The organism is Marinoscillum luteum (genome assembly GCF_044005705.1).
Classification (GTDB): Bacteria; Bacteroidota; Bacteroidia; order Cytophagales; family Cyclobacteriaceae; genus Marinoscillum; species Marinoscillum luteum.
Window position 1 is genome coordinate 288358 of the sequence record NZ_JBIPKE010000014.1, and the last position, 107472, is coordinate 395829.

The 107472-nt window shown below is 46.8% G+C and carries 88 protein-coding genes and 2 tRNA genes (1 of these 90 only partly in view); 39 read left to right on the forward strand and 51 right to left on the reverse strand.

The annotated features are described in order from the left end of the window. Together ACHKAR_RS07235 and ACHKAR_RS07240 are read right to left on the reverse strand one after the other, a co-directional pair. Nucleotides 1-70, reverse strand: partial view of a DUF4271 domain-containing protein gene (locus ACHKAR_RS07235; protein WP_395416778.1) — the 5' portion only. Its footprint begins 1013 nt before the window's first position; the window shows 70 of its 1083 coding nt (coding positions 1-70); the start codon lies at nucleotides 68-70; its stop codon lies off the left edge, out of view. Beyond that, entirely contained in the window at nucleotides 71-1696 is a 1626-nt protein-coding gene (locus ACHKAR_RS07240; protein ID WP_395416780.1) for a BamA/TamA family outer membrane protein, read from the reverse strand. A 74-nt stretch (nucleotides 1697-1770) separates the two neighbouring features. Here ACHKAR_RS07240 and hemW point away from each other — a divergent pair, with 74 nt between their 5' ends. Together hemW and ACHKAR_RS07250 are read left to right on the forward strand one after the other, a co-directional pair. Continuing rightward, nucleotides 1771-2901, forward strand: coding sequence for a radical SAM family heme chaperone HemW (hemW, locus tag ACHKAR_RS07245; RefSeq protein WP_395416781.1), 1131 nt, complete (start codon nucleotides 1771-1773; stop codon nucleotides 2899-2901). A gap of 33 nt (nucleotides 2902-2934) precedes the next feature. Then, nucleotides 2935-3300 (forward strand): hypothetical protein, encoded by a 366-nt coding sequence (locus ACHKAR_RS07250; RefSeq protein WP_159585419.1) that lies wholly within the window; start codon nucleotides 2935-2937, stop codon nucleotides 3298-3300. Here ACHKAR_RS07250 and ACHKAR_RS07255 read toward each other — a convergent pair. The 5 genes from ACHKAR_RS07255 to ACHKAR_RS07275 all read right to left on the reverse strand — a co-directional run bounded on the left by ACHKAR_RS07255 (nucleotide 3297) and on the right by ACHKAR_RS07275 (nucleotide 9716). Beyond that, complete coding sequence (locus tag ACHKAR_RS07255) at nucleotides 3297-4019, reverse strand: LytR/AlgR family response regulator transcription factor (RefSeq protein ID WP_395416782.1); 723 nt, start codon at nucleotides 4017-4019, stop codon at nucleotides 3297-3299. The genes ACHKAR_RS07250 and ACHKAR_RS07255 overlap by 4 nt on opposite strands. Further along, entirely contained in the window at nucleotides 4016-5041 is a 1026-nt protein-coding gene (locus ACHKAR_RS07260; protein ID WP_395416784.1) for a sensor histidine kinase, read from the reverse strand. Before ACHKAR_RS07260 ends, ACHKAR_RS07255 begins: the two co-directional genes overlap by 4 nt. 109 nt (nucleotides 5042-5150) lie before the next feature. Further along, the gene (uvrA, locus tag ACHKAR_RS07265; protein ID WP_395416785.1) at nucleotides 5151-8009 is read right to left on the reverse strand and encodes an excinuclease ABC subunit UvrA; all 2859 of its coding nucleotides are present in this window, start codon (nucleotides 8007-8009) and stop codon (nucleotides 5151-5153) included. 15 nt (nucleotides 8010-8024) lie between these two features. Further along, entirely contained in the window at nucleotides 8025-8759 is a 735-nt protein-coding gene (locus ACHKAR_RS07270; protein ID WP_395416786.1) for an LOG family protein, read from the reverse strand. Between the two features lie 57 nt (nucleotides 8760-8816). Further along, entirely contained in the window at nucleotides 8817-9716 is a 900-nt protein-coding gene (locus ACHKAR_RS07275) for a TIGR01777 family oxidoreductase (protein WP_395416787.1), read from the reverse strand. 35 nt (nucleotides 9717-9751) lie between these two features. Between ACHKAR_RS07275 and ACHKAR_RS07280 the strand changes: the two genes are divergently transcribed. Further along, a complete protein-coding gene (locus tag ACHKAR_RS07280; protein WP_395416788.1) occupies nucleotides 9752-10339 on the forward strand; it encodes a hypothetical protein in 588 nt (195 codons plus the stop codon). Nucleotides 10340-10410: 71 nt separating this feature from the next. On the opposite strand, the gene ACHKAR_RS07285 is transcribed toward ACHKAR_RS07280, so the two are convergent. From ACHKAR_RS07285 to ACHKAR_RS07295, 3 genes are all read right to left on the reverse strand, one after another. After that, nucleotides 10411-13257, reverse strand: coding sequence for a TonB-dependent receptor (locus ACHKAR_RS07285; protein ID WP_395416789.1), 2847 nt, complete (start codon nucleotides 13255-13257; stop codon nucleotides 10411-10413). 284 nt (nucleotides 13258-13541) lie between these two features. Next, entirely contained in the window at nucleotides 13542-15083 is a 1542-nt protein-coding gene (locus ACHKAR_RS07290; RefSeq protein WP_395416790.1) for a hypothetical protein, read from the reverse strand. 213 nt (nucleotides 15084-15296) lie between these two features. Beyond that, nucleotides 15297-16283 carry an AAA family ATPase gene (locus tag ACHKAR_RS07295; protein ID WP_395416792.1) on the reverse strand — a complete coding sequence of 329 codons (987 nt, stop codon included), beginning with the start codon at nucleotides 16281-16283 and terminating at the stop codon, nucleotides 15297-15299. 127 nt (nucleotides 16284-16410) lie between these two features. Here ACHKAR_RS07295 and ACHKAR_RS07300 point away from each other — a divergent pair, with 127 nt between their 5' ends. After that, nucleotides 16411-16746 (forward strand): TraR/DksA family transcriptional regulator, encoded by a 336-nt coding sequence (locus ACHKAR_RS07300; protein WP_395416793.1) that lies wholly within the window; start codon nucleotides 16411-16413, stop codon nucleotides 16744-16746. 1 nt (nucleotide 16747) lies between these two features. Here ACHKAR_RS07300 and ACHKAR_RS07305 read toward each other — a convergent pair whose 3' ends face one another. From ACHKAR_RS07305 to ACHKAR_RS07325, 5 genes are all read right to left on the reverse strand, one after another. Next, nucleotides 16748-17812 (reverse strand): ArsO family NAD(P)H-dependent flavin-containing monooxygenase, encoded by a 1065-nt coding sequence (locus ACHKAR_RS07305; RefSeq protein ID WP_395416794.1) that lies wholly within the window; start codon nucleotides 17810-17812, stop codon nucleotides 16748-16750. 233 nt (nucleotides 17813-18045) lie between these two features. Continuing rightward, on the reverse strand, nucleotides 18046-18462 hold the full coding sequence (locus tag ACHKAR_RS07310; protein WP_395416796.1) for an ArsI/CadI family heavy metal resistance metalloenzyme: 417 nt from the start codon (nucleotides 18460-18462) through the stop codon (nucleotides 18046-18048). 8 nt (nucleotides 18463-18470) lie between these two features. Further along, the gene (locus ACHKAR_RS07315; RefSeq protein ID WP_395416797.1) at nucleotides 18471-18842 is read right to left on the reverse strand and encodes a VOC family protein; all 372 of its coding nucleotides are present in this window, start codon (nucleotides 18840-18842) and stop codon (nucleotides 18471-18473) included. Between the two features lie 53 nt (nucleotides 18843-18895). Continuing rightward, the gene (locus ACHKAR_RS07320; RefSeq protein WP_159585392.1) at nucleotides 18896-19225 is read right to left on the reverse strand and encodes an ArsR/SmtB family transcription factor; all 330 of its coding nucleotides are present in this window, start codon (nucleotides 19223-19225) and stop codon (nucleotides 18896-18898) included. A gap of 192 nt (nucleotides 19226-19417) precedes the next feature. Further along, on the reverse strand, nucleotides 19418-19624 hold the full coding sequence (locus tag ACHKAR_RS07325; protein ID WP_395416798.1) for a hypothetical protein: 207 nt from the start codon (nucleotides 19622-19624) through the stop codon (nucleotides 19418-19420). Nucleotides 19625-20174: 550 nt separating this feature from the next. Between ACHKAR_RS07325 and ACHKAR_RS07330 the strand changes: the two genes are divergently transcribed. After that, nucleotides 20175-23180, forward strand: a complete 3006-nt coding sequence (locus tag ACHKAR_RS07330; RefSeq protein WP_395416800.1) for an ATP-binding protein — start codon at nucleotides 20175-20177, stop codon at nucleotides 23178-23180. A gap of 481 nt (nucleotides 23181-23661) precedes the next feature. Here ACHKAR_RS07330 and ACHKAR_RS07335 read toward each other — a convergent pair. After that, nucleotides 23662-23747, reverse strand: a tRNA-Leu gene (locus tag ACHKAR_RS07335). 68 nt (nucleotides 23748-23815) lie between these two features. Further along, nucleotides 23816-23888: transfer RNA gene (locus ACHKAR_RS07340), tRNA-Gly, on the reverse strand. A 432-nt stretch (nucleotides 23889-24320) separates the two neighbouring features. Between ACHKAR_RS07340 and ACHKAR_RS07345 the strand changes: the two genes are divergently transcribed. After that, the gene (locus ACHKAR_RS07345; protein WP_159585386.1) at nucleotides 24321-24545 is read left to right on the forward strand and encodes a hypothetical protein; all 225 of its coding nucleotides are present in this window, start codon (nucleotides 24321-24323) and stop codon (nucleotides 24543-24545) included. A gap of 9 nt (nucleotides 24546-24554) precedes the next feature. Here ACHKAR_RS07345 and mutS read toward each other — a convergent pair whose 3' ends face one another. After that, on the reverse strand, nucleotides 24555-27170 hold the full coding sequence (mutS, locus tag ACHKAR_RS07350; RefSeq protein ID WP_395416801.1) for a DNA mismatch repair protein MutS: 2616 nt from the start codon (nucleotides 27168-27170) through the stop codon (nucleotides 24555-24557). Between the two features lie 62 nt (nucleotides 27171-27232). Here mutS and ACHKAR_RS07355 point away from each other — a divergent pair, with 62 nt between their 5' ends. Genes ACHKAR_RS07355 through ACHKAR_RS07365 form a run of 3 tightly spaced genes read left to right on the forward strand, consistent with a single transcriptional unit; the run spans nucleotide 27233 to nucleotide 28466 of the window. After that, a complete protein-coding gene (locus tag ACHKAR_RS07355; protein ID WP_395416803.1) occupies nucleotides 27233-27766 on the forward strand; it encodes an RNA methyltransferase in 534 nt (177 codons plus the stop codon). Nucleotides 27767-27826: 60 nt separating this feature from the next. Then, the gene (locus ACHKAR_RS07360) at nucleotides 27827-28126 is read left to right on the forward strand and encodes a nucleotidyltransferase family protein (protein ID WP_395416889.1); all 300 of its coding nucleotides are present in this window, start codon (nucleotides 27827-27829) and stop codon (nucleotides 28124-28126) included. Next, the gene (locus tag ACHKAR_RS07365; protein WP_395416804.1) at nucleotides 28119-28466 is read left to right on the forward strand and encodes a HepT-like ribonuclease domain-containing protein; all 348 of its coding nucleotides are present in this window, start codon (nucleotides 28119-28121) and stop codon (nucleotides 28464-28466) included. The genes ACHKAR_RS07360 and ACHKAR_RS07365 overlap by 8 nt, the downstream gene beginning before the upstream one ends. A 2-nt stretch (nucleotides 28467-28468) precedes the next feature. On the opposite strand, the gene ACHKAR_RS07370 is transcribed toward ACHKAR_RS07365, so the two are convergent. The 16 genes from ACHKAR_RS07370 to ACHKAR_RS07445 all read right to left on the reverse strand — a co-directional run bounded on the left by ACHKAR_RS07370 (nucleotide 28469) and on the right by ACHKAR_RS07445 (nucleotide 46086). Beyond that, nucleotides 28469-30970 (reverse strand): TonB-dependent receptor domain-containing protein, encoded by a 2502-nt coding sequence (locus ACHKAR_RS07370; RefSeq protein WP_395416805.1) that lies wholly within the window; start codon nucleotides 30968-30970, stop codon nucleotides 28469-28471. Nucleotides 30971-31081: 111 nt separating this feature from the next. Continuing rightward, nucleotides 31082-32419, reverse strand: coding sequence for an HTTM domain-containing protein (locus tag ACHKAR_RS07375; RefSeq protein ID WP_395416806.1), 1338 nt, complete (start codon nucleotides 32417-32419; stop codon nucleotides 31082-31084). Next, entirely contained in the window at nucleotides 32419-33513 is a 1095-nt protein-coding gene (locus tag ACHKAR_RS07380; protein WP_395416807.1) for an imelysin family protein, read from the reverse strand. Before ACHKAR_RS07380 ends, ACHKAR_RS07375 begins: the two co-directional genes overlap by 1 nt. Nucleotides 33514-33557: 44 nt before the next feature. Beyond that, entirely contained in the window at nucleotides 33558-34679 is a 1122-nt protein-coding gene (locus ACHKAR_RS07385; RefSeq protein ID WP_395416809.1) for a DUF4856 domain-containing protein, read from the reverse strand. Between the two features lie 284 nt (nucleotides 34680-34963). Next, nucleotides 34964-36583, reverse strand: coding sequence for a PepSY-associated TM helix domain-containing protein (locus tag ACHKAR_RS07390; RefSeq protein ID WP_395416810.1), 1620 nt, complete (start codon nucleotides 36581-36583; stop codon nucleotides 34964-34966). After that, the gene (locus ACHKAR_RS07395) at nucleotides 36580-36876 is read right to left on the reverse strand and encodes a hypothetical protein (RefSeq protein ID WP_395416812.1); all 297 of its coding nucleotides are present in this window, start codon (nucleotides 36874-36876) and stop codon (nucleotides 36580-36582) included. The genes ACHKAR_RS07390 and ACHKAR_RS07395 overlap by 4 nt, the downstream gene beginning before the upstream one ends. Next, nucleotides 36876-37211 (reverse strand): hypothetical protein, encoded by a 336-nt coding sequence (locus tag ACHKAR_RS07400; protein WP_395416813.1) that lies wholly within the window; start codon nucleotides 37209-37211, stop codon nucleotides 36876-36878. The genes ACHKAR_RS07395 and ACHKAR_RS07400 overlap by 1 nt, the downstream gene beginning before the upstream one ends. Beyond that, on the reverse strand, nucleotides 37211-37948 hold the full coding sequence (locus tag ACHKAR_RS07405; protein ID WP_395416815.1) for a DUF4198 domain-containing protein: 738 nt from the start codon (nucleotides 37946-37948) through the stop codon (nucleotides 37211-37213). The genes ACHKAR_RS07400 and ACHKAR_RS07405 overlap by 1 nt, the downstream gene beginning before the upstream one ends. Nucleotides 37949-38005: 57 nt before the next feature. Further along, the gene (locus ACHKAR_RS07410; RefSeq protein WP_395416816.1) at nucleotides 38006-39265 is read right to left on the reverse strand and encodes a DUF4374 domain-containing protein; all 1260 of its coding nucleotides are present in this window, start codon (nucleotides 39263-39265) and stop codon (nucleotides 38006-38008) included. Nucleotides 39266-39294: 29 nt separating this feature from the next. Continuing rightward, on the reverse strand, nucleotides 39295-41625 hold the full coding sequence (locus tag ACHKAR_RS07415; protein ID WP_395416817.1) for a TonB-dependent receptor: 2331 nt from the start codon (nucleotides 41623-41625) through the stop codon (nucleotides 39295-39297). A 222-nt stretch (nucleotides 41626-41847) separates the two neighbouring features. Beyond that, nucleotides 41848-42378: a ferritin gene (locus ACHKAR_RS07420; protein ID WP_159585358.1), complete on the reverse strand. Its 531-nt coding sequence runs from the start codon at nucleotides 42376-42378 to the stop codon at nucleotides 41848-41850. Nucleotides 42379-42457: 79 nt separating this feature from the next. Beyond that, nucleotides 42458-42808, reverse strand: a complete 351-nt coding sequence (locus ACHKAR_RS07425) for a hypothetical protein (protein ID WP_159585356.1) — start codon at nucleotides 42806-42808, stop codon at nucleotides 42458-42460. A gap of 242 nt (nucleotides 42809-43050) precedes the next feature. Continuing rightward, nucleotides 43051-43188: a hypothetical protein gene (locus tag ACHKAR_RS07430; RefSeq protein ID WP_395416818.1), complete on the reverse strand. Its 138-nt coding sequence runs from the start codon at nucleotides 43186-43188 to the stop codon at nucleotides 43051-43053. Then, entirely contained in the window at nucleotides 43185-45149 is a 1965-nt protein-coding gene (feoB, locus tag ACHKAR_RS07435; protein WP_395416820.1) for a ferrous iron transport protein B, read from the reverse strand. Before feoB ends, ACHKAR_RS07430 begins: the two co-directional genes overlap by 4 nt. Nucleotide 45150: 1 nt before the next feature. Further along, nucleotides 45151-45369: a FeoA family protein gene (locus ACHKAR_RS07440; RefSeq protein ID WP_159585352.1), complete on the reverse strand. Its 219-nt coding sequence runs from the start codon at nucleotides 45367-45369 to the stop codon at nucleotides 45151-45153. 75 nt (nucleotides 45370-45444) lie between these two features. Further along, complete coding sequence (locus ACHKAR_RS07445) at nucleotides 45445-46086, reverse strand: LuxR C-terminal-related transcriptional regulator (protein ID WP_159585350.1); 642 nt, start codon at nucleotides 46084-46086, stop codon at nucleotides 45445-45447. A 138-nt stretch (nucleotides 46087-46224) separates the two neighbouring features. Here ACHKAR_RS07445 and fumC point away from each other — a divergent pair, with 138 nt between their 5' ends. From fumC to map, 3 genes are all read left to right on the forward strand, one after another. Continuing rightward, nucleotides 46225-47628 (forward strand): class II fumarate hydratase, encoded by a 1404-nt coding sequence (gene fumC, locus ACHKAR_RS07450; RefSeq protein ID WP_159585561.1) that lies wholly within the window; start codon nucleotides 46225-46227, stop codon nucleotides 47626-47628. A 76-nt stretch (nucleotides 47629-47704) separates the two neighbouring features. Continuing rightward, nucleotides 47705-48307 carry an SPOR domain-containing protein gene (locus tag ACHKAR_RS07455; protein ID WP_159585348.1) on the forward strand — a complete coding sequence of 201 codons (603 nt, stop codon included), beginning with the start codon at nucleotides 47705-47707 and terminating at the stop codon, nucleotides 48305-48307. Nucleotides 48308-48403: 96 nt separating this feature from the next. After that, a complete protein-coding gene (gene map / locus ACHKAR_RS07460; RefSeq protein WP_159585346.1) occupies nucleotides 48404-49195 on the forward strand; it encodes a type I methionyl aminopeptidase in 792 nt (263 codons plus the stop codon). Nucleotides 49196-49199: 4 nt separating this feature from the next. Here the strand turns inward: map and ACHKAR_RS07465 are convergent, their stop codons facing one another. Then, nucleotides 49200-49589 (reverse strand): VOC family protein, encoded by a 390-nt coding sequence (locus ACHKAR_RS07465; RefSeq protein ID WP_395416823.1) that lies wholly within the window; start codon nucleotides 49587-49589, stop codon nucleotides 49200-49202. Nucleotides 49590-49682: 93 nt separating this feature from the next. Between ACHKAR_RS07465 and ACHKAR_RS07470 the strand changes: the two genes are divergently transcribed. The 3 genes from ACHKAR_RS07470 to ACHKAR_RS07480 all read left to right on the forward strand — a co-directional run bounded on the left by ACHKAR_RS07470 (nucleotide 49683) and on the right by ACHKAR_RS07480 (nucleotide 52990). Next, the gene (locus ACHKAR_RS07470; RefSeq protein ID WP_159585342.1) at nucleotides 49683-51443 is read left to right on the forward strand and encodes a chloride channel protein; all 1761 of its coding nucleotides are present in this window, start codon (nucleotides 49683-49685) and stop codon (nucleotides 51441-51443) included. 441 nt (nucleotides 51444-51884) lie between these two features. Beyond that, nucleotides 51885-52352, forward strand: a complete 468-nt coding sequence (locus tag ACHKAR_RS07475) for a TlpA family protein disulfide reductase (RefSeq protein ID WP_395416825.1) — start codon at nucleotides 51885-51887, stop codon at nucleotides 52350-52352. An 8-nt stretch (nucleotides 52353-52360) separates the two neighbouring features. Further along, nucleotides 52361-52990: a thioredoxin family protein gene (locus tag ACHKAR_RS07480; protein WP_395416827.1), complete on the forward strand. Its 630-nt coding sequence runs from the start codon at nucleotides 52361-52363 to the stop codon at nucleotides 52988-52990. A 43-nt stretch (nucleotides 52991-53033) separates the two neighbouring features. Here ACHKAR_RS07480 and ACHKAR_RS07485 read toward each other — a convergent pair whose 3' ends face one another. The 3 genes from ACHKAR_RS07485 to mazG all read right to left on the reverse strand — a co-directional run bounded on the left by ACHKAR_RS07485 (nucleotide 53034) and on the right by mazG (nucleotide 54830). Next, complete coding sequence (locus ACHKAR_RS07485; protein WP_395416829.1) at nucleotides 53034-53480, reverse strand: SRPBCC family protein; 447 nt, start codon at nucleotides 53478-53480, stop codon at nucleotides 53034-53036. A 37-nt stretch (nucleotides 53481-53517) separates the two neighbouring features. Next, nucleotides 53518-53937: a DUF1761 domain-containing protein gene (locus tag ACHKAR_RS07490; protein WP_395416831.1), complete on the reverse strand. Its 420-nt coding sequence runs from the start codon at nucleotides 53935-53937 to the stop codon at nucleotides 53518-53520. A gap of 77 nt (nucleotides 53938-54014) precedes the next feature. Then, nucleotides 54015-54830, reverse strand: a complete 816-nt coding sequence (mazG, locus tag ACHKAR_RS07495) for a nucleoside triphosphate pyrophosphohydrolase (RefSeq protein WP_159585332.1) — start codon at nucleotides 54828-54830, stop codon at nucleotides 54015-54017. Nucleotides 54831-54912: 82 nt separating this feature from the next. On the opposite strand from mazG, the gene ACHKAR_RS07500 reads away from it, so the two are divergent. Continuing rightward, complete coding sequence (locus ACHKAR_RS07500) at nucleotides 54913-55143, forward strand: hypothetical protein (protein WP_159585330.1); 231 nt, start codon at nucleotides 54913-54915, stop codon at nucleotides 55141-55143. A 100-nt stretch (nucleotides 55144-55243) separates the two neighbouring features. Continuing rightward, nucleotides 55244-56626 carry a phosphoglucosamine mutase gene (gene glmM, locus ACHKAR_RS07505; protein WP_395416834.1) on the forward strand — a complete coding sequence of 461 codons (1383 nt, stop codon included), beginning with the start codon at nucleotides 55244-55246 and terminating at the stop codon, nucleotides 56624-56626. On the opposite strand, the gene ACHKAR_RS07510 is transcribed toward glmM, so the two are convergent. Further along, nucleotides 56623-57258: an NUDIX hydrolase gene (locus ACHKAR_RS07510; protein ID WP_395416835.1), complete on the reverse strand. Its 636-nt coding sequence runs from the start codon at nucleotides 57256-57258 to the stop codon at nucleotides 56623-56625. The genes glmM and ACHKAR_RS07510 overlap by 4 nt on opposite strands. 50 nt (nucleotides 57259-57308) lie before the next feature. On the opposite strand from ACHKAR_RS07510, the gene ACHKAR_RS07515 reads away from it, so the two are divergent. Further along, nucleotides 57309-58451 carry a cysteine desulfurase family protein gene (locus ACHKAR_RS07515; protein ID WP_395416837.1) on the forward strand — a complete coding sequence of 381 codons (1143 nt, stop codon included), beginning with the start codon at nucleotides 57309-57311 and terminating at the stop codon, nucleotides 58449-58451. Continuing rightward, nucleotides 58444-59868 carry an N-acetylmuramoyl-L-alanine amidase gene (locus ACHKAR_RS07520; RefSeq protein WP_395416839.1) on the forward strand — a complete coding sequence of 475 codons (1425 nt, stop codon included), beginning with the start codon at nucleotides 58444-58446 and terminating at the stop codon, nucleotides 59866-59868. The genes ACHKAR_RS07515 and ACHKAR_RS07520 overlap by 8 nt, the downstream gene beginning before the upstream one ends. A 1-nt stretch (nucleotide 59869) precedes the next feature. On the opposite strand, the gene hemH is transcribed toward ACHKAR_RS07520, so the two are convergent. The 3 genes from hemH to ACHKAR_RS07535 all read right to left on the reverse strand — a co-directional run bounded on the left by hemH (nucleotide 59870) and on the right by ACHKAR_RS07535 (nucleotide 62222). Next, nucleotides 59870-60880, reverse strand: coding sequence for a ferrochelatase (gene hemH / locus ACHKAR_RS07525; protein WP_395416841.1), 1011 nt, complete (start codon nucleotides 60878-60880; stop codon nucleotides 59870-59872). 19 nt (nucleotides 60881-60899) lie between these two features. Continuing rightward, the gene (locus ACHKAR_RS07530; RefSeq protein WP_159585316.1) at nucleotides 60900-61493 is read right to left on the reverse strand and encodes a YqaA family protein; all 594 of its coding nucleotides are present in this window, start codon (nucleotides 61491-61493) and stop codon (nucleotides 60900-60902) included. 84 nt (nucleotides 61494-61577) lie between these two features. Beyond that, a complete protein-coding gene (locus ACHKAR_RS07535; RefSeq protein ID WP_395416843.1) occupies nucleotides 61578-62222 on the reverse strand; it encodes a hypothetical protein in 645 nt (214 codons plus the stop codon). Nucleotides 62223-62380: 158 nt separating this feature from the next. Between ACHKAR_RS07535 and ACHKAR_RS07540 the strand changes: the two genes are divergently transcribed. From ACHKAR_RS07540 to ACHKAR_RS07555, 4 genes are read left to right on the forward strand one after another with little or no spacing between them, the layout of a single operon-like run. Further along, nucleotides 62381-62602 carry a hypothetical protein gene (locus ACHKAR_RS07540; protein ID WP_159585312.1) on the forward strand — a complete coding sequence of 74 codons (222 nt, stop codon included), beginning with the start codon at nucleotides 62381-62383 and terminating at the stop codon, nucleotides 62600-62602. Between the two features lie 42 nt (nucleotides 62603-62644). After that, nucleotides 62645-64348 (forward strand): single-stranded-DNA-specific exonuclease RecJ, encoded by a 1704-nt coding sequence (gene recJ / locus ACHKAR_RS07545; protein ID WP_159585310.1) that lies wholly within the window; start codon nucleotides 62645-62647, stop codon nucleotides 64346-64348. Nucleotides 64349-64369: 21 nt separating this feature from the next. Next, entirely contained in the window at nucleotides 64370-65101 is a 732-nt protein-coding gene (gene lptB, locus ACHKAR_RS07550; RefSeq protein ID WP_159585308.1) for an LPS export ABC transporter ATP-binding protein, read from the forward strand. A gap of 32 nt (nucleotides 65102-65133) precedes the next feature. Further along, a complete protein-coding gene (locus ACHKAR_RS07555) occupies nucleotides 65134-66624 on the forward strand; it encodes a GH3 auxin-responsive promoter family protein (protein WP_395416846.1) in 1491 nt (496 codons plus the stop codon). On the opposite strand, the gene ACHKAR_RS07560 is transcribed toward ACHKAR_RS07555, so the two are convergent. Together ACHKAR_RS07560 and ACHKAR_RS07565 are read right to left on the reverse strand one after the other, a co-directional pair. Continuing rightward, nucleotides 66625-67767, reverse strand: a complete 1143-nt coding sequence (locus ACHKAR_RS07560; RefSeq protein ID WP_395416848.1) for a hypothetical protein — start codon at nucleotides 67765-67767, stop codon at nucleotides 66625-66627. It abuts the gene before it with no gap. A 286-nt stretch (nucleotides 67768-68053) separates the two neighbouring features. Next, nucleotides 68054-69091: an RluA family pseudouridine synthase gene (locus tag ACHKAR_RS07565; RefSeq protein WP_395416850.1), complete on the reverse strand. Its 1038-nt coding sequence runs from the start codon at nucleotides 69089-69091 to the stop codon at nucleotides 68054-68056. A 26-nt stretch (nucleotides 69092-69117) separates the two neighbouring features. Here ACHKAR_RS07565 and ACHKAR_RS07570 point away from each other — a divergent pair, with 26 nt between their 5' ends. The 3 genes from ACHKAR_RS07570 to ACHKAR_RS07580 are packed head-to-tail and all read left to right on the forward strand — an operon-like array spanning nucleotide 69118 to nucleotide 73178. Then, entirely contained in the window at nucleotides 69118-70023 is a 906-nt protein-coding gene (locus ACHKAR_RS07570) for a 1-aminocyclopropane-1-carboxylate deaminase/D-cysteine desulfhydrase (protein WP_395416852.1), read from the forward strand. Between the two features lie 24 nt (nucleotides 70024-70047). Further along, on the forward strand, nucleotides 70048-71640 hold the full coding sequence (locus ACHKAR_RS07575) for a hypothetical protein (protein ID WP_395416854.1): 1593 nt from the start codon (nucleotides 70048-70050) through the stop codon (nucleotides 71638-71640). Continuing rightward, nucleotides 71637-73178 (forward strand): DUF5723 family protein, encoded by a 1542-nt coding sequence (locus ACHKAR_RS07580; protein WP_395416856.1) that lies wholly within the window; start codon nucleotides 71637-71639, stop codon nucleotides 73176-73178. Before ACHKAR_RS07575 ends, ACHKAR_RS07580 begins: the two co-directional genes overlap by 4 nt. Here the strand turns inward: ACHKAR_RS07580 and radA are convergent. Next, nucleotides 73175-74548, reverse strand: coding sequence for a DNA repair protein RadA (gene radA, locus ACHKAR_RS07585; RefSeq protein ID WP_395416857.1), 1374 nt, complete (start codon nucleotides 74546-74548; stop codon nucleotides 73175-73177). The two genes, ACHKAR_RS07580 and radA, sit on opposite strands and share 4 nt — an antisense overlap. 88 nt (nucleotides 74549-74636) lie before the next feature. Between radA and ACHKAR_RS07590 the strand changes: the two genes are divergently transcribed. After that, nucleotides 74637-75233 carry a porin family protein gene (locus ACHKAR_RS07590; RefSeq protein ID WP_395416859.1) on the forward strand — a complete coding sequence of 199 codons (597 nt, stop codon included), beginning with the start codon at nucleotides 74637-74639 and terminating at the stop codon, nucleotides 75231-75233. 6 nt (nucleotides 75234-75239) lie between these two features. Here the strand turns inward: ACHKAR_RS07590 and pheA are convergent, their stop codons facing one another. Then, on the reverse strand, nucleotides 75240-76301 hold the full coding sequence (pheA, locus tag ACHKAR_RS07595; RefSeq protein ID WP_395416861.1) for a prephenate dehydratase: 1062 nt from the start codon (nucleotides 76299-76301) through the stop codon (nucleotides 75240-75242). A gap of 159 nt (nucleotides 76302-76460) precedes the next feature. Between pheA and glyA the strand changes: the two genes are divergently transcribed. The 3 genes from glyA to rpiB are packed head-to-tail and all read left to right on the forward strand — an operon-like array spanning nucleotide 76461 to nucleotide 79010. Further along, nucleotides 76461-77732, forward strand: coding sequence for a serine hydroxymethyltransferase (gene glyA / locus ACHKAR_RS07600; protein ID WP_395416863.1), 1272 nt, complete (start codon nucleotides 76461-76463; stop codon nucleotides 77730-77732). Between the two features lie 5 nt (nucleotides 77733-77737). Further along, a complete protein-coding gene (tatC, locus tag ACHKAR_RS07605) occupies nucleotides 77738-78583 on the forward strand; it encodes a twin-arginine translocase subunit TatC (RefSeq protein ID WP_159585289.1) in 846 nt (281 codons plus the stop codon). Beyond that, on the forward strand, nucleotides 78576-79010 hold the full coding sequence (gene rpiB / locus ACHKAR_RS07610; RefSeq protein WP_395416865.1) for a ribose 5-phosphate isomerase B: 435 nt from the start codon (nucleotides 78576-78578) through the stop codon (nucleotides 79008-79010). Before tatC ends, rpiB begins: the two co-directional genes overlap by 8 nt. Nucleotides 79011-79069: 59 nt before the next feature. On the opposite strand, the gene ACHKAR_RS07615 is transcribed toward rpiB, so the two are convergent. Continuing rightward, entirely contained in the window at nucleotides 79070-80446 is a 1377-nt protein-coding gene (locus tag ACHKAR_RS07615; RefSeq protein WP_395416867.1) for a hypothetical protein, read from the reverse strand. A 160-nt stretch (nucleotides 80447-80606) separates the two neighbouring features. On the opposite strand from ACHKAR_RS07615, the gene rbfA reads away from it, so the two are divergent. From rbfA to ACHKAR_RS07640, 5 genes are all read left to right on the forward strand, one after another. Continuing rightward, complete coding sequence (gene rbfA / locus ACHKAR_RS07620) at nucleotides 80607-80987, forward strand: 30S ribosome-binding factor RbfA (RefSeq protein ID WP_395416869.1); 381 nt, start codon at nucleotides 80607-80609, stop codon at nucleotides 80985-80987. Next, nucleotides 80984-82210 carry an ABC transporter permease gene (locus ACHKAR_RS07625; RefSeq protein ID WP_395416871.1) on the forward strand — a complete coding sequence of 409 codons (1227 nt, stop codon included), beginning with the start codon at nucleotides 80984-80986 and terminating at the stop codon, nucleotides 82208-82210. Before rbfA ends, ACHKAR_RS07625 begins: the two co-directional genes overlap by 4 nt. Before the next feature lie 138 nt (nucleotides 82211-82348). Beyond that, nucleotides 82349-85276, forward strand: a complete 2928-nt coding sequence (locus ACHKAR_RS07630) for a DEAD/DEAH box helicase (protein WP_395416873.1) — start codon at nucleotides 82349-82351, stop codon at nucleotides 85274-85276. 192 nt (nucleotides 85277-85468) lie between these two features. Continuing rightward, nucleotides 85469-86662: an aspartyl protease family protein gene (locus tag ACHKAR_RS07635; protein ID WP_395416875.1), complete on the forward strand. Its 1194-nt coding sequence runs from the start codon at nucleotides 85469-85471 to the stop codon at nucleotides 86660-86662. Between the two features lie 35 nt (nucleotides 86663-86697). Further along, the gene (locus ACHKAR_RS07640) at nucleotides 86698-87816 is read left to right on the forward strand and encodes an NAD(P)/FAD-dependent oxidoreductase (RefSeq protein WP_395416877.1); all 1119 of its coding nucleotides are present in this window, start codon (nucleotides 86698-86700) and stop codon (nucleotides 87814-87816) included. Here ACHKAR_RS07640 and ACHKAR_RS07645 read toward each other — a convergent pair. After that, on the reverse strand, nucleotides 87809-88663 hold the full coding sequence (locus ACHKAR_RS07645; protein WP_395416879.1) for a UbiA family prenyltransferase: 855 nt from the start codon (nucleotides 88661-88663) through the stop codon (nucleotides 87809-87811). The two genes, ACHKAR_RS07640 and ACHKAR_RS07645, sit on opposite strands and share 8 nt — an antisense overlap. 50 nt (nucleotides 88664-88713) lie before the next feature. On the opposite strand from ACHKAR_RS07645, the gene ACHKAR_RS07650 reads away from it, so the two are divergent. Further along, a complete protein-coding gene (locus ACHKAR_RS07650) occupies nucleotides 88714-89814 on the forward strand; it encodes a type III polyketide synthase (RefSeq protein ID WP_395416881.1) in 1101 nt (366 codons plus the stop codon). After that, nucleotides 89811-90506 carry a methyltransferase domain-containing protein gene (locus ACHKAR_RS07655; RefSeq protein ID WP_395416883.1) on the forward strand — a complete coding sequence of 232 codons (696 nt, stop codon included), beginning with the start codon at nucleotides 89811-89813 and terminating at the stop codon, nucleotides 90504-90506. The genes ACHKAR_RS07650 and ACHKAR_RS07655 overlap by 4 nt, the downstream gene beginning before the upstream one ends. Before the next feature lie 50 nt (nucleotides 90507-90556). On the opposite strand, the gene ACHKAR_RS07660 is transcribed toward ACHKAR_RS07655, so the two are convergent. Then, the gene (locus ACHKAR_RS07660) at nucleotides 90557-97234 is read right to left on the reverse strand and encodes a LamG-like jellyroll fold domain-containing protein (protein ID WP_395416884.1); all 6678 of its coding nucleotides are present in this window, start codon (nucleotides 97232-97234) and stop codon (nucleotides 90557-90559) included. A gap of 225 nt (nucleotides 97235-97459) precedes the next feature. Between ACHKAR_RS07660 and ACHKAR_RS07665 the strand changes: the two genes are divergently transcribed. Together ACHKAR_RS07665 and ACHKAR_RS07670 are read left to right on the forward strand one after the other, a co-directional pair. Further along, entirely contained in the window at nucleotides 97460-100468 is a 3009-nt protein-coding gene (locus tag ACHKAR_RS07665; protein WP_395416885.1) for a SusC/RagA family TonB-linked outer membrane protein, read from the forward strand. Between the two features lie 32 nt (nucleotides 100469-100500). Further along, complete coding sequence (locus ACHKAR_RS07670; RefSeq protein ID WP_395416886.1) at nucleotides 100501-101985, forward strand: RagB/SusD family nutrient uptake outer membrane protein; 1485 nt, start codon at nucleotides 100501-100503, stop codon at nucleotides 101983-101985. 83 nt (nucleotides 101986-102068) lie between these two features. Here the strand turns inward: ACHKAR_RS07670 and ACHKAR_RS07675 are convergent, their stop codons facing one another. Together ACHKAR_RS07675 and ACHKAR_RS07680 are read right to left on the reverse strand one after the other, a co-directional pair. Continuing rightward, nucleotides 102069-102494 (reverse strand): hypothetical protein, encoded by a 426-nt coding sequence (locus tag ACHKAR_RS07675; protein ID WP_395416887.1) that lies wholly within the window; start codon nucleotides 102492-102494, stop codon nucleotides 102069-102071. 82 nt (nucleotides 102495-102576) lie between these two features. Beyond that, on the reverse strand, nucleotides 102577-107472 hold a 4896-nt coding region (locus ACHKAR_RS07680), incomplete at its 5' end, for an Ig-like domain-containing protein (protein ID WP_395416888.1).

A 107472-nucleotide genomic window follows, 5' to 3' on the forward strand; every position in this document is an offset into this window, starting at 1 on the left:
CCAATGTATCTGCCATAGAGAACACGCTCATTGTAATGAAAAAGGAAAAAACAAAGAAAAGTGCTCTCATTTAAAATTTGGATGTGTATCCTATGTGGATTTTGATATTGGCCGGATCAGCTGGTATTTGTCTAGACATCCCCATGGCCAGGGCAAAAGTAAACAAGCCATTGGAAGTATCCAGCGATAATCCTGCTCCGAATCCACGCGGATAGCTTACTACTCCACGATGCTCCATCAAAAGTTGATCATAGAAAAGCATGAAATGAGAATATTCTTCAAAGTATTGCCTGATCTCGAGCCTGCTAAGGGCATAATTGCTAGCATAAAAGAAATTCTCATTGAACCCGCGCAGCGTTTTCAATCCACCCATCCGGGCTAGTTCATTTGTCAAAATCTGATCATTGACCAATAATTGGCCCTCCCAATGATGATGTAATGCTGTTCGCTTTTTCAACCTGATCAGGTATTTGGCTCCGGCAGTGACACGCAGCATGCTTGTTTGCCTGTGCAGGGTATCATATGCACCTTTATCGATAGATGGGTTTTTGGAGATGTTCTTCTCTCCTAAAACCAATCGTGCCTGATATCTGAAAGGGCTTTTCATCCCCATCTCCTGTCCATAAAGCACATCTCGCAAACCAATCATGTACTGGCTTGAAGTAAAATCCGCAAGATTGTCTCTGATGTTTGACTCATCGGGGCTGATCAGCGTTCCGCTGACATGTTCGTATCCGAAAAACACCTCGGACATAGGACCAATGTTGGTTCCACTGGTCAGGTTCCAGGACTGGGTGAGAAAAGTGGTGTCTTGTTTTAACAAATGAAAATCGACATCCAAAAACAGTTTGGAGCTAAGGAAGAAGGGGTGATAGTATCCCAAATCGAGTGATTGAGATTCGTCCGCGAACCGATTCCAGGTGAATAAAAACCGCTTGCCGGATTGGAAAAGGTTGGCCAGCTGCAAATCCAGAAACCCGGTGACCATTACTCCATTGCCGGCAGACTGACCCGGCAGCAGCCCAACCACCCCCTCGAAAGAACTGCTTTTTCGCTTGTCCAGGTCCAGAAAAACGGTGGCCTTGCCATGCTCGAAGGCCACATCCGGAGGCCGCTTCATTTCTAAGTACTGCAGTCTGGCTATGCTCTTCGGTAGATTTTGAAAGGTGCGTTCGCTGAATGGTTTGTCTACCTCCAAATGAAGTGCGGTCTGAAGAAACGCCCGGCCCTTCTGCACCTCCCCAAGAAGCACCATAGAATCGTAAACCACCAAGGGTCCCGGAATTATGCGCAAAAAGCCCTTCGCCATATCGTCTTTCACCTGTACAGAATCCCAGGTGATCCTCACAAAGGGATGACCCTTGTCTGCATATGTGGTCAGCTGTTTCTGAACAGCAGATTGAAATGACTGTTTTTTGGGTTTCCAGAGCTGAAACGTATCCTGTTCAGCATCATAAACCGCCAACTGATCAATTTCATTTCGGTACTTTTCACCTGCATGAAAATAAATCCGATCTGAAAACACTGAATCCAATCCGCTGAAGACAAAACCCTGATTCCATAACCTCAACAAATAAAGGTTGACAAACCTGGAGACCTCCACGGAATCCATGCCGGGCACCTCAGTGGTAGGCTGACCATCCAGATAAACTGTCACCCGCTGCGCTGCACCCAGGTGGGCGCACAGGAGAATCATCCCAAAGCATAAAACACGTATCATACAAAAGAGCTGCGCCATAGCCTATACCTTTGCAAGATAACTCAAAGACATTGGCAGGAATCTATCTCCATATCCCATTTTGCAAGCAAGCATGCCATTACTGTGACTTTCACTTTAGCACCAACACTTCCAGGAAGTCGGAAATGGTGGATGCCATTGAAAGAGAACTTGTCCTGAGAAAAGAAGAGCTCGGCGGATCGCCCATTTCCTCTATTTATTTTGGTGGGGGCACTCCATCCATGCTGTCCGCTCTGGAGCTGGATCGATTGTTGAGAAGCATCCACTCCACCTATGAGGTCATCGAAGATGCGGAGATCACCCTGGAAGCCAACCCTGACGACCTGACCGGCGACAAGTTACAGGCCATGCGGACTTTGGGAATCAACCGACTGAGCATTGGTATCCAAACTTTTGATGATGAGCGCCTCAAATTTATCAACCGTGCTCACACAAGTGCAGAAGCGGAAGAATGTCTGAGCGCCGCTACATCAGCTGGATTTGATAATATCTCTGCAGACCTGATCTATGCCATCCCTCCTGCGGACACCAGCTATTGGCAGTGGGATCTTGAGAAAATTCTCGCGTATGATTTGTCGCACATTTCACTTTATGGACTCACCATTGAAGAAAAAACAGTTTTTGGGCACCGGGCCAAAAAAGGGCAACTGAAAGAAGTAAAGGAGGAGATTTCAGCGCAGCAATACCAAATGGCCATTGACACACTGACGCAGCATGGATATGAACACTATGAAGTGTCCAACTTTGCTAAAGCAGGCAAGCACTCCCGACATAACTCCTCCTACTGGGATGATCAAACCTACCTGGGTGTTGGGCCCGGGGCGCATTCATATGATGGAAGCTCCCGGTCATTTAACGTAAGCCACAACTCAAAATACCTAAACCAGATACAGAAAGGTCAGCTCCCGATCACCATCGAAAAACTCACTCCAACTAATCAAATCAACGAATACCTGTTTACTCACCTGCGTACCCAAAAAGGCATCAATTTGCCGAAATTCCGGAGACTCTTCCAACGAGATTTTGTGAGTGACAATGAAAGTCAGGTACAGGACTATCAGAAAAGAGAATTGGTGAAATGGGATGGAGAAACCTTTGCGCTCACCTCCAAAGGTTTTATGCTGGCAGACGAAATCTCATGGCGACTGTTTTATGATGAGTAGAATATCCCTACTTTTAGCTTTGGATTCACCCTTATGGAAAAAGAAATCAAAAAAGCGGTCATGCTACTCAAGTCACTCATCCTCCACTACCATGGCCTGGATGATGATGAGAAACTGATACTGGAAGCCGCTGCCAAAGAACTGGATGCCGTGGAGGAGCTGGCATGGGCAGATCACTTTATTTCCGAAGATTACTTATCCGCATTTGAACGATCCAGGGATTTCTTTTTCAAAAATCTTGCGGAGAGCAGCAATGCCGAAAAGCTCAAGCACCTGAAGGATGTCTGGGAAGACAATCATCAGAAGGGTTATGTCACCGAGATGGAAACCACGGCCATGATCAAATTGTCTAAGGACTGGGGTGTGGAAAAAGAATTTCTGAAGGTGATCAAAAACTAGAGACTCATACGCTCCTTAAATCGGGCAGCCTGCCTGCGACTCACTTCTATTTTTTCTCCTCCCTTGAGCTGGACCAGCAGACCTCCGTTGAACCACGTGTCTATATTCTCTACCCAGCCCAGATTGATGATATGCTTGCGACTGGCTCTAAAAAAAGTGCGATCATCCAGCCGCTCATCCAGTGCATTGAGTGATTTGTGAATCATTGGTTTATTCCCGCCAAAATACACTTTGATATAATTACCATCTGACTCAAACAGGCGGACATCTGCCAGTTTCACAAACCAGCACTTGTCTCCATCCTTCACAAAGACCTGATCATCTTTACCAAGGCTCCTTTTCTCGGCATCAGTAGGTGAGGGGTTCCTGTCAGATTCTACATGGAGCTTGGCAATGGCCTCCTCCAACCGCTCAGGCTGCACCGGTTTCAATAAATAATCAAGGGCATTCACCTCAAAGGCCTTTAAGGCAAATTCATCGTAAGCGGTGGTGAAAATCACACGCGGCACATGATCCAGGGACTCTAATAGGTCGAAGCCAGACTTGCCCGGCATTTGAATGTCCAGAAAAATGAGATCGGGATTGAGTTCATTGATCTTTTCTATGGCATCGTCCACATCGGTTGCTTCACCCACCACATCAATTTTCTTATGCGGTTCCAGCAGGCTCATCAGCTCTTTGCGGGCCAGTCTTTCGTCATCTACAATGAGTGTTTTCATAGGGACCTTGGTAATACTATCTCCGTTAAAACTATTTTTTTGGTCTCATTAAGTATTCTGAAGGAGGCCTGATCGCCATAGATCAGTTCCAGCCTTTTCTTGGTATTATTAAGTCCAAATCCGGATTTCTTCCTTGTTTCACCGTTCAGATATTGGCCAGTATTTCTAATCTGAATAAACAAGTTTTCATTGTCCACTTTGGAAGAAATCTCCACCTTGCCTCCGTTTTTCAATGTAGAAATGCCGTGTTTGATACCATTTTCTACAAGTGTTTGAACCATGAGAGGGGGGATAAGGTATTCGGTAGATTTGGGGTCTATGTTAAATTCTATTCTTAAACGCTCCTCATAGCGAATGGTTTCCAGTGCCAGGTAATCTCTCACCATTTCCATTTCTTCAGAGAAAGTAACCAGCCGCTGACGGTCCACAGTCAGGGAGTTTCTCAAAATGTTGGAGAGCTGCGTGATGGCGTTTTTTGACTTGACCGGATTCTCATCCACCAGGGCTCGAATGCTATTCAGGGCGTTGAAAATAAAGTGTGGGTTGAGCTGAGATCTTAGATTTCTGAGCTCTATCTCCTTGGCTGCCGCCTCATACTTCAGTCCTTTGTTATACCGCTCGAAATAGTGGAAGGTGAAGTAGATCATGGCCCAAATGAAATAAATGATCATAGGCCCAAACACATTGAGCAGGATGGTGAATGGCAAAAAATCACGCCCGGTAAGCTCACCACTTATAAACGAATAGGTCAATAACAGGCCATAATTCATCAAACTAAGTATCAGAATTACGAACAGAAGTCTCGGAATCAACTTCACCCAGTGATCATTGAGCCAACCAAAATGAATGACAATGTAGCGCAGGAAGTGAGTGGAAAAAATGTAAAAAAGCACCTGAACCACTTCACCCAAAATCTGTGTCATGTCCAGCTGCTGCACCGTAGCATAAAGGAAAATCTGGAGGAAACCGTAAAACGACCACCCACCAACCTGACACATCCAGTAAATCTTGCGCTTATTCATTTGCTATTGAGAAATGGAACCCCAGCTCCTTCTGGTTTAGAAAGTATCAAAAGAAATAAAAAAATACCGCCCCCGCTCCCGAATAAACAGGTTTTTTATCAACAAGTAACTACACCAGCTCCTCTTTCAAAAATTTCCCCGTGTGGCTTTTCTCATTTTTGGCCAGGTCTTCTGGTGTCCCTCTTCCTACTATTTGACCACCTTTTTCACCCCCTTCGGGCCCCAAATCCACCAGGTAGTCCGACACCTTGATCACATCCATGTTGTGCTCTATGATCAATACCGTATTGCCTTTGCCCACCAGCTTCTGGAGCACCTCCAGCAAGTGCTGTATGTCCTGGAAATGTAAACCGGTAGTAGGCTCATCCAAAATGTAAAAAGTATTCCCAGTGTCCCTTTTTGAAAGCTCCGTAGCGAGTTTCACCCGCTGGGCCTCACCTCCCGACAAGGTGGTGGCATGCTGCCCCAAAGACACATAGCCGAGCCCCACCTCATGGAGGGTTTCTATTTTCTTTAAAATCTTAGGCTGGAACTCAAAGAAATCTACAGCAGCCTCTACCGTCATGTCCAGAATATCGGAAATGGACTTGCCCTTGAATCGAACTTCCAGCGTTTCCCTGTTGTAGCGTTTGCCCTTGCAGGTTTCACAAAGCACATGCACATCAGGCAAGAAATCCATCTCAATCACACGCATGCCTCCACCCTGACAAGTCTCACAGCGGCCGCCCTTCACGTTGAAGGAAAACCTCCCTGGCTTGTAGCCGCGGATTTTAGACTCTGGCAATTCGGAAAAGAGAGAACGAATGTCTGTAAATACACCCGTATAGGTAGCCGGATTGGAGCGGGGAGTCCGACCAATGGGTGACTGATCCACCTCTATCACTTTATCCAGCTTTTCCAGTCCCTTTAATGACTGATGGGGAAGGGGTTCTGTCCGGGATTTATAAAAATGCTTTCTGAGGATTGGATACAGGGTTTCGTGAATCAGGGAAGATTTTCCACTTCCGGAAACACCAGTCACGCAAATCATCGTACCAAGGGGCAACTTCAAATCTACATTCTTAAGGTTGTGACCCGTGGCTCCTTTGAGTTCCAGGAAATTTCCATTGCCCTTTCTTCGATCGGTTGGGATCTCAATCTTCAGGTTGCCATTGAGGTAATCTGCAGTCAGGCTCTTATTTTGAATGAACTCAGCAGGTGGCTGGGCCGCCATAATGTGGCCGCCGTGTCTGCCGGCTCCAGGCCCAATGTCTACCACAAAGTCAGACGCCAGCATCATGTCCTTGTCATGCTCCACCACGATGACTGTATTGCCAAGATCACGCAGGTCTTTCAGGGCCTGAATCAATTTTACATTGTCTCGCTGATGCAAGCCAATGCTTGGTTCATCCAGAATGTACAGAACATTCACCAGTTGAGTTCCGATCTGTGTGGCCAAGCGGATCCTTTGTGCTTCACCACCTGAGAGGGTCTTGAGTGATCGGTTTAAGCTGAGATAATCCAAACCGACATCCAATAGAAACCCAATCCGCTTGCGCAGCTCTTTCAGAATCTCCCCAGCGATAATATTCTGGCGGTCATCCAGCCTGGCTTCTATCCCCTCAAACCAATCGGAGAGCCGGTTGATATTCATTTCTGCCAGTTCACCGATGTGTTTATCATGTATTTTGAAGTGCAGGGACTCTTTTTTCAAGCGGTAGCCGCTGCATTCAGGGCAGGTGGCAATATCCGTAAAATCCTCAACCCACTGGCGAATCTTGTCACTGCCAGTCTCCCTTTGTTTTTCCAAAAACTTAATGATCCCTTCGAACTTGGTATGCCAGTCGGTACCGGGATACTTCACCGATCCAACAGCCACCGGGATATCATCTCCATAAAGCAGCACCTCCATGGTCTTTTCAGGGATGTCTTTGATCGGGGTGGTCAGGTTGACTTTATTTCGCTTAAGTATGGCCTCCACCTTTTTGAAAATCCAGATGTCGCGGTACTCCCCCAAAGGAGCTATGCCCCCACGGCTGATGGAAAGGCTGGGGTCTGGAATGACCGAGTCTTTAGAGATCTCCTCTATAAGCCCCAGGCCATGACAGGTAGGACAGGCCCCATACGGCGAGTTAAATGAGAAAGTGTTAGGTGCCGGCTCATCATAAGAGATGCCCGACTCTGGATCCATCAGGTACTTGGAAAAGTGAGCCACGTTATTCTCCTGATCCTGCACCATCAGTATGCCATCTGACTGTTTGAAGGCGGCCTGTACCGATTGGCGGATCCGCTTTTCATCTTTGCTCTGCACGATCACCCGATCCACCACAATCTCTATGTCATGTGTCTTGTAGCGATCTACCTGCATTTTAGCCACCAGATCCTGAATCTCTCCATTGACCCGCACCTTGGTAAAGCCCATTTTGCGTATCTGCACAAAGAGCTCCCTGTAATGTCCCTTACGGCCTTTCACCACGGGAGCCAGTACGATCAACTTTTGTCCGTCGTAGGTTTTCAGCAGATGATCCACAATCTGATCTTCTGTTTGCTTAATCATCTTTTTCCCGGTGACGTAGGAGTAGGCCACCCCTGCACGGGCAAAAAGGAGTCTGAGAAAATCATAGACCTCAGTAACTGTGCCCACGGTAGATCGCGGGTTTCGGGAAGTGGTTTTTTGCTCAATGGAGATCACCGGACTGAGTCCATTGATCTTATCCACATCCGGCCGCTCCATGTTGCCAATAAAAGAACGAGCATACGCCGAAAAGCTCTCCATATATCGCCGCTGGCCTTCTGCATAGATGGTGTCAAACGCCAAAGAGGATTTACCACTGCCACTGATGCCGGTGATCACCACGAGTTTGTTTCTCGGGATGTTTAGGTTCACGTCCTTCAGGTTGTGCTCCCGCGCGCCATATATCTCTATGTACTGCTGGGTTTCCTCCTGGCTATCCACCATCTGCTCTATTTCCGTCTCGGATATGCTCATTTTGAATTACTGGTATTAGAAGTTAGGGCTCAATAGGTATTTGTTGTAGAACTCATCGATCACATGCACAGCTTCTGTAGCGGTGTCCACTATGCTGAAAAGTTCCAAATCCACTTCGTTGATGTTATTGGCTTGCTTTAGGAGTACATTTTTGATCCAATCAAACAGACCACCCCAGTATTCTTTTCCAACCAGAACAATCGGGAAGCGACCAATTTTCTTGGTTTGAATCAGTGTGAGGGCCTCAAAAAGCTCATCCAATGTGCCAAACCCTCCGGGCATTACAATAAATCCCTGAGAGTACTTCACAAACATCACTTTGCGCACAAAGAAATAGTCAAAGTTGATCAGCTTGTCTCGGTCTATGTATATGTTGTTAAACTGCTCGAAAGGTAAATCGATGTTGAGTCCCACGGACTTACCGCCCTGCTTATGGGCACCTTTATTACCTGCCTCCATGATACCGGGGCCTCCTCCGGTGATCACTCCATAGCCATGTCGCACCAGCTTGGCAGCAATCTCCTCGGCCATTTTATAGTATTTATCATCGTCCTTGGTCCGGGCTGAGCCAAAGACTGAAACGCAGGGTCCGATTTTGGCAAGCTTTTCAAAGCCGTCTACAAATTCGGACATAATTTTAAAAATAGCCCAGGAGTCTGAACTCTTGATTTCATTCCAATCTCTGTCTTTAAATGCCTCAAGAATCTTTTCTTCCTGCTCCTTAGACACTTCGTTTTCTTTCTCTGTCATAAAAATGGGGTTTTGTAAAAATGGCCGTTGAAGATAAGGGATTTAATCTTAAAGAGATTATCCGAGCAAATCATCAATGGCATGGTCAATTTGGGTAAATGAAAATTTAAAGCCGTGCTCTTGAATCTGCGCAGATGAAACATTGCTTCCACCCAGCACAATTTGGGACATTTCTCCCAAAAGCAACTTCATCATCATGGCCGGCACATTCGGCAAAAATAAGGGTTTGTTTATGCTTTTCGCCAGTAATTTGGTGAGCGCCTCATTTGTTACGGGATTTGGGGCTGTGGCGTTGTAGGTTCCTGCCAGTTCTTTTTCCATTACAAACTGAAAAATCCGACACAAATCATCAATATGAATCCAACTCATCCATTGCTTGCCAGTGCCCAACGGAGCCCCCACAAAGTACCGAATAGGCTTTAGTATCTCGGTCATCGCCCCTCCCTTGTCGCTCAACACAACACCTACGCGAACCTTGCTCACAGTGGTCATTTCTGCAAAGGTATCTGCCTCTGCCTCCCAGGCCTTTACTACCTGCGCCAGAAAATCATCCCCTGAAGGGGAGGTCTCAGCAACCACAGCACTGCCAGTATCTGAGCCGTAGTACCCAATAGCACTAGCAGATATAAAGGATTTCAGCCGGACCCCAAGGCGAGAGACATACTCATGAAGGAGTTTTATGCCCCCGATGCGACTTTCTAAAATGACCTTTTTTCGGTCATTGGTCCATCTTTTATCCGCCACACCAGCCCCAGCCAGGTGGATGATGTGGTCCACTCCAATAAATGCCTCCTCCTCAATAAACCGTTTAGCAAGATTCCACGTAAAGGAAGGGAACTCCCGGGAGGAGTCCGTGGAGCGGCTAAGGTGAGCAACCTCATTTCCGGCATTTTTAAGCATTTTGCTGAGATGAGTTCCAACCAGTCCACTTCCACCTGTGATTAATATCTTTGCCATAGCGCCATTTAGAGTTGCATGAATTTAATAAACTTATGACTGAAAGAATCCTCCTGATCTTTTTCGTTTTTTTTATGGGTTATTGCGGTTGGTCCCAGGATTTTTCTGCGCAAATCAACCCGGATAAGCTAACCATCGATGGCAAAGCAAGAGATGGGATCAGCACAAGTTTTGACTTTCCGGCCAAAGAGGTGGAGCGAGGCTGGTGGAGGTACAGCCGGGAATTCGGCAGACCGCTGAACATGAGAGGGTACTACAAAGTGACCGTCCCCAGTGAGGTCAACTCGGGCAATGTGGACATTATCCTGCTTTCCAAAACTCTGGGCAGCAAGACAGGGTGCAAGTTTTTTGTGGCGCTGGATCAGGAGAATGTACCGAAAACAAAAGTGGCGGCTTACAATGCCCAGATCAAAACCATCCTGCAGGATTTCAAAAAGGCTTATTACATCGAGGAGCTTGGCGAAACCCTGGAGAAGGCAGAAAAGAAAGCGGCCACAGCCAGCAAGAAAGTAAGCAAATCAAATGGCAATGGAAAAGAGAAAGCACTCCATGAACTCACCAACTATCAGAAGCAAATAGAGACCATCAAAAGTCAGCTTAAAATCATCTATCAGGCCTATTGACTAAAACAAAAAAAGCCCCACAAGTGAGGCTTCTTCCAATCAATATGAAGATAATTCGAATACTTAAGCTGTTAAAAGGAATACTGATATCTGAGGGTGAAGGTCCGACCTTCATCAAATCTTGAAAAAAGCTCATCACCAGACTCGTGGTTTTTCCAAACCTGCTCTTTTGAATCCCCCAGAATGTTGTCAATGGTGAATCGAATCTGACCATTCTTTCGCTCACCTATCTCTCTGGTCACGTTTAGATTGAAGCTGTGAAAAGGTTTCACGTATACATCAGGCACCTGCCCTACGCCCACCACAGACAGGCTCTCACCCTGCACATTGTATGAAAGGCTCAGGCTATTGATCCCATTGAAGTCTGAGTAATTAAGAAAAGCATTGATCAGATAAGGTGCCTGCCCGGCCATTACTCGGTCTTTGTCAATGGTCTCGTCCGTTCTGGCCTGCTGCTTTCTGGACTCATATTCAGTGGTCATGGTGTTGTTGATTTCATCCCTGCTCACGATGATCTGCGTCATGTCCACGTGCGACTGAGCCCAGGATAAATTCGAACCCAGCATCAACCCTTCCACAGGGAGTTTCTTTCTGAACTCAAGCTCCAGACCATATACATAGCTGCCTCCGATATTTTGCCAGGTGACTTCTCTTGGCTCCAACTCAAAGCGGGTCTGCTCAATGTGACCATTAAACTTCTTGTAAAAGGCAGAAACAGATACCATCTCCTCCCGACCGAAGAAGTTCTCCCATCTCAAATCGAAGTTGTCGATGTTGGTTTGCTCTAGGTCAATATTTCCTGAAAAGGTCACGCCTGATACCGGGTCCAGAATCTGAGCGATAGACTTCTCCCTAAACGAGGGACGAGCCAGTGTTCGCCCGTATGAGCCTCTCAGGTTTACATTTTCTTTCAGGCTGTATACCATGTTCAATGATGGTAGCAGGTTCAGCTGATCCAGCGTTTGCTCATCGTCATAGACTGTAGAACCCAGATTGTCCTGCCCAGTATAGTACATCTGAGCCTGCTCTGCCCGCACTCCGAAGATGGCTCTGAGTTTTGGGGTAATGAAAGCATCCGACATTACATAAGCAGCATTCACACTTGATCGGGCCTCATAATTGTTCGCGGCCTCATAGTTTCCACTCACGTAAATGCCCTGTCTGGAATCGGGTGTCCAGATGTTTTCCGGCCTAAGAATCCAGTCAGCATCGTTTTCTACAGGCTGGTTGGTAGAGAAGTTGTACGCAAACGTGTCAAACGTTCTCCACTTGTATAGTCCTGCCCCGCCCACTTTCAATTTTACTTTCTCATTGAGTGCGTAGGTAGCATCCAATCTGAAGTTTTCGTTGGTTTCGTTCAGGTCTCTCCAGAATCTGCCAGCACTCCCTCCCTGGCCACCACTGATAAAGTATTGTACACCCACTTGCTCGCCGCCCTGGTATTGTGGCACCTCAGCAATCAGTACTTGTCTGAAGTCAGGATCATAAACCCTCGCAAGCGTCACTGAATTGGACCACTGAAGCGTCCACTTGTTCAAGTTGTGCTTACCGTAGATGGTAGGGCTGGTCAGCGAACGCTGCGTGTAGGTAAGGATGTTTTCATAGGCCGTCTGACTGGTCTCCTCAAAATCCTGAGAAACACGGTTAGTGGCTGTTTTGATTCCATTCTGAGTTTTCAAAAAGGTAAGGCCCAGCTCGTGTTTGTTGAATTTGACTGCACTGGTGATCAGTCCGCTCCAGAGGACATTCTGCCTGCCCAGTTCTCCGTTTTTGACAAACTGAGCATCCAGGGCATTGACATCCTTATTGTTGTCTTTAAAATATGAACTCACCACCGTATTACCATAGTAATCATACTGGTTTTGGTAGTTCAGCACCACGCCATATCCAAACTTCACACCAGGTAGGTCGAGTTGATTGCCGTGGTTAAAAGAAAGCGAAGAGTTCAGAAAGTTGGACTGATTCTTAGCTGCCATAGTAGGATTGAAGCTTCGTGTATAAGACTCCAGCAACTCACCTGCATTGGCCGGCTCTGGTGAGGTAGGTCTTGGGATCTCCGTCTGTGGATCCAATGGAATTTTACGAGCGCCATCATCGTATCCAAGAAAATCGGTATTGCTTCCTTCGTATGAAGTGAAGTTATTGATCAGATTCATTTTGGGATTATACCCCAGGCCAATGGCCAGTCTTGTGGTCTTCTCCTCCGGGAAGCTTTTGGTTTCCACATTCACTGTACCTCCAGCAAAATCCCCCGCCAATTCCGGCGAAAAGGTTTTGTACACCATTACATTTTCCAGCACATTGGTAGGAAAAAGGTCTATCTGCACGTCATTTCGCTCAGGATCAAGACCCGGGATACTCATTCCATTCAGTGTGGTACGGGTATATCGATCACCCAACCCCCGAACATAGACATACTTTCCACCCTGAACAGACACTCCCGTCACCCGTTTCATGGCGCCTGATAGGTTACTATCCCCTATTTTTCTGAATGTCTGGGCAGAAATTCCATCCAGTACGTTGGCTGATTTCTTTTGTACGGAGAGTAGAGCAGATTCTGAATTCTTAATGACCTGTGCGGTGACTACCACCTCTGCAAGTTCTTCTACATCTGACTGTAGGGTCACATCCAGAGTGTTTACTTTTTCAGCAACGATTTCCAGGTTTTCCACCGTAGTGGTTCTGAAAGAGACAAACTGGTACACAATAGTGTGTGTGCCTGCTTGCAATGGCAATGAATAGTTCCCGTTGAAATCGGTTACGGTACCATCGGTGGTTCCTTGTCTAAATACTACCGCTCCGATTAAAGGCTCTCCAGTTTCACCATCAAAAACAGTCCCCCTCAGGAAACCTTTCTGGGCCTGGGCCTGACCGAAAAACAAACCAAATAAAAGTGCAGTAAGAATGAAATATTTCATTATCAATCCAAATAAAATTTCGTGCAAAATTAGACTGATAAGGACTGGAGCGGTGGCAATAAATAATTATGAAAAATTTAACTTTTGACCCTTCGTATTAAAATCGTGTTAACATCAGAGTAACATTATTGCCGGAGCAAGCGGGTCACTTAATGAGTTGTCGATCGGTGGACTCTGCAAAAATCCATGCTATCTCCCTGCTTTCAGCAAAAAAGGAGACCCCAACTATATGGAGTCTCCTCTTTAAATCAATGTTATCTATATATTTCCTCTGAAATCGTCCCTTAAAGAAGGCCTGCCTGAGCAGCAGCCGTCCAGCTGGCAAACACAGTGGCATCAGACACACCAGTAGCAGTACCTATGGTAACGCTAGCCTCAGCTGAAGCCTGAGCTGCAGCCAATTCAGTAGCACAATCCTGATCTGAATAAACCTTGATCGCAGCAAACTCTACAGTGGTGAAGCTTAAGTCACCAGCAGTCAAATGAGACATGGCATCCGTTTTTACTGTACAGTCAGCGTTGAAGCTGGCTCTGATTTTCACGGTAGATCCTCCGGTGAAGTTCGCCCATTTCACATTCGTCACAGAACCCTGTGCTTTTGATTTGAAATCTGCACCACTTCCACCACCATCTACAGAAGTGATTGTTCCGTTCTTGATGCTGAATTTACCAGTAGCGTTTTCAGAACCTTCAGGTCCGTCAATTTCAAGTCCTTCATCTGAAGATGCAGCGGTACTTGTATAAACCAGGAAGTTATCAATGGTACCAGAGTAAGCCTGATCTACATCCAGACCATCATCACCTACAGTGTATACCAACACATTTGTTACATTCACCGAACCACCGAAGAACTCGATTCCGTCATCGTAGTTGGCAAAGACCTCAATATTAGAGATCACAGTTCCTGAACCCACACCACCAAGGGTAAGTCCATTGATGTCGTTTCCGGCTACAGGGTCGATGGTAGTACCTCCATGACGGAGAGACACATATTTAAAAGTACCTGAGCTATGTGTTGCGTTGTCTCCACCATACTGTCCCAGTGGCTCACTGGCAGGAACACCTTCTATCTGTGCTGAAGTGCCCGCTTCTACAGAGATTGGTGCATTTCCGAGAATTACCACTCCTCCCCAAAGCTGATTGTCAGTAGCAGTAAGGTTAGTTCCGGACAAAGCTCCAAGTGCTATGTTGTCATTCACAGAAGTAAAGATAATCGGCTTCTCAGCTGTTCCTTCTGCATCAATCATTCCATCTCTGGCAATCATCAAAACAGAAGCATTAGAACCTTCTCCCAAGCGACCTTTGATAATTGTACCCGGCTCGATTGTCAGGGTAGCACCACCTGTTACGATCACTCTACCAGCAAGCTCATAGAATCCGTCAGGAGTCAAAGTCATGTCTTCATCGATGACCCCAGAAAGTACGATGGTTTCCCGTGGAGGTGTTGCTTCTCCTACAGAAATAACCACGGTAGAAGACTCAACGTCTCCATCAGCATCCGTAGCAGTAAATACAAATACGATGTTTGCATCTTCATCCGCTTCAGTAGCCGTATAGCCAAATTCCAATGAAGCAGTGGTAGGCGCTCCTGTGAAGGTAGTATCACCGTAAACAGCACCATCCTTGGTAAGGGATACTGAGGCAAGACCGTCGGCACCTTCGAATGTAACAGTCACAGGACCGTATGTTCCAAGATTTTCAATAGAGACAGCTGCAGTAAGACCAGAAATGGTCACCCCATTGTCAGGGTCTACAGTATCTTCTGTACAAGACGTGATGAACATCAATCCAGATAGCATGAAAGCTATAGCCAATAATTTTTTCATAATTAACACCTTTTTATTTGAGTTTCGAATAATTAGATTTCTAACTAATATGACTGCAAAGGTGTCGGTCTAATGTTAACTGGTGTCGGTCGACTTGTTACGATATCATTAAACAAAAATGACCAGTTTTAACTGGTCATTATGTTTGTTACGTCATTGTGAAGGGTTTCCTAAAGAATCTTCAGAAATCGCCTATTTAAGCCCTCAGGTCCACTATTTGGTGATTTGAACCTTATTTAAGATTTGCCGGATGATTTCATGGGTGGTCACCCCGTCCGCTTCGGCCTCATAATTGAGCAAAATCCTATGGTTCATCACATCATCCGCTACGGCTTTGATGTCCTCGGGGAGTACATAGTCGCGTTCGTCAAAAAAGGCCACAGCCTTAGCCGCGAGGTTTAGGTTAATAGAAGCTCGAGGTGATGCTCCAAACTGAATGTATTGCGCCTCCTGATCCAACTTGTAATCCTTCGGATTTCTGGTTGCAAATACCAGCTCGATGATATATCGCTCAAGCGACTCAGAAAGCGCCACCTGATTGATCTCTTCCCTGATGGAGAATATGTCTTCTTTGGATAAAATAGTATTGACCTCAGACTTAAAAGTCATGTTGGCCATCCGGCGCATCACTTCCAGTTCTTCCTCTTTGGAAGGATAATCCACATGTACCTTCAACATGAATCGATCTACCTGTGCCTCTGGAAGTGGATAAGTTCCTTCCTGATCCACCGGGTTTTGAGTGGCCAGAACCAGAAAAGGCCTGTCCAGCTTGAAAGTAGTCTCCCCGATAGAAACCGTTTTTTCCTGCATGGCCTCCAGCAAGGCCGACTGTACCTTGGCGGGTGCCCGGTTTACTTCATCTGCAAGGATCAGGTTAGAAAAGATCGGACCTTTCTTTACTTCAAAGTCCGCTTTCTGCTGATTATAGATCATCGTACCGATAAGGTCCGCTGGCAGCAAGTCGGGTGTAAACTGGATGCGCTTGAAGTCAAGCTTCAAAACATCCGACAGGGTATTCACGGTGAGGGTCTTGGCCAGTCCCGGCACACCCTCCAGCAATATATGACCCTGTGTAAACAAACCTATCAATAACCTGTTGACCATGTACTCCTGCCCAACTACCACCTTACCAACCTCGCTAATTACCTGCTTGATTTTTTCCTGGTGTTCCTTCCTGAGTTCCAGATCTACTTGCTCCATATTTATGATATTCAAATTTTCTTTTGGTGTGCAAAAATAAGCGGCTTTCTTCAAACTGAAAATGCCCTTTACTTGGACGGTTGTTTTATCTTGGATGTTTCGAAAAAAACGTTAAAATCGACGATCCATGGACATTAACGAAAAAAAAGAAATTCGGACAGCCATTGAGGAAAAAATAGTGGAGCTGGAACAGCGCGTACGGGATCTAACTGTAGCCACTAAACCCATGGGCCTGGACAATGCAGTGGGTCGGCTGAGCAGAATGGATTACATCAATAACAAAACCATAGATGAGGCCAACCTGAGGGCGTCCGAACAAAAGCTGGAGGCGCTCAGGCGATGGCTGGACCTGATCGACACGGAGAAGTTTGGGAAATGCAGCAGATGCGGCAATGAAATCAACCCCAAACGCCTTCTTTTCATGCCCGAAAGTACCCGATGCATTCATTGCGCCGGGAAATAATTTATTTTAGAAATTCCTCAATCTCAATACTGGTCGCTTTGGCAGAGCGGCCCACACCCACCACAGTGGCGGAGGCGAAACCGGTCCAGCTACCATATCCTACCATCCACAGACCCGGCAGCTCCCGTGAGCGGGTGCCATTGGTGGGGATTTTATCGTGACGAAAGGTCACCGGCAGGTTTTTAAAAATCTGCAGGGCCGGCCGAAAGCCTGTACAGAATATAACGGAATCCAGCGGAAGCTCCCGGTGATCCTCCAGTTCCACACCATTCGTTGTAAACCTGGTGATCGAAGGATAATGTACGAGGACGCTTCTGGAGCGAGCATCCTTTACCGAGGGCACCATGACGATGTGGCCCAGAGAAGGAGGGATGTACTCCCGGCCTCTCTTTTTAGCTTCGAAAAGCTGAGAAGCCGCATCAAACAGATACCTGCCGTCCACATGATCTGGCAAAAAATCTGGAGGATCCTTCGTGATCCAAAAAGTGTCTGCCACCCTGGACACCTCAGAAAGTATCTGAGCCCCACTGTTGCCTTCCCCTACGATACCTACCTTCTGATTTTTGAACACTGTGGACTCACGGTACTGTGCTGAGTGGATGATTTTACCTGTAAAAGTTTCACGACCCGAGATCTCAGGGATAAAGGGGTTTTCGAAAGACCCCGTAGCTCCCACCACCACCCGTGACTGATAGGTCCCTACTGAGGTCTGCAAAGTAAAAATATCCTGATGCCAGTTGATCTCTGTCACCCTGACCGGGCGGTCTATCTTTAGTTCATAACGCTTTTCATAAGATGTCAGATAGTCCGTGATGTCCCCCTTCCCCGGATAATGTTCCGTACCTCCCGGCATTAGGGTTCCGGGCAGCGAGCTCCACTGGGCTGGTGAAAACAAGGTGATGGACGACCAGTAGTTTTGCCACGAACCACCTGGTGCTGTCTCGGCATCCAGGATAACATACCTGAGGCCGGTACGTCGCAGGTAATATGCGAGAGCCAGACCGCTCTGTCCACCTCCCACGATGATTACATCATACACTTTAATAACGTCATGCTGTTCCTTCATTTGTCAGGATTTGGCCTACTGTTCATTACATATAAGATCTCTATTCAAAAGCCACCTCCCCGAGTGCTTCCCACGGCCCGGAGGTTATGGCAATCACTTCCTGAAAAGGTTAATTCGCCCACTACCAAAACAATGGGCTGCATACGCAGCCCATGAGCGGAGATTCACCCCTCCACCGGGAGTTCTTGGGTGATATATACTAAAGCTATATATACCCTATTGACTCTTTTCAATTAGCAACAAGCAACAGCCTGTGGTCTTTTATCATTTTTGTCTACATCCTTTTTAAAGTGGTAAACCTCCCACTCATAGCCATCCGGATCATTCACCCAAAACTTATCCTGCTGAGCGTAGCAGCAGTTTGTATTGGTCTCTTCCAATGCTATTTTAAGCTTTTTCTCAACTTCTTCTTTGCGTTTTGCGAGCTGTGTCTCATTGGCAACTCTCAGCCCCAGGTGCCCAAAATGACTGGATACCTTATCCGGAGCCTGAATAAACGAGATCACAAGACCTGGCTCGTCCAGCTCAAATTTAGCATAGTCATTCTTCAGCTTAACAGGTTCCGCATTAAAAAGCCCTTTGTAAAAGTCTACGGTAGCTCCAATCTCAGATACGTTCAGAGCAATGTGAAATTTGATTTGATTGTTCATATATGTAATTATTTAGTTGTTTGTTCAAGAAAGCAGTAATCGGCAATGGAACAGTTGATCTCAACCTCTCCTTGTTTAATGATCCATTGGTGTCCGTCCGGATCTGACACTGCGAATTGTTTGTCAAGAATTTTACATTGTGAATGCCAGTCATATTGCGAGATATATCGCTTGATCCTGGCGTACATCTCGTGGAGATGCTCCACCGAGTGTACCTCTACAGTGTGGCAACTCTTAACTTCAGGTTGTTTTCCAGTTTCGGTTAGTAGGAGCTCTTTCTTCTCCCAGGTGAAGCGGGCAGTGTCAAACGAAAGTGAAATAGGCATCCGATTAAAGAGGTTTCGATAGAAAGCCACACTATTATTAAGATTACTGATCATTAAATTCATATCTGTATATCGCTTTATTACGATGATGCTTCTCAAAAAAAGAGCTAGCAGCAGCTCTTCATCTCATCATACGTACCAAAAAACTTCTGAAAGTCTTTGCTGATTTTCTCCCACACCTCACCATCCACACAGTAGCACATAGCTGTACCTTCCACAGTACCCCTTATGATTCCCAATGATTTGAGTTCTTTCAGATGCTGGGAGATAGTCGCCTGTGCCAAACCCAGATCTTTGACCAGGTCGCTGTTGATGCACTGGTTTGATTTCAGGACATGCTGCAGGATGGCTATCCGAGCGGGATGACCAATAACCTTAGCCACGGTCGCCAGTTCGTTTTGTTCTCTTGTAAATAAATCTGTCTTTGTCACTCCCATATCGCAATATTACGATGAATGTGCAATAAGGTTCCTGTTTTGACAAAAAATTTTTGGGTGGGGGTTTGATTTTGGAAGGGGTGAAATAAAAAAACCCCAAAGAATGAATTCCTTGGGGCCCCAACCAGCTATAGACAAGACCGCTGCTATTGCAAACGGGCTTATTTTAAATGTTTTTATTAAATCTCTTTTTTAGGCTACTTGATAGCTACGTGCTTTTTCCAGTCTGGCGTTGTTCAACTGGGACACAATCTTTCTCACCAATCGTTCTTCAGATTCCTCCATTTCATACAACACCTCCATCTTCTCTCCCATTAGAGATTCGCTAATCTTCAAATCAATAGAAGATCCGTGGTTGTAATTTTCCGTTTTCGAGCTATACCAGATTAAATGTTTCATGGGCGTCTTCCGAATTTTGTAGAGCTAATATGATACTTCTTGAATTTGCGATCCTGCCAAAGAGCTATAAAATCCTGCCATTTTCAAAAACCTTCGTTTTTAGCCGTTTTAGGCCGATAAAATTGTTATTTATTTTCATATTCATAGGCTAATAGATAAAATTGTCAACGAATTTATTCTCACTTTATTCGTTTCTGCCAAATATCCTCCGCCCCAAATGGCCCTTTTACCCTATAAAAAGATTTATTATTTGGTGGCAAAGATGAAAATTCTTTCATTCAGTGTGCACTTGATAAATCATTACTCCTCATTACAACATCAGCCATAACCTCTGGTGATTATTTTTTAATTTTTACCGATTTCTCTGCATTTCAGGCTAAATTTCTATTCCACCTTTTTTGAGTAATTTCAAAAAGTTTTCAAACCCTAGATGATCTGGTCAAGAGTGCTCCCATTATGTAAATCTCTTTTTTTACTTTGCTGCTGGATAGGGAGCCATGCAGTAAATGGTCAGTATTTCTCTGCTTGTGTCTATAAAAACCTAGATGGTATGGTTTCCAACCGTATCACAGAAATGGAGCAACTTCCAAATGGCGAAATCTGGTTTGCCACACAAGATGGTATTAGCACGTATGACGGCACGGGCTGGCTGAGTTTCCCAGATTCACTGGGTATTCTGCCAATAATCGGCAAAGTGTGCCTGGAAGCTCTGTCGGATAGTTCTGTTTATGTGCTTGGTTTCAACGGGGACAAACTTTCCTTTTCCGTATATACGGATGATCGTTGGTCTCCATTAAATCTCCCACCGGAAATAGCCAGTTTACCCCTTCATTCCCGATACGTCATGGGTCACCATCTCTCGGGCCACGGCAACCGCCTGATCATTGGCACTCAAAACAAGCTCTATTTTTATTCCGATAACCAATGGAACCTTGACCTCCTTGGCCAGAAAGACCCCGAAAGCTTTAAAATTAATAGCATCAAGACCCTCGGTGATACCGTCCTGATAGCTTCCAGCCAAGGTTTGCATCTCTATTTCAATGGATCCTTGACCACCCTTGTCGAACATGAAGAGGTCCTGGATCTGGACTACAATGAGGAAGATGATACCTTTTACTTATTAGGTAAAGACTGGTTGGGAGTTTTATCAAGCGGGTCAGAAGAAATCACATTTCTTTTTCAGAATGAGCTCATTGGTTACCCTGATGTAGGAGCGGTGAGTAACCTTATGCATCACCGGGGTAAACTATACTATAGTTCCAACTCTCCGCTCTATCAGTATGACCTCCATAGTCATGAAAAAAGAGCAGTAATCACGGAGTACTTCGATCTGGATTATGTCTGTATGAACGCTATGGTTGACCATGAAGGCTCACTGTGGGTAGCCACACTTCGGGGAGCCTTTAAGGTGAACAACCAGGATACTTGGAATTTCAATAGTCACTTCTTACTGGAAAACGAAGTGAGTGCCATACTGGAAGATCAAAACGGAGACCTCTATTTTGGGTCAAATCTGGGACTTAATATTGTTCGCTCAACAGGTGATATAGAAAAATATCCTTTCCCTCGGAAATTCATTCATGCCCGGGTCATGGATATGGTTTCATTCGAGGGCAATATTTACATGGCTGGAAACACAGCGGGAGTGGTCAGGTTCAAAGATGGACAGTATGATTTTGACCTGATCAATGAGAACAGCAGGGTACTGGACCTTCAGGTACATCAGGGAAGACTCTACGCTTCGTGTCAAAATACGATCTACAGAAAAGATGGTAATCTGTGGAGCCCGATAACCACGCCACAAAAGGATGATTATGGGATCATCAGGAAGATGGCTTTCGATGACCAACGACAACTACTGCTCACGCAGATGGGGGTCAGCGATCTTGTGTCCGGGGAGTTCATTCAATCCGAAATCCTCAACGACAATAACATCTATACAGGCATACAATACGACGGGCAATTTCTGCTGGGTACCGCCAATGGAGTCAGAGTTTTGGAAGGCAACCAGATTGTCCACTCTCCAATTTATGATCATTTTGATTCACCGGTTTATTCCTTTTTGGCGGATCGTGAGGGAAGACTGTGGGTAGGTACCGGCAAGGGCATCTATCTGGTGAGCCCCAATGAGGCTTACCATCTTTCCAAAACCAACGGGTTGGCCGGAAATGAAGTCAATAGAAATGCATTGGTCCTTTCTAGAAATGGCAAAATCCTTGTAGGGACAGATGAGGGAATATCCATTTATGACCCAAGAGCAATCCCTGAACTCCCGGTACCCAAAATAGAATACCTCGGTGCCACAGTAAATGGTACCCCAACCTCATCTCAAAGTTTCGACCACTCAGAAAACAATATTCGATTTCAATACCGCTCCGTCTCCTTTTACGACGAAGAGCATATTAACTATCGGTTAAAGCTGGATGGACTGGAAGACCAATGGCAGCATATTCCTTTTTACAACCAGCACACTATCCTGTACTCCAACCTGAAACCAGGAACCTATCAGTTCATGGTACAAGCGAGAATAGGAAATGGAGGCTGGAGCCCGACAGCAACCAGCCCGGTACTGACCGTAAAGTCAGCATTCTACGACAACAGCTGGTTCAGAGTAGGGGTACTCATCCTGGTAATTCTGCTTACTTTATTCTTAGCACGACTCAGAAGCCGTACCCTCAAATCAAGAAACGAACTCTTACAGGCTCGGGTACAGGAAAAAACCCGAGAGCTCAAGAATCAAAACAGCCGCCTGATGAAGACCATCAAAGAGCTAAAATCTGCCCAGGGACAGCTGATCCAATCAGAAAAACTCGCCTCAATGGGTCACCTCACTGCCGGTATTGCCCATGAACTCAACAATCCTCTCAACTACATACGTGGGGGTGCTGAGTGCATTATGAAAAATCTGGAGGAGCTCAAGCATCTGCAACTTCAGCTTCATGCCAAAGAAAGTGAACCAGCACTCCTGGCAGAATACCAGATGCTCATGGATGACAGCAATCAGCTGGCCCAATCCATTCTTAATGGCGCCTCCAAAAGCACCGACATTGTGAAAAGTCTGAGCTCCTTCACCGCAGACTCTCAAAATTTTTACTCTTTCACAGACTTGCAGAAGGAAGTAGACACCTCTCTGACATTGCTCAATAATCAGATCGGCTTTCGCATCACCATCAATAAGATGTTTGGTAATATTCCGCCTATAGAGTGCTATCCTGCCAAAATCAATCAACTCCTAGTCAACCTCCTGATGAATGCCGTGCAAGCCATAGAGCATGAAGGCGAAATCACCATCAGGTACTATAGAAAAGATGATAAGAGAATAGGGCTGGAAATTTCGGATGACGGAGTAGGAATCCCTCAGGACTTACAAGAGCAGGTCTTTGAACCCTTCTTTACCACCAAAGATACCAACCCCGGCCTTGGACTGGCCATTGTGAAATCTATCGTACAGGAGCACCATGGTAGCATCAAGCTAGACTCCAAACCCGGAAAAGGGACTAAGGTGAGGATTTTTCTCCCGGTAAACCAGACAGCCCATCCGGAACTTGAACTATAGTGGATCCAACTTTCAGTAATTTATTTGTACCCGGAGCGGGAGGTTGCGCGCCCCGCTTGAACCGGATCAAGCAATATTTGTGTGGGCTAACTCTATATAGTTATATTTTGCTAAACCCAATTAATCTAGTTTGAATTCAGAAAATTAGGGGTGTAAAGGCGGGCGGGCCATCCAAGGCAAGTGTGAATCGTTTTGACTCCAATAATTCCTAAAAAAAGCCCAAACACAATGAGTCAAAATGATTTTTTGCGTTGGTGCCTTTTCTTTTGCTTCGTTTTCTTTGGGCAAGCAAAGAAAATGAAGGGTAAGTAGCCAATTAGTTGGATTGAGTCATAAGAGATGTCAGATTACGGATCACTATCCACCTTTAACACAATCTCCCCACAAGCTTATTGCTTGAACCCGCACGACCTTTAAGATCATGCTCCAATATCTTCTCCTTAAAACCAAAAAAGCGATCCATTCCTGAATCGCTTATTTGTACCCGGAGCGGGACTTGAACCCGCACGACCTTTAAGGGTCACAGGATTTTAAGTCCTGCGTGTCTACCAATTCCACCATCCGGGCGACACTGACTACTTCTCGGTAGCCCTAAAACACAAAGTCCCGGCCCGAAAGCTTCGGGTCAGGACCTGAGCGGGAGACGGGATTCGAACCCGCGACCCCGACCTTGGCAAGGTCGTGCTCTACCAGCTGAGCTACTCTCGCTTATCCCTTTCGTTCTAAGGGACTGCAAATTTAACAGATGATGAATTAATTGCAAGATGATGAATTAAAATATTTTACCTGAATTTAAAACGGTCCTCATCTCACTGCCGGATCGTAGCCTCCTTCCACCGTGATTGTACACCGTTTATGCTTGATGGGCTCCGCTGAGCAACACTTTATCAGACCAGCGTCATGCGCCACACAGTAAATACGCATATTCAAATAGTTCAATTTTCAATTAGATACTCAATCCTTTTACACATGGCTTCATATTGCAGATTCTTGAATAGCAGAATATTAAACTGCGTTTTTGGCAAAATGGGTAGCTAATATTTTACAGTTTCTCGAAAATTATCAATAAAACACTTTTTATTTAAGAAATTGTTATTAAATTGTTTTGATTCCAATCAACCTATAATAGTACAACCAACCATGTACCAACCTGATAAAATTGCCTTGGATCACGAGTATGTGATTTCTACTTTCTCAGTCGAAGAATTGAGAGCGGGCCTGGAGTGCTCTTTGAGAGTAAAGCGTCATCTTGAAAGACATGTACGAATCGATTCTAAAGTTCGCTACATGAATAACCTGGATGTGCTCAATCAGATCATTTATCAGTACGAAGAAGCGCTGACCAAGTACAAATTAGCTCAGTGAGCTTTCGTGCTAAGATTTTGATCCCTTCAGCTGCTCCTTCATTTCATTCACTTTGAGCAGTGCCTCCACTGGTGAGATGGTGTTGATGTCTATCTCACGGAGCATTTTCATTACTTTTTCAAACCTGGGGTCAGACTCAAATAAATTGAGTTGAAACTGGCTACTGGGTACCTCCGCCAACTTTTCTTTTTCATTCTCTGAAAGCTTATCTGCCTCAAGGTGCTTCAGTATGGTATTGGCCCGGATCACTACCTGATTGGGCATACCCGCTAGCTGAGCCACGTGAATACCGAAGCTATGCTCGCTGCCTCCAGCTTGTAATTTTCTGATGAAAATGATCTTATTCTCCAGCTCCTTTACTGCTACATTGAAGTTTTTTACCCTGGGCAAATCATTGGTCAGCTCATTGAGCTCATGATAGTGCGTAGCAAAAAGGGTTTTGGCCTTGTACTGTGGGTGGTTGTGCAAAAACTCCACGATGGACCAGGCGATGGAAATACCATCGTAAGTACTCGTGCCCCTCCCGATTTCATCCATCAGTACCAAAGAGCGGTTGCTCAGGTTGTTCAAAATGCTGGCGGTCTCGGTCATCTCCACCATAAAGGTAGATTCCCCCCGAGAAAGATTATCCGAAGCGCCCACCCGGGTGAATACTTTATCCACCAAACCAATACGGGCATATCCGGCAGGGACGAAACTCCCCATCTGAGCCATGAGTACAATAAGAGCTGTCTGTCGCAGTAGAGCTGACTTTCCAGCCATGTTAGGTCCGGTAATAATCATGATCTGCTGAGACTCATCATCAAGGAAGACATCATTGGGAATATAATCCTCCTCTGGCGGCATATTCTGCTCAATCACGGGATGACGACCCGCTTTAATGTCGAGTGAAAACTCCTCACTCATGGTCGGCCGCACGTAATTGTTTCGTTTGGCCAAAAAAGCAAACGCCGTGAGGCAATCCAAAGCTGCAATCACCCTTGCGTTTTGCTGGATGAGTTCGATATACTCCATGGCAAAAGACACCAGTTCCTGATAAAGCCTCAGCTCTATGACAAAAATCTGACTCTCGGCATTCAGAATCTTTTCCTCGTAGACTTTCAGCTCCTCGGTGATGTATCGCTCAGCATTGACCAAAGTCTGCTTCCGAATCCATTCTTCCGGCACCTTATCTTTATGGGAGTTGGTCACTTCCAAATAATAGCCAAAGACCTTGTTGTAGGCAATTTTCAGCGAGCTGATGCCGGTGCGTTCAGTTTCTCTTTCCTGAATCCCTTTGAGGTAATCTTTACCTGAAAAGGCCATTTTCCGAAGTTCGTCCAGCTCATCATTTACGCCTTCTTTCAGGATATTTCCCTGATTGGGGTTGATGGGGGCATCCTCCTTGATACTATCCTCGATGTGCTCCAGCAGAGCTTCACAGTCGTTGAGCTGGTCGAGGTATTGTTTGAATATTGAACTGTCAGAAGTCTTCAGTCGATCTTTGATCGGTTTCACCTGAGAAAGACTCCTTTTGAGCTGCACCATTTCCCTCGGGTTGATCCTACCCGTGGCCACTTTCGAGATCAGTCGCTCAAGATCCCCGATTTGTTTGAGGTGACCACTCACTTCATTGAGGGTTTCCTCTTCACTCATAAAAGCCTCCACCGTCAGATGGCGACGCTCTATCTGCTCCTTGTTCTTGAGTGGCAGCACCATCCATTTTCGCAACAAGCGACTGCCCATGGGGGTCTGCGTATTGTCCAGAATATCAATCAGTGCGGTACCATCTCCCTGACTGGGCTGTATCAACTCCAGGTTGCGGATAGTAAACTTATCCAGCCACACATACTGCTGCTCGTCTATGCGAGAGAGTTGTCCGATGTGCTTGACTTCCTTGTGCTCAGTCTCCTCCAGGTAAAAAAGAATGGCCCCGGCAGCAATGATCCCAGACCTCATTTCCTCTACTCCATAACCCTTCAGATTAGCAGTATTGAAGTGGCGGGTGAGCTTTTCATACCCATACTCCTCACTGAAAATCCAATCCTCCAGATGAAAGTTGATATAATCTTTACCAAACGCCTTTTCGAAACGCTCCCTTTCGGATTTTGAGAATAGAATCTCAGACGGCTGAAACCCCTGCACCAGTTTTTCCACATAGTCAGGATTGCCCTGAGCCACTAAAAACTCACCAGTGGACAAGTCCAGAAAAGAAACCCCGCAGGTATTTTCACCATAGTGAATGGCCGCCAGAAAATTGTTGCGCTTTTGCTCCAGCACATTGTCATTCAGCGACAAACCGGGAGTCACAAGCTCCGTAACACCTCTTTTCACTATTCCCTTGACACTCTTGGGGTCTTCCAACTGATCACAGATGGCCACCCTGTTGCCGGCTCGCACCAGTCGGGGCAGGTATACGTCCAATGAATGGTGCGGAAAACCGGCTAATTCGATATGAGAGGCCGATCCGTTGGCTCTTTTGGTGAGCACAATCTCCAGGATTTTGCTGGCTTTGATGGCATCCTCTCCAAATGTCTCATAGAAATCCCCCACCCGAAAAAGCAACAACGCTCCGGGGTACCGTGCCTTGATGGCATTGTACTGTTTCATCAATGGAGTCTCAGAAGGTTTTGCGGATTTCGCCATCCTGTGGATTGGTGGTAGTTTTGAATCGAAATTAGATAGCAATATTAAGGAAAGACAAGCGCATGAGAAAACTTAAAAACGAGGAGCTGGGCAGGATGGAACAAGAAGAGTTTCAACAATCCAAAAAACTCAACGCCTGTATCGTTCTGGATGACATCCGCAGCATGAATAACATCGGCAGTGCATTCAGAACCTCCGATGCCTTTCGCGTGGAGAAAATCCATCTCTGTGGGATCACTGCCCAGCCGCCCCACCGCGATATCAACAAAACCGCCCTGGGAGCAACGGATACCGTGAGCTGGGAGTACCATGAAAAAATCTCAGAACTCATCCCACAACTAAAGGCTCAGGGTTATCACATTGTCTCGGTGGAACAAGCCGATAAAAGCACCTCTTTGCTAGAGTTTGCACCCAGTAAAGACCAGCGGTATGCCTTTGTTTTTGGTAATGAAGTTTTTGGAGTCAATGACGAAGTAATCAAAAGTTCAGACATGGTATTGGAGATCCCTCAATACGGCACCAAGCATTCGCTAAACATTTCAGTAAGCCTAGGCATTGTCATTTGGGATTTTGTGTCGAAATCAGGTGCCCTTTAGATCATCGGCCTACGATGAAGAAGCATCATGAATTCAGATAGCATTCACTATTTTTGTGACATGTTGCAGTTAGATTCACATATAGAAAAAGTTATAAAAGCTTGCCAGGACCATCATGTTGATAAAATGTATTTGATTGGTTCAGCAGTGGATCATTCATTTAATAACGAGAGTGATGTGGATTTTCTCGTCACATTTGAACCCTTCGAAAGAGCTCAATATTTTACAAATTTCATTCACCTCAAATCCACCTTAGAAACGGTATTCAAAAGAAAAGTTGACCTTCTGGAAGCACAAAATCTTCGCAATCCCATCCTAATCAGATCCATTGAGCGGTCTAAAAGACTAATATATGGATGAACGGATTTTAAAATGGCTTTATGATGTAGACCTGGCTATCTCAGAAATTGATAGTTTCTTTGAGAACCAACCTAAAGATTTCATTGAATACAAGAAAAATTTAATGCTCAAAAGGGCCGTAGAAAGGAATTTGGAAATAATCGGGGAGGCGGTCAATAGGATCATTAAACGGGACAGCTCTTTCGAAAACATTATTGACGATGCCAGAAATATAATTGGTATGAGAAATCAGGTCATTCATGCTTATGACAACATCTCCGATGAAAATGTTTGGGCAATTCTGATTAATCATCTTCCCGCTCTCAAAAACAGTGTTAAAGGCCTAATTAGTAATTACTGATTCTAAAACTTCACACCCACACCCACATAAAAATTACGGGGATTTGCGGGGATAATACCCGGACCCGGATAGCCAGCTGCCCGCCTGGTGAAGTAAGACTCATCCGTAAAATTGTTTACTCCGCCCTCAAACGTCCAGAATTTGTATGCATAGCTCACAGAAAGATCCATCACGAAGTAAGTGGGGATAATTCCCTCAACAGCTGTAGGCACAGGAGGAGTACTGTCGGCATTGGAGGCATCTGAATATTGCTCCATTACATAGGTGTAGAGATAGGAGACTCCAAAATTGCCACGCTTATAGGTCACACCAGATTTGATATTGACCGGGGGCACCAACTCTACCTTGTTACCTTCAATACCCGCCTCATCATTGTTCATGTAGCGTGATGAGATCATCGCGAAATTCAGGAAAGTGGTCACTGTGCTCTTTTCTGCCGGAATGGAAAAGAGCTTTAACAAATCCGCTTCTATGTAGCTCTCCAGCCCTAAGATGCCTGCATCCGCAACATTGGTACGATACCGAAAAGTACGATCTACCAGATTATTAAACCGGGGATCAGGCTCAGTCCGCAATACATTGCCAATGCGCCCTTGATAGGATAAATAAAACAATGAAACATCGTACCTAAACTTACCAGCCTCGGCCCCTCTGATCCCAAGATCAAGGTTGTATCCACTCTCATCATCTATGTTCTCATCCACCTTCAGTGACGGGTTGTCCACCCGAATATCATTGAAATTGATGGCTCGGAAATTCTGTGAAAAATTGCCATAAACCTCCACGGTCTCGCTGTATTTGTAACTGATCCCAACCCCCATCAGCGCGAATGACCTGGGCTTACTTTTATCCTCCTCTACTTTCTCCTCATAGATCACATTCCCGGCAAGGTCCTCTCTGCGGTCGTAGTAGTAACCTTTCGCATCCGTGCGGATGTATTCATAGCGGATTCCCGGGGTAACGCTCAGTCTGGGTGTGAGATTGAATATGTTCTCTGCAAAAAATGCCACATTCCTGCTCGGAAAGGTAAAATCAGACTCCCCGGGCTCCTCCTTGTTTTCAAATTCAAAATGGGGACCTGAGCCATTGTCTCCTTCCCCTTGTTCTCTTAGTGTCTTACCAAAATACAGTCGGTTACCCACCAGCAAAACCGATTTTTGACCCAAGAGGTTATAGTGATAGATTGTTCGGAACTCGTTGCCCCAATTGTGATACTCGTCTTTCAGCAGGTTGCGATTTTCTGTCGGATCATCTGGCCGATCTATCCTTTCCAGATTACCCACGGCATACCTGTTGGCTCCCAGCATGAATGTTTTGTTGTTAAACTTCAGGCTAGAAGAATAGCGGTAGTTCCACTCCATGGCCGTCAGGTCCCAGCCCACATCAAACCAGTTGCGCGCGCGCTTGGACTGCTGAGGGTTTTGATAAAACTCAATGTCCGTAAGTCCACCTGGTTGCTGGGCCAGATAGGTCATATGGGTATGTTCGAGCTTAGCACTCAGAAAGGGAGTGAAGTCATAAGTCACCGACGCAAAAAGGTTGTGCTGGTCTTGCTGAGAATTGGGCCGCCAGCCCTCGCTGTGCTTGTATTGGTAAAAAGTGTAATAGTTCACCTTCCCGACGGTACCCCCCAGGCTGTTGAAAGTATTGAACAAACCAAATGAGCCCAGTGTCTGGGCAGAGGTTAATTCTATTTTCTTATCCCTGGGGCCCTCTTTAAAATCAAAATTGAGCATCCCTCCAAACTGTGTTCCATACTGCAGCCCGGCAGCACCGCGCACCACCTCGATTTTGTCCAGCGCGAGCACTGGTGGAGTGTAATAGCTTTCCGGATAGCCAAGTGCATCGGCTGAAATGTCGTAACCATTCTGTCGCACATTGAAATTGGACGTGCGGTTGGGGTTGAGTCCTCGTCCGCCAATACCCAGATTGATCCCCGCACCATCGCTTTCCCAAATATTCAAGCCGGGTACCTGTGCATAGACCTGACGCCCCACATTGGCTGCTTTGTTACCTATCAACCCACCAACATTGATGAGCTCTGTTTTCTTGGCTTCATAAATGGCTGCTCCGCTCACAGACTGGAGCCAGCTAATACCCATGGTTTCTGATCGGGTATTTTCCACCACCACTGACTCAAGCTCCTGACTCATTGGCTTCAGCCTGAACCTAATGGTAGTATTTTCCGCACCTGCCTTTACATCCAGAAAATCTGTTTGGTATTCAGGAAAAAATGCTACAATCCTATAATCCCCATCACCCAAATCACTGAGCTCAAAATACCCTTTAGCGTCCGTTGTGGTTTTTAAAGATGAGCCTTCCAGGAAAATCATCACCCCTTCCATTGGCTCCTCTGCTTCATTGGTGACTACTCCGGACACACGCTGAGACATGGCAGAACAAGCCACCACCAAAAAAGCCAGTGTGACCCCTAATCTCCATATGTCCCTCAGTGCTACCATCTCATTTTTCCAAGCTGACATAGCGTCAATGAATTCCGCCATCTATTTGGACTAATTCTAAATAAGCGCAAAGGTCGGGGTATTAAGCACGTGATTCAATCGCTAGTCATAGGCAAAAGGGGACTCACTAAACCTAGGGAGCACTCACTAGAACTAGTGATCGAGGGGTGCTACCAGGGAATAACTTCCAATGATGGACTCTTTGCTCAAATCGACCTCAGGGCTGATGAAACGTCTGCTGGGCTGTCCATTGAGCGTAACGAACACTTCTGCAGTCACGATAGGGTCAGTCATTCCCAGTCCCTCGTAGTGATCGTGCAGATAGTGGGCATATTGCACGAGGATATCCGGTTGAGTAGCCATCATTTTTTCCTGTTGGGGGGACAGATGTTCGTAGTTTGCCACCATAGATTGCTGGCCGGTATCCCTATCGCGCACATAGTAGGTGGCACTACCCGCTTTCTCCATGAGCATCACGCGCCATGAAAATCTGTACCCCGCTTCGTTCCAAAACACGTCACCAGGATAAGAGAGATATCGAAGAGGTATCAATACTTGCAGTGCGATAAAAACGGCAAACAGCTTGAGTAATGGATGAGAGATTGCGGTAGGCCGCACCTCTGGTCTGACCTGCCACCTAAAAAGGGACTTAAGGATGGTAAGCACCTTTAGATGCTGCCCAGGACTGAAGAAAACTGTGGTGAGACCGATCATGATAAATGGAAACATCCCAATGGGAAAAAGCCACCAGGTCATCAGGTGAAAGACCACTACACAGAAAAAGGCGAGCCGGCGTGTCGCTTTTAGGGATAAGAAAAACGGGATGGACAGGTCATACACCATCCCAAACCAGCTAAATAGATAGGCGGTAACCTTATAACGCAATAAGGTACCCAGTACCGGACGGTAGGCATTTGCTGACAACCACATTTTCATTGGTTGGGCCTTCAGCAGCCAATCCGAATTGATTTTGGCCAGGCCTGCAAAGAAATAAACCACCACCAGCTGAAACCTCAGCAAATTCAAGAAACCCACAGGTACCTGATCTGTTGGTCTACGAGTGCCCCGCCTTACATCCAGGGAAAAATCGCCATGGGCTGGAATCCATATCAACAAAAAAGCCACCAGGCTCACGAAGTAGTAGTGGTTGAGGTAATTGGTTTTATCAATCAACTCTACATAGGTAAAAAGCACAAAAAAAGCAGTGGTGGAAATGCGATAAAACCAGCCCAACGCAATACCTGCAGCTGCTATGGACATGACGGAGAAAACCACATACATCCCCACTCCGGGCAACGGCTCAACACCGGGTAAAAAAGGAAAGTAAACTTTGGGAGCAATGTATAATTGATGAATCCAGCCGTAAGCCCAAAAACGGACAATGGATGCAAACATTAGCAAACCAAACAGGATCCTGAAGGTGACCAACGGTGCAATGGAAACCTTCCCGGTGATTAGCCGCTCTGCCAGTAAGGCTTTAGGCGCTAACATTAGTCCCCATCATTGTCCTGATAAGTGATCACCACACCAAGCGAGGACGCCATGTCTGTTTTGAAAAGGACAGCCAGGCGTTGCATTTCTGCAAACACCGCTTGTACGGTCACCTGATCATTAGCAATCTGAGCAGGAAGGGGATCTTCCAGCATATTTCCTGCCTCTATCAGCGCTTTGAACTGGGTGTCGATTCGCACAGACAAATCCTCATTTTGAGTAGTGGTAGCCTCAATGGCCTGAAGATAATCGTCCAGTCCCACATCTTCAGCACCTTTATAAAGGGTGTAATAGGCGGCAATGCTGGCCTTGAAGAGTTCTACGGAGTACCCGGCATAATAGGCTTCACATGCATGAGGGATGGGCTGACCCAAAGATCGGATTCCAACCGGAATTCCAATTTTCCCATCTCGGGTATTTCGCTCAAAGTCCAGGTTCATGGCGTTGATCAATTTACCCACCGAACTTCCCACGTTCACACCGTAAGCATCTTCACTGGTAAACGTACCTATATAATTCCCGCCCTCTGGAACCCATTCATTATAGACCGTTGATGAAGCCTCCTCCATAAGAAGCGCCACCTGATCCGCATACAGGCGATCTGGCGCTAAGGTCGCAGAAATCAATTCCTCATCACTCAGTCCCGGCCGGTAGAGCAGGTATCCCAATGTCTGAAATCCACGAGCATCAGCGTTGGCGAGGGTCGTCAGATCATCTGCCCCGTTTTGGACATTCCGATTGATTTTGAGGGTGTCTACCGGGTAAATGTTGAGAATCCCAGATAAGCCATTGGACTCTGAAGGGCCAAACTGATAAGGGCTGCATTGCTGCCAGGCCAGCCTTGCAAATTTGAGTGCCTCCCGTGCCGCTGTGAGGGTCTCTACGGTTGGGGCACTGCGGTAAGCTGCAATAGCCTCTTTCAAACTTTTTGTTTGGTCTCTCAACCCGAGGTAGGAAGGTACAATGAGATTATTGGCAAGGTTTTCCAACATCGGTCCCTGATCAAAATCATTCATTTTGCCGAATGGATCTTTATCTGAAGTACAGGAAGTCAGCATGGCCAATGCCAGAAAAACCAATGTCAATAATCTCATCTATTCATTTTGTTTTATAATGTAGCGCCTGGTAATGGCTTCATTTATAACTCGTCCGCAATATCGGTCAAAGCCGGATAAGCAGTGGCCAAAATGTTCTTGGCATTGTTCAGACTAGTCACCGAAATTGTCCAGAAGTCACCATTCGTACCAAAGCCAGCATTCAGCACTTCATTCAGCTCCTCAGTGGTTATCTGCTTGTAAGGGCTGTATTTCAGGGCCATCGCAAAACCGTAGCCTTCTGATGCATGATGAAATAATGAGCCCTGATCATCTCCGCTTAAATCAGCAATGCTTTCATTGATATAATGGATGGCTGTGGCAGCTGCTATCAGCTCAAACTCAGCGTAGATAATATCCCTTTGCTCATCTCTGATCTCATAAGCCTTGTTGACTATCGCCGTTCTACCTTTCAGGAAAGCATCCCTTAGCTTAGTCGCACTTCCGAGATAGCTTTCTCTGCCGTATGTATAGTTGCCCAGAAACCGATTTTCGCCATCCACATCAAATTCAGGATTCACACCCCAGTAACCAAAGGCTTCATCCCAGTGGTGTTCCATGGCAGTATAGTTTTTATCAGCTTCCAGCTCTGTATTCTCTACACCATTGCCAATTTTGGCGTCCGTCAAATAGCTGTTGTAGATCTGATTGAGAAACGTTGCTCCCATGAGGCCCTTTTCCACTAACTGCGTATACTCCCAGCCTTTTTCATCTACCAAAATCTGCCTATCGGCTCCTCTGGAGATAAGACCCGCCTTTCCTTGAGAAGCGCCTGTTTCTGAAGCACTGGCCGATGCAGCAGAAGCCAGAATACTGCTGAAAAATGTGACATCCGCAGCGAATGTTTTATCCTTTAGCTGCTTGCCGCTCTCATTGAGTTCTGCACTAGAAAAAGGATTGTTTTCATTGGCAAACATGTCGAGGAGAACCTCCTCAGATAGCACTGCTCCGTCATTGGCCGTACCAATATAGGCCTTCAGCTCTGCCAACATATCCAGTCTTGCAGTCTGACCGGAATAATCCACTGTGGAAGCCCCATCCCTCGTAAACTCATAGGTGGAAGGAATCTCCAGAGACACTTCATCATCATCCCCTTCGTTACATGAGCTTAGAGCGCCTGTCAAAAGGGTTCCTGATATTAATAAAATCGTATTTAGCTTATTCATTTTGTTGATCACACTTTATTTGGACTAATTCTAAATAAGTGCAAAGATGTGCCAAATGGAGTCGGCTTTCAATCGCTAGTGATAGGCAAAATACAATTTCACTACCCCTAGTTATGAATCCCTAGAACTAGTGAGACCACTTGCCTTCAGGCGGTTTTGTAGGTATGGACATGGAGTGTTCCGGACGAAATCGGTCAAAATGCGTTCACGGTCTGCAGGGTTGTTTTGAATCTGTTCCTGCAGAGCCAGAAGTATTCGGTCAAAGTCCTCGATGGTACCCATGATCAAAACGTACTGGCCCCAACCAATTCGCACGCTTCGCTTGGGGCTTCCTTTTCCAAAAGGGGACCTGGCAGTCTTGTTTTCAACCTCAAAAAGACCAGCAGGGAAATGAGCGATGTAACGAACCAAAAAGCATCTACCACAAAAATCTGGAGTTGCTGAACATTATAAGTATACCACATCCAGTTTCCGGTAACCACCCCATTCACAACTGGAATGGCAAAACCCAAAATGGAGCCCAGAAGCAAACAGTATTTGCTTGTCAGATAATTGTTTCGGCATATGGCAAAGCCGATACTCAGTATCAGCCAAGAAGTGAAAAACATGCTATATATAAACACATGCGGCGCAAGGTCACCCGCATCATGTACCAACCGGACCATGCTGAATAACAATGCCATGGACGGATACATGCTGAGCGAGATCGCCACAAAAATGCTGGCAACCCACTGGTTGGCATTTCTCTTCCAGGGCTCCGTGCTCCTTCTGTCACGGGCTTCTACCCACAGTAACACACCGGAGAGAATCACAAAACAAGTAATGATCCCAAAAACAAAGTAGATGATCTTAAGGCTATACCCGCCAAAATCTCCAAAATGGAGCCTGCGCATCATTTGATCCACTCCGACGATATAGTTAATGGATTCTTCACTTGTTTGGTCAATCAGTACCCCAGACTTATCGAAAGTAGCCCTTCCCTGCCCCAACAGCGCGCCCCTGGATTGAGGCCTGGCTTCCACCAAAATTTTCATGCTTTCATCGCCGTAGTTCTGAATACAAAGCCTGCTCAAAACTGCATCGTTCCAGGAAGATTGGGCCCTTTTGACCAGTTCGTTCAGACTCTGATCAAAATCAACCGAACGATTGGCAAAGGCTGGAGGTAGGGGCTGATCCAGGAGTTCGCGGTACATCAGATCCCGATCATTGTTGTAGATCAACGAACTGGCCGGACCCAACATGATGGTGGTACCGATAATCAGCACTGCGCCTGTTACTGAAAATATGAACTGAAAGGGCAGCCCGATAAAGCCCAATGCGGTATGAGCGTCGGTCCAGACTGTTTTGAGCTTGGCCCAGGGTCTGAACAGGTAGAAATTACTCACAATCTTTTTCCAATGAACAATGAGCCCGGTGACGATTGCAAACAGAAAAAAGAAGGCCACAAAACCCGACAGGAGATAGCCGTATGGGTAGGGGATCTGTGCAAAGAAATGTAACCGATAAATAAACTCGCCCAGTGTATAGGTGGAGTAGTAGGTGCCCTCCTCATAGGTCTTCGTATCCAGATATGTGTAAACGCTCCTTTTGGCACTTTCAGTGGCTGATGTATCCTGAGAAGGTTCAATAGTAACAGCCACATTACGCTCCTGATGTGGCTGCCGGATATTAATGGTACGACCCCTGAGGTCACCGTACCTCATGGCTAAAGTGTCCAGAATCCGATCAAAATCAGCTTTCATCTGTGTTTGGGCTTTGATGGGCTGATTGCGCTCCCATGCTATGATATCATCCCTAAAAAAACTGATGGAGCCGGCAAAAAAGATCACATAAAGTGCCACACTGATGACTAGTCCACTCACCGTATGGGTATGAAAAAGCACATTATAGATGCGGTTGCTCATAGGGGCAGGATATATTGATTGAAACAAAAAACAGCAGAAAAAACAACAGCCAAAAGGAGATAAAGGAGCCAGGCCAGCCAGCCATTTCTGAATAAAAAAGCAACAATCATCAACCCGGCCCAGAGTATAAACCCTCCGAAAATCAAAGTCACCATTACCCCGGCACGATCCCACCAGAGTGAAAGCGCCATGAACAAACTCACGGTAACCGCGTAGCCTCCCACAAAACCGGCAGTGATTTTGGCAAAGCGCTGGTGAAATGATTTTGTCAGATGTTTTTTATGAGCCGGCATCAGAGCGTGATTTCTATAAGGGCTGACAAAAGGGCGACAACCGCTATATTCCTTCCGCTGATGTAACCTAGTGGTGCCAGTAGAATCATCAGACTGGATACGATGGTCAGCAAGATTAAAAAGACAAACAAACCAGACCATAAACCATAACTAAGTACACAAAGCACAAAGCCTACCAGCAATCCAATCAAACCAAAGGGGAGGACTCTGGTCTGATTAGATTGCCCGGATTCGGGTCGTCTATTGAGCACGGCAAGTGCTACTCTCCGGGAGGTTTGGTAACAAGCCCAAAAACCCAGAATGGTGAATAGGAAACTCAGCGTAATCATCCTCATCAAAGTGCTATGGCATATGTGGCACAATGCCAGATAAATTCATAGTCTTCACCGTGATACGTGCCGGGTACTTCCTCTTTTTTGGTAGCCTCTATGGTATATCTGGTAGCCCACGGTAAATCAAATCTCACCTGCCCGTTCTCGTCCGTAGTAAGCTTCTTGCTCCAGAGATCAGCCACATAAATGGCTACTTCCTGCTCGGCCAGGGGTTTCCCCTGGTACAGGACTTTGATTACCACTTCGGCACCTACATCCGCTTTATCCGTGGCGCAGTTCACCAGTACCAGACCTTTGTCGTTTGTGGCTTTGGTCTCTGTACTTTCGCCACCCACTACCACCCTGGCAGTGGAGTGATAGTGGGTCTTAAAAACCCCAAAATCATACTGGGTGTAATCAATCACCTCGATCTCGTCATTGTTCAAAGTGACGGTGTAAGTGCCCTTTTCCGTAGGAGTAAAAATTCCTTCAAAAGCATCCCCTTTGACTGATGTGGGGATTTCATGTTTCAGGCCAGATGGGGTCACCACCGACAGTTTGAAGTTTTTTACTGCTGCAAAATTCTCCCCAGAAGGGTCCTCCACTACGCCATAGGTATATTCGCCAAAGAACACTTTTACCGCGTGGGCCTTGCCCAACTCACCGGACTCGGAGGTTTCCAGCCACATGTAATGCGCAAAGGACTGGGCGCATGTCATCATCACCAGAACCAGAGTAAGTATTGTTTTTGATTGATTCATAAGATTTGAAAAAGGTATGAGCCCAGGGAATCTCCCATAGGCTCTTTTTTAGAATAATTAATTATGCTTGAAAATGCCCTGAAGCTCAATACCGTCTATTTCGGCACCACGTTCGGCGGTGGCTGTCTCCGGATCTATTCGGTAGACATAGGCTTTTCCGGTTTCATTTTGTCTGATGGACATGTATACTTTGCCGTCTTCCACCAGGTAAGGCGTCTGATACTGTCCTGCGTGCACCGGGATTTCTGACACCCTGGTCAAAGTCCTGGCTTCAAGGTCGATTACCGCGACTTCCATCACGTCAAAATTTCCAAATCCAGCCCACTGCACCTCCCGACCGGTATCACTCTCAGGGTCAGAAATTCTGGCCACAGCCTTCCCGCCACCAGCATACACTGCATTTTGTATTTTGTATCCATAATCCTCCTCCACATTAAAGAAATAATCCTGATCAAACTCCGTGGCACCAGCCTTGATTCTGAGCACTCCGGAGGGTTGACTCACATGTGTAAATCCTGCAAAATAAGACGAAGACGAGATGGTGTAAATGTCCCCACTCTCAGTGGTCACGAGAGACGGCTGGCCACCGTAGTAGCCAATTGGGCTCGTTCGGTCATCCTCAAAAGTTTTGATATACTCTAATCCCGGATAGGAATACACCGTCACGTAAGCCTTATCCACCAGCGGGGTCTCCCAGGAGGTTCCGTGTAGAGGATAGAAAGACACGTATAATTTGTCACCTGCCAGGTGAGTGCTGGTGGGCCAGGCGTTGAGCCGCACCTCTTCATCCAAAGAATCCACATAAAAGTAGGATTCGTAAATCGGGTGTTTCACGGTCTTCGTGATGGCCACATCCCCTGCGTCTACCACTTGCAACTGACAGTCATATGAACCCCCGCCCCAAGGAGCCCCAATGGCCAGAAACGAATCTCCCTCCAGGGGACCTACACAGTCTATTCTTTCAAATACAAACTTTGAGTTTAAATACAATTCCCCGGCATCCACCTTATACCCGATGCACTCATTGAGGGTGTAGCCAATCGAAAGATAGTTATCACCTACAGCAGTGTAGTATGACCAACCAGACTGCTCTATGCCCTGACCTTCTGAAGTGATCACTCCCGACATCAGGTCATCCACCGATACGATATAGTCTGCAGAGACATCTCCCTCTGTGGCCCGCAGGCCCACCACGTAGCCTGACCAACCTTCTTCACCCCCATCAGGATCAGGCTCATCATTTGGCTCGCAAGAGGTAGTCGAAAGGATAAAAAATGAGCTCAAAAGGGCCCACACACTTAGTTTGATATTCTTCATTGTTCTGTTTATTTATGTTTTTAAAATGATCAGTTGGATAGAAAATAGCTCAGCTTCAGGCTGAAAGATCGCCCGGGCTTTTGCATGGCGAAGTTGTCATACACTATGGTGTTGGTGATGTTGTTGCAGGCCAGTGAGGCACTGTATTTTCCTTCGTCGAATGCATAGGACAATGCCAGGTTGTGCGAAAGCTGCCGGGGAATGTCATACTTGTATTTTTTGGTCCCCTGACTTGGCCATTTCCAGTAAAACTGATCCACAAAAAGAGAGAGCCAGTTGATAGAAAGCCGACTATCTTCTAATCCCACATGGTGGAATTGAACCCCGGCCGTGATATTCCCAAAGAGGAAAGGCTGATTGGGCAGGTCGTCTTTAAAAAGGCGGTCACTTTCATCTGCATTGATGTTCTTTTGCTTGGTGACGTTGATCCCCAGGTTAAGCAGACGCCTATAAGTATATTGAATTCCTCCCTCTATGCTGGTGAGGTTGACTTTCGCCTGGTTGACATAGTTAGAGTTTCGAGGCTGTGAGGCGTCAAGTCTTATAAAATTGGACGCTTTACGGTAGAGGTAGTTTCCTTCAAACCGAATGGAGTGGTCTTTGAATACTTTGCTCACCAATATACCCGCGTTGTAGTTATTGCTTTGCTCGGGTTCCAGAGCAGTATTGGGAAGCACTGTCAGGCCATTTCCAAACATCTCTTCACCTTCTGGCAGTCGGTAGGTATTTTCATACGAAAGCTTCACCTGTGCCCAGGGCGTCACAAAATAGGTAGAGGCTACGCCATAGCCGTTGAGTAAGAACTGAATACTATATTCTTCAAACTCATCCGTGTCTTCATTCTCCACCTGGGTACTGGAGTGCATCATAAAAGCCTTGGTGAAAACGGACGTCTTCCATTGATCATCCATCAGGCTCAGGCTGTAAGAAAGCGCTGAGATGTTTTTGGTGATGGTATTTGGGGTGGTAAAGGGCACCTCACTGAGGTCACGCATCGGATCTTTACCTACCCTGGAAAATTGACTAAACGTGTGATTGACCGAAACCGAATGATTCTTGCCCAATTGGTAGCTCAGATTGGCCGTAGCCAGGTAGGACTCATCGTCATAGCTAAAGAGAGATTTGTTATAGGAGAATTCTCCGGCATTATTGATCCGGGTGCTGTAATCCCCATACCAGTTGTAGGTTCGTGAACTTGTGTCTGCCCGCACGGCTTTTCTCCGGTTGTACATGGCATATGCCCGCAGGTCCAGTCCCGTCACGAAAAGATCAGACTTTCTATACTTGAATGTAGGAATGAGTACCTGATCGGTGGTCATCACTTCCCCAAACACATCCTGCATGTTCAGGCCTGTTTGTACCTCCTTTTCATTGCCGGATGCGATCAATCCCACAAACAGTCGATCGGCAAATGGTTTATTGACCACCCCTAATTCCAACTGGGCCGTTTGTGATTGATAGGCATCATGAAAACGCCTCACATCCACCGTGTCCAGCTTTCCCGAACCATCGGATCTGGGCACTTCCACATCCCGCATCATATAGTTGTTGTCAGAGTAGTTCAAAAACAGATTGGCATTGAAAGAAAGGCCTGTGCGGGGTTCTGTATACCTGGCCAGTACTGATGCCCGGTGGGTATTGAATGACCCAATGGCGTAAGAGGCATTGAGATAATTTCGAACATTCTGGTCAGTGGTGACATTCACCGCTCCTCCCAAAGCGTCTGAACCGAGGTGTACTGGTACCACCCCTTTATATACCTCTATCCCGGTGATCATGTTGACAGGGATGTTATTCAGCGACAGAGATGAACCAAAGTTGTCCATAGGTATGCCGTCCAGAAAGAACTTCACCTGCTTGCCGGTAAAGCCATTGAGTGAAAAATCGAAACCGGAGCCCATTCCTCCCTGCTCGCGAATCCTCACACCCGATACTGTCCCAAGAATCTGATTGACATCCAGGTTTTGTACTTTCAGAGGTTTCACATCCACCACCGACACAGCAAAAGGCTGCTCTCGTGTTTCTGTATGCTCGGACTTACCGATGACCTGTACCGCACTAAGCTCCGTGGTACTTGACCTGAGTTTAATCTTCAATGTAGTGGTTGATCTGTCCACCTGCTGCTCCGTGGATTCGAATCCAATCCCTGAAAAAACCAGTATAGATTGGCCCATCAGTGGGAGCGAGAAAGAACCATAGAGGTCTGTAGATACACCTGATCCGGTTCCCTTGATGGTCACCGTTATTCCGGGTATCCCTTCACCTGCTTCATCGGTCACGATCCCCTGCACCTGATAAGACTGGGCGAGGACGGTGAAAGTGATTAAAACCTGTGCTATATAGAGTAAGAGTTTTTTCATTTACCTGATTATTTAGAATCATTCTAAACAACAACGCAAATGTGGCCCGATCAACGCTCTCTGTCAATCGCTAGTGATGAGGGTTTTTAGACTCATTAAAACTAGTTACGGCTCCTATGGGTAGTGATACCAGGTTTAGTGATACCTCCCTTAAAGTAGTGAAATAAAAAAAAGGAGAACCGTCACTGATTCTCCTTTTATTATCTTATTGATTATTCAATTTTATCCTTCAGCACTGTACTCGATGGTGAGCACCCGCTCCTCGATCATTCCCAGGGCAATCTTATCTTCACCCAAAACGTCAAAAAGCTCCAATGTTCTTCTGGCTACAAATTCCTCCTCGATTTGCTCCTGCACAAACCATCTTAGAAACTCTTCAGTAGCGATATCCCCTTCCTTTCTGCAGACGCGTACCATGTCGTGGATAGAATCCGTCACCGCTATTTCCATTTCCAAAGCTGTCTCAAACACAGACCTGAGGGAAGCAAACTCATGCTGAGACTCACCTACAGAGGGTGAAATAGCATCACATTCCATATCAGTCAGGTATCGAAAAAACTTCATCTGGTGTTTTCGCTCCTCGTCAGACTGCTTGAAAAAATGAGCCGCACAGTTGTCATAGCCACGGGTATCGCACCAGGCAGCCATGGCCAGGTAAGCAGCAGAAGACTGAGCTTCCATTTTAATTTGCTTATTGATGGTATTGACAATGTCCTCTTTCAATACCGAGTGTCTTCTCAGGATGTCTTTCATGGTCGCAAAAATTTAATTCGGGTGTAAAAGAACTACAAAAGCCCCCAATTACCATAAAGAAGGCTAATTTAAAATGAGTCTAAAGTGGTCTTCTCACCAGCTGTCTGTGGATTACGCTGTTCAGTTCCAGCATGGCAAATGCGCCTGCCAGCAGCTCCTTGAGCTCCAGTATGTTCTGAATAGTCAGCACAAAAAGACGATCGCAATGAGGCATGTGGAGTACTTCTACATCCTGGTTTTCACTCATTAGCATCGCCGGGAGGTCAATGGCCTGAAGCTTTCGTTTGAAGGTGATCAACTCACAGACCCGAAAAGAAAGTTCCTCCTGATGAAAGGCCAGCTGAAACCGCTCGGTCGCATCACTTTGACTCAGCGACCCATTTTCCGTTTCAAAAATCATCTCTTCCCTTCTCACCAAGACCTCACTCATATTTTGGGACACTTTTTACAGTGGCGACCTTTTTTCTTGTACTTCTTACAGCATTTTTTGAATACGCACTCTTCCCCCTCCATGAGGCTTTTGCCTTCAAAAGGATTGAAAAAATTGCTCTGCTGCTCGTTACTTTCTTGAATCATTATTTAGAATAATTCTTAATAGCAAAATTGGAGGTAAAAACCACAGCAATCAATAGCTATGGATAGTCAAATGAATCACTAGAAGTAGTGAGGAAATTAGCGTCGGGCGAGCTCCTTGGCAGCACACTTTTCACAGCCGGGGCTCTGCTTACCAGAGAAGTTCAGATAAAGCTTTCTGCCCAGCCAGAAGGCTGCAGCCAGAAAAAGCGCGATTACAAGGACTGTCTGTATCATTTCAGCAATTGATAAGTGATCAATGCAGCAACATAAGCCAACCCGGTCATGTACACTAATTGTATCAATGGATATTTCCAGTTTTTAGTTTCACGCAACACAATCGCCAGTGTACTCATGCATTGCATGGCAAAGGCGTAAAAGATCATCAGTGATAGTCCTGAAGCCAAAGTGTAAACCGGCCTACCTGTCAAACTATTTTTTTCAGACCGCATCCGCTCCAGGAGGGTTCGCTCCGTATCAAAGTTTTCGCCCACACTATAGATGGTGGCCATAGAGCCCACGAAGACTTCACGCGCAGCAAATGAGGTGATAAGCGCAATGCCAATCTGCCAGTTATATCCCAAAGGTCTGATCACAGGTTCAATGGCATGCCCCAAAATACCAATGTAGGAATTGGACAAACTCACCGAAGCTACCTGCTGCTCAAACTCCTCCTGGCTCACCTCGGAGGTGGGTTCGGGGATAGCAGCAACCGCCTTCTCTATCCGGTCTCCCGGCCCAAAGGAAGCCAACACCCAAAGGATAATGGAAATGCTAAAAATGACTTTGCCGGCATCAAATACGAAAAGTCTTACTTTTTCCCATAAGGTGATCACCAGATTATTCCATCTGGGCATTTTGTAAAGCGGCAACTCCATCACCAAAAAACTCTTCTCTTTGGTCTGGATGAAAAACTTAAAGATCAACGCAATGAGCAATGCCGCCACCAAACCTATGAGGTATAGACCAAGCAGTACAAGGCCTTTGAGATTAAAAGGTCCTATAAATGTATCCGGCACCACCAGAGCAATCAAGAGGGTATAAACCGGCAAGCGAGCAGAACAGCTCATCAGTGGCGTGACCATAATGGTGATCAGGCGCTCCTTCCAATTGTCAATAGTGCGGGTAGCCATAATGGCCGGAATGGCACATGCCACACCTGATATAAGCGGAACCACACTTCTTCCATTGAGCCCAAATGGACGCATGAATCTGTCCAGAATAAAAACCACCCGGCTCATATAGCCCGTTTCTTCCAGGATAAAAATGAACCCGAAAAGCAAGGTGATCTGCGGGATGAAAATCACCACACCGCCCAGCCCAGGAACGATTCCTTCGGCTATGAGATTCGTGAGAAGGCCATCCGGCAGGGTGTTTTTCACCCACTTGCTCATGGACAAAAAGAGCGTGTCTATAAGATCCATTGGCCACTCCGCCCAGGCGTAAATCGCCTGGAAAATCATTAATAGAATGCCAAGGAAAATCAAATAGCCAAAAACCGGATGCGTCAGTACACGATCCACTGCCCTATGGCGGTTAATGATCGATTTCCTGACAGGCTTTTGTTTCACAACAAACTTCAAAATCTGTGTAATCTTTCGGTAGCGCTTCTCTACCCTCGTTTTTTGTTCGGTGCTATCAGTGATCAGAAACTGTCCTTTGTCAAACTCTCCACCCAAAAATGGCTGAGACGCCTGGTGAGGCTTTTGACTGATGATTTCGTCTACCAATTCATTTATACCCACCCCTGTACGAGCCACTATCCGCACTATTTGTACTCCTCCCAATAACTCGCTGAGCTTTTCGGTATCTATCACCAACCCTTTCTTGTCCGCAATGTCGGTCATGTTCAGCGCCATGGTCACAGGCACACCCATGTCCAGCACCTGAGTAAAAAGCAGGAGGTTTCGCTCCAGGTTAGAAGCATCCACCACCACCACAATCCGGTCAGGATAATCCGCGTGCTGCTGATTGCCCAGGATATCGTATACCACCTGCTCATCCTGCGTCTTGGGATAGAGGCTGTAGATGCCCGGCAGGTCTATGATTTCGTGGGGAGTATGTGATCGCTTGAGGATGCCCGATTTCTTATCTACGGTTACCCCAGGGAAATTCCCGATCTTCTGATTGAGACCGGTGAGTTGATTAAAAACAGAAGTTTTACCTGAGTTGGGATTCCCAACCAATGCAATTTTCATCTTATTCCACCTCTACAAGTGATGCCTCGTCTATTCTTAGCGAGAGCGTGTAGCCATCCAGATCCACGGCGATTGGGCCTCCAAAAGGAGCCCTAAAAACTATCTGCACAGATTTACCCGGATACATCCCCATATCCATTAGCTTAGAGGTAAGCCCATTTTGAGTAAGGGCTTTGATGGTCACACTCTGGTTGGTTTTTAGGGTATCTAGTGTCAGCATATTATTTGGTTGCAAAATAACTGAGGTATTCCGGCTTTAGCAATAGCGATTTCTAGTGAAATGTCATGACTTATATCATACTTTGACCAGTCCACTTTCCATGGCATAGACGATAAGTTCCGTTGGTGATTTAAGGTTGAGTTTCTTGAGAATATTCTTTCTATGTGAATTGATCGTGTGAACACTCAGATGCAGCGTTTCAGCTATATCGGCCGTTCGGTATCCCTTGGTGATCAGGTTCAGCACCTCATATTCTCTGGGTGACAGCTCCGTGGGTTCACAATTATTCTCGCGAGCTCGCTTATCTTCCTCCACCAGCAAGTCCAGAATTCTGTTGCAGTAAAAGCGGGTGTTAAGCGCCACCGATTCAATGGCGTTTAAAATCTCCTGACGGCTGCAGTTCTTCGTCACTATCCCTTTGATCCCCAACTCCAGCAGGTCCTTGATCGCCTGACGGTTATCTTCGTTGGTAATGATCAATACATTGGTCGCCTGAGAATTGACTACTTGCTTCAATAAAGAAAGGAGCACCGGGTCCTGACTTTTATAGTCCATCAGGAGCACATCCGGATGGTGTGATAAGACGGCACCCAGCAGATTTTCGGGCTCTTCCACAGTACCCAATAGCTCAAACTCCTCCTTCTCTCCAATGAGGTGAATGAGTCCTGCTCTTGTTAGAAACTGAAAGTCAGAAATGAGAACTTTTGTGCTTTTCATCTATTTAGAATAATTCTAAACTACGCAAACCTACTACTAAAACGGCAAAGAGACAATTCAGTTCTATTTACGGGCAAACGTCAGCAAGTTTGTGTTAATTTTGTCTAAGTCATTTCATTGAAAACACATTCTCAAAACATGGAGATTCGCATAGAACACGACACAATGGGGGAGGTACAAGTCCCTGCTGACAAGTACTGGGGAGCCCAGACACAACGATCCAGAGAAAACTTCAAAATAGGAGGTGCTAACATGCTCATGCCTCTGGAGATCATTCAGGCCTTTGCCATCCTGAAAAAATCTGCTGCTCAAGCCAATCTGGAACTGGGTGTACTGCCCAAAGAGAAATCTGATTTGATCGGTAAAGTCTGTGATGAAATCCTCACAGGTCAGCTGGATGATCAGTTCCCTTTGGTCATTTGGCAGACCGGATCCGGCACACAGTCCAACATGAACTGTAACGAGGTGATCGCCAACCGGGCACACGTGCTGAACGGAGGCAAACTGAGTGACGAGAAGAAATTCATTCACCCCAATGATGATGTCAACAAAAGTCAATCATCCAATGATACCTTTCCTACGGCCATGCACATCGCTTCCTACAAAATAGTAGTGGAGCACACCGTACCACGGGTGAAAAAACTGAGAGACACCCTCAAGGCCAAGTCTGACGCATTCCAACATGTGGTGAAGATCGGGCGTACCCACTTTATGGATGCTACCCCGCTGAGCCTGGGTCAGGAATTCTCTGGCTATGTATCACAACTTGATCACAGCTTAAAGGCACTCAATAACACGCTGGAACACCTCAGTGAGTTGGCATTGGGAGGTACTGCTGTGGGCACAGGCCTCAACACGCCTGCAGGTTACGATGTGCTGGTAGCTCAAAAAATAGCACAGAATGCCGGGCTTCCATTTGTCACTGCCGAAAACAAATTTGAGGCGCTAGCCGCACATGACGCCATCGTAGAAACCCATGGCGCCCTAAAACAACTGGCCGTGAGCCTGATGAAAATCGGTAACGACATTCGTATGCTTTGCTCCGGACCCAGAAGTGGTATTGGTGAGATCACCATCCCCGAAAACGAGCCGGGCTCCTCTATCATGCCGGGTAAAGTCAACCCTACGCAGTGTGAAGCCCTCACCATGGTATGTGCTCAGGTGCTCGGAAATGATGTGGCGGTATCTGCCGGTGGCATCTACGGACAGTTTGAGTTGAATGTCTTTAAACCCATGATGGTTTACAATCTGCTCACTTCCGCGCGTCTTTTGGGTGATGCCTGCGAATCTTTCAATGACCATTGTGCCATAGGTATCGAACCAAATTATCCGGTGATTAAGGAAAAACTAGAAAATTCCCTTATGTTAGTCACGGCATTGAATACTCATATTGGCTATGAAAATGCCGCTAAAATTGCGAAAAAAGCACATAAAGAAGGTTCTACCCTTCGCGAAGCAGCGATTCAACTGGGTCTGCTCACCAGCGAGCAGTTCGATGAGTGGGTGAAACCCGAAGATATGATTGGTAGCTTGAAGTCGTAAAAATTTGCGTTTTTTTTAGTTATTTTAGTACTTTAGTACTAGTTATGTAATTAATTATGAATCAATAGATTAAAACATGAAAAGGATCGTCACATTATTACTCCTGGTATTTTTCGTAACTGTAGGTTTTAACGCCTCAGCTCAAATGTCGAAAAGCGAACAAAAAGAGTGGAAAAAGAGAATCAAAGCGCTGGAGCCAGAACAGTACAAAGTGCTTATAGAAGAAAATAAATCTCTTAAAAGTCAGACAGCCAGCCTGAAGAATGAGCTAGCTGGAGTAGATGACAAATTGGCTGACAAGGATGAGCAAATTTCATCTTATCAGGCTCAGGTGTCCAAACTCAGAGATGAGTTGGCTGAAGCCAACACGAGACCAGCCGTACCGGCCAATGCGGATCAGGGCGGAATCAACGAAAACGTTGGTGTGGTTTTCAAAGTACAGATCGGGGCATACGCCAAAAAAGATCTGGCCAAATTTGATCAGGCCAAAAACTTCTCTCAGGAGAAAGATGGTAACCTGAACAAATTCACCATCGGTGCATTCAGAGACTATTGGGAAGCTGATACTTTCAAAAAATACCTGCGTGAAATGGGTGTTAAAGACGCTTTCATCGTGTCTTTCAAAGATGGCAAAAGAGTTGACATCAAAGAAGTACTGGAAGGTGTGACAAAATCTTAATCCTATTTAAATAACTTTCATATAGCAAATCAAAAAAACCCTCACCTTTATCGGGAGGGTTTTTTTATTACTTTTGTGCTCCCATTTTCACGGTATATGATCCATTACAAGTCCAAAGAAGAGATAGAACTCATTCGGCAGAGTGCACTGATAGTGTCTAAAACGCTGGCACTTATGGCCGAGCACATTCGGCCCGGCATCACTCCACTGGAGTTGGACAAGATCGCAGAAGAGTACATCAGAGATTCAGGAGCCGTTCCAGGTTTTCTGGGCCTTTATGATTATCCCAATACCATTATTACTTCAGTCAATGAGCAAGTGGTGCATGGCATCCCTACCAACCGTCCTCTACAGGAAGGGGACATTGTGGGCATGGACATTGGCGCTCTGAAAAATGGCTATTATGGTGATCACGCCTATACGTTTGCTGTAGGTGAGGTTAGCGACGATATCAAACAACTCCTGAAAGTCACCAAAGAGAGCCTCTACCTGGGAATTGCCCAGACCGTGGCAGGTAACAGGATGGGTGACATAGGCTATGCCATTCAAAATTACACGGAGAGCTTTGGATATGGAGTGGTGCGTGAGCTGGTAGGGCATGGACTGGGTAAGAAAATGCACGAATCTCCGGAAGTGCCCAACTATGGCAAAAGAGGACATGGCTCCAAGATAAAGGAGGGTCTGGTGATCGCCATAGAACCTATGATCAACATGGGTACCCGGCGGGTTATTCAACTTTCCGACGGCTGGACCATCGTGACGGCAGACAAAATGCCTTCAGCGCACTTCGAACACAATGTAGCTGTGGTAGATGGAAAGCCCGAAATTCTCTCCACCTTCAAATATGTGGAAGAAGCACTCGAAAAAGTCAACGGCTTAGTCATCTAACCTCCTAATCCCACATCCCCGCCGGCACGATCTCCAACACGTGACCATCCGGGTCTTCAAAATAGAAAGAACGGACAGAAGGCCTCCATTCCTGCTCATGAGTAATGGTCACGCCCAAGTCTATTATGCTTTTTTTCACACCTTCATAATCCTTAGGTGCTACTTCAAAAGCAATGTGCTGCTTCCCATCAGCAAAGTGTGGTGGCAGCATGGTTTCATTTCTGGTAGCCTCAGGGTTGAAGCACAACAGCACCGAGGAGCCAAGCCTGAAAAAAACATGTCGTTGCTCCTGATGTGAAATGACTTTCAAGCCTAAAATCCCTTCATAAAAATGTCTGGTCTGGTCCAAATCACGAACATATAAGCAGGTCTCCTTTATTTGGGTAAAGTCCATGGTCTTTTTTACTTTGTATTAAAGTTATCCTGAATCTGAAAATTATACCTTTGTGGCAAGGTGCCAAACAAAAAAATAAAGTTTTCCGGCTTGATGATGACGTTTTTGGTCTGGCGACTGAAACACATCAGTGACAACAATTTTATCTTGATTGTTGCGAGCGTGATCGGTCTCACGGCAGGTCTGGCGGCGGTCACCCTCAAGAGTACAGTGCATTATGTACAGCAGCTTTTGCAGCAAAATATAGATGTCACCCGCATCAACTACCTATACATCGTCTACCCGGTCATAGGCATTCTTTTGACGGTACTCGTCCGTAAATTTGTGGTAAGAGATACGCCAGGTCATGGCATCACCCGTATTCTCCGGGCCATCTCCAAGAGCTCCAGCCGCATCCGTAAACGATACATGATGTCCAACATGCTGAAAAGCGCCATCACAGTGGGCTTCGGAGGCTCGGTGGGGTTGGAGGCTCCCATTGTAGTCACGGGCTCGGCCATCGGATCCAACTTCGGGCAGTTTGTCCACCTCGATTACAAGAAAAGAACCCTGCTCATAGGCTGCGGTGCTGCCGGTGCTATCTCTGCCATCTTTAATTCTCCCATCGCAGGAGTCATTTTTGCGATTGAGGTCATCTTGACGGAAGTTAAAATCAGCAAATTCATCCCGATCCTCATTGCCTCAGTAAGTGGACAACTGGTCTCCATCGTTTTACTGGGAGAAGACATCCTGTTCTCTTTTAAGCTGGTGGATACCTTTTCGGCCAGGGATACTCCCTGGTACATTTTGCTGGGAATTGCATCAGGCATGGCATCCCTATACTTTATCCGGATTACCTATCTGGTGGAAGGCGCTGTAGAGAACATCAGAAATCAATACGGCCGTGCCATCTTTGGCGGCCTGGCGCTTGCTTTGATCATTTTCGTGTTTCCGCCCATCTACGGCGAGGGCTATGAGTCCATCAAAAGCCTGCTGCAGGGCAATGAAGTTAAATTTCTGAGTGGCAGCTTTTTTTATGGCCTGGCCGATCAGGAGCTTATCGTTATAGGCATTCTGCTTCTCGTCATTCTGGCCAAACCCTTTGCCACAGCACTCACTCTGGGTTCAGGTGGTAGTGGGGGAGTATTCGCCCCTTCATTGTTTATGGGTGGTGTCACTGGGTTCCTGTTTTCAAGAGTGGTACAGTTCATCTTGCCAAGTAGCAATATCAGCGCCAGCAACTTCACCCTCGTAGGTATGTGTGGGGTCATGAGTGGGGTACTGCATGCTCCACTTACGGCCATATTCCTTATCGCAGAGATCACCAGTGGCTATATGCTCTTTGTCCCACTGATGCTGGTGTCGGCCATCAGCTTCACCACCATCTCCTACTTCGAAAAACACAGTATCTATACCAAAAACCTCATCGAAAAAGGTGACCTCATCCAGTACGACAGTGACTTGATAGTACTCAGCCTGATCGACCTCAAGAAAATCGTAGAGAAGGACTTGTTAACCATTCACCCAGATGCTAAGCTTCAGGAATTGGTAGGACTGGTCAAAAAGAGCAAGCGAAACATCTTCCCGGTGGTCAATGATCGGAACGAACTGGAGGGAATCGTGACCCTGGATCACATCCGGGAAATCATGTTTGACCCTGAAAAACAGGCCAATGTAGTAGTGAAAACCATCATGCAGAAGCCTCCGGCCTATCTCAACCCTCAGGAAAAAATGCAATCCGTGATGAATAAGTTTGAGCTCACACAGGCATGGAACCTACCCGTTATAGACAATGGAAAGTACCTGGGCTTTATCTCCAAATCAAGGATATTCAACGCTTATCGCAAAAAGCTCATTCGTCAGACCAAAGAGTAGTAAAAATTTCAACCGACTGAACATCAATACCTTAAGAATTTGCGTTAGTTATTGCTCTTCAGAAAAATTTTGAACTTATCCACAAATATTTCATTGAGGTACATCGGTATAAGTATCTGTTTTACAGGTGTTTATTGTCGTTTTTTTAGGGGTTGTGGATAAAGTGAATAAAATGTGCATAAATATCAAATCTCAAATTTCGATTACTGATCTCTTTTTGTTAAAGCCAGAGCCCAATCTTAGCTCAGGCCCCATCTGACCATTTATCGCGGCTCCTCCCCATTCCCGTATGCCCTTTTGGCTGTCACCCAATCCATTCTGGTCATTTAAAAAAATGACCTCAAACGTGTTCATATTTGTACTACATCATCTATTGGAAAAGTGCAATTAAGACACCATTGATTAAACAAAATTGTTGGATTCACGTATGCGTACCATAGAATGAAAAAAATCCTAATTCTATTTTGCACCCTTTTCATAGGCGCAGCGTCGGCCCAGGAAATACGCACTATTAAGCTTCCCGAACTCGAGCAACTCATCAACACAAATACTGGTAGCCTGAAGGTGTTCAACTTTTGGGCTTCGTGGTGTGGTCCTTGTGTGAAAGAACTTGGCTACTTCAATGCTTTGGGTACCCAGGGCGATACCCAGGTCATTTTGGTAAGCCTTGACTTCCCGGAGGACATAGAAAAAGCCAGGAGAATTTTAGAGAAAAAGGAGGTCGGCCTCTCTACCTACCTTTTGGACGAAAAAGATTACGACAAATACATTACCTCTATAGACAATAGCTGGAGTGGTGCCATTCCGGCAACATTGTTTATAGATAAAAAAGGAAATAGATATTTTTACGAGAGCAGCTTCGAAAAGCAAGAGCTGGATAATGTAGTGAATAAATTAACTTCAAAATGACTGAAAATATGAAAAGGACATTCTTATTAGTGACTGGTTTGCTGGTTACTGTGGCTGTTTTATTCGTGAGTGCCACCGACACACCGGAAGATGGCTATGGAGTTGGGGACTACGCCTCGGACTTTAAACTCAAGAATGTGGATGGTGCCATGGTTTCGCTGGCAGATTACAAATCCGCAAAAGGATTCGTTGTAGTTTTCACCTGCAACACCTGTCCCTACGCAAGACTCTACGAGCAAAGAATAATGCAGCTGGATCAGAAGTATGCGCCCAAAGGCTTTCCGGTGATCGCTATCAACCCTAATGATGTTAGCAAGCAACCGGAAGACTCCATGGAGGAGATGATGGCTAGATCAAAAGAAAAGGGATATTCTTTCCCTTATTTGAGGGATGACAGCCAGGCAGTTGCATCCGCATTTGGCGCGTCCAAAACACCACACGTCTATGTGCTCAATAAAGAGGCGGACGGCAAGTTCAAGGTAGAATACATTGGAGCCATTGATGATAGCCCCAGAGAAGCATCCGATGTGAAGCAAAAATATGTGGAGGCCGCCATTGATGCCCTTTTAGCTGGTAAGAAACCCGCTATTACCACACAGCGAGCGATCGGATGTACCATTAAATGGAAAGACGCTTAAAATATATTGATCAACACTGAGCAAAAAGCCCTCCTGAAAGTTTTCAGGCGGGCTTTTTGTTAAACCACCGCTTATAAATGGGTTTTCTATACAGAAACTGAACCCAAAGGATCGGATAAAGTAACAGGTCAGATACGAGTGAGCCAGTTGTAAATCGAATAGCATCCACAATTTCGGCACCTTCACCCACCTGCTTGACGGAATGCCGATGCTTCCATGTTTTTAGGAAGAAAGGCAGCTTTCTGCCGATATCTACAAAATTCCAGCTGCCTGCCTCCTCAGAAACCTCGGTAATCTCACTGATCCACTGCTGCCTGAAAAGAAGGAAATTCAACTCAAGGGTCACCCAATCGCCTTTCTCACACCCGTCAAACCTCAGTAGTTTTACAGGAGGAAACGGCGGGTTCAAGGACAAAAAGAGCTGCTCTGTGAAGCCAGACTTCACCACCTGGCAGGAAGCCTGCACCCGGGTACTAACAAGTATGCGCATGAGGTAAAAACCCTGCGCCTGCCATTAAGTTTTGAAATTATTTGGTCTTGGTCCAGGCACCCAGTATCATACCCGACACTGCCCATCCTACAGCCTGAAAACCTCCCTCAAGCCACGCCAATGCATACGGATCGCCCGAGAACATGCCTCCAGACATCCCTGGTAGTAAATTGAAGGCAAAGCCAATGAGGAATCCGTGAATAGCTCCGGCTACCAGGGACCGTACATTCATCTTCACAAAAAACCAGGCCATTAAACACACAGGAACCACACTGGAGATCACGTTGGTGATCCACACGCCAGCACCAGGAGGGTTGGCCTGAGCATCTTCCATGGTAAGTCCTACCATACTCATCCAGGACTCGCCAAACAGCGGACCGTACCACAAAAATCCAAGTACGAACATCCAGATGACGGAAACGAGTACTGCGAGATGATTGATTTTAAGTTCATTCATAGTTGAAAAAATTTAGGTTAATGAGCAATGAAAATAATCAAAAACAGGGAGAGCTCCCAAATTGCCTCGCTTTAAACTTATAGTTCCTTGGCGCGGTTCCAGTAGGCATCCATTTCATCCAGCGTCATTTCACTCAAGGTTTTGCCGTCTTTTCCTGATTCAGACTCCAGATAATTGAACCGCTTAATAAACTTCTTATTCGTTCGCTCCAAGGCCTCCTCAGGATTAATGTCTATGAACCGCGAATAATTGATCAGAGAAAACAGCAAATCACCAAATTCGTTTTGAGCCCGCTCACGATTGATCTTTTGTTCATCAGCAATGTTAAATTCCTCCTTGAACTCCTGCATTTCCTCTTCTACCTTTTCCCATACCTGTTCTTTCTTGTCCCAGTCAAACCCTGCGCCCCGTGCCTTTTCCTGAATCCTCATGGCTTTCACCATGGCAGGCAGTGATGGAGGTACTCCTCCCAAAACAGACTTATTCCCTTTCTCCTTGAGTTTGATCTTCTCCCAGTTTTCCTTCACGGCCTGCTCATCTTTTGCCTCCACATCACCATAGATGTGCGGATGTCGATGAACCAGTTTGTCACAGATCCCATTGAGCACATCGGTGATGTCAAAGGCCTCTTTTTCTGCACCAATTTTAGCGTAGAACACCATATGAAGCATCAGGTCACCCAGTTCCTTTTTCACCTCCTCCAGATCATTCTCCAAAATGGCATCACCCAACTCATAAGTCTCCTCAATGGTGAGGTGGCGAAGGGTCTCCATGGTTTGCTTCTTATCCCAGGGGCAGTTTTCGCGCAGCTCGTCCATAATGGTAAGCAAGCGGTCAAAGGCTACGAGTTTTTCGGCCCGTCTGGGGTCTGGTTTTGACAATTGTCTGGACATGTGGAAATCTTTAAGGAACTAAGCGTGTTGTAGACAAACAAGATTACAAATATTCTTTAATTTTGCATCAAATTGTAACCTCATGGCTACCGTATTACTTGGAATTGGATTTATCGCAATATTCTTCATCTTGATGTCAGTAAGACTGATATTCAAAAAAAATGGCGAGTTCAAAGGAACCTGTGCCTCCCAGAGCCCTTTTTTGAATAAAGAAGGTGCCACCTGTGGCTACTGCGGCAAAACGATGAGTGGGGATGAGAACTGTGGAAACCCGGACTCTGAGGTCAACAAACTCATGGCTAAATTCAACTAAACTGCACCGAATTTCCATTTGACTATTTTTATTTAATCACATGTCTAACCGACAGCAAAGTCTGCTTTTCTAACTTTGTACTGTCACCAAAAGAATCATATTGTCACTAATTAAATCAATTGCCGGGCTGCGAGGCACGGTAGGCGGAAAAGTGGGCGAAACGCTTACTCCAATAGATGTTGCCAAGTTCACAGCCGGCTTTGGGATGTGGATCAAAGAAACACACGATCAGCCCAAAGTGGTGATCGGAAGAGATGCGAGACCTTCGGGAGTGATCTTCACGGCCATCGTAGAGAATACCCTACGTGCACAGGGTATAGATGTGATAGACCTGGGGCTTTCCACTACCCCCACAGTAGAAATGGCTGTGGTCAATGAAAAAGCTCAGGGTGGCATCATTCTCACCGCCAGCCACAACCCGTCCGGGTGGAATGCACTGAAGCTCCTCAACGAAAACGGGGAGTTCATCACTGCTGCTGATGGCCAAAAAGTGCTGGCATGGGCCGATTCACCGGACCTGCTTTTTATGGACCCAAAGAAATTTGGTGCCGTAGAGACCAAAGACGACTACATCGACTGGCACATCGAGCAGATTTTAAAACTTGACCTGGTCAATGTTGAAGCCATTCGCGAAAAAGGATTCAAAGTAGTGGTAGACGGGGTGAATAGCACCGGAGGCATTGCGGTACCTAAGCTCCTCCGCAAGCTGGGAGTAGAGGTAACAGAACTCTTCTGCGAGCCCAATGGCATCTTTCCACACAACCCCGAGCCACTTCCGGAAAACATCACACAAATCTGCAATGAAATCACCAGTGGTGATTTTGACCTTGGTTTTGTGGTGGATCCAGACGTAGACAGACTGGTCATGGTTTGCGAAGATGGGGTTCCCTTTGGTGAAGAATATACGCTCGTGTCCATTGCGGATTATGTGCTGGGTAAGAAAAGCGGAAATACGGTTTCAAACCTCTCTTCCACCCGGGCCCTGCAGGATGTGACGGAAAAACATGGAAACACCTACAAAGCCGCAGCAGTGGGAGAGGTAAATGTGGTCACCGCCATGAAAGAAACTAACGCTGTAATAGGTGGAGAAGGAAATGGTGGCGTCATCTTGCCCGAGTTGCACTATGGTCGCGACGCCCTGGTAGGGATCGCTTTGTTTCTCTCACACCTTGCTGAGTTTGGCAAAAGCACCTCCATGCTAAGGGCTACTTATCCAAGCTATCACATCTCCAAAAATAAGATTGAGCTGGATGCCAATTTGGATTTGGACAGTGTGTTGGAGAACCTCCAACTGAAGTATGCCAAAAACAAGTTTTCGACCATTGATGGCCTGAAAATAGAGTTTGACAATGAGTGGGTACACCTGAGAAAATCCAATACCGAACCCATAATCCGGATTTACGCTGAGTCTGATAGCCAATCAACGGCCGATCACCTGGCGCAAAAACTCATGATGGACATTAAAGAGTTGATTTCGGCTTAGTCGAAATCAACTCCTCCAGAGAGGGCCAGCTCATAAAGCTTTTGAATCTGAACGGATGTATTTCGCATCAGCGATAGCTCCGGTAGTTGATCGATGGGAAAATACGCTGCGCCCGTGGTTTCATGGCCCGGATTGAGTGCTCCGCCCTCCTCTATACAAAGAAAATTGAGTTTGTAAACGCTGTGTACATCGGCCGGATGATCATGCTTCCGCTTATCCCACACGGCCAGCAAGCGCTCAGGCCTTACTCTGAGACCAGACTCCTCCCATACTTCCTTCACGATATTCTCTGACGGTGAGTAGCCATTGTCTGCCCACCCCCCGGGCATGGCCCATTTTCCGTCGGTTTTTTCACGGATCAATAATATTTTTCCTTCCTTCAAAATCACCCCACGCACATCCACTTTTGGAGTGGGGTAATCGTCCAGGTTTTCAAACTGAGCAACGATGCGCTCAATCTCCACACCCACAAGCGTACTCAGTAAATTGTTGGTGCTTTCCTTCAGCTCCTCATAACGCTCACGGTCATAAGCATCTTCCGCATAAGTCAAACCTGTTTTGGCCAATGACTGCACCCTTTTCAAATATTCCAGTACCTGCTTATTCATGTCCATAGATGTTGTCGGTCTCATGCATAATATGCTTAATTTTGTGCTTTGCATAGTTAACACACGTCCCCGAAATGAAAAAAGTATATTTTGATAATGCGGCTACCACCCCTCTTGACGAGGCTGTATTTGAAGAAATGAAGCCATATATGCTGGAGTATTACGGCAATCCGTCCTCTATCCACTGGCATGGACGGCAGGTGAGATCCGCCATAGAGAAATCCAGAAAAAAAGTGGCTGACCTCCTCAACACCTCTCCGTCAGAAATCTTTTTCACTTCGGGCGGTACCGAGGCTGACAATACGGCCATTCGCTGTACCATAGAAGATTATGGGGTAAAAAACATCATCACCACCCCGTTGGAGCATCATGCCGTACTGCACACCGTAGAAATGCTCGCCAAAAAAGGCAATGTCAATCTGCACCTGTTGGATGTGGATGAGAAAGGTCAAATAAGCCTCGATCAAATAGAGCAGCTCCTCAAAAAAGACCCGAACACCCTCATCACGCTGATGCACGCTAATAATGAAATTGGTACGATGAATGACATCCATGCCATCGCTGAAATGAGCAAGGCCTATGGGTCAGTTTTTCATACAGACACTGTGCAGTCCATGGCGCACTTCCGTCACGACCTGCAGGAGTTGAAAGCCAATTTTGTAGTGGGCTCAGCACATAAATTTCATGGACCTAAAGGCGTGGGGTTCCTTTATGTCAATCATGAAAAAAGAATACAACCCTTTATTCATGGAGGAGCCCAGGAACGCAACATGCGCGGAGGCACAGAAAACGTCTATGGAATCATTGGCCTGGCCAAGGCACTGGAGTTGGCCTACGCTCATATGGATGACCATAAGAAGCAAATAGAATCGGTGAAGTCTTACATGATAGAGCAGCTCAAACTGCACATAGAAGGCGTATCATTCAATGGCACCTCTGACGATTTGGAAAACAGCTTGTATACTGTACTGAGTGTGAGCCTGCCGCCAAGTGAAGACAATGACATGCTGCTTTTCAACCTGGACATCAACGGAATTTCTGCCTCGGGAGGAAGTGCCTGTAGCAGTGGTTCCAACATTGGCTCGCACGTACTCACAGCCATCGGATCCGATCCGCAACGAGGAGCTATCCGGTTTTCATTCAGTAGGTTCAATACCAAAGCAGACGTAGATTACGTTATAGGTAAACTGAACGAAATCCTCACTGTCAGTGCATAGAAAACACGCGATACTCTTACTCATTTTCTTTCAATACTTCTCTCTTCTGGCCCAGAAGCAACCTCCCTCACAGAGGCTTGGCGCTTTCAGGTATACCCAAGAAGACAGAAAGATATTGTCTGGCCAACCCACCACTGCTCTCGTGCTGAAAAGCCCCCATTTTCAGGGACAATCAGTGAAAATAGAGGTGAATGGTACAGCGATGGCTATACCACTGGATCCGGATGCCCCGGCGTATACCTACTTTCTTTCATTGCCCGAACCGATTGAGGTAACCAACGTGGATGCTGACCCTGATTGGTCTGTTTTCCTGATCAATAGTGGCAATGCTCCGGCCACATCCAGTGGAAAATTGAGAGCTGATCAGGAAGAATGTGATTTTAGTGTGGACCCCATCCTGCAGGAAGAATGGCGCAATGGCCTGGATGCCCCGAGCTACAGTCGCTCCTTCACAGACGTGGAGCACGTAATTATTCATCATGCGGCAGGCTCCAATACCAACACCAACTACACTCAGGTGGTGCGTGATATCTACATCTATCATACCGAGGTGAATGGCTGGTCGGATATCGGATACAATTATCTCGTTGCTCAAAATGGGGCGCTTTACGCCGGTCGCGACCCTGCCGGTGGTGAACAGGATAACGTACTGGGTGCACACTTCTGTGGTAGCAATAGCCAAACCATGGGTATTTGTCTATTGGGAAATTATGAAACCGCTCTCCCTACTGATGCGACGTGGGCAACATTACAGCAACTGGCCGCATTCAAACTTCAAAAAGAAAACCTGGATGCCCTCGGGTCCAGCGCACATCCGCTGGGGCAAGTCGGAAACATCGGCGGCCACCGCGATGGGTGCAGTACCCTTTGCCCTGGAGGAAATGTATACGACCAACTCTCAGCGCTACGCTCGGAAGTAGATGGACTGCTCTCCAGTTGTGAGGTCGCCCTGGATTTTGAGCTCTCTGAGCTCACGCTGGAGGCCGGTGAATCTCTGACTGTTTCCAACACCAGCCACGGTTATGACCACTATACATGGTTGTTTGAAGGGGGCAATCCATCTACTGCAGACTGGCCAAATGGTGGGGAAGTACAATATAACTACGGAGGTATTTTTGATATCACCCTCATCGGTCACCAGGGTGCATCAGCGGATACACTGAGCTTTCAGGACGCCATCAGGGTGCTAGCCGAGCCACGCATATTCCCCAACCCCGCCAAGTCAATGACCACTCTGAATGTGGCCACAGATGGGAGTATCATGGCCCTTGAAATTATAGGTATTCAGGGCAAAACACATTTTGCCACCAATGAAGTTGAAGGTGGCATTACCTTGCCTTATCTAACCTCGGGGGTGTATGTCGTAAGGATTCACACCGATGGGCGCTGGGTTTCCCAAATGCTACTGATTCAGTAGATCAGACGCTGCGAACCAAATCTGCCAGGCACTCTACCCACAAAGGATCGTCATTCAGGCTTTCTACCAGATCCCACTGTTCGCCACCGGCTTTGATGAAGTCCTCTTTGTAGGTTTCTCCTACTTCCACTGTGGTCTCCAGACAATCTGAAACAAACGCCGGTGAGAAGGCCAGTACTTTCTTTTTACCCTTTTTAGCCAGGTCTTCCAGCACATGGTCAGTATAAGGCTTGATCCATGGGTCTCTGCCCAGACGGGACTGAAAACAAACGGTATATTTTTCTTCGGGAATCCCCAGTCTATCCGCCAGCAATCGGGTGGTCTGGTAGCATTGGGCCCGATAACAATACCGGTTTCGATCATGAAATTGATTGCAACAGGTGCCTAGTTGGCACTGCTCGCCCACTGAACCCTTCAGGATTTGACGCTCGGGTAAACCGTGGTAGCTGAAAACAAAATGGTCATAGTCGGTCTTTTCCATCCGCTTCTTCCCTTTGTTCACAATGACCTGTAGAAATTTCTCCTCCTCGAGAAACTGCGATGTGAATCTAATTTCCGGGATAATCTGCCAGGTTTTAGTGATCTCCATCACCTTATCAATCACCGAGCCAGTGGAAGCCGAAGCATACTGGGGAAACAAAGGAATGACATGGATTTTGCCCACGTGCTGTTCGCGTAATTTATCCAGCCCCACCTGAATAGAGGGACTTTGGTAGCGCATGGCATACTCCACCACATAGTCTTTCCCCAATATACTTCTCAGGGGCTCCAGAAGATCTTCTGTGTAATACTTCAATGGGGAACCACGCTCAGTAAACAGTCGCCTGTATTCGGCCGCCGACTTGGGTGCCCTGAACGGCGCAATGATAAGATTCACCAACATCCAGCGCGAAACAGCAGGGATATCAATCACCCGCTTATCAGTCAAAAACTCTCTTAAATATTTTCTTACATCACCCACCTTAGTGGAATCCGGTGTTCCCAGATTTACCAGCAAAACTCCTGTTTTCATTTAATTGCTTTTGTTTTGGCTACTGAAATATATTCGCCTCCCAAATAATTATCGCATAGACCGTGAAACGCAAAAATCGGGTCATAGACATCAAAAGAAACCTGCGATATCGATATTTCACCGCGCCCATCAGCATGCAGATACCTGCAAAAGGCAATGGCGTCAGCGCTGCGACGATAACCAGAAAACCTCCGAATTTGTTAACATGCTTTTCAAATTTGGCCAGATAGTTCTTTTGTAAGGTGCGGTACAGCTGCGTGGTGCTAAAGTGAGAACCGATGTAATAGCCGATGATGCCTGCCAGATAAGACAGGACAGAAAGGCCTGCCACATTCAGGATATATTGTTGGAGCACCTCATTTCGAAGCGACCAGATCATAAACAACTCCGGAGGGATAATGCCAAAAACGGTCTCTGAGGTAAAAAAAATGCCAAAAATAACAAAGGGCTTATCGTATAGTGGCCCCAAAACCCCCTCGAGTGAGAAGTTATAATTTGCCTTCAAATAGAAATAACCCCCAACAATAGCCGCCAGCCAGAGTATTCCCCTGAATAAGTTCTTTAAGAAAAAGCGGGTACGCTCCATGGCCTCCCTTTGCTCATCTGGCTGCATAAATCTTTGGGCAGATTTGGTGTACTTTGGGTATCCTCCAGAAAACGGATTCCCTGTGGATTTGTTGAAATTCTAACCGCAAAACTAAGATTTTTCCTTTTCCTCCACAGCTTTCCGGGCAGTCTTTACTTCTTTGTTTGGCTGACTATAGATTACTTCCCAATAGGGATCGGATAACTCGGTGTATTTTCCATGAAACTGTGTGAGCATTATTTTCACAGCATAGTTCAGCCTGTTCACCGCATCCTTGTAGTAATCAACTCTATTCTGAGGATGAAAAATGAAGAACTTCACGATAGGAAATGCAGCCGTTCTGAACTCACCCAATGCCTTCTTCACCGAAACACTCTCGCTCTCCAATGAGGCAATCGCCTCTTCACTGCATGCCGCCAGCCCCTTCAACAGTGCAGAATACAGTAGCTGTGTCTCCAGTCCCCCCTCCTCGTAAGTGGTTATAATATCCTCACAATGCGCTTTCAGGATCCGAAGACCCGGAAGACTTTTGACGGATTCTGTAAATACATCAGGTTGCCACAGAATTTCTCTGAAAGTGAAAATGGAAGGTAACAATTCGGTATCGTACTCCTCATCACTCTTAAGCCCCACGAGCACTTGCTGTGAAATATCCGCTACCACCACACTGCCTGCCACCAGTTTATAAGACCAGCCCTGCTCGTCGGCGCTGATCAGCTCAGAAAAATTCCATATCTCACTTAGTGCTATCTTCATAGAGAATTACCCGCCAATATATCCAAATGCGATAAATATAACCCAACTATTACCACAATGATAAACAGTAACTTCATCTGAATAACATATTCATAACGCCGAATGACGCAACCTTTTTGAGAAAATTTAGTATGCTTGCATAACACTTTCGCCTTGTTATGACCCGTAAAGCATCGCCCATATTCTTCGAAGGCACCAAAATCGTCAGACTTTCTGACCTTCCCTTCGCCCAGTCTACCCTTTTTTCCGGATGGCTGCAGCCCGTTCATTTCATCATACTCGGAGAGCGCAATGATTATGATTGTGTGAAGTACGAAGACTATGAATACTGGTACCAAAACTACTACGTAGGAGAAAAAGATTTGGACAATATCATTTAACTAGCCCCTCGCTTTTTCACCCATATTTTCTAATTTCCCCGAATGGAAAAAAGATGGGAGCTGCGGGACATTCCAAATACCGACTACCTCGAGTCTCTTTCGAAGGAGCTCAACATCAACAAAGACCTCACAGCCCTCCTCCTGCAGCGGGGCATTACTGAGTTTGAGCAGTCCAAAAGTTTCTTCAGACCATCTCTGAGCCATCTGCACGATCCCTTTCTGATGAAAGACATGGATAAGGCCGTCAATAGGCTGTGTGAAGCTATTTTTTCCAATACCAAGATTCTCATCTACGGCGATTATGACGTGGACGGCACCACTTCGGTATCCCTCATGTATGGCTTTCTTAAGTCCTTCTCAGATCACCTGGAATATTACATTCCCGACCGATACACAGAAGGATATGGCATCTCTACCAAAGGGATTGAATATGCCCATGACAATGGCTTTCAGCTCATCATCAGCCTGGACTGTGGCATCAGAGCAGTGGACAAAGCCGCCCTGGCCAATTCTTATGACATTGATCTGATCATTTGCGATCACCACATCCCTGGGGAGCAACTGCCTGAAGCCCATGCCATCCTGGATCCCAAGCAGCCAGAGTGCCCCTATCCATTCAAGGAACTATCAGGATGCGGAGTGGGCTTCAAGCTCTTGCAGGGCTTTTGCATGCAAAACTCCATCCCTCTGGAGCAGCTGTATCAACATCTGGACCTGGTGGCCGTGAGCATCGCCTCCGACATTGTGCCCATCGTTGGCGAAAACAGGGTTTTGGCATTTTATGGGTTGAAAAAGCTCAACCACTCGCCTTGTCCGGGACTCAAAGCGCTGATGGAAGTCAGTGGCCTAAAAAATGAAATTGACATTTCGAGTATCGTTTTTTACCTCGGGCCCAGGATCAACGCTACCGGGCGACTCACCCACGCCCATGACTCGGTGCGGCTGCTCACTGCCGAAAATGATAGCGAAACCGAAGCCTTTGCCAGCGTACTCAATGCCAAAAATGCCCAAAGAAAGGATTTTGACAAGACCATCACTGAGGAAGCCCTGAGCATGGTGGAGGAAGATGAAAGTCTGAAGCTTGCCAAGAGCACCGTACTCTTCAAAAATGACTGGCACAAGGGAGTGATCGGTATTGTGGCCTCCCGATGCATCGAAAAATACTACCGACCTACCATCATCCTGACCGAATCCAAAAATAAGGCGACAGGAAGTGCCCGCTCCATCGAAGGCTTCGACATCCATGAGGCCATTTCTTCCTGCAGTGACCTGCTCGAACAATTTGGTGGACATACCCATGCAGCGGGCCTCACCCTGCCACTCGAAAATGTAGCTGCTTTCCGACAAAAATTTGAAAAGATTGTTTCTGAAACCATCAATCTGGAAATACTACAGCCCAAACTGGAGATAGACCTGGAAGTAGATCTGAGTTTTGTGAATTACAAAAACTATATGATCATCAAGCAGATGTCCCCTTTTGGCCCACAAAACCTCAAACCTGTCTTTGTGACCAAAAATGTGAAGCTGAAATTTCCTCCCAAAATAATTAAAGACGAACACCTCAAGGCCTCGTTCTATCAGGAAGGAAACCACCTCGCCTATGAAGCCATTGGCTTTGGTTTGGCTGAAAAATCTGAAGACCTCCTGAACCATGAGGTCTTTCAGGTGGTCTACCAGATAGAGGAAAACACCTACCGGGGAAACAAAAGCCTACAGCTAAACATTAAGGATATTAAATTTGATTGATATCTTGCAAGGTCAATAGATATGGAATTACGAGCAGAGCATTTAATCAAGAAGTATAAGAAACGCCGGGTGGTTAATGACATCTCCGTGTCAGTGAACCAGGGAGAGATTGTGGGATTGCTCGGGCCAAATGGAGCGGGGAAAACCACTACCTTCTACATGATTGTAGGACTTATCAAGCCCAATGAAGGGAGCATCTTCCTGGACGAGGAGAATATCACTGACCTGGCCATGTACAGAAGAGCCAAAAAAGGAATTGGGTACCTGGCTCAGGAAGCCTCAGTATTCCGTAAACTATCAGTGGAAGATAATATCCTGGCGGTGCTGGAAATGACCAAGCTCTCCAAAGTGGAGCAAAAAGAAAAAATGGAGTCTTTGCTGGAGGAATTCAGTCTGACCCACGTCAGAAAAAACCTGGGCATGGTGCTCTCCGGCGGTGAAAGAAGAAGAACCGAAATTGCCAGGGCCCTGGCAGTGGATCCAAGCTTTGTCCTTTTGGATGAGCCTTTCGCAGGTGTCGACCCCATTGCCGTGGAAGAGATCCAGACCATTGTGGCTCAGCTCAAGAACAAAAACATCGGTATCCTCATCACCGACCACAACGTGGATGAAACCCTCTCCATCACCGACAGGGCATATCTGATGTTTGAAGGAAACCTCCTGAAAGCCGGCACGCCTGAGGAACTGGCTGCCGATGAGCAAGTGCGCAGGGTCTATTTGGGTAAGAACTTTGAACTCCGACGAAAGAAATAATGGAGATTCTTAATTCCATATTGACCTGGGTAATGAAGAAGAGGATTCACGACATTGAACTCTTCATGAAGTACCCGCACGAGGTGCAGGAAGAACTGCTAATGTCGCTGATCTCCCGCGCCTCAAAGACGGAGTATGGGAAAAAGTACGAGTTTGACAGCATCGCTACCCGCGAACAGTTTCGACAAAGAGTGCCAATAGTCACCTACGAGGACATTTTCCCCTATGTGGAAAAACTGATGCGTGGCGAACAGAATCTCCTCTGGCCTACAGAAATCCGTTGGTTTGCCAAATCTTCTGGTACGACCAACGCCCGCAGCAAATTCATTCCTGTGTCTAACGAGGCGCTGGAAGACTGTCACTACAAAGGAGGCAAGGATCTCCTCTCTATCTATGTCAACAATTATCCCGACACCAAGATGTTCACGGGAAAAAACCTGGTGATAGGCGGCAGCCAGCAGGTAAACCAGTTTGACAAAAACGCCAAATCGTACTATGGTGATGTCTCGGCTGTATTGATCAAAAACCTTCCTTTCTGGGCCCAGATGGTCAGAACTCCCTCACTGGATATTGCGCTGATGGAAGAATGGGAAGAGAAGATCGAAAAAATGGCACACTATACCCTGGATGAAAATGTGACCTCCATCTCGGGTGTCCCCACCTGGACGATTGTGCTCCTGGAGCGAATCCTGGAAATCAAAGGCGCAAGCTCTATCCTTGAGGTGTGGCCCAATCTGGAGACCTTCATCCACGGTGCGGTGGCGTTCACCCCATACGAGAAGCTTTTCAATAGCCTCATTCCTTCTCCGAACATGCGTTACATGGAGACCTACAATGCCTCCGAAGGGTTTTTCGGAATCCAGGATCGCACAGACTCTAAAGAAATGCTCCTGATGCTGGACTATGGGATCTACTACGAGTTTATCCCTAAGGAAGAGTGGGACAGTGATCAGCCCAAGACCATTAGTCTGGACGAAGTGGAGCTGGGAAAAAACTACGCCATCATCATTACTACCAACTCCGGCCTTTGGAGGTACAAGATTGGTGACACCATCAGGTTTACCTCTCTGGATCCCTTTCGGATCAAAATCAGTGGGCGTACCAAACACTTTATCAACGCCTTTGGCGAGGAGTTGATCATAGAAAATGCAGAGGAGGCCATCGCCGAAGCCTGTGAACAAACCGATGCGGAAATGGAGAACTTCACCGCCGGACCACGCTATCTGGAGGCCGGCACCAGAGGTTGTCACGAGTGGATCATTGAGTTTAACAAACAGCCTAAGGACCTGGATCAATTCAAGCGAATTTTGGATGCCAAACTCCGCGAAATCAATTCTGACTATGACGCCAAGCGTCACAAAGACATTGCGCTGGTAGCCCCTCTGGTACATCTGGTAGCCAAAGGCACTTTTTATCACTGGATGAAAAAACGCGGTAAATTAGGTGGACAAAATAAAGTACCCAGGCTATCCAATAACCGGGAGTACCTGGATGATCTGCTGGAAATGGTTGTGGCCAGATAATCACTTTTTCACCCGCAACACAAAGAGGTCATAATCTCCGGTGGATTCAATCCGATCAGATGAGAATACGGCCTCATTGTCCGAGCTTACCCTAAAGTCGAAATCATCATCCACAGTATTGATCGGGATGCCTGCATTGATAGGAGGCCCCCAAACATTCTTCACATCATCAAACTCCGAGTAATAAATGTCCCTCTTGCCTAGTCCGCCGGGTCGGTCAGAGCTGAAATAGAGGCGCTTATTGTCATCTGTCAGGTATGGGTAGTCCTCATTGTACCTACTACTCACCTGAGGGGAAATAGGTACCGGCTCCATCCATTCGCCGGTAGAGCGTAGCTTCAATGACTCAAATATCTCCAGGCCATTGTCTTCTGTGGGTTTTGAAAAGATCAAACGGGTCTTATACTTATTCATATAAATGTGGTGAACGCCGGCCAAATCCAGGGTCTCCACGGCAGAAAGCACTTTCCAGTCCTTCGCCCCAATTTCCATCTCGTTGAGCTGGTTGCTTTGCTGATTGTAGTACATAAACGTACCCCGAACATAGAGCAGGTTGAGATGGTCAACCTCCACGGGGGATTGAGAAATCACTTTTGGCGTGTTCCACCCATAAGGGCCCTTTTCCGTCACATAAATATCAAATTTTCCTTCCTCCAATCGATCCGAAGCAAAGAGGAGCTTCGTCTCATTCTCAAACAATACTCCAGACATTTCTGCAAAGTTGGAGTTGATAGGGCTTTCGAGTGGTGTCACTGCCACGGAAGTCTCAGCGGCATTGACAAATTGCAGTTTGAACTGCGCCTCCTGCCGATACGAGTCCAGCTTATTCATGCCCTCAGACATCTGAAGAAACTGGTTTAAATACTCTGACGCCTTGGAGAGGATATTTCTTCTCAGGTAAATCTTGCCCAGCCAATAGTAGTACAGCGGGTCCTTGCCTTTCTCGGCTTCAAACTCCAGATACGTATCAATGGACCGATACCGGTACTTCTTGCTCAGTAAAGCGCTGATGGTGGATTTGTATTTGACATCCGGGAGGTCTGAAATGTACTGAAAAGCGTCCACTGCCAGATCATACTTCTCCTGACGCATGTATGCATCTGCATCCTGATAAATTTTTACCTCACTTTGGGCGTGGGTCATCAAGGGAAGAAAAACTACAACCGAAATGAACACCCCTATGGATTGTATTTTTCCACAAATTACCATCTGTTTGCTGATTAGATAGTAATAAATTACTCAATTTCATGCAAAAATCATAATATGCCACTGTAGTATTTGCAATTGTGCTGAATAACGCTTTCATCTTGGGTGCACCCGGTTTTTGAAAAAACCTGAACGATTCTATCCATTCGTTTGAATTTTCTCAGAAATCCCGCAAAGAGTTGTGCTCAAACTCACCAAATACTAAAAATGCCTATCAATCGGATTATTGTTCTTCATCGTAGTGATTGACATAGTTTTCCCACTTTTCCAGCACCTGGGTGAAGTCTTCGGGGAGTTCAGAGTCGAAGCGCATTGGCTCCTTGGTGATGGGGTGAATAAAGCCCAAGGTCTTGGCATGAAGGGCCTGTCTCGGAATCATTTTGAAGCAGTTATGAACAAACTGCTTGTATTTGGTAAACACAGTGCCTTTCAGAATGGTGTCACCCCCATAGGTGGCATCATTGAAGAGCGGGTGCCCGATGTATTTCATATGTGCCCTGATCTGATGCGTACGGCCAGTCTCCAGGTTACACTTGAGCAACGTGACATACCTCAGCTGCTTCACAGTCTCGTAGTGGGTCACAGCATTTTTCCCAAAATCCCCTTCCGGAAAAGCAGTTGTGATCCGGCGATCCTTCAGGCTGCGGCCCACAAACACATCAATGGTGCCTTTGGCGGGTTCTGGCTCTCCCCATACGAGTGCATAGTAGGTGCGTTCGATGCTGTGATCGAAAAACTGGCGTGCCAGGCCGGTCATGGCAGCCTCTGTCTTGGCAATCACCAGAAGTCCCGAAGTATCCTTGTCTATCCGGTGTACCAGCCCGGGTCTACCTTCGTTTCCTTCCATTTCGGGAAGGTTCTGAAAGTGAAACGCCAGAGCATTTACCAGGGTACCGCTCCAGTTTTGGTATGCCGGATGCACCACCATCCCGGCTGGTTTGTTCACGATCAAGAGATATTTATCCTCATAGACGATATTTAACGGAATGTCCTCAGGGACAACATCCTCATCTCTGGGAGGCTCCGACAAATAGATATGTATAGAATCACCCGGATGCACTTTGTAGTTGGGCTTCACCAATTCCCCATTCACTTTAACAAAACCATCTTTAATGCCAGACTGAATCTTGGTGCGTGTGACGTTGGGCAACCTGTCCATTAAAAACTTGTCTACACGCAGTATGGCCTGTTTGGGATCTGCTATAATGTGGTGATGCTCAAATAAGTCCTCGTTCTGGTGCTCTTCCTGTGGGTCAATCATGGGGCAAATTTACCTAACTTCGCTGTATGGCTCGCATACCTTCTCCAATTGAGCAAATTCATGATCCTCTCTTTGAAGAAAAGGGTATGGAAGTCTGGATCAAGCGTGATGACCTCATTCATCCCCATATCATGGGCAACAAATGGAGGAAGCTGAAATACAATATTCTCCATGTGCGGGAATCCCACCTCGCCGGCATTGTCACGTTCGGGGGGGCATACTCTAACCACATAGCCGCCACCGCAGCGGCCTGTGCCGCGAATCAACTCCCCTCTATCGGAATCATACGGGGTGATGAGCTGTCTCCTGACAGCAACCCCACCCTTCGGTTTGCTTCAGACCAGGGCATGAAACTCCAATTCGTCTCCAGAAATGAGTACCGACAACTCAAGGAAAACCATCATCAACTCCAGCAGACCCATCCTGGCTATCTGATCCTGCCGGAAGGGGGCACCAACGAGCTGGCCATCCGGGGGTGTCAGGAAATCTGGACTGAAATAAACCAATCTTTCGACTATGCAATCACTTCTGTGGGTACGGGGGGTACGATGGCTGGATTGTTAAAAGCAATGAGTGGGGAGGGTAAACTGATCGGAATCTCCGCTCTTAAAGGGAATTTCATTCATTCAGAATTCAGGAACATGCTCCAGCATTACAACATTCCATTTGAAAATTACGAATTAATGGATCAATGGCATTTTGGTGGATACGGGAAGGTAACAGACGGCCTGGTGACATTTATTAATGACACTAAAGAAAAAATCAAAGTGCTTTTTGATCCCATTTACACAGCAAAAATGTACTTTGCGGTAACTAAACTCATTGAGACTAATTATTTCCCTTCCAACTCAAAAATAGTCCTGATCCACACCGGGGGCCTGCAGGGAATCGCAGGATTCATCGAAAAACAGAAGAAAAACATTTTGCTTTAGACTTATTTTGCCAATTTTAGTAACGTGAAAAAATCACTATCCGCCCTATTGATCCTTTTTTGCCTGAGTTGTAATGTCAATGACCTTGATTTTGACAACCTCAAAGGCCCTACTCTAACCAGCGAGGTAGCCTTGCCGCTTGGTGATATCTCCTATTCCATGCGTGACCTCCTAAACGAAATAGGGGACAAAGCACTCCAGCTGGATGAAGACAGCACTTCCTTGTTGAAGCTCACCTATTTTGATAGTGCTGAGTTCAGTAAAGGAGAGGACGTGATCAACATAGAAGACATTAGCAACCAGGCCAGGATTAGCATCCCGACACTGGGCCCCGCTCCGGAAAGTCTGCAAGCTGTGATTGATACCGTATTGGTCTTTAGTTACCCAGCTGAAAATAATGAAGCTCTTGACTCAGTATTTTATAATGGTGGAAGCCTGGTCCTTTCTTTAAATTCCAATATGGGCAGTGATGTCAATTTCACCTTTGACATTACCAACACCCGGTCAATCTCCGCAAATGAGCCCGTAACATTTGCTGGCAGCATGGGTGGTTTTGGCAACTATGAGGAGTCAAGAGACCTGGATGGTTACAAAACACTGCTCTCCACGGAAGGAGACAGCAACACTTTTCAGGTAAATGCCCAAATCACGGTATTTCTTGGTCCAGGAGAGAGCACTTCCCCTACAGACTATCTGAATATGACCCTCAGCTACCTCGACCAGACCTTTTCTATCCTATATGGTAAGTTTGGGCAAGACACACTGGCTGTAGGCAACGAAATACTCAACATCGCCTTTTTTGAAGACCTGGGGGAATCTGGCTTCAAGTTTGGTGATCCGGAAATTAACTTCCATTTTGAAAGTACTTTTGGGGTCCCGATGGGCATCGTCTTCAGGGGTCTTTATGGTGCAGATAGCTCCGCCAGCGGAATGGATACCACCTACCTGAGTGGAAGTGCCACTGTAACACCACAGGTAGTGGAAGGGGCCGAGTCTCCAGGTCAGTTTGTTCAGTCTACCGTATCCCTCAATAGCCAAAACTCTTCTTTGCGGGATTTGCTGGCGGCCTCTCCCAGGTCCATCGGTTTTAATCTCACGGGAATTGCTAACCCCGATGACCCTACCCAACAGAACTTTGTGATGGATGATAGCTATATCTCCACAGCCATTGAGATCTCGCTTCCTATGGAGTTGTCGCTGAAGGATGTCACACGCGAAATTGATTTTAGTCTTGGCGATGGACTGGACTTTGATGAGGCCGAAAGCCTGACCATGCGAATCATCTCGCTCAATGGGCTTCCATTTTCAGCCAGGCTAGAAGTAGAGATCAGGGATAAGTCGGACTCTACACTCCATACTGTACCACAGGCACTGGTCCTGGAAACTCCTTTTATCGATAAGGCCGGACTGGTGACACAGGCCCGAAGCCACGTGGAAGACATCCACCTCACTGCCGAAGGTGTGGATGCTCTGCGGGTCGGATCGAAAGTTGTGTTAAGGATTATATTGAATACGCCCGCCACTTCCGGTACCAGAGATGTCTACGTGAAAATCCTGGCGGATTATAAAATCGATATTAAAGTGGCAGTAGTCGGAAAACTAAAAACTGAACTATGATGAGGCGATTTTATGTTACTTTCTCCTTGGTAGTAGCCTGTGCCCTTGCCTCCAGCGCTCAGAACAGTCTGTCCTTCTATCACCTTGGCAACACTACCTTTCAGAATAGTTACTACAACCCGGCACTGGTTCCTGAGGGAAAAGTGTTCGTAGGACTTCCGGTACTTTCAGGTATTCATTTGAATTTCAATAATAAATTCAATTACAAGGATGTCATCATACAGGGAGAAGTTCAAAAGGAAATAGACCTCAACCTCTACCTTAAGAGTCTGCAGAAAAACAACATGGTGAGCATGACCACTACCTTTAACCTCTTTCATCTTGGGATCACCACCAGAGGCGGGTCTACCCTGGCACTGTATGCCAATGAGCGAATAGAGATGGATTTTTTATACCCAAAATCTCTCATGGAATTCCTGATTAAAGGCAACGCCGGATCTAAAGGTGAAACCGTCAAAATAGGCAAGACGAGGTTATCCACAACCTATTTCAGGGAATTCGGATTGGGTTATTCCACCAATGTTTCGAGTGACCTCTCAATAGGCGTTCGGGCTAAATATCTTCAGGGTTTTCTCAATGGAAGCACCCCTGGAGGTTTCACAGCCGACCTTACTACAAACAAAGAAGACTACTCCATCAGTCTGGATATGCGCGATGCTACCTTCCGCACCAGTGGAATGGACATCTTTCAGGGGAATACCGGCAATCTGGGTACTCACCTCATCTCCAATAACAATCGCGGCGCAGCCATTGACCTGGGGTTCAACCTGAACATGGGACCTGATTATACCATCTCAGGATCCATTACAGATATTGGATTCATTTCGTGGAAAGAGGACATTAAGAATTATACCCTTGCCGATACCACCATGACTTACTCGGGCATCGACCTTAAAGATCCGGGGGATTTGGTGCAGACCATAGAGGACTCCCTCATCAATAAGTTTAAGAATCGGAATAGTGAAACCGACAACCCTTATACCACCATCATCAGCCCGAAAGCGTATTTGAGCTGGACTTATCATGCGCACAATGGGGGAGATGTGATCGCCACAGGGGGTGCAAGGTATATTCAGGGTCAGATGAAGTTTCTTTTAGGGGCGGGATATAGACATTCTTTCGGGAAATTTTTCGTAGGGACTTTCAATGTCACCAAGCTTCCGCAGCAGTTTTTCAACATGGGGGCGGCTCTGGCGCTGAAAGGCGGACCCGCACAGATGTATCTGGCCGTAGATCAGGTGGTCAACTATGACCTCACAAAATTTCAAGCCATTGATGTGAGGTTTGGTATCAACTTCATCATTGGCCAAAAGGAGCCGGAGAGTTTGATGGAAGCAAATAAACCAAAAGTCAAAAGGACAAAAGCAGGTACGCAGAGCTTCCTTGGCCAAAAAGTGGATGTAAAGGGTCAGGAGGGGATTTACACCATCATCAATAAGCAGGAAAGAAGGAAGAAGCGTGACTATGAGTTTGAGGGTGATCCCATCCCCAAGGAGAAGAATCGTTTTAAACAACGCTCACCCAAAGAGCGGTACTAGCGCGCAAAAAGCACCTCAAAAGCCTCTGAAAGACGGGTAAATGCCTTCACTTCTATATCAAACTTAGAAGTGTCAATCCCTTTTACATTGTATTTTGAGAGATAGATCTGCTTAAACCCTAGTTTGGCAGCCTCTGTAATCCGTGATTCTATTCTATTCACCGCTCTAATCTCTCCTCCGAGACCTACTTCCGCTGCAAAACAGATAGAACTGGGAATGGCAATGTCATCAAATGAAGAAAATACTGCCGCACAAATGGTCAAATCCAGTGCCGGGTCATTCACCTTGATTCCTCCGGCCAGGTTGAGAAAGATGTCCTGCGCGCTGAGTCTTATTCCAAGTCTTTTTTCCAAAACAGCCAGCAGCATATTCAACCTTTTTCCGTCAAAGCCGGTAGTGCTCCGCTGCGGCGTGCCATAGGTCGCCGGGCTCACCAATGCCTGCACCTCTATCAGCAAGGGTCTGTTTCCCTCCAGAGTAGCGCCTATCCCCACCCCACTCAAAAAGCCATCTCTTGGTGAAATCAATACCTCAGAGGGGTTGGTCACCTCACGGAGGCCAGTCTCCCGCATTTCATAAATGCCAATCTCAGAAGTAGAACCGAAGCGGTTTTTGGAAGTGCGCAAAATCCGGTATGAAAGGTGCCTGTCTCCCTCAAACTGCAACACGGTATCCACCATATGCTCCAGCACCTTTGGGCCGGCAATCGCTCCGTCTTTATTCACATGCCCAATCAGAAAAACAGGGACATTGGTCTGTTTGGCGTATTTCATCAATTTACCTGCACACTCCCGCACCTGTGAGATGGAGCCCACCGAAGCTTCGATGGTTTCCGTATGCAAGGTCTGGATAGAGTCAATGATCAGGATCTCCGGCTTCAGCTGCGCTGCATGATTCAAAATATTGGCCAGGGATGTCTCGGCCAAAAGAAAACAGTTTTCGGCCTGTATGCCAATGCGCTCCGCCCGCATTCTGATCTGATCCAGACTTTCCTCCCCTGAGGCATAGAGTACTTTGGTGGTTTTCATCCTGATGGCCATCTGGAGCAACAGGGTAGACTTTCCGATTCCGGGCTCTCCCCCTATCAATACCAGCGATCCGGGAACAATGCCACCACCCAGCGTCCGGTTCAGCTCTCCGGTAGGGGTCTTTATGCGCTGATGCTCGTCATAGACGACATCCTGAATCTTGCGTGGCTGATTGCGAGGGGCACTGGCATCTTCCCACACCTCTTTCTCTGTGGAGCTCCCTTTGGTCACAATCTCCTCTACATAGGTATTCCACTCCCCACAGGCAGGGCATTTGCCCACCCATTTGGCGGAGTTGGCTCCGCAGTTCTGACAATAAAAAGTAGTTTTAGCTTTGGCCAAAGGTTTTGGATGTTATTCACACAAAGGAAATATTTTTATCTTCACCAGCGATAAATAATTTTGATTCATTTACTTCAATCCGCTGCATATGCGCTCCAGACTTGTCGGTTTTATTTTCGTCCTGCTCTTATCATTCCATATGGTCGCCCAGGAATCCTACTTTGGGTGGAAAGTAGGGTATAACAAGACCACTTTGAAAGGTGAAAACTCAGGAAATGTGAGCCTGAGCCCCCGAAACACTTTTAGTAGCGCGTTTGTCCTTTCTACTCAAATGCGATCCCTGCCCCTTGGGTTTTCCATGGAGCCAGGTTATATCCTCAAGGGTACCCAAATAGATCATGACACACTCGATTATAAGTTTCATTACCTGAATATGCCAGTGCTGCTGGATGTATATCCTGTAAAAAGACTAAAACTGAGTCTGGGCGTAGAAATTGCCAGGCTTCTAAGCGCTAAAAACCTCGCCAATGACTCCACCCGACAAAACATCATCTCCACTTATGATAAACGGTGGGAAGTATCGGCCGCAATAGGAGCCAGTCTGTCTGTTTCTTATTTTATGGATTTGGGGATTCGGTACAATACTGCACTTTCGCAAATCTCGAATCAAGATGCCATCATCGATCGAAAGAATCTGTTCAATCAGTACACCCAGCTATTCCTCCTGTTCAAAATCGCTAACTAACCCTCTCTAGCACAGCTGCACGTAGCTCCCCAGCCATGTGATGTTGTTTTTGTAGGGTTGAATGGTATTCTGAACCTTTGGTTCATTAAAGTGTCCTTCAAACTCCACAAAAAATACATACTTGAAGGTAGTACCTTCTTTAGCAGGCCGGCTTTCTACTTTACAAAGATTGATTCCAGCGTTCTGGAAATTCTGTAAGAACCTCACCAAAGATCCGGGCTCATCAGGCAGGTTGGCAATCACCGAGGTTTTATCCTGCCCACTTACCTGATTGACGAAATTCTGACTAATAATCAAAAACCGGGTCTGGTTATCCGCCGAGTCCTGGATATTGCTATAAAGGATAGGTAAGGTATACTGTCTGGCAGCGATAGGCGCACAGATAGCTGCTGCTCCGTCTTCCCCCCCTGCAATCTGACAGGCTCGGCTCGTGGAGCTTACAGGCACCAGTTTCACCGGGTGTTTAAAGTAGTCATTCAGGAAGTTTTTACACTGCCGGAAGGCAATGTCTCTCGAATAGACGGTTTTGATGTTTTCCAGGTTTTCCTCCTTGGAGGCAAAGGCGAAATGAATGGGCAAGACAATCTCAGCAGCTATGCTCAGCTTATGCTGGGCCAGCAGATCGATGGTTTCCTGCACAGTACCTTCCTGATTGTTCTCTATTGGTACCACACCGAACCTGGCTCGTGAAGTTTTTACAGACTCAAATACGGAGGTGATAGAATCCAGTGGAATGTAGTCGCTCATGGCGCCATACCTGCTCTCAGCAGCCTGGTGGGTGAAGCTTCCCTCCGGACCCAAATAGGCAATACGCTCGGGGAGTTCGTAGTTTCTGCTTACCGCAAAAATCTCGAAGAAGATAGCCTCAATGGCTGCTCTGTTCAGTATCCCCTGACTATTGGCCGTGAGGCGATCAATAATCGCCTTTTCCCGCTCTGGCCGATAGATGGCAGACTTATCTGATCGCTTCAGTTTGCCCACCTCCTGCACGATATCCATTCGCTTGTTGAGCAACTTGATCAGCTCATCATCCAATTGGTCTATTTCTTTTCTAAACTCTTCTAGCATCTCACAAAACACAAAGTAAAAAGCTAAAATAACCCAACACTGTCACAAATACGAGTAAAAATGACATTGGTAAAGTGGGGGTCATCGACTAATTTTGGCGCTTCGTTCTAAGGAGGAATTAAAAAAGACTTCCCCACCAGGTAAAACCTAAAGCTAACCATGAAAAGAGACGACAAACTATTTGCCCTAATAGATCAGGAAAAAAGAAGACAAAACGAAGGCATCGAGCTCATCGCCTCTGAGAACTTTACTTCTCTGCAGGTAATGGAGGCTGCCGGTAGTGTGCTCACCAACAAATACGCTGAAGGACTACCTGGGAAACGCTATTATGGAGGCTGCGAAGTAGTGGATGAAGTGGAGACCCTGGCCATAGAGCGAATCAAAGAACTTTTCGGTGCCAACTGGGCCAATGTACAACCTCACTCAGGTGCGCAAGCCAATGCTGCTGTTTTCCTGGCTTGTCTCAACCCTGGCGATAAAATCCTGGGATTTGACCTGTCACATGGCGGCCACTTGTCACATGGCTCACCTGTGAACCTTTCTGGAAAATATTACCAGGCCAACTTCTATGGCGTGGAGCAGGACACCGGCCTGATCGACATGGACAGAGTGGAAGAGAAAGCCAGGCAAATCAAACCCAAGATGATCATCTGTGGTGCCTCGGCCTATTCCAGAGACTGGGATTATGAGCGCTTCCGCGAAATTGCTGATGAAGTAGGTGCCGTATTGCTTGCGGACATTTCTCATCCGGCAGGGCTTATCGCACGTGGATTGCTCAATGACCCACTTGATCATTGCCACATCGTTACTACCACCACCCACAAGACCCTGAGGGGTCCTCGTGGCGGACTCATCATGGTGCGCGAAGACATTGACAATCCATTTGGCCTTACCACAGCCAAGGGAACCATTCGTAAAATGAGTTCTATCCTGGACTCCGGGGTATTTCCCGGTACACAAGGAGGACCTTTGGAGCACATCATCGCTGCCAAAGCCGTGGCTTTCGGTGAAGCCTTATCTGATGAATACATGACCTACATCATGCAGGTGCAGAAAAACGCTAAGGTGATGGCTGATGCCTTTGTGAAGAAAGGCTATGACCTTATCTCGGGAGGCACAGACAACCACCTGATGCTCATAGACCTAAGGTCCAAAGAGCTAACAGGAAAAGATGCCGAAAATGCACTGATCAAGGCGGACATCACTGTGAACAAAAACATGGTGCCTTTTGATGACAAATCACCCTTTATCACCTCTGGCATGCGCGTAGGTACTGCGGCCATTACTACCCGAGGCATGATGGAGAGCGATATGGAAAAAATTGTGGACCTGATAGACAAGGTAATCACCAACCATACGGATGATGAAGCCCTTGCACATGTGAAATCCAGTGTGAACGCCTGGATGAATGACTTCCCGCTTTACGCATAAGATATATGCCTCTGGATCAAGTTGAGGATGAAGAACAAGAAATGACCTTTTTGGATCACCTGGAGGAACTCCGGTGGCATCTGATCAGGTCGCTTATTGCCATAATGGTTTTCGCTATAGCGGCTTTTGCTGCTAAAACTTTGGTTTTCCATACCATTATTTTGGGACCCAGCCGGGTCGACTTCTGGACTTACGAGGCCCTTTGTCGATTATCAGAAATGCTCAAGTCTCCGGCCCTTTGTATCGATGAGCTCCCATTCATCATCCAAAGTCGGCAGATGACGGGTCAGTTTTCGATGCACGTCACTTCTTCCTTTGTGATTGGTATTATTTGCGCATTTCCATATGCCTTCTGGGAGATCTGGCGCTTTGTCAAACCCGGACTTTATCCCAAAGAGCGCAAGGCAGCCAGAGGTGCCACATTTTATGTAAGTCTCCTCTTTTTGATGGGCGTGTTCTTTGGCTATTTCATTGTCACTCCCATTTCGATCAACTTTTTGTCCAACTATCGGCTGGACCCAAGCATCATGAATGAGTTTGACATCATATCCTATGTGTCTACGGTCATCACGCTCATCCTGGCCTGCGGTATATTGTTCCAGCTTCCCATAGTGGTGTTCTTTCTGACCAAAGCCGGTCTGGTCACGCCGGAACTTTTAAAGACCTACAGGCGTCATGCCATTATAGTTATTTTGATTTTGGGGGCCATGCTCACCCCTCCTGATCCTTTCAGTCAGATATTGATCGCAATTCCCCTATTGGGATTGTATGAAGTAAGTATCTTTATCTCCAGAAGGGTGACCAGAAGAGAGCTCCTCGAAACCACGGAAATTCAGAAACGCGATGAGTAAGAAAATAGCCATAGGCGGAGATCATGCCGGATATTATCACAAAGAGAAATTAGTAAAATGGCTCCAATCAGAAGGATATGAAGTAACCGATTTCGGGCCCTTCAATGCTGACTCGGCGGATTATCCTGATTTTGTGCACCCCGCCTGTGAGGCCATTGAAAAAGGCGATTGCGACTTTGGAGTACTGATCTGTGGTTCGGGTCAGGGAGTGACCATCACTGCCAACAAACACCAGAAAATAAGAGCGGCGCTGTGTTGGGATACAGACCTGGCTGCCGTGACCCGACAGCATAATAACTCCAACGTAGTCTGCATCGCTGCACGGTGGACTGCCTATGAACTGGCAGAGTCCATTGTAAAAACTTTCCTCACCACCGAGTTTGAAGGAGGTAGACACCAAAGGCGAGTGGATAAAATCAGCTGCTGAGAAATCGAATCACTTTAAAACTACCTCGGAACAGGCAAGCCGTCTCTTATCCAACAGCTTCAATCCACCCGAAGATAAACGCCGGGTGAAGTCTCCTGATAATGGGCACTGAATACCGGGAATCTTTCAAATATCTGCGCCATGTCTCCCCATTGATCGATGATGGCATCCGGAGCAGATTGCTCCAGGGTTTCAAACAGACCGGAAGCTTCATCATAATAGTGGAGATCTTCCATCTTCTTTCTGCTGACCTCTGCATCCAAAAAAGGACCTGCCAGTACATACTCCTGATAATCGGCCACATCCAGGCCAAGGCCCATCAGCCGGTTTCCGGGCACTTTCACTTCCGAAGGTTTTACCAGTAGCCCGCTCGGTGGATTATTTCTGAGCCACACATTGGGGTATACAAGCAACCCTATCACCATCAGATAAGGCATCAGCACTTTCCAGACTTTGCGCCTTAGTCCTAAAAAATAATGAACCAGAAAGAAAGTAGTCGTCGGCACAAAAAAGATCAAATCAGCACTCATCAAATCCCTTGAAAAAAGGACCACCAGAAACGCCGCCAGCATGAATGAAACCATCACCTGCTGCATTTTCTGCTGATAATTGGTCACTCTGAGCGAAAACAGTACGGTCAGAGAAAGTAAGGTGACACCCAGGAGAAATCCGCCAATACCCAGGAGTTCCATAAAGCTCACATAAAAAATTCTGGCCTTACTTACACCCTCCACGAAAAAGTCACCCAGGAAATCTCTGCCCGCCCCAAACCAGAAAAAATAGGCCCAGATGACCACAAACACTACCCCGGCTCCATAGACCAGTAGGAGCAATCTGCGGGGCACCGCAGAAGAAAACAAGATGAAACTGAGCAAAAAGATCACAAAGAATACCGCAGCTGGCAGATAGAAGCATGTGGCCACTCCCAGGTAAATCCCCGAAAGCAGAAAAAGCTCATCAGTCACCACATTATCGATACGCCGAAAAATATGATTGAGTGACAGCAAGATAAAAGTGATGGCCATGAGCTGTGGAGATAGTGCAAAAAAGTCCATGACCGAAGACATTAGCACGATGTACAAAAAAGCCGGGACGTAGCTATTCTCATCATAGGCTTTATTCTTAAGCAAGATTCGATTGAAAATACCAGCCTGCACCGTCACCAGAAAAGTGCTGACGACCAGGTGAACCCATCTGCTCCGACCAAAGACAAAGTCTAACCACTTGTAGATGAATGCCGCCAGCGGCCCGGTGTGGTCATAAAGGTCCTTATACATGGTGAACCCATCGCTCAGGCGCTCGCCCACCAGCAGCCACTTCAACTCAGGGAGTGAGAGCGGCAGCCCTGCGATGATCCATGTCACTCTGATCGCTACCAGGATCAGGAAAACAAAAATCATCCTGTACGGATCGTTGATTCTAAAAAATTGAAGCAATTTGAAATGAAGTCTGGCTGTTTTGCGTTTCGAAATTAACAAATAAATTGGTGGAGGAGAGTGCTTTCTATGGCTTCCTGCTAAATAATAGAGGCACTCATACCTGACAAAACGTTGACAGGCATGTACACCTTCCTGTATATTATGGATATTTGCACCAATGACACAGAACAAAAGACAACATAAGTACGGCAGGCAAATCCAAAAAGACCTTAGCGAGATCTTTCAGCGCGACACCCGGCATTATTTTGGGCATAGCCTGGTGACAGTCACCGCGGTAGAGATGTCACCGGATCTGGGCTTCGCCAAAATCTTTCTGAGCGTATTTCCCATCCAAAATACAGAAGACGTTTTCTTTAACCTCAACGAAAAGAAAAGCGAGATCCGAAAGCACCTGGGCAACAGAATAGGAAAGCAGGTTCGGGTGATCCCTGAGCTGGCGTTTTTCCACGACGATACCGAAGAGCGAGCCTCTCGCATGGATCAGCTCATCGATGGTTTGAACATTCCCCCCGCAGACGAAACCGAAGAAGAGGAGTGAATCTTGCCTATTTCATTGCCAAAAGATATTTTCTCTCTAAAAAGAAGAAAAGCTTCATCAATGTGATCTCCATCATTTCTATGTTGGTGGTGGCCATTGGTACCATGGCATTGATCATCGTACTTTCAGTTTTCAATGGTCTGGAGGGACTGCTGCGAAACCTCTATGGCACGGTAGATCCCAACCTGGTGGTGTCAGCCAATGTGGGGAAATCCTTTGTCTATGGGCCCGACATCAGTAATAAAGTAAACTCCCTCGAAGAAATTGTGAGCATCACCGAGGTACTGGAGGACAATGTGCTCATCAAATACAACAATGCTCAGCGCGTGGCCAGGGTGAAGGGTGTGAGTGAAAGCTTTATAGAGCAGGGTCGCCTGGAAGACTACCTCGTGTTCGGGGATCTCAAGCTTACCTCCAACGACATCTCCTACGCCATTGTAGGCAGAGGCGTACAATATGACCTGTCCATCAACCCCAAAAACGACTTTTATACCATACAGATGTACTTCCCTGACGAAGTGCGCCCGGGTATGCTCAATCCTGAGAAAATGTATCGTCTGAAGAACATCCTGCCCGGTGGGGTCTTCGCGGTGGAAAAATCCTATGATGAAAACCTGGTCTATGTACCGATTCGATTTGCCGAAGATCTCTTCAACAAAAAAGGAAAGCGGAATCTCCTGGAGCTTCAGCTTGCTCCTTCAGCCGACCCAAATGAGGTGAAGAAAAGACTGCAGGATTTACTCGGGTCTTCCTTTTTGGTACAATCCAACGACGAGATTCACGGCGATCTCTACAGGGTGTTGTCTTATGAAAAATTCTTCGTGTTTCTCACCTTTTCCATCATCATCGCCATAGCCTCCATCAACATCTTCTTCTCGCTCAATATGCTGGTGCTTGACAAGAAAAAAGACGTGGCCATACTGTCTGCCCAAGGTGCCACCCGTGGCCTCATCACCAAAATATTCTTACTGGAAGGCTGTATAGTTGCCTTCACGGGTGCTTTTACCGGCCTCCTTCTGGGCCTCCTGGTTAGTTTCGTACAGCAGGAGTTTGGTCTGGTTACCATGGGCATGCAGACCGCCATCATCGATGCATACCCTGTGAAAGTGGAATGGCTCGATGTTCTCCTCACCGTTTTGTCCATCATTGTCATCACCATCGTCACCTCCATACAGCCGGCACTCAGCGCCTCCAAAAGCGTTGCGATGACTGATCTACAGTGATTTTTAATTTCATCCTCCTCTTCCAAGAGAGAGTGTTCTAATTACCGTCAGTAAAAACTTAAGAATCTCTTCTTTGCGCGCGTAGTGATTTTTAATTCCTTTTTTATTAGTTTCGAAATTTGCCCAGTTGCAAACGATATGAAAGTAGCCCCTGATCAGCCTTTTCAAATTGTCTATTCACTCTTCGAGCATGAGTACCTCGGTTTCTTGTTTGAGTCATTCGTCGTGCAGATCAACGACAAAGGAAACCTGACTTATTCACATCAAAACATCTCTGCCCAAAACGCCGAAGAATTTGATGAGGGACTGGATGCAGCCGACTATGAGCTGATCAAGACCATGGATCAGATGCAGCAAAAGGCTGTATTCAATCATTTCCAGAAAAAGAAGATGAAGCTCGATGAGTTTTTTCTGAAGGTTTACGATAAAAAAGCGGGTGATAAAATCCTTCAGGATGAGATAGACCGATACCTGGAAATTCGCCGATCCAAGGTGCTTTCACTTATTCATGGCAAGCAACTATTTGAAATGGGCAAGGACGGAGAGCCTACCTGGAAAAAGATTACCATTTCGGATGAGAAGGCTACAGTCCTTTTTCATTTCAGGAGAAACGAAGAAAACACTCATTATTTTCCCACCATCAAGCTCAAGGAAGAGAAGGTTCATTTCTTTCAAAACGAAAGCTATCTCCTGTGTAAAGAACCCGCCTGGATGGTGGTGAATGATACCCTCTTCACCTTCGAACAGGAGGTGAATGGTAACAAGTTGAAGCCCTTTTTCAACAAAAAATTTATTCTCATCCCTAAAAATGTAGAGGAGACCTATTATCGAAAGTTTGTGGCCCCCCTCATTGCATCATTCGACGTGTATGCCCAGGGTTTTGAAATCAAGTCCGAAAAACTGCTGCCCACCCCGGTGCTGTCATTTTCCGAACTGGCTTCTGCCTCACAAAGCACAGGCACTTTGTTTGATACTCCCAAGGCCAACACCAGTGCGGATGTTTCCAAAATCCTATTCGAACTGAGCTTTCGCTATGGCACGTATTCCTACAAAGCCGACAAGCTCAAAAAAGTGAGTGTCTCTGTAGAAAAGCAGGAAGATGATTACATTTTTCACAGGGTGCGAAGGGACTCCACACAAGAGAAGAGCTTCATCGATACGCTGACCAACTCCGGCCTGCCTCTCAAGAGCTCCAGATCCACGCTAAGCAAAACCAATGCCATGTCGTGGCTCAATGACAACCTGGCCACCCTCCGTGAGCAGGGTTTCATCATAGACCAGCGAGACGCTTCGGTAAAAAAGTATTTTGTAGGCTCCACCGATTTTAACCTCGAAATCACTGAAAACATTGATTGGTTCGATATCAAAGCGGTCATCCATTTTGGAGAATTTGAAATCCCCTTTACCACCATTCGACAGTACGTACTCAACAAGCAAAGCGAGTTCAAACTGCCCAATGGTGAATACGCCATCATCCCAGACAACTGGGTAACAGAGTACAGTGATCTGTTTGCATTCTCCAGCAACGGAGCGGATAATATCACGCTGAACAAAATCCACGTATCCCTGGTCAAGGACCTCAAAGACGGCAATCACGCCAAAGTGGCCATGACCAGAAAGCTAGAAAAGCTGCTGGATTTCGATGAAATAGAAGACACGCCAGTTCCCGCCAAGTTTAAAGGAACCCTTCGTCCCTACCAGCAGGCAGGCTACAACTGGCTGTCCTTCCTGAATCAGTATGGTTTTGGTGGCTGTCTGGCAGATGATATGGGTCTGGGAAAAACCGTACAGACTTTGGCCCTTCTGCAGGGTGAAAAGGAAAAAGACACCGGCTCCACCAGCCTGCTGGTGATGCCCACTTCCCTCATTTACAACTGGGAGATGGAAGCCGGAAAGTTCGCTCCCGGCCTGAAAATACTCAACTACACCGGCACCAACCGAAACAAGAATCATGAGCGTTTTGCTCGCTACGACCTGGTGATCACCAGCTATGGAATTACCCGGATAGATACTGACCTGCTCAAGCAGTTCTATTTTAACTACATCATCCTGGATGAGTCTCAGGCCATCAAAAACCCGGACTCCATCATATCAAAGTCCGTGCGGGAGTTGAAGTCACGCAGAAAACTCATTCTATCCGGCACGCCGATAGAAAACAGCACGCTGGACCTTTGGTCGCAGATGTCTTTTGTGAATCCGGGGCTACTTGGTACCGAGAAGTTCTTCAAAACGGAGTATCAGATTCCTATAGAAAAACGCAAGGATGAGGCCAAAATGCGTCGCCTCAATGCACTGATCAAGCCATTTATTCTGAGAAGAGAAAAAACTCAAGTGGCCAAAGACCTGCCCGAAAAAGTGGAAAACGTCCACTACTGTGATCTTTCTGCGCAGCAGCGAGAATATTATGATCGGGAGAAAAATGCTTACCGAAACAAAATACTGGACCTCATTGCACAAGATGGCCTTCAAAAATCTCAAATGATCCTCCTGCAAGGTCTTACCCGATTGCGACAAATTGCCAACCATCCGAGCATGGTCGATGAGACCTATGAAGGCGACTCTGGTAAGTTTGAAGACATCACCCACATGGTGTCCAACGCACTGGGCAAGGATCACAAAATTTTGATTTTCAGCCAATTTGTAAAGCACCTGAAAATCGTGGAGCAGTATCTCCAGGCAGAAAACATCCCCTATGCATATCTAGATGGATCTGTGAAGGACAGAAAGGCAGAGGTGGAGAAATTCCAAAACAATGAAAACATCCGCATATTTCTCATTTCCCTGAAAGCCGGAGGACTTGGCCTCAACCTCACGGAAGCGGACTATGTATTCCTGCTGGATCCCTGGTGGAACCCCGCCATAGAGGCCCAGGCCGTGGATAGGGCCCACAGGATTGGTCAGACCAATAAAGTCTTCACCTATAAGTTTATCGCCAGAGACACTGTAGAAGAAAAGATCCTCAAACTACAACAGTCCAAACTGAAGCTTGCGCAAAACCTCATCACCATAGAGGAGAGCTTTGTGAAGAGCCTCAGCAAGGAGGACATCACCAATCTTTTTGACTAAGCACCAGACAACAAGCGGAAAATCACACCTTTTTGATTCGTGGTTTTTTAAGTAATTTACTATCAGACCCATTTGATCCGCCAATCACTAGGGATTTGTGGTTATTTGTTGTTTGAAGATTATATGCTCCTAACCTGGCTACGTTTCATCCCATTCTCTAAGCGTTTGTTGTTGGTGCTCATCCTCGGGTGCATGATGGGCACACGTGCCTCCTCTCAAGAGCGCATTGGGTTTTTCATGCCAGATGGAGTCAATATGGTGGAGATCAAGTTTGAGCAGTACAGCAACCTGATCGTCATCCCCATCACCATCAATAATTTCCTTACCCTCAAATTTATTCTGGACACGGGAGCAGAATCCGCGATACTTACCGAAAAGGTTTTTGGAGACATTCTGGGTCTCACTTACGTGCGCGACATTCAGATACAAGGGCCCGGTTTGATCGACTCCCTTCAGGCATTTGTAGCCACGGGTATCCGCATGTCTATGCCCGGCGGCATACAAGGCAAAGGGCTGAATATGTTGGTGCTCAAAGAAGACTATCTGGAGCTGAACAAAAACCTTGGAGAGGAAATCTATGGGATCATTGGTTACGAAGTGTTCAATCGGTTTGTGATCAACATAGACTATGATGAAAGGATCCTGCGGATCTACCGCCCGGAGTCCTTCAAGCCCAGAAAGTGGGACACGGCCATCCCGATGACCGTTTACAATACCAAGCCTTTTATCAATATGCAAATTACCCAGGATGGTAAAAAAGATACAGTGAAGCTCATGGTCGATTCTGGTGCCAGCCATGCCTTACTATTAGATGTGGACAATACAGATGATCTCAAGCGACCAGAAAAAGTGATCCTCACCAGACTGGGACACGGCCTGGGAGGTGAAATTCCAGGGCACCTCGGGCGCATGAACACTTGTCTCATTGGGGACTTTTCCTTTGAGGATGTACTGGTATCCATCCCCATCAGCGGAGCCTACATCAAAGCCATCAAACGGGGATCCAGGCATGGGACCCTAGGGGGTGACCTGCTTTCAAGATTTGATGTTACTTTCGATTATCCAAACGAAACCCTCTACCTGCGCAAAGGGCGAACTTTTAATGACGCTTTTGAGGCCAATATGAGTGGGATGATTATTGCGGCAGAAGGTAAAAAACTTGACAGCCTGGTAGTGTCAGACGTGAATGAGGATACACCGGCTACGGAAGTCGACATTAGGCGGGGAGATGTCATTCTCAAAATCAACGGACTCAACCTCCAAAATTCTTCTGTCTCCGAAATCAACGCGATGCTCAGAAAAAAGGATGGATTGAAAATACGACTTGTGATTTGGCGTGATGGACGAAAAATGAAAAAAACATTTCGCCTGAAACGAATGATATGAGTATGGTTGTTAACTTTTACTCATAGCAGCAACGAATGCACGACATCATCATTATAGGTGGGGGCCTGTCCGGCCTGATCAATAGTATTTTGCTTTCAAGAGCGGGGTTGGATGTGCTCCTTCTGGAGAAAAATACCTTTCCTTTTCACCGGGTATGCGGGGAGTACGTTTCGAATGAAGTGATTCCCTTTCTGGAAGCCCACGATCTCTTTCCTGCTCATTTTCTGCCTCCTTCCATCCACCAATTACAAATCTCATCCACCAAAGGCCGATCCTTTACAGCTCCACTGGATTTGGGAGGCTTCGGAATCAGTCGCTTTGTCTTTGATCAGTGGCTGGCCCAAAAGTCACAGGAGTCCGGAACACAGATCTTACAAGGAACCCGCGTATTGGATGCCTCTTTCATGGGGGAACATTTTCTGGTAAAAACAGACCAGAATAAGCAATATGAATCCCGGCTTGTGATCTCGGCTCATGGTAAGCGCGCCAAACTTGATCAGACACTCAGTCGTCCCTTTATCAAAGAACACTCCCCTTATGTGGGGGTAAAATACCATGTGAAAACAGACTTTCCAGACAACCTGATCGCCCTGCATAATTTTGAGGGCGGCTACTGCGGCGTGAGTAAAATTGAAGACGATAAGTTTAATCTCTGCTATATGGTGCACCGCGATCAGGTGCGCAAACATGGAGGCATCCAAGGAGTGGAAAATGAAGTGCTCTTTAGAAACCCAAAGCTGAGACACCTTTTCCAAAATAGTGACTTTCTTTTCTCCACCCCGGAGGTGATCAATGAAATCACCTTTGTCAAAAAAGAACCGGTCTACGAACACCTCCTCATGTCTGGGGATGCCGCCGGAATGATCACACCCCTTTGCGGCAATGGCATGGCTATGGCCATACATGCGGCCAGCCTCCTTTCAGAGATCATCCTCACCAACAAAACCGGCGATCATTTTGACTTACCCGCCATAGAAGCCAGCTACCTCCACACCTGGAATCAGCAATTTGCCACCCGACTGTGGGCCGGCCGCAAGATTCAGGGTCTTTTTGGAAAAGGCCAGGCCTCCGAGCTGGCAGTATTCACAGGAAAGTATATGAAACCCATGGCCCGGGCACTCATCCGTCAAACCCACGGAGAGCCTTTTACTTAGCAATCAACCAGATGAAAAAAATATTCAGACAAGCCCCCGAAATAAAGTTTAACCACATCGTCCGCCGATAGTCTGCATTGTTTGGGTCCTTTCTCACCTGCATGTACCAGACCAGGAAAAATAGCAGGATAGGGGAGAGCGCCAGGATAAATAAAAATACCACCTGTGTATCATAGTACAGCTGAAAGAAAAATGCAAAGAGCAATACGGACACCGAAAAAAACAAGGCCGTAAAATGAAAAGTGCCCAAGACTCCTAAAATAAGACTAATGGTGCGATCCCCTCTGCGGGCATCCTCATCATGCTGATATACCTGCGTCATTGGGTAGGACCCGAAAAGCAGAAGCGTGCTGAGAATTCCGGCATACTGGACTTTCAACTCAGTAATGACCTCAGGCCCGCTGAAAGCCAGACACACCATAAGAAAAGTAAAATACCCCTGAAAAATACCTGCGGCCAGCCACCCGATGATGGGCATTTTCTTCAACCGAATGGATGGATGACTGTATGCCTTCGACACCAGCCCATACACCAGCAGCATCACGGCAAACTGCCATGAAATGGACCAGCCAAGCCCGATGGCAAGAACATCCATGGCCCAGGAGGCATAAAATAGCTCTCGGGTAACCTTCGGTGGATGCTTCAGCCCACCAATGCTCCCTTCATCCTTGTCGAAGTAACTATTGTAGCCATTGCTGGCCGGATACAGTAGAAAATGCAAAATGATGAAAACAAGCCAGAAATTTTCAGCGTTGTACCCAGAGACGATCGCCGTAGCAAAAAAGAAAACCGGCGACAAAAAAAACGAAAAGGGTATTCGGAGATGTAAGAAAGTGGACTTTTTCATCGGATAGTAAGAACCTCGCAAAAGTTAGTTATTATTACTCATACAGCCTTATGTCTTCATTCATCTCCTCCATAGGTACCGCAGTCCCCGCCAATCGCATCAGTCAGTCCGATATTGGGCTTTTCATGACAAAACACCTGGGGCTGAAACCGGAGAAAGAAAAATTACTCACATTACTTTACAGGGCCAGCGGGATTCAGTACCGTCATTCCGTGATCAAGGATTTCGGCAAAAACCCAACAGATTTTACTTTTTTCCCCAACGCTCATAACCTGGAACCCTTCCCAAAGGTAGGAGAGCGAATGAAAAAGTATGAGCAGGAAGCCATTAAGTTATCCATCAGTGCCGTTCAGGATTGCCTGGGCACGACTGAAGCCACAGGAATTACTCATCTGATCACGGTAAGCTGCACGGGTATGTATGCGCCAGGCCTCGACATTGACCTGATAGAACGACTGAAGCTCCCAACAACCACGCAGCGTACCTCCATCAACTTCATGGGCTGCTACGCTGCATTCAATGCCCTGAAAATCGCAGACCAGATCGTAAGGAACAACCCCGGGCACAAAGTATTGATTGTGGCAGTGGAGCTCTGTAGCATTCATGTTTTAAAAAATGATGCCGAAGACAGCCTCCTCTCCAACACACTTTTTGGTGATGGTGCTGCCGCTGTACTGGTGGAAGGTGAAGACACAAAGAAAACACAGTTGGCCATGGCGGCCTTCCATGCGGACCTGGCGCCCTCCGGGAAACCAGATATGGCCTGGCACATTGGGGATTTTGGTTTTGAAATGAAACTCTCCGTGCAAGTACCAGAGGTCATACGCTCGGGTATTGCCTCCCTTACACAGAAGCTTTTGAGTCAGTTATCATTAAACCTCTCAGACATTGATTACTTCGCCATACACCCGGGAGGGAAGCGAATTCTCGAAGTGATAGAAGAAGAGCTGGGAATTTCCAGAGACCAAAACGTCCATGCCTATGAGGTAATGAGAAACTACGGAAATATGTCTTCTCCTACGGTGCTCTTCGTGCTCCAAAGACTGATGAAGAATATTTCAAATCAGGATGAGCATAAAAACATTCTCAGTTTTGCCTTTGGTCCTGGCCTCACGCTGGAGAGTATGCTACTCAAAATAAAAACCACATGACCCTGAAGCACCGGTCTGAAGAAATGGAGATCATGGATGACCTGAGCATCTCCGGAGAGGTGATTGGCCAGACCCTGCGCGAACTGGACATCATCAACCGTAGGCTGGGGGGTAACCAAATCAGCTTAACGGCATTTGCCAAAATCCTGAAGAATCACCGAATCCAAACCGTCGCTGATCTGGGTTGTGGTGGTGCAGACATCCTCATGGCCATGGCACGGATAGCCAAACAGAAAAACCAGGACATCCAATTTACCGGTGTGGATGCCAACCAGCACATCGTGGAGTATGCCAAAGATCACACCACGGAATGGGAAAACATTTCCATTATCCAGGAAAATATTCTATCAGAGGCATTTAGGCGACAACATTTTGACATCATCCATTGCTGTCTTTTCCTGCATCATTTCACCGAATCACAGCTCATTTCCATTTTCAAGAGTTTGAAAGATCAGGCTCGGGTAGCGATCATCGTCAATGACCTGCACCGCCATTTTCTGGCCTTTCATTCTATCCGACTACTCACCCGCTTTTTCTCAAAATCCTACATGGTACGCAATGACGCAGCGATCTCCGTCGCCCGGGGATTCAAAAAGTCAGAGCTGGCAGCTATTCTGGAACAAGCGGGTATCACGAACTATCAACTCTCCTGGAGGTGGGCCTTCCGATGGCAGCTGGTTATTCATAAATAAACCCTGCACTGAAATCAGCGCAGGGTTTAACCATTCCACCTATTGACCAATTAGTGCCTGATGATTACTTTATAGGTAATCTGCTCTCCCGGCTTACCCGGATCTGTTACATGAATGAAGTACATTCCATTCTTCAGGGCATAAGTATCCAACTCGAGGCGTTCTCCCTGATCGGATATTTGCTTTTGGTAGATCACCGTCCCCGACAGGTCTATCATCTTCACCACAAACCCGCGATGCAGGGTAGTGTAATCTATATTCAGCTGATTGCCGGCAGGATTTGGATACACATTCATCTGATCCAATTGCTCAGAAGTAAACCCAAGAGTATTGATGCGCTCCACAAAAATTCCGTCCTCGGTGATCACCGCCTGAAGTTCGATAGAGTTATTCCCTCCGTCTTCACCTACTTCAAATTCCACAAATGAGTTTGGATCCATAGGGATACCAGGGTATTCAATGTTGAATCGGTAAGTACCTGGAGGCATAAAGTCGAACTTGAAGCGACCTTCATCATCAGACTCTACGTAAGCAATCAACTTCCACTCTCCGTCCTGTAGCTGTCTTCCACTTCTCACAAACCTTCTCATAGAACAGCCAGCACGTTTCACTTTTCTTCGTGCGTTCACTCTTCCGCCTTCATCTCCGTCCTCATCAAAATCAGATTCAACACCTCCAAAGATGGATCCATCACCATCTCCCGGGCCCAGTGCCGGAGGCAACACCGTCATCTGCATAGTGGCTTCCAGATCTCCCTGGAATTCCAATACATCGGCTTCTTCCCACAAGTAAGTGTTGGTATAGTAAGTAGGCAGGAACTTCGCCGGGTCGGCGCGAATACCTACTAGATAATTACCCAGGAGTAAATCTTCAAACAGCGCATGACCAGCAACAATAGCCAACCCATTGGGGTCTCCACCACCGCTTGCTCCCTTCGGGATACTATCGTATGGAAGGCCCGGGCCTCGGTTTCTCAGTGCATAAGCCTTTCCACTGGATAGCAACGCATCGTTTTCACCGATCACCGTGATATCCAGGGTGGCTGTGGCCCAAACCTGCACCGGCTCAGATACCAGACTTAGTCCTGGAAGCAGCGAGTTTTGCGCTTCCAGTTTGTACCTCCCCATATTGTTGAAGTCAATGGCCTCTATGGTATAGCTACTGGAGGTTCCTCCATCCGCATCACCGAAATCCACTGCGTAAGTATTGAATTTATCGACCGACCACTGGTAAGAAGTGTTGATTCCGCCCACATCGTGAGACATCATGTAGCTGGATCCCTTAGGAATGGCCACACTGTCCTTTTCTCCCAAAACAGCCTGTGGAGCGTAATCATCCGGTTCAGAAAACAACGTGCTGTTGGGTTCCAGTGCGCCAAATAGCAATGCATTATCAGCCACCAAAAAGCTGGTGAGGCCGGACATCCCGCTCATATTGGGCAGCCCTATGATCTGGTTCTTACTCAAGTCGAGTGTTTTCAGGGCATCCAGGCCGGTTACCACCTCCGGAAGTACTCCGGTCACAGATTTTCCCGATAGATTGAGTCCGGTAATTCGTTCCTCTTCTATGGTAATTTCTTCCCTTTGCGCCAGTGGCAAGTTGATCCAGTCATCCGCAATGTCTGTCCAATCCGCGCCGTCCATGGCATCATAAATGGAGGAAATGATCACTGAATCAGATTCCAAAGGTGTCAGCTGTGCCTTTACATTTGGCTTTCCTAATCCGGCATTCAGGTTACCCGAGGCATCTTCTGCGGTGAGGTAAAAGTCATAGAGTGAATTTCTCACGAATGTGCCGGTGCCCGCAAGCGTAGCAGATTCAGCAGGAGTGACATACTCCAGCTGGGCAACAGCCACCTGACCCTGAAATGAGTTCACCCCGGTTGCGGCCTCTTTGATCTGAGTAGCATTCGGAATACTACTTTGATCCGATAAAATGAGTAAATAAACAGTAGACTCTTCATCCAGTGTCACCTCTATGGTATAGTCATCTCCAACCACACTTCCTCCAGAGGAGTTGGTAAAGCTGGGTGCTACAATATCCGGTGCTGGTGTGATCGTGAAGACTGCATTGGTGGTATCGCCAATATTTCGGGAAGTATTGACCACTGCAATCAACGCAGACTCTGTAGGCGTATCAGTTACCGTCCACTGGAACGTGTTGTCGGGGTAGGTCCCAAAAGTTCCATCATTGAGGATGGCAAACGTTTCTCCACCATCCGTACTCAAACGAATTTCAATGAGGTCCGCATCTTCCTTATTCATCACTTCCCACGAAATGGTTTGGCTGGAAGCTCCCTCCCAGGTTTCACCGCCATTGGGTGAGGTCACAGTGATGCTGCGATCCACCGTGCCGATGGTGAAAGGCTCATCACTGGCATCTGTCACTTCCTGAGTGATATTGGCTACCTCTACAATGGCCATTTCGGAAGCGCCTTCTGGTACCTCCACAGTGAGCTGGTTGTTCTGAAAGCTACTGCTAGTTCCCTCGCCCAGCACAGAAAATGTCTCACCCCCATCAGTGCTCAATCGGATTTCCAACAGGTCGGTATCAGCAAATTCTACAGCCTCCCAACTGACCACCTGCATGGTACCGATTTCCCAAAATTCTCCTCCATTGGGTGACAACACGGTGACCCCAAGCTGGCTGGCCACGATGGAGAAATCAGCATCACTGGCATCAGAAACATTTTCCGAAGTATTGGCCACTTCTATTCTTGCTGTGCTGGTCATTGTACCCGGTACTGTCCACAGATAGCTATTGCCAAAGCCCTCAAAGGTTCCCTCGGCGATCATCTCATAACTCTCTCCTCCATTGCCTGAAAATCGGATTTCGATTATGTCTGCGCCCGAAATATTGGCGGTGGTCCAGGTGATTTCATACTCCTGACCCACGGTTAGCTCCTCTCCACCGTTTGGCGTAGACAAAGTAATGACCGGGTCATTGCTGATGGTGGCTCCGGATGTTACCCATTGGGCCGTGGTGTTGGCCCCGCCTGCACCCGACCATGATCCCTGATTGTTTCCAGAAGTATAATCCGCCAGTGACGAACCCGCTGAGTGATCAAAGCGATAATAGGCTACGAGTCCTGATTCTTCGCCGGTGAGTGTACTCACAGAAGCAGAAGCGAGCTCCCCTTGTGTACGGGCCACATTCCAAAACCTCAATTCGTCCAACGCTCCATTGAGGTAAAAGGGACTTCCCGATGCCTGCCTGCCCAGCTCCACATTGGATGCGGAAGCCAGACTTCTGGATGACATCCCGCTCACATTGGCAGAAGCAACACCATCAACGTAAAGGGTGAGAACATCACCTGACCGAACCATTGCTACATGGTGCCAGGTGTCGTTTTCCAACACTGCAGGGGTGGATAAATCGGCGGTGCTATTTGAGAGCGAAGCTTTGAGCTGGCCTGCACCCATGTAGAAAACGAAAAACGAAGCACCTCCGGAATAATCACTGGCAATCACCTGCGTGGAAGTCACATTGTTCGATTTTACCCAGCCTTCGATGGTAAAGTCTCCGGTGCCAAAATCAAAGTTTGTGGGATTGGCCAATTCCACGTAATCATCAGTGCCATCGAAAGACAAGGCTTTACCCGGAGGGAGTATATTCCCGGCAAACCGAGACTCTGAAGTTTCTGTAAATGTGCCACTAGCAACCTCTACCCGCCACCAATAAGCCGAATTCACAGAAACTCCTGCTGTATATGTTTCCGTATCAGCGCCTAAAAAACCACTGTAATTGATCCAGGATTGGTTGTCCGAGGAGTACTGAACTCTGTAGCTGGTTTCGTTATCTGCATTATCTGTCCAGGAGAGGACAACTGCCCCATTGCTATTCTCTGTAGCAGTGAAGTTAGTTGGTGCTGCCGGTGGCCTGGTGATTGTAAATACGGCATCACTTTCATCACTTGTCTCCTTGGTTACATTTGAAACTCTGATGAGACCCTGTGTCGTGACAAGGTCCGGCACGGTCCATGCGAATTCATTGCCTGAAAGCTCGGCATAAGTGCCACTGAACACCGGTGACGCTTCGTAAGTAGTCCCTCCATCGAGTGATAGCTCGATGAGGACTTCATCGCTGTCCTCCCAGACCGTGCCTACTGACCAGCCTATGTTTGCCGTCTTTCCGACTCCCAAAACTTCCCCTCCATTGGGATAAAACACAGCGAGTGCCGGACAGGTGGTACATATGGTAAAAGATTGTGTGGTGTCTGAAACAGCCCTGGTCGCGTTCACTACTCTCACCTTGATATTAGTGCCCTCTATGGCTGGTACGGACCAATTGTAAGTGCTTTTGTTTCCATCATTGGTCAGGTTATAGATGTAGCCATTATAAAAGTTGACAAATGAGCCCCCTGCGTTGGAATAAAAAAGTTGGAAATAGTCACCAGTACCGATATCTCCATTCGTCCACGTGATTTTCTTAGTGCTCCCCTGCAAAACATATTCCCCTGCAACAGGGGAGGTGATCTCCACACTAGGTTCGTAGTACACCCTGAAGGCTTCACTGGTATCCGAAACCGCACGAGTAGCATTCACCACACGTACCCGCACCTGGCTGGCTGAGTCTGCTCCAAAATCAGGAATCGTCCACGTGAAGGTAGACTCAGCGCCATCATTGGTCAGGTTATAAATATATCCGTTAAAAAAATTGACAAACGCTGCCCCATCATTGGAGTAGAAAAGCTGGTAATAATCTCCCGTCCCGATATCTCCATTCGTCCACGTGATGTCCATGGTCTCCTTGAATTTTCTTTCATCGGTATCCGTAGGGCTGCTGATCGTCACACTCGGTTCGTAGTATACCCTGAACGCCTCACTGGTATCTGAAACCGCACGAGTAGCATTCACCACACGTACCCGCACCTGGCTGGCTGAGTCTGCTCCAAAATCAGGAATCGTCCACGTGAAGGTAGACTCAGCACCATCATTGGTCAGGTTATAAATATATCCGTTAAAAAAATTGACAAACGATGCGCCATCATTGGAGTAGTAGAGCTGGAAATAATCTCCCGTCCCGATATCCCCATTCGTCCACGTGATATCCATCGTCTCCTTGAATTTTCTTTCATCGGTATCTGTAGGGCTGCTGATCGTCACACTCGGTTCGTAGTATACCCTGAACGCTTCACTGGTATCTGAAACCGCACGCGTAGCATTCACCACACGTACACGCACCTGGCTGGCTGAGTCCGCTCCAAAATCAGGAATCGTCCATGTGTAGGTAGACTCAGCGCCATCATTGGTCAGGTTATAAATATATCCACTGTAAAAATTGACAAACGCTGCTCCATCATTGGAGTAGAAGAGCTGGTAATAATCTCCCGTCCCGATATCTCCATTCGTCCACGTGATGTCCATGGTCTCCTTGAATTTCCTTTCATCGGTATCCGTAGGGCTGCTGATGGCCAAACTTGATTCAAAATAGATTCTGAATTCAGGACTTACCTCATCCCAGGACTGAGTAGCATTCACCACCCTTACCTCTGCCTGGAAATCCAAATCTGTCCCAAAATCAGGCACCGTCCATGCATATGACATTTCATTACCTGTGCCAGTTGCCAGCTGTGTTCCGGTTCGGCTCGCAAGAGTGCTCCAGGAAGCTGCTCCCACCTTTCGGTAATAAATGGTGTAGTTATCTGTACCTACTAGTGAAGAGTTATCCCATTGAATGGTCATTACTTCTCCGAATTTCAACTCCTCAGACCCCCCTGGGGTGATAAAGGCAATATCAGGCACTGGCCCAGCCCCGGCACCAGCTACGAAATCATCAATGAGCCCATTGCTGTCACCAATCCCATTGAATTGGATTTTCACTGGTCCGGAATAAGGTGACCCAAACTCATGAACAAAACGCTTGTAGGGTTGGTCAAAAGTAGTCACCTCAGATGCCAGTGTGATGTCGAAAGTGGTGCCTCCATCCGAAGAGCCCAACACATCAAAGACAAAACCATCCGCATTGTTAGTGTTCACCCGGTACCAGAATTGTACAAACTCAACATCCGTCAGACTTGGTGACTGGAGGTAATTACCTCCACCTGAAAACATGAACGCCGCATCCGTCGAACCATTTCGGGTACTTGATCCCGCTTCATCTGACTGAACACCCTGACGTTTCCAGGTACCAGAAACCAACGACAGATCACTGGTACCAGTAGAGGGTGGAAGGCCCGAGTCAAAATTCTCTGAAAAGGAGGTGGTAAAATTGGCTGAAAAGTCATCGATCAGCCCGTGAGAATCCCCCTCAATCTGTGTGGCTATTTTGATTGGCCCTGTATAAATGCTTTCGAAAGTATGAGTAAACTCAACATAAGAAGTACTTAGTGAGGTCTGATTATCCGCTATCACAATGTCATAAGTGGTGCCACCGTCCGAAGAAGCCAACACATCGAAAACAAAACCATCTGCCCCGGGCGAGTCCACACGATACCAGAAGGAAAAATCTGAAGCATTGAAAAGTTTAGGGGTAATCAGAAAATTTCCCGACCCGGATAAAATATAGGCTGCATCTGCTGAGGCATCTCGGGTTTTTGTTCCTGTCTCATCACTCTGGACTCCCGTTCTTCCCCAGTCTCCTGATTTCAGAGGCAGATCAGTACTTCCCGTGGATGGAGGAAGGCCTGAGTCAAAGTCTTCGGTAAAATCCTGAGCCTGTACAACCATCGTACTTAAGGCAAGAATTCCGCTGATTAAAAGGTGCTGTAGTTTGTGTAATGCTTTCATCGGTGAATTGATTTTTTCCAACTTTAAAGCTAGAGCGCCCGACAAGCGGATTTTATACCGTGGCTAGGGTATATTGAATCAGTATCACTAAGGATTTTTCACCGAAGTGACCATTTTCCCGTATTTTGCTGACTCCTTTTTATAGATTAGTATGAAAAGGGTGGGTATTACTATTTTCGAATACTCATTCTGCCTATTTTTATGAAGCCGACAAACTTTTAATATATGAGATCCTATTTCACCTGCCTAATCCTCTTACTCCTGGCACACCTCAGCTGGGCACAGGAAATGACCCTGAAGGGAAAAATCACCGACAGCAAAACCAGCGAACCTCTGAGTGGGGTGAGCATCAAACTCCCCGGATCCGGCAATAGCACCGTCACCAATGCAAGTGGGGAGTTTCAGATCAGCATCTCAGATGGATATGAAAATGTGGTGGTAAGCCTGGAAGGTTATCAATCACAAAAAATATTTTTAGGAGGTACCACCAACCTGAATGTAAGCCTTAAGAAAGGAAAAGCGGAAGAAGCCACTTCTGTGGGTTTTGGATCTCAGTCTAAGACAGAAATGACCAGTAGCGTTTCCTCCATCGAAACCAACGACGTAAGTCCCTCACCACTGATTAACCTCGAACAAGCCAACCAGGGTAAAACCACCGGGATGTTTGTACAAAACAGCAGTGGGAAACTTGGTGAAGGCACCACGGTGCGCATCCGTGGGGGTTCGTCTCTGTCAGCTTCCAATCAGCCCCTTTATGTCATAGACGGGGTACCGCTGACCTCAGGCAACCAATCCAACATCAACCCGGCTAATATCGCCAAAATAGAAATCCTTAAAGACGCCTCTGCAGGAGCCATGTACGGAGCCCGAGCTGCCAACGGGGTGATTTTGATCACCACCAAATCAGGTGGCTCCGGAAAAATGAAAATTGATGCCGACTATCAGTTTGGTATCAGCCAGACACCCAAAAAATTAGACCTGTATACTCCTGAAGAGTATAACCAGCAGGTCATTGAGTACACACTGCGTTCGCTTTCGCTGGATCAGTTTGTGACCAAAGAAAGACTGGAGCAGTGGGAAGCTTCCGGTGATCGTACCATCAATCTGCCCAACGGGTCAGCAGTCACACTCCCAAGCTTTTACGATTCGCTCAATTATAATACCGATTGGCAGGATGAGGTTTTCCGAAAGGCCTACTCCCATCGCGCCAACCTGAGCCTGCAAGGTGGAACTGAAAAACTAGGCTACTTTGCCTCTATGTCTTATACCACTCAGGAGGGTATTCTCATTGGCAACAAATATGACCGACTGAATGGCTCTCTGTCGCTGGACAGTAAAATCTCTTCAAAGCTTTCGGCCAACCTGAACCTGAACTATTTCTACTCCAAAGATTTCCGACTGAAAGAAGACCAGGACCTTGGTGCTCCTTTGCAAGCCATTGTACTTCCACCCTCTGACGGATACAATGCTGACAACAATTATCAGCTGATAGTAAGGAGCCTGGAGTACAACCCCCTCACTGAAGTCAACTTTTCTGACAACCTCGGTTTTAATAACAGCCTGGTTGGTAACCTTGGACTAAAGTACGATTTCACAGATGAGCTCACCTTCGATATCAACGGGGGAATGGATTTTAACGATGCTCGTCAGGAGATCAGGCAAGGCCCTGAAACCAGAGATGGTGCCCTCACGGGCCGCTCACAGTTAGGGGAGCAAAACCTTAAAAACTACATTTTCAATGGCTGGTTTACCTATACTCCCGAACTCAGCGATAACCACAAGGTCTCTGTGATGCTGGGAGCGTCTTATCAGGAATCCAACACCACTTCCAGTTACAGAGTGGCCAACATCAACAGCGTGAGCCAGCTGGAAGGCCTGGACGAAAACAACCCATCTCTTACCATCGTGGACATCCCTGGTCAGGCCAGTAGATTTGCTTCCACCTTTGGCCGATTCAACTATACCCTCATGGATAAGTACATAGTCCAGGTAAGTGGACGAATGGATGGCTCTTCTAAGTTCGGGCCAGACAATCGGTACGGATTCTTCCCGGCAGTGTCCACAGGATGGAACATCAGCAATGAGTCGTTTATGGAGAGCGTCTCACCGGTGAGCTTCCTGAAACTGAAAGCTTCGTACGGACTGGTGGGAAATACCCCGCAAGATGATTTTCTGTATCGAAGCAATTACTACAACATCCGATATGGAAACAGAGACGGTATCAGACTCTCCAACCTGGCTAACCCCAACCTGAAGTGGGAAACCACCGCTCAGATGGATATCGGGCTGGACTTTGCCTTTCTCAGCGACCGCATTTCGGGCTCTGTGGATTATTATAAGAAAACCACCACCGACCTGCTCTTCCCTGTGCCGGTATCGCAAACGAGCGGTTTCGCTTCTGTGCTTAAAAATGTGGGTTCCATGGAAAACAAAGGTTTTGAGTTTAACCTGAGTACGGTGAACGTAGAAACAGGAGACTTTAGCTGGACCACTGATTTTAACATCTCCTTTAACCAAAACAAGGTGACCGACCTACAGGGTTCTAACCTAATCGTGGGGGTCAATGCCTTTCTGGAAGGAGAGTCGGCAGGGGTGTTTTATATGAGAAAATATGTGGGCGTGGATAACGTGACCGGAGAAGCCCTGTATGACAATGGGCTGGGAGGTACCACCTCTGACTGGGAAAGCGCCCCACGGCAGATCGTTGGTAACCCCAATCCCGACTATTATGGTGGATTTACCAATTCCTTCCGTTTCAAAAATTTTGAACTCTCAGCGCTCTTCCAGTTTGTAGGCGGTGCTGATTTGTATTACGAAACTGGCGAGTTTCTGGCCAATAGCGGAATCCTGAACCTGGGTCAACTGGCCACACAGGCTGACAGATGGTATGCACCCGGGGATGATGCCGAATATCCGGTACTCGATCCCTTCCAGGAAAATACTTTCCCTTCTACACGATGGCTGCAGGATGGCAGCTATGTGAGAATGAAAACCCTTACGCTTACCTACAACCTCCCCAGTGACATGGTCGCCGGATGGGGCATGCAATACATGAGTATCTACGTAGGTGGCACCAACCTGCTCACCTTTACAGACTATACCGGTTATGATCCGGATGTCAGTTATTTTGATCCACTAGATGGCGTAGTAGGACAAAACATCAGCCGTGGCATTGACAACTTCACTGCTCCGCAACCAAAAATATTTATGGGTGGAATTAAAATCGGGCTGTAATCATGAAGAATTTGATCTTAAAAAACACCGCAATGAAAGCTTTCAGAATTTTCATTCTCCTCTTTTCGCTCTCTTTATTCTCCTGTGAAGGACTCCTGGACATAGATGCCGAAAACACCATCAGTGGGGAGGTACTCACAGACCAGGCCGCCATCGAGGAGGCCCTTAATGGTGCCTACTATAACCTTATGGGTATCTACGATGGTACTGGTGGTGGCGAACTCCTCGGAGGTGATTTCAAACTTTTCCCGGAATTGCTTAGCCGAAGAAACTCTAATGAAATCTCCTGGGATGATGTGAATGCACCACCCTATTCGGATTTCATAGATAAGGACATTCTGAAAACCAATCTGCGTGTAGAATCTAACTGGCGCCGGGCCTATGAGGTGATCAACACCGTCAATAGCATCCTGGCTAATATTGAGAATGTGGAAAATGCCACAGCAAAAGCACGCATCCAAGGAGAATGTCAGGCCATCCGTGGAATTCTTTACTTTGAAATGGTGCGACTATGGGGGCCTCAATACGAGGAGGGCGGAAGCTCCCTCTCTGTAGCCACCCTTCCACTGCTCACCGAACCTATTACTGAAATAGGCGAGATTCAAACGCCGGAACTGGCCACCGTACAGCAGATTTATACACAAGTAGAGACCGATTTGACCACAGCGTCCTCATTGTTGGAGTCTTCCGGAAAAAACGGAACGGCTATTTCATACTACGCCTGTCAGGCCTATCTCATGCGAGTGGCCCTGCAGAAAAGCGACTTTGAATCTGCGGAAACTTATGCGGACAACATCATAGAGTCTGGTGCTTTTTCGCTGGTAAGTAATCCACTCCTAGCTTTCAATAATAACACCAACAGCACCGAGGACATCCTGGCCGTGCAACAAACAACAGCCAATACCACCGGTGATAAATCTACCGGAACAGGACTGGCCAATCATTTCTCTTCTCTGACAGAAAGTGGATTGGGGACAATGAGGATTCTTGAATTCTCCCTCAACTCAAGCTTTATTTCAGGTAGTCCGCTTTTCAGCGATGATGACATTCGTGGTATGGTGGACTATGATGTAGACGAGCAAACCCGAGCCACAGAAATCAACACCGCCTTCTATACCAACATCCTCAATACCAGCACCATTTCATCGTCGAAGTTTATGACTGCCGATAAAGTGATACCGGTCATCCGATTGGCAGAAGTACATCTTGCCCGGGCAGAAGCCATCTTCGAGCAAACCCTGGAAATTGAGGCTACGGCCCTTAGTGACCTGAATGCCATCCGTACTCGCGCAGGATTACCCGCACTTCAGGAATCGGACTTTGGAGGAGACGCCTTTGCCTTTTATGACAGTCTGGTACTGGAGAAAAACAGAGAGTTTATGTATGAAGGCATATTGTTTCATGACCTGAAAAGAAGAGCTACTTACCTGGATGACCTTGATATGGCCAATAGTGATCCATTGGATGATAAGTTTATCCTTCCCATCCCACAGGCTGAAACGGATACCTGGAAATAAGAATCTTACCCGTTAAACGAAGAGCCGATTCCCAAAAGAATCGGCTCTTTTTTTTTGAAACACCTCTCTTTAAAGCGGAGGACTCACCCCCACCAAAAAAACCTAAATAAATAGAGTATTGGGCCGAGTAAAAAACTTATTCCTGCGGCGTTAAGAAAGTCAATATGGAGCGGTCTGTTCTTATAGAATATTAGGGCAAACATGAGTGCTGAAAGGATAAAAAAGCCGTAAAGCGTGATCAAGTCCACTTCGTTCATCAGGCTGTTGCCAAAAATGCTTCGGATCCTCACAGCTCTCTCTAATTCTAAATTATCCAGCTGCCCTATCACACTCAGATAATCAAGCCTTTTCACAGACTGCCGGTAGAGCACCTCAACGCTAAAGAAAGCAAAGGCAAAAACCACATAAATCCGGGGAATTGTCCGTTTCACGGCCATAAAAAATGACCTGATAATCAGACTTTCAATGATCAAAATAGCTAACGTTCCGAACAATAAGTTGGTCCACATAGTCCCGGATTTCTATCAAACAGACAAAAACGGAAAAGGCCACCCTCCCGGGTGGCCTTCTCATCTTCTATAATTTTATGACTTAATGCCTGATCACCACCCTGTAGGTAACTACAGAGCGCTTGCGATCCAACGTATCTACAAAGTTGAGCAGGTAAACGCCCGCTGGTATTTCGCGAACATCCAGATCCCGTGCCATGTCGTAGCCACGCTCTACCGCCTGCTCTAGCACCACATTTCCTTTCAGGTCTACCAGACGCATCACCACACCCTTAGCGAGCATTTTAGCATAGCTCACATGCATCACCTCATCGGACGGGTTAGGGTACACATTCAGGTCCTTGAAGTATTTTCTGTAGAATCCGAGCTCGTTGATTTTCTCCACCACAATGCCTTCTTCAGTAACTGTGGCCTCCAAAGTAAAGCTGTTGCGCTCTTTGCCATCGGCACCAATCTCAAACTCCACGAACGATTCAGGATCCATTGGGATACCCGGATATTCAATATTGAAGCGGTAAAGTCCGGGCTCTATATCCTTAAAGTTGAATCGTCCTTCATCATCAGATTCTACATAAGCGTAGAGAATAAAGTCACCCTCCTGATCAATACGTCCACTTCTGACAAACCTACGCATACTACATCCTGCGCGCTTGACTTTTCGTCGAGACTCAATTCGTGCCCCTTCATCCTCTTCTTCTTCATCTGCAAAATCCGACTCGATGCTTCCGCCAACTACACCTCCATCTGGCAGCGGTGGTAGTGGTGGTGGTATCTGAGCCATTCGCAAGGTCTCCATACCATCCTCTCTCAGAATATATTGCTCTGCTTCCTTCCAAAGGTCAGTGCTTGGATAATAGGTAGGCAGGAATTCGACAAGATCATCTGCCCGAACGGCTATCAGATAGTCGCCCAGAATCAGGTCCTCAAAAACAAACCCTGCTGCCGAGCCCCTTACTGCCTGAATGGTATCATATGGCTTACCCGGTGCGGTCACCCGTAGCGCATATCCTTCACCCTCCGTAAAGAGCTCATTACTCAGATCAAGTGCAGTAAATGTGAGATCGGCCGTTGCCAGCACTCGCTGCTTGCGACTGGTTAGCGTAAGTCCCGGTACCTTAGAGTTAGTCACCGACAGGGTAAACACACCCATGGTTTCATAGCTGATTCCTTCTATGGTATAGCTGTTAGACGTGGCTCCCGAAACAGGCCCCGTACCCACGTCATTTGCTCGACTCCACTGGTAGGCATTGGCACTACCGCCCACTTCCAGAAGGATTGTGAAATCACTACCATGTACAATGGTGTCATTTTTGGCCGCTCCAACCAATCGCTGATTAGCGTAGTTGATACCTGCTATCTGTACGTTTGGCTCCAGGTCATCAAACTCGAGATTGTTTCCGGATACATTCAGACTACTCAGGCTGAGGCTGGTCATATTTGGAATTTTAGAAATCCGGTTACCGGAAAGGTCTACCTCCTTCAGTCCGGCGATATCGAGGATGTCATTGGGTAACTCCCCGGTCATGTCTATTGAATCCAGCTCCAGACCCACCACGCGTTCGCTCTGGATCTCCACACCATGCCAACTCGCAAAATCCGTTTCATTAGGCCAGTTACTCTGTTCTCCCGTCCAGGATTCGCCACCCATGGCATCATAAATGTTTTGCAGCGCCGCAAAATCCCTTTCCAATGAACTAACCTTCAATACTACCGGCTCTGACTTAATCGTTAAGCCAGGGACCAGATCATTTGTCACCTCAACAAAATACCCACCTTCATCATTGAAACTCTCAATTGCAATGGTTAATGAAGAACCGGTATTGGTCAACTCTGTGATGGCATTGGTTTTAAGGTTTTCCTTGAACCACTTATAGCTATTTGATGAGCCTGTCACCGTTCGGTCAATGGTAAAGTTTGTGCCTTGTTGCTCCAGGGTTTCTATTCGTTCGCCTGCTGGTTTTTGGGGAGAATAAACAATTCCCGAAATCCCGGCATTAGGTTCCAAAGAAGCAAAGCCCAGTTTGTTATCACTCACATCCAGACTGGTAAGGCCTGATAAAGAAGTCAGTGCTGGCAAAGAAGTCAACAAGTTGCCACTCAGATCCAACGTAGCAAGAAGCTCCAGACCTTCAGAAATCTCAGGAAAGGCTCCCGCCAGATTGTTCGACGAAAGGTCAACTAAGGTAACTCGGGTGCCTGTCATGGTTATATCGCTCCACTCCCGCAGAGGCTGAGACGTTTTCCAATTGTTCGTCTTGGTCCAACTGGCTCCGCCTGTTGCCTCATAGATGCTTAACAATGCCAGTGAATCTGCCAAAGTTCCGGCATCCGTCGGGGTAGTGACAGTGATCACATTGGAGTTGCCCGAAATGTCTCCTGAGGCATACACCGCACGAACCCTGTAGTGGTACACACTGCCGTAGTTCAATCCAGTCACCACCACAGAAGTGGCCGTAGTGCTGAGGTTATCAAATCCCGACAAGAGGTTCACAAAGGAAGCATCCGAAGAAATATCCAGACGATAGCTAGATACACCCGTTCGCGCCTTCCAATTCGCCGTAAAGCTGAAGTAATCAACTTCTGTAGCTGCCAAAGCCGTAGGGGCACCCGCCTTGATGATCAACTCATCGGAGCTAGCGTCCTCAGCTGAATTGCCGGCTGCATCGCTTGCTGTTGCCAACACGTCATAGGTGCCAACTGCCAATGATGCTATCGTACCCTCTTCCACCGTCCATACCGTACCCGATACTATGGCCTCATAGGTGTTTCCATCCACTGTAACTTCCACTATGGCCTCTGGATCATCTACCGTACCACTCAAGGCCGGGCTGTCTTTCAATGTCTCCAAAGCATCTACAGTTACTGCTGGTGCAGAAATATCTATTTCCAATGTCCCTGTCGCAGTACCCTCGTTGGTGCCGGGATCTGTTGCGGTCACGGTAACTTCATAAGTCCCCTCAGACAAGGACGCTATCGTCCCTGCAGCCAACACCCATGAACCATCTCCCTGATTCGCCGCATCATAGTTCGTACCATTAACAGTCACCTGAACGGCAGCATCCGCATCATCCACAGTACCTGACAGTTCGGGACTGGCGACATTAGTGATTAAACTCTCAATACTCACCAAAGGAGCAGTCCCATCAATGACAAGCGTGCCCGTGATAGACCCAAACTGTCCACCGGATAATCCAGTGGCCGTAATGGTAACCTCATAGGTACCATCCGATAGATCCGCAATCAGACCTCCGGCTAATTGCCATGTTCCGTCATTGTTGTTAATCGCGGTATAGCTACTTCCATCCACGCTCACTTCTATGGTAGCTTCCGGGTCATCCACTGTTCCTGTGAGCTCAGGTGAAGGATCATTGGAAACAAGTCCATCAAACCCAATGGCTATTGTTTCATCTAAATCATTTACCGCTATAAATACAGTAACCCCTTGAGCATTTGCTCCATCTTCCACAATCACCTGAAGGCTGAAAGAAATAGTGCCGCTTTCATAATCCAGATCATCGGGATCATTTACAGTGAGCTCGCCAGTGGTAGCGTCGATGACAAAAGGAGCTGAGCCATCTCCATTCACGTCAACGTTTCCAGTACCCAGGCTCCAAGCGAAAGCAGAACCTGTGTCCGCATCCGTGGCCACAAGGCCTGCAACTAATGTAGCCACCACACTATTCTCATCCACACTCACACTTCCCGGATCAACGATCTCAGGCGTGTTGTCATTAGCGTCGGTGATTGTTACCATCAAGCTGAGATCAGAGAAGTTACCCTGCCCATCCGTTGCCGTAATTGTCAGTAGATAAATATTGTTGGCATCTGCATCCCCCGGCACTTCAAAATCTGCCTCCGTGTTTAGGCTTAGCTCACCTGTGGTGCTCACGGTAAACAACCCGGCATCTTCTCCGGACAATGTCCAGGAAACCTCCTCATCAGCAGTGTATTGACCTACCAGTAACGTGTTTTCAGCAATTTCAGGGAGCTCATCTCCGGCAATCACAGGAGGAACTACATCAGACTGCAGCACTTTAATACTTACCGCCAAGCTACCAATATTCCCTGCAGCATCAGTGCCTTGTAGGGTCACGTCATAAATGTTATCACCCCCGACATCCAGTGGGCTATCATAATCGGGAGCGCTTACAAAGCTCAATCCCCCTCCTGTACTCACAGTAAAAAATGAAGCATCCACTCCGGCTAAACTCCAGGTCACTGACTCATCTGCTGTGTAGGTTCCCACCAGTGTTTCTCCTTCAATCAATTCAGGCAAAATCTCTCCACTGATAATCGGATCGATTTCATCCAGATCAGTTACTGTTACCGAAACAGCCAGTGTGCCTACATTCCCAGATCCATCGGTACCTGTCACTATCAAGTCATAAATATTGTTCGCTCCATCGTCTGACGGGCCTTCAAAATCAGGGGCGCTTACGAATGTCAACACGCCCGAGGTAATGCTGAACGCAGAAGCGTCAGTGCCACTCAAACTCCAGGTCACTGATTCGTCCGCAATATAAGTTCCAACAGAAGTCGTGTTCTCCTGAATCGATGGGCTAGTATTTCCACTGATCACTGGATTGATTTCATCAGCGTCTGTCACCGTTACCGAAACGGCCAACGTGCCCACATTCCCCGCACCATCGGTACCTGTCACTATCACGTCATAAACATTGTTCGATCCACCGTCTGACGGGCTTTCAAAATCAGGGGCGCTCAAGAATGTCAACACGCCTGAGCTAATGCTGAACGCAGAGGCGTCAGTGCCACTCAAACTCCAGGTCACACTTTCATCCGCAGTATAGGTTCCAACAGATGTCGTGTTCTCCTGTACTGATGGTGTCCCATTGCCACTGATCACTGGATTGATCTCATCCGCGTCTGTCACCGTTACCGAAACTGCCAACGTGCCCACATTCCCAGATCCATCGGTACCTGTCACTATCACGTCATAAACATTGTTCGATCCACCGTC

What these genes read in the sequence shown, in the direction of transcription:
- ACHKAR_RS07280 (WP_395416788.1), top strand. Translation starts at nt 9,752, where the DNA reads ATGACTGAAAGAATCCTCCTGATCTTTTTCGTTTTTTTTATGGGTTAT.
- ACHKAR_RS07500 (WP_159585330.1), top strand. Translation starts at nt 54,913, where the DNA reads ATGGCTACCGTATTACTTGGAATTGGATTTATCGCAATATTCTTCATC.
- ACHKAR_RS07555 (WP_395416846.1), top strand. Translation starts at nt 65,134, where the DNA reads ATGAAGAAGAGGATTCACGACATTGAACTCTTCATGAAGTACCCGCAC.
- ACHKAR_RS07375 (WP_395416806.1), bottom strand. Translation starts at nt 32,419, where the DNA reads ATGTTAGCGCCTAAAGCCTTACTGGCAGAGCGGCTAATCACCGGGAAG.
- ACHKAR_RS07580 (WP_395416856.1), top strand. Translation starts at nt 71,637, where the DNA reads ATGATGAGGCGATTTTATGTTACTTTCTCCTTGGTAGTAGCCTGTGCC.
- ACHKAR_RS07425 (WP_159585356.1), bottom strand. Translation starts at nt 42,808, where the DNA reads ATGAGTGAGGTCTTGGTGAGAAGGGAAGAGATGATTTTTGAAACGGAA.
- ACHKAR_RS07390 (WP_395416810.1), bottom strand. Translation starts at nt 36,583, where the DNA reads ATGAGCAACCGCATCTATAATGTGCTTTTTCATACCCATACGGTGAGT.
- ACHKAR_RS07275 (WP_395416787.1), bottom strand. Translation starts at nt 9,716, where the DNA reads ATGGCAAAGATATTAATCACAGGTGGAAGTGGACTGGTTGGAACTCAT.
- ACHKAR_RS07405 (WP_395416815.1), bottom strand. Translation starts at nt 37,948, where the DNA reads ATGAATCAATCAAAAACAATACTTACTCTGGTTCTGGTGATGATGACA.
- ACHKAR_RS07655 (WP_395416883.1), top strand. Translation starts at nt 89,811, where the DNA reads ATGACCCTGAAGCACCGGTCTGAAGAAATGGAGATCATGGATGACCTG.
- ACHKAR_RS07325 (WP_395416798.1), bottom strand. Translation starts at nt 19,624, where the DNA reads ATGAAACATTTAATCTGGTATAGCTCGAAAACGGAAAATTACAACCAC.
- tatC (WP_159585289.1), top strand. Translation starts at nt 77,738, where the DNA reads ATGCCTCTGGATCAAGTTGAGGATGAAGAACAAGAAATGACCTTTTTG.
- ACHKAR_RS07485 (WP_395416829.1), bottom strand. Translation starts at nt 53,480, where the DNA reads ATGCGCATACTTGTTAGTACCCGGGTGCAGGCTTCCTGCCAGGTGGTG.
- ACHKAR_RS07490 (WP_395416831.1), bottom strand. Translation starts at nt 53,937, where the DNA reads ATGAATGAACTTAAAATCAATCATCTCGCAGTACTCGTTTCCGTCATC.
- map (WP_159585346.1), top strand. Translation starts at nt 48,404, where the DNA reads ATGATCCATTACAAGTCCAAAGAAGAGATAGAACTCATTCGGCAGAGT.
- ACHKAR_RS07515 (WP_395416837.1), top strand. Translation starts at nt 57,309, where the DNA reads ATGAAAAAAGTATATTTTGATAATGCGGCTACCACCCCTCTTGACGAG.
- ACHKAR_RS07320 (WP_159585392.1), bottom strand. Translation starts at nt 19,225, where the DNA reads ATGGGAGTGACAAAGACAGATTTATTTACAAGAGAACAAAACGAACTG.
- uvrA (WP_395416785.1), bottom strand. Translation starts at nt 8,009, where the DNA reads ATGAGCATATCCGAGACGGAAATAGAGCAGATGGTGGATAGCCAGGAG.
- ACHKAR_RS07565 (WP_395416850.1), bottom strand. Translation starts at nt 69,091, where the DNA reads ATGATTGACCCACAGGAAGAGCACCAGAACGAGGACTTATTTGAGCAT.
- ACHKAR_RS07510 (WP_395416835.1), bottom strand. Translation starts at nt 57,258, where the DNA reads ATGAGACCGACAACATCTATGGACATGAATAAGCAGGTACTGGAATAT.
- rpiB (WP_395416865.1), top strand. Translation starts at nt 78,576, where the DNA reads ATGAGTAAGAAAATAGCCATAGGCGGAGATCATGCCGGATATTATCAC.
- ACHKAR_RS07665 (WP_395416885.1), top strand. Translation starts at nt 97,460, where the DNA reads ATGAGATCCTATTTCACCTGCCTAATCCTCTTACTCCTGGCACACCTC.
- ACHKAR_RS07560 (WP_395416848.1), bottom strand. Translation starts at nt 67,767, where the DNA reads ATGACCCACGCCCAAAGTGAGGTAAAAATTTATCAGGATGCAGATGCA.
- feoB (WP_395416820.1), bottom strand. Translation starts at nt 45,149, where the DNA reads ATGAAAATTGCATTGGTTGGGAATCCCAACTCAGGTAAAACTTCTGTT.
- ACHKAR_RS07270 (WP_395416786.1), bottom strand. Translation starts at nt 8,759, where the DNA reads ATGACAGAGAAAGAAAACGAAGTGTCTAAGGAGCAGGAAGAAAAGATT.
- ACHKAR_RS07635 (WP_395416875.1), top strand. Translation starts at nt 85,469, where the DNA reads ATGATGGGCACACGTGCCTCCTCTCAAGAGCGCATTGGGTTTTTCATG.
- ACHKAR_RS07440 (WP_159585352.1), bottom strand. Translation starts at nt 45,369, where the DNA reads ATGCTGACACTAGATACCCTAAAAACCAACCAGAGTGTGACCATCAAA.
- ACHKAR_RS07255 (WP_395416782.1), bottom strand. Translation starts at nt 4,019, where the DNA reads ATGAAAACACTCATTGTAGATGACGAAAGACTGGCCCGCAAAGAGCTG.
- ACHKAR_RS07385 (WP_395416809.1), bottom strand. Translation starts at nt 34,679, where the DNA reads ATGAATAAGCTAAATACGATTTTATTAATATCAGGAACCCTTTTGACA.
- mutS (WP_395416801.1), bottom strand. Translation starts at nt 27,170, where the DNA reads ATGGCGAAATCCGCAAAACCTTCTGAGACTCCATTGATGAAACAGTAC.
- glyA (WP_395416863.1), top strand. Translation starts at nt 76,461, where the DNA reads ATGAAAAGAGACGACAAACTATTTGCCCTAATAGATCAGGAAAAAAGA.
- lptB (WP_159585308.1), top strand. Translation starts at nt 64,370, where the DNA reads ATGGAATTACGAGCAGAGCATTTAATCAAGAAGTATAAGAAACGCCGG.
- ACHKAR_RS07410 (WP_395416816.1), bottom strand. Translation starts at nt 39,265, where the DNA reads ATGAAGAATATCAAACTAAGTGTGTGGGCCCTTTTGAGCTCATTTTTT.
- ACHKAR_RS07445 (WP_159585350.1), bottom strand. Translation starts at nt 46,086, where the DNA reads ATGAAAAGCACAAAAGTTCTCATTTCTGACTTTCAGTTTCTAACAAGA.
- ACHKAR_RS07590 (WP_395416859.1), top strand. Translation starts at nt 74,637, where the DNA reads ATGCGCTCCAGACTTGTCGGTTTTATTTTCGTCCTGCTCTTATCATTC.
- ACHKAR_RS07455 (WP_159585348.1), top strand. Translation starts at nt 47,705, where the DNA reads ATGAAAAGGATCGTCACATTATTACTCCTGGTATTTTTCGTAACTGTA.
- ACHKAR_RS07540 (WP_159585312.1), top strand. Translation starts at nt 62,381, where the DNA reads ATGACCCGTAAAGCATCGCCCATATTCTTCGAAGGCACCAAAATCGTC.
- ACHKAR_RS07315 (WP_395416797.1), bottom strand. Translation starts at nt 18,842, where the DNA reads ATGATCAGTAATCTTAATAATAGTGTGGCTTTCTATCGAAACCTCTTT.
- ACHKAR_RS07640 (WP_395416877.1), top strand. Translation starts at nt 86,698, where the DNA reads ATGCACGACATCATCATTATAGGTGGGGGCCTGTCCGGCCTGATCAAT.
- ACHKAR_RS07380 (WP_395416807.1), bottom strand. Translation starts at nt 33,513, where the DNA reads ATGAGATTATTGACATTGGTTTTTCTGGCATTGGCCATGCTGACTTCC.
- ACHKAR_RS07300 (WP_395416793.1), top strand. Translation starts at nt 16,411, where the DNA reads ATGGACATTAACGAAAAAAAAGAAATTCGGACAGCCATTGAGGAAAAA.
- ACHKAR_RS07530 (WP_159585316.1), bottom strand. Translation starts at nt 61,493, where the DNA reads ATGCAGCCAGATGAGCAAAGGGAGGCCATGGAGCGTACCCGCTTTTTC.
- ACHKAR_RS07400 (WP_395416813.1), bottom strand. Translation starts at nt 37,211, where the DNA reads ATGAGGATGATTACGCTGAGTTTCCTATTCACCATTCTGGGTTTTTGG.
- pheA (WP_395416861.1), bottom strand. Translation starts at nt 76,301, where the DNA reads ATGCTAGAAGAGTTTAGAAAAGAAATAGACCAATTGGATGATGAGCTG.
- ACHKAR_RS07415 (WP_395416817.1), bottom strand. Translation starts at nt 41,625, where the DNA reads ATGAAAAAACTCTTACTCTATATAGCACAGGTTTTAATCACTTTCACC.
- ACHKAR_RS07650 (WP_395416881.1), top strand. Translation starts at nt 88,714, where the DNA reads ATGTCTTCATTCATCTCCTCCATAGGTACCGCAGTCCCCGCCAATCGC.
- ACHKAR_RS07570 (WP_395416852.1), top strand. Translation starts at nt 69,118, where the DNA reads ATGGCTCGCATACCTTCTCCAATTGAGCAAATTCATGATCCTCTCTTT.
- ACHKAR_RS07660 (WP_395416884.1), bottom strand. Translation starts at nt 97,234, where the DNA reads ATGAAAGCATTACACAAACTACAGCACCTTTTAATCAGCGGAATTCTT.
- ACHKAR_RS07290 (WP_395416790.1), bottom strand. Translation starts at nt 15,083, where the DNA reads ATGAAAAAATTATTGGCTATAGCTTTCATGCTATCTGGATTGATGTTC.
- ACHKAR_RS07420 (WP_159585358.1), bottom strand. Translation starts at nt 42,378, where the DNA reads ATGAAAGACATCCTGAGAAGACACTCGGTATTGAAAGAGGACATTGTC.
- ACHKAR_RS07355 (WP_395416803.1), top strand. Translation starts at nt 27,233, where the DNA reads ATGAGAAAACTTAAAAACGAGGAGCTGGGCAGGATGGAACAAGAAGAG.
- ACHKAR_RS07645 (WP_395416879.1), bottom strand. Translation starts at nt 88,663, where the DNA reads ATGAAAAAGTCCACTTTCTTACATCTCCGAATACCCTTTTCGTTTTTT.
- ACHKAR_RS07240 (WP_395416780.1), bottom strand. Translation starts at nt 1,696, where the DNA reads ATGATTCTCCTGTGCGCCCACCTGGGTGCAGCGCAGCGGGTGACAGTT.
- ACHKAR_RS07305 (WP_395416794.1), bottom strand. Translation starts at nt 17,812, where the DNA reads ATGAAGGAACAGCATGACGTTATTAAAGTGTATGATGTAATCATCGTG.
- ACHKAR_RS07330 (WP_395416800.1), top strand. Translation starts at nt 20,175, where the DNA reads ATGGTTTCCAACCGTATCACAGAAATGGAGCAACTTCCAAATGGCGAA.
- ACHKAR_RS07670 (WP_395416886.1), top strand. Translation starts at nt 100,501, where the DNA reads ATGAAAGCTTTCAGAATTTTCATTCTCCTCTTTTCGCTCTCTTTATTC.
- fumC (WP_159585561.1), top strand. Translation starts at nt 46,225, where the DNA reads ATGGAGATTCGCATAGAACACGACACAATGGGGGAGGTACAAGTCCCT.
- ACHKAR_RS07430 (WP_395416818.1), bottom strand. Translation starts at nt 43,188, where the DNA reads ATGATACAGACAGTCCTTGTAATCGCGCTTTTTCTGGCTGCAGCCTTC.
- ACHKAR_RS07370 (WP_395416805.1), bottom strand. Translation starts at nt 30,970, where the DNA reads ATGGCGGAATTCATTGACGCTATGTCAGCTTGGAAAAATGAGATGGTA.
- ACHKAR_RS07250 (WP_159585419.1), top strand. Translation starts at nt 2,935, where the DNA reads ATGGAAAAAGAAATCAAAAAAGCGGTCATGCTACTCAAGTCACTCATC.
- hemH (WP_395416841.1), bottom strand. Translation starts at nt 60,880, where the DNA reads ATGAAAACAGGAGTTTTGCTGGTAAATCTGGGAACACCGGATTCCACT.
- ACHKAR_RS07310 (WP_395416796.1), bottom strand. Translation starts at nt 18,462, where the DNA reads ATGAACAATCAAATCAAATTTCACATTGCTCTGAACGTATCTGAGATT.
- rbfA (WP_395416869.1), top strand. Translation starts at nt 80,607, where the DNA reads ATGACACAGAACAAAAGACAACATAAGTACGGCAGGCAAATCCAAAAA.
- mazG (WP_159585332.1), bottom strand. Translation starts at nt 54,830, where the DNA reads ATGTCCAGACAATTGTCAAAACCAGACCCCAGACGGGCCGAAAAACTC.
- ACHKAR_RS07365 (WP_395416804.1), top strand. Translation starts at nt 28,119, where the DNA reads ATGGATGAACGGATTTTAAAATGGCTTTATGATGTAGACCTGGCTATC.
- ACHKAR_RS07395 (WP_395416812.1), bottom strand. Translation starts at nt 36,876, where the DNA reads ATGCCGGCTCATAAAAAACATCTGACAAAATCATTTCACCAGCGCTTT.
- ACHKAR_RS07360 (WP_395416889.1), top strand. Translation starts at nt 27,827, where the DNA reads ATGTTGCAGTTAGATTCACATATAGAAAAAGTTATAAAAGCTTGCCAG.
- ACHKAR_RS07535 (WP_395416843.1), bottom strand. Translation starts at nt 62,222, where the DNA reads ATGAAGATAGCACTAAGTGAGATATGGAATTTTTCTGAGCTGATCAGC.
- ACHKAR_RS07260 (WP_395416784.1), bottom strand. Translation starts at nt 5,041, where the DNA reads ATGAATAAGCGCAAGATTTACTGGATGTGTCAGGTTGGTGGGTGGTCG.
- ACHKAR_RS07675 (WP_395416887.1), bottom strand. Translation starts at nt 102,494, where the DNA reads ATGTGGACCAACTTATTGTTCGGAACGTTAGCTATTTTGATCATTGAA.
- ACHKAR_RS07345 (WP_159585386.1), top strand. Translation starts at nt 24,321, where the DNA reads ATGTACCAACCTGATAAAATTGCCTTGGATCACGAGTATGTGATTTCT.
- ACHKAR_RS07285 (WP_395416789.1), bottom strand. Translation starts at nt 13,257, where the DNA reads ATGAAATATTTCATTCTTACTGCACTTTTATTTGGTTTGTTTTTCGGT.
- ACHKAR_RS07480 (WP_395416827.1), top strand. Translation starts at nt 52,361, where the DNA reads ATGAAAAGGACATTCTTATTAGTGACTGGTTTGCTGGTTACTGTGGCT.
- ACHKAR_RS07630 (WP_395416873.1), top strand. Translation starts at nt 82,349, where the DNA reads ATGAAAGTAGCCCCTGATCAGCCTTTTCAAATTGTCTATTCACTCTTC.
- ACHKAR_RS07470 (WP_159585342.1), top strand. Translation starts at nt 49,683, where the DNA reads ATGATGACGTTTTTGGTCTGGCGACTGAAACACATCAGTGACAACAAT.
- recJ (WP_159585310.1), top strand. Translation starts at nt 62,645, where the DNA reads ATGGAAAAAAGATGGGAGCTGCGGGACATTCCAAATACCGACTACCTC.
- ACHKAR_RS07465 (WP_395416823.1), bottom strand. Translation starts at nt 49,589, where the DNA reads ATGGACTTTACCCAAATAAAGGAGACCTGCTTATATGTTCGTGATTTG.
- ACHKAR_RS07475 (WP_395416825.1), top strand. Translation starts at nt 51,885, where the DNA reads ATGAAAAAAATCCTAATTCTATTTTGCACCCTTTTCATAGGCGCAGCG.
- ACHKAR_RS07295 (WP_395416792.1), bottom strand. Translation starts at nt 16,283, where the DNA reads ATGGAGCAAGTAGATCTGGAACTCAGGAAGGAACACCAGGAAAAAATC.